The organism is Arthrobacter pityocampae (genome assembly GCF_002927275.1).
Taxonomy (GTDB): Bacteria; Actinomycetota; Actinomycetes; order Actinomycetales; family Micrococcaceae; genus Arthrobacter_D; species Arthrobacter_D pityocampae.
On record NZ_PRKW01000003.1, the window covers coordinates 111,410 to 225,252 of the forward strand.

105 protein-coding genes, 2 tRNA genes and 1 riboswitch (2 of these 108 running past the window's edge) are annotated in these 113,843 nt (G+C 70.0%); of the genes, 26 read left to right on the plus strand and 81 right to left on the minus strand.

All coding sequences use genetic code 11. The features are described 5' to 3' along the window. From ispG to dxr, 6 genes are all read right to left on the minus strand, one after another. Positions 1-381, minus strand: partial view of a flavodoxin-dependent (E)-4-hydroxy-3-methylbut-2-enyl-diphosphate synthase gene (gene ispG, locus C4K88_RS07000; protein ID WP_104120929.1) — the 5' portion only. It extends 786 nt beyond the left edge of the window; the window shows 381 of its 1,167 coding nt (coding positions 1-381); it begins with the start codon at positions 379-381; its stop codon lies beyond the left edge, outside the window. A 99-nt stretch (positions 382-480) separates the two neighbouring features. Then, positions 481-771, minus strand: coding sequence for a YciI family protein (locus tag C4K88_RS07005; RefSeq protein WP_104121278.1), 291 nt, complete (start codon positions 769-771; stop codon positions 481-483). Between the two features lie 10 nt (positions 772-781). Next, positions 782-1,228, minus strand: a complete 447-nt coding sequence (locus C4K88_RS07010; RefSeq protein WP_104120930.1) for a hypothetical protein — start codon at positions 1,226-1,228, stop codon at positions 782-784. 160 nt (positions 1,229-1,388) lie between these two features. Continuing rightward, positions 1,389-1,994, minus strand: coding sequence for a MarR family transcriptional regulator (locus C4K88_RS07015; protein ID WP_104120931.1), 606 nt, complete (start codon positions 1,992-1,994; stop codon positions 1,389-1,391). 39 nt (positions 1,995-2,033) lie between these two features. Further along, positions 2,034-3,377 carry a M50 family metallopeptidase gene (locus tag C4K88_RS07020; RefSeq protein ID WP_104120932.1) on the minus strand — a complete coding sequence of 448 codons (1,344 nt, stop codon included), beginning with the start codon at positions 3,375-3,377 and terminating at the stop codon, positions 2,034-2,036. Further along, positions 3,374-4,648, minus strand: a complete 1,275-nt coding sequence (gene dxr, locus C4K88_RS07025) for a 1-deoxy-D-xylulose-5-phosphate reductoisomerase (protein WP_104120933.1) — start codon at positions 4,646-4,648, stop codon at positions 3,374-3,376. The genes C4K88_RS07020 and dxr overlap by 4 nt, the downstream gene beginning before the upstream one ends. A gap of 103 nt (positions 4,649-4,751) precedes the next feature. On the opposite strand from dxr, the gene C4K88_RS07030 reads away from it, so the two are divergent. After that, a complete protein-coding gene (locus tag C4K88_RS07030) occupies positions 4,752-6,290 on the plus strand; it encodes an HNH endonuclease signature motif containing protein (protein WP_104120934.1) in 1,539 nt (512 codons plus the stop codon). Between the two features lie 204 nt (positions 6,291-6,494). On the opposite strand, the gene C4K88_RS07035 is transcribed toward C4K88_RS07030, so the two are convergent. Genes C4K88_RS07035 through C4K88_RS07065 form a run of 7 tightly spaced genes read right to left on the minus strand, consistent with a single transcriptional unit; the run spans position 6,495 to position 14,195 of the window. Beyond that, positions 6,495-7,319: an HpcH/HpaI aldolase/citrate lyase family protein gene (locus tag C4K88_RS07035; protein WP_104120935.1), complete on the minus strand. Its 825-nt coding sequence runs from the start codon at positions 7,317-7,319 to the stop codon at positions 6,495-6,497. After that, positions 7,316-7,795: a MaoC family dehydratase gene (locus C4K88_RS07040; protein ID WP_104120936.1), complete on the minus strand. Its 480-nt coding sequence runs from the start codon at positions 7,793-7,795 to the stop codon at positions 7,316-7,318. The genes C4K88_RS07035 and C4K88_RS07040 overlap by 4 nt, the downstream gene beginning before the upstream one ends. Further along, complete coding sequence (locus C4K88_RS07045) at positions 7,792-8,439, minus strand: CoA transferase subunit B (protein ID WP_104120937.1); 648 nt, start codon at positions 8,437-8,439, stop codon at positions 7,792-7,794. The genes C4K88_RS07040 and C4K88_RS07045 overlap by 4 nt, the downstream gene beginning before the upstream one ends. A 2-nt stretch (positions 8,440-8,441) precedes the next feature. Then, positions 8,442-9,233 (minus strand): CoA transferase subunit A, encoded by a 792-nt coding sequence (locus tag C4K88_RS07050; protein WP_104120938.1) that lies wholly within the window; start codon positions 9,231-9,233, stop codon positions 8,442-8,444. A gap of 54 nt (positions 9,234-9,287) precedes the next feature. After that, entirely contained in the window at positions 9,288-10,460 is a 1,173-nt protein-coding gene (locus C4K88_RS07055) for an acyl-CoA dehydrogenase family protein (protein WP_104120939.1), read from the minus strand. Further along, on the minus strand, positions 10,457-12,589 hold the full coding sequence (locus C4K88_RS07060; protein ID WP_104120940.1) for an acetyl/propionyl/methylcrotonyl-CoA carboxylase subunit alpha: 2,133 nt from the start codon (positions 12,587-12,589) through the stop codon (positions 10,457-10,459). The genes C4K88_RS07055 and C4K88_RS07060 overlap by 4 nt, the downstream gene beginning before the upstream one ends. A 4-nt stretch (positions 12,590-12,593) precedes the next feature. After that, complete coding sequence (locus tag C4K88_RS07065; protein WP_104120941.1) at positions 12,594-14,195, minus strand: carboxyl transferase domain-containing protein; 1,602 nt, start codon at positions 14,193-14,195, stop codon at positions 12,594-12,596. A gap of 134 nt (positions 14,196-14,329) precedes the next feature. Between C4K88_RS07065 and C4K88_RS07070 the strand changes: the two genes are divergently transcribed. The 3 genes from C4K88_RS07070 (at position 14,330) to C4K88_RS07080 (ending at position 16,163) form a co-directional block, all read left to right on the plus strand. Then, positions 14,330-14,941, plus strand: a complete 612-nt coding sequence (locus C4K88_RS07070) for a TetR/AcrR family transcriptional regulator (RefSeq protein ID WP_104120942.1) — start codon at positions 14,330-14,332, stop codon at positions 14,939-14,941. Between the two features lie 85 nt (positions 14,942-15,026). Continuing rightward, positions 15,027-15,494, plus strand: coding sequence for a GNAT family N-acetyltransferase (locus tag C4K88_RS07075; protein ID WP_104120943.1), 468 nt, complete (start codon positions 15,027-15,029; stop codon positions 15,492-15,494). 48 nt (positions 15,495-15,542) lie between these two features. Further along, a complete protein-coding gene (locus C4K88_RS07080) occupies positions 15,543-16,163 on the plus strand; it encodes an SRPBCC domain-containing protein (RefSeq protein ID WP_104120944.1) in 621 nt (206 codons plus the stop codon). Here the strand turns inward: C4K88_RS07080 and C4K88_RS07085 are convergent. Genes C4K88_RS07085 through pdhA form a run of 3 tightly spaced genes read right to left on the minus strand, consistent with a single transcriptional unit; the run spans position 16,098 to position 19,761 of the window. After that, positions 16,098-17,534: a dihydrolipoamide acetyltransferase family protein gene (locus C4K88_RS07085; protein ID WP_241521761.1), complete on the minus strand. Its 1,437-nt coding sequence runs from the start codon at positions 17,532-17,534 to the stop codon at positions 16,098-16,100. The genes C4K88_RS07080 and C4K88_RS07085 overlap by 66 nt on opposite strands. A gap of 2 nt (positions 17,535-17,536) precedes the next feature. Then, positions 17,537-18,571, minus strand: a complete 1,035-nt coding sequence (locus C4K88_RS07090) for an alpha-ketoacid dehydrogenase subunit beta (RefSeq protein ID WP_104120945.1) — start codon at positions 18,569-18,571, stop codon at positions 17,537-17,539. Beyond that, the gene (gene pdhA, locus C4K88_RS07095; RefSeq protein WP_241521762.1) at positions 18,571-19,761 is read right to left on the minus strand and encodes a pyruvate dehydrogenase (acetyl-transferring) E1 component subunit alpha; all 1,191 of its coding nucleotides are present in this window, start codon (positions 19,759-19,761) and stop codon (positions 18,571-18,573) included. Before pdhA ends, C4K88_RS07090 begins: the two co-directional genes overlap by 1 nt. A gap of 186 nt (positions 19,762-19,947) precedes the next feature. Between pdhA and C4K88_RS07100 the strand changes: the two genes are divergently transcribed. Next, positions 19,948-20,424 carry an Lrp/AsnC family transcriptional regulator gene (locus tag C4K88_RS07100; protein WP_104120946.1) on the plus strand — a complete coding sequence of 159 codons (477 nt, stop codon included), beginning with the start codon at positions 19,948-19,950 and terminating at the stop codon, positions 20,422-20,424. A gap of 101 nt (positions 20,425-20,525) precedes the next feature. On the opposite strand, the gene C4K88_RS07105 is transcribed toward C4K88_RS07100, so the two are convergent. Next, entirely contained in the window at positions 20,526-22,163 is a 1,638-nt protein-coding gene (locus C4K88_RS07105) for a monocarboxylic acid transporter (protein WP_104120947.1), read from the minus strand. Next, complete coding sequence (locus tag C4K88_RS07110) at positions 22,160-22,543, minus strand: DUF485 domain-containing protein (protein ID WP_104120948.1); 384 nt, start codon at positions 22,541-22,543, stop codon at positions 22,160-22,162. The genes C4K88_RS07105 and C4K88_RS07110 overlap by 4 nt, the downstream gene beginning before the upstream one ends. A 212-nt stretch (positions 22,544-22,755) precedes the next feature. On the opposite strand from C4K88_RS07110, the gene C4K88_RS07115 reads away from it, so the two are divergent. Genes C4K88_RS07115 through C4K88_RS07130 form a run of 4 tightly spaced genes read left to right on the plus strand, consistent with a single transcriptional unit; the run spans position 22,756 to position 26,571 of the window. After that, on the plus strand, positions 22,756-23,943 hold the full coding sequence (locus tag C4K88_RS07115) for a sensor histidine kinase (RefSeq protein ID WP_104120949.1): 1,188 nt from the start codon (positions 22,756-22,758) through the stop codon (positions 23,941-23,943). 19 nt (positions 23,944-23,962) lie between these two features. After that, positions 23,963-24,682 (plus strand): LytR/AlgR family response regulator transcription factor, encoded by a 720-nt coding sequence (locus C4K88_RS07120; protein WP_104120950.1) that lies wholly within the window; start codon positions 23,963-23,965, stop codon positions 24,680-24,682. A gap of 16 nt (positions 24,683-24,698) precedes the next feature. After that, positions 24,699-25,085, plus strand: a complete 387-nt coding sequence (locus tag C4K88_RS07125) for a DUF485 domain-containing protein (protein ID WP_104120951.1) — start codon at positions 24,699-24,701, stop codon at positions 25,083-25,085. Then, positions 25,078-26,571, plus strand: a complete 1,494-nt coding sequence (locus tag C4K88_RS07130) for a sodium/solute symporter (protein ID WP_104120952.1) — start codon at positions 25,078-25,080, stop codon at positions 26,569-26,571. The genes C4K88_RS07125 and C4K88_RS07130 overlap by 8 nt, the downstream gene beginning before the upstream one ends. Before the next feature lies 1 nt (position 26,572). On the opposite strand, the gene C4K88_RS07135 is transcribed toward C4K88_RS07130, so the two are convergent. The 6 genes from C4K88_RS07135 to rpsB form a co-directional block, all read right to left on the minus strand. Further along, on the minus strand, positions 26,573-27,151 hold the full coding sequence (locus C4K88_RS07135) for a DivIVA domain-containing protein (RefSeq protein WP_104120953.1): 579 nt from the start codon (positions 27,149-27,151) through the stop codon (positions 26,573-26,575). An 80-nt stretch (positions 27,152-27,231) separates the two neighbouring features. Further along, a complete protein-coding gene (locus C4K88_RS07140) occupies positions 27,232-28,209 on the minus strand; it encodes a phosphatidate cytidylyltransferase (RefSeq protein ID WP_104120954.1) in 978 nt (325 codons plus the stop codon). After that, positions 28,209-28,766 (minus strand): ribosome recycling factor, encoded by a 558-nt coding sequence (gene frr, locus C4K88_RS07145; protein WP_104120955.1) that lies wholly within the window; start codon positions 28,764-28,766, stop codon positions 28,209-28,211. The genes C4K88_RS07140 and frr overlap by 1 nt, the downstream gene beginning before the upstream one ends. A gap of 114 nt (positions 28,767-28,880) precedes the next feature. Further along, positions 28,881-29,621 (minus strand): UMP kinase, encoded by a 741-nt coding sequence (gene pyrH / locus C4K88_RS07150; protein ID WP_104120956.1) that lies wholly within the window; start codon positions 29,619-29,621, stop codon positions 28,881-28,883. 176 nt (positions 29,622-29,797) lie between these two features. Continuing rightward, positions 29,798-30,634, minus strand: a complete 837-nt coding sequence (gene tsf / locus C4K88_RS07155) for a translation elongation factor Ts (protein WP_104120957.1) — start codon at positions 30,632-30,634, stop codon at positions 29,798-29,800. A gap of 75 nt (positions 30,635-30,709) precedes the next feature. Beyond that, entirely contained in the window at positions 30,710-31,654 is a 945-nt protein-coding gene (gene rpsB / locus C4K88_RS07160) for a 30S ribosomal protein S2 (protein WP_104120958.1), read from the minus strand. A gap of 694 nt (positions 31,655-32,348) precedes the next feature. Between rpsB and C4K88_RS07165 the strand changes: the two genes are divergently transcribed. After that, a complete protein-coding gene (locus tag C4K88_RS07165) occupies positions 32,349-32,936 on the plus strand; it encodes a M23 family metallopeptidase (RefSeq protein WP_241521763.1) in 588 nt (195 codons plus the stop codon). A 175-nt stretch (positions 32,937-33,111) separates the two neighbouring features. Here the strand turns inward: C4K88_RS07165 and C4K88_RS07170 are convergent, their stop codons facing one another. From C4K88_RS07170 to C4K88_RS07200, 7 genes are all read right to left on the minus strand, one after another. Further along, positions 33,112-34,302 (minus strand): acyl-CoA dehydrogenase family protein, encoded by a 1,191-nt coding sequence (locus C4K88_RS07170; RefSeq protein WP_104121281.1) that lies wholly within the window; start codon positions 34,300-34,302, stop codon positions 33,112-33,114. Between the two features lie 194 nt (positions 34,303-34,496). Next, positions 34,497-34,570 (minus strand) — tRNA-Ile (locus C4K88_RS07175). A 64-nt stretch (positions 34,571-34,634) separates the two neighbouring features. Next, complete coding sequence (locus C4K88_RS07180; protein WP_104120960.1) at positions 34,635-35,864, minus strand: glycosyltransferase; 1,230 nt, start codon at positions 35,862-35,864, stop codon at positions 34,635-34,637. Between the two features lie 49 nt (positions 35,865-35,913). Next, positions 35,914-36,789: a DMT family transporter gene (locus C4K88_RS07185; RefSeq protein WP_104120961.1), complete on the minus strand. Its 876-nt coding sequence runs from the start codon at positions 36,787-36,789 to the stop codon at positions 35,914-35,916. Further along, positions 36,777-37,400 (minus strand): CDP-alcohol phosphatidyltransferase family protein, encoded by a 624-nt coding sequence (locus tag C4K88_RS07190; RefSeq protein WP_104120962.1) that lies wholly within the window; start codon positions 37,398-37,400, stop codon positions 36,777-36,779. The genes C4K88_RS07185 and C4K88_RS07190 overlap by 13 nt, the downstream gene beginning before the upstream one ends. A gap of 102 nt (positions 37,401-37,502) precedes the next feature. After that, a complete protein-coding gene (locus C4K88_RS07195) occupies positions 37,503-38,309 on the minus strand; it encodes a phage holin family protein (RefSeq protein ID WP_167398987.1) in 807 nt (268 codons plus the stop codon). A gap of 123 nt (positions 38,310-38,432) precedes the next feature. Then, the gene (locus C4K88_RS07200) at positions 38,433-39,869 is read right to left on the minus strand and encodes a sugar porter family MFS transporter (protein ID WP_104120964.1); all 1,437 of its coding nucleotides are present in this window, start codon (positions 39,867-39,869) and stop codon (positions 38,433-38,435) included. A gap of 286 nt (positions 39,870-40,155) precedes the next feature. Between C4K88_RS07200 and C4K88_RS07205 the strand changes: the two genes are divergently transcribed. Beyond that, the gene (locus tag C4K88_RS07205) at positions 40,156-41,400 is read left to right on the plus strand and encodes a multidrug effflux MFS transporter (RefSeq protein WP_438502338.1); all 1,245 of its coding nucleotides are present in this window, start codon (positions 40,156-40,158) and stop codon (positions 41,398-41,400) included. Between the two features lie 70 nt (positions 41,401-41,470). Here C4K88_RS07205 and C4K88_RS07210 read toward each other — a convergent pair whose 3' ends face one another. The 6 genes from C4K88_RS07210 to C4K88_RS07235 form a co-directional block, all read right to left on the minus strand. After that, positions 41,471-42,985, minus strand: coding sequence for an SDR family oxidoreductase (locus C4K88_RS07210; protein ID WP_104120966.1), 1,515 nt, complete (start codon positions 42,983-42,985; stop codon positions 41,471-41,473). 156 nt (positions 42,986-43,141) lie between these two features. Continuing rightward, positions 43,142-43,214, minus strand: a tRNA-Asn gene (locus C4K88_RS07215). Positions 43,215-43,268: 54 nt separating this feature from the next. Further along, a complete protein-coding gene (dnaG, locus tag C4K88_RS07220; protein WP_104120967.1) occupies positions 43,269-45,227 on the minus strand; it encodes a DNA primase in 1,959 nt (652 codons plus the stop codon). An 84-nt stretch (positions 45,228-45,311) separates the two neighbouring features. Next, the gene (locus tag C4K88_RS07225) at positions 45,312-46,595 is read right to left on the minus strand and encodes a deoxyguanosinetriphosphate triphosphohydrolase (RefSeq protein ID WP_104120968.1); all 1,284 of its coding nucleotides are present in this window, start codon (positions 46,593-46,595) and stop codon (positions 45,312-45,314) included. 70 nt (positions 46,596-46,665) lie between these two features. Then, complete coding sequence (gene dusB / locus C4K88_RS07230) at positions 46,666-47,991, minus strand: tRNA dihydrouridine synthase DusB (protein ID WP_104120969.1); 1,326 nt, start codon at positions 47,989-47,991, stop codon at positions 46,666-46,668. Beyond that, the gene (locus C4K88_RS07235; RefSeq protein WP_104120970.1) at positions 47,988-49,352 is read right to left on the minus strand and encodes a YibE/F family protein; all 1,365 of its coding nucleotides are present in this window, start codon (positions 49,350-49,352) and stop codon (positions 47,988-47,990) included. Before C4K88_RS07235 ends, dusB begins: the two co-directional genes overlap by 4 nt. A gap of 283 nt (positions 49,353-49,635) precedes the next feature. Here C4K88_RS07235 and C4K88_RS07240 point away from each other — a divergent pair, with 283 nt between their 5' ends. Then, positions 49,636-50,451, plus strand: coding sequence for a lysophospholipid acyltransferase family protein (locus C4K88_RS07240; protein WP_104120971.1), 816 nt, complete (start codon positions 49,636-49,638; stop codon positions 50,449-50,451). A 33-nt stretch (positions 50,452-50,484) separates the two neighbouring features. On the opposite strand, the gene C4K88_RS07245 is transcribed toward C4K88_RS07240, so the two are convergent. After that, entirely contained in the window at positions 50,485-51,396 is a 912-nt protein-coding gene (locus C4K88_RS07245; RefSeq protein ID WP_104120972.1) for a GNAT family N-acetyltransferase, read from the minus strand. Further along, positions 51,396-52,784: a glycine--tRNA ligase gene (locus tag C4K88_RS07250; protein ID WP_104120973.1), complete on the minus strand. Its 1,389-nt coding sequence runs from the start codon at positions 52,782-52,784 to the stop codon at positions 51,396-51,398. Before C4K88_RS07250 ends, C4K88_RS07245 begins: the two co-directional genes overlap by 1 nt. A 276-nt stretch (positions 52,785-53,060) precedes the next feature. Between C4K88_RS07250 and C4K88_RS07255 the strand changes: the two genes are divergently transcribed. Continuing rightward, a complete protein-coding gene (locus C4K88_RS07255; protein WP_104120974.1) occupies positions 53,061-54,683 on the plus strand; it encodes a M28 family metallopeptidase in 1,623 nt (540 codons plus the stop codon). A gap of 49 nt (positions 54,684-54,732) precedes the next feature. Here the strand turns inward: C4K88_RS07255 and C4K88_RS07260 are convergent, their stop codons facing one another. Continuing rightward, a complete protein-coding gene (locus C4K88_RS07260; RefSeq protein WP_438502333.1) occupies positions 54,733-55,734 on the minus strand; it encodes a DMT family transporter in 1,002 nt (333 codons plus the stop codon). A 40-nt stretch (positions 55,735-55,774) separates the two neighbouring features. Here C4K88_RS07260 and C4K88_RS07265 point away from each other — a divergent pair, with 40 nt between their 5' ends. Further along, complete coding sequence (locus C4K88_RS07265) at positions 55,775-56,011, plus strand: RNA-binding S4 domain-containing protein (RefSeq protein ID WP_104120975.1); 237 nt, start codon at positions 55,775-55,777, stop codon at positions 56,009-56,011. Positions 56,012-56,026: 15 nt separating this feature from the next. Here the strand turns inward: C4K88_RS07265 and C4K88_RS07270 are convergent, their stop codons facing one another. After that, positions 56,027-56,707 (minus strand): alpha/beta hydrolase, encoded by a 681-nt coding sequence (locus C4K88_RS07270; RefSeq protein WP_104120976.1) that lies wholly within the window; start codon positions 56,705-56,707, stop codon positions 56,027-56,029. 125 nt (positions 56,708-56,832) lie between these two features. On the opposite strand from C4K88_RS07270, the gene C4K88_RS07275 reads away from it, so the two are divergent. Continuing rightward, on the plus strand, positions 56,833-57,666 hold the full coding sequence (locus C4K88_RS07275) for an SGNH/GDSL hydrolase family protein (protein ID WP_104121283.1): 834 nt from the start codon (positions 56,833-56,835) through the stop codon (positions 57,664-57,666). Positions 57,667-57,756: 90 nt separating this feature from the next. Here the strand turns inward: C4K88_RS07275 and C4K88_RS07280 are convergent, their stop codons facing one another. From C4K88_RS07280 to C4K88_RS07290, 3 genes are all read right to left on the minus strand, one after another. Then, a complete protein-coding gene (locus C4K88_RS07280; RefSeq protein WP_104120977.1) occupies positions 57,757-57,999 on the minus strand; it encodes a hypothetical protein in 243 nt (80 codons plus the stop codon). Positions 58,000-58,109: 110 nt separating this feature from the next. Next, positions 58,110-59,249: a homoserine O-acetyltransferase MetX gene (gene metX, locus C4K88_RS07285; RefSeq protein WP_241521764.1), complete on the minus strand. Its 1,140-nt coding sequence runs from the start codon at positions 59,247-59,249 to the stop codon at positions 58,110-58,112. A 6-nt stretch (positions 59,250-59,255) separates the two neighbouring features. Beyond that, positions 59,256-60,572: a bifunctional o-acetylhomoserine/o-acetylserine sulfhydrylase gene (locus tag C4K88_RS07290; protein ID WP_104120978.1), complete on the minus strand. Its 1,317-nt coding sequence runs from the start codon at positions 60,570-60,572 to the stop codon at positions 59,256-59,258. Positions 60,573-60,650: 78 nt separating this feature from the next. Continuing rightward, positions 60,651-60,767: riboswitch (SAM riboswitch) on the minus strand. 155 nt (positions 60,768-60,922) lie between these two features. On the opposite strand from C4K88_RS07290, the gene C4K88_RS07295 reads away from it, so the two are divergent. Further along, positions 60,923-61,564 carry a VOC family protein gene (locus C4K88_RS07295; protein WP_104120979.1) on the plus strand — a complete coding sequence of 214 codons (642 nt, stop codon included), beginning with the start codon at positions 60,923-60,925 and terminating at the stop codon, positions 61,562-61,564. Here the strand turns inward: C4K88_RS07295 and C4K88_RS07300 are convergent. The 7 genes from C4K88_RS07300 to C4K88_RS07330 form a co-directional block, all read right to left on the minus strand. Next, positions 61,561-61,848, minus strand: a complete 288-nt coding sequence (locus C4K88_RS07300; RefSeq protein ID WP_104120980.1) for a DUF1540 domain-containing protein — start codon at positions 61,846-61,848, stop codon at positions 61,561-61,563. The genes C4K88_RS07295 and C4K88_RS07300 overlap by 4 nt on opposite strands. Positions 61,849-61,982: 134 nt before the next feature. Beyond that, positions 61,983-62,786, minus strand: a complete 804-nt coding sequence (locus C4K88_RS07305) for a CPBP family intramembrane glutamic endopeptidase (protein ID WP_104120981.1) — start codon at positions 62,784-62,786, stop codon at positions 61,983-61,985. Between the two features lie 42 nt (positions 62,787-62,828). Further along, positions 62,829-64,031, minus strand: coding sequence for an imidazolonepropionase (gene hutI / locus C4K88_RS07310; protein ID WP_104120982.1), 1,203 nt, complete (start codon positions 64,029-64,031; stop codon positions 62,829-62,831). Continuing rightward, positions 64,031-65,461: a formimidoylglutamate deiminase gene (locus C4K88_RS07315; RefSeq protein ID WP_104120983.1), complete on the minus strand. Its 1,431-nt coding sequence runs from the start codon at positions 65,459-65,461 to the stop codon at positions 64,031-64,033. Before C4K88_RS07315 ends, hutI begins: the two co-directional genes overlap by 1 nt. Before the next feature lie 13 nt (positions 65,462-65,474). After that, entirely contained in the window at positions 65,475-66,692 is a 1,218-nt protein-coding gene (locus C4K88_RS07320; protein ID WP_104120984.1) for an allantoate amidohydrolase, read from the minus strand. 26 nt (positions 66,693-66,718) lie between these two features. Beyond that, entirely contained in the window at positions 66,719-68,392 is a 1,674-nt protein-coding gene (gene hutU, locus C4K88_RS07325; protein WP_104120985.1) for a urocanate hydratase, read from the minus strand. Continuing rightward, positions 68,389-69,078, minus strand: coding sequence for an IclR family transcriptional regulator (locus C4K88_RS07330; protein WP_104120986.1), 690 nt, complete (start codon positions 69,076-69,078; stop codon positions 68,389-68,391). Before C4K88_RS07330 ends, hutU begins: the two co-directional genes overlap by 4 nt. Positions 69,079-69,179: 101 nt before the next feature. Here C4K88_RS07330 and hutH point away from each other — a divergent pair, with 101 nt between their 5' ends. Both hutH and C4K88_RS07340 read left to right on the plus strand, forming a co-directional pair. Further along, on the plus strand, positions 69,180-70,823 hold the full coding sequence (gene hutH / locus C4K88_RS07335; RefSeq protein ID WP_104120987.1) for a histidine ammonia-lyase: 1,644 nt from the start codon (positions 69,180-69,182) through the stop codon (positions 70,821-70,823). Positions 70,824-70,869: 46 nt separating this feature from the next. Next, positions 70,870-71,715 carry a siderophore-interacting protein gene (locus tag C4K88_RS07340; protein WP_104120988.1) on the plus strand — a complete coding sequence of 282 codons (846 nt, stop codon included), beginning with the start codon at positions 70,870-70,872 and terminating at the stop codon, positions 71,713-71,715. Positions 71,716-71,740: 25 nt separating this feature from the next. Here C4K88_RS07340 and C4K88_RS07345 read toward each other — a convergent pair whose 3' ends face one another. From C4K88_RS07345 to C4K88_RS07360, 4 genes are all read right to left on the minus strand, one after another. Beyond that, entirely contained in the window at positions 71,741-72,934 is a 1,194-nt protein-coding gene (locus tag C4K88_RS07345; protein ID WP_104120989.1) for a cation:proton antiporter, read from the minus strand. Between the two features lie 9 nt (positions 72,935-72,943). Then, positions 72,944-73,426, minus strand: a complete 483-nt coding sequence (locus C4K88_RS07350) for a cation:proton antiporter regulatory subunit (RefSeq protein WP_104120990.1) — start codon at positions 73,424-73,426, stop codon at positions 72,944-72,946. A 24-nt stretch (positions 73,427-73,450) separates the two neighbouring features. Further along, positions 73,451-74,425: a cation diffusion facilitator family transporter gene (locus C4K88_RS07355; protein WP_104120991.1), complete on the minus strand. Its 975-nt coding sequence runs from the start codon at positions 74,423-74,425 to the stop codon at positions 73,451-73,453. Positions 74,426-74,555: 130 nt separating this feature from the next. Beyond that, complete coding sequence (locus tag C4K88_RS07360; RefSeq protein WP_104120992.1) at positions 74,556-75,662, minus strand: NAD(P)/FAD-dependent oxidoreductase; 1,107 nt, start codon at positions 75,660-75,662, stop codon at positions 74,556-74,558. Positions 75,663-75,778: 116 nt separating this feature from the next. Here C4K88_RS07360 and C4K88_RS07365 point away from each other — a divergent pair, with 116 nt between their 5' ends. Further along, positions 75,779-76,810, plus strand: coding sequence for an NADPH:quinone reductase (locus tag C4K88_RS07365; protein WP_104120993.1), 1,032 nt, complete (start codon positions 75,779-75,781; stop codon positions 76,808-76,810). Positions 76,811-76,837: 27 nt separating this feature from the next. Continuing rightward, positions 76,838-77,221 carry a YchJ family protein gene (locus tag C4K88_RS07370; protein WP_104120994.1) on the plus strand — a complete coding sequence of 128 codons (384 nt, stop codon included), beginning with the start codon at positions 76,838-76,840 and terminating at the stop codon, positions 77,219-77,221. 31 nt (positions 77,222-77,252) lie between these two features. Here C4K88_RS07370 and C4K88_RS07375 read toward each other — a convergent pair whose 3' ends face one another. The 12 genes from C4K88_RS07375 to C4K88_RS07430 form a co-directional block, all read right to left on the minus strand. Next, positions 77,253-78,515, minus strand: coding sequence for a glycine C-acetyltransferase (locus C4K88_RS07375; protein ID WP_104120995.1), 1,263 nt, complete (start codon positions 78,513-78,515; stop codon positions 77,253-77,255). A 14-nt stretch (positions 78,516-78,529) separates the two neighbouring features. After that, on the minus strand, positions 78,530-79,573 hold the full coding sequence (gene tdh, locus C4K88_RS07380; RefSeq protein ID WP_104120996.1) for an L-threonine 3-dehydrogenase: 1,044 nt from the start codon (positions 79,571-79,573) through the stop codon (positions 78,530-78,532). Between the two features lie 200 nt (positions 79,574-79,773). Then, a complete protein-coding gene (locus C4K88_RS07385) occupies positions 79,774-80,685 on the minus strand; it encodes an aminoglycoside phosphotransferase family protein (protein WP_104120997.1) in 912 nt (303 codons plus the stop codon). A gap of 111 nt (positions 80,686-80,796) precedes the next feature. Further along, positions 80,797-82,311, minus strand: coding sequence for an Asp-tRNA(Asn)/Glu-tRNA(Gln) amidotransferase subunit GatB (gatB, locus tag C4K88_RS07390; RefSeq protein WP_104120998.1), 1,515 nt, complete (start codon positions 82,309-82,311; stop codon positions 80,797-80,799). Continuing rightward, a complete protein-coding gene (gatA, locus tag C4K88_RS07395; protein WP_104120999.1) occupies positions 82,311-83,816 on the minus strand; it encodes an Asp-tRNA(Asn)/Glu-tRNA(Gln) amidotransferase subunit GatA in 1,506 nt (501 codons plus the stop codon). The genes gatB and gatA overlap by 1 nt, the downstream gene beginning before the upstream one ends. Positions 83,817-83,819: 3 nt before the next feature. Next, positions 83,820-84,116: an Asp-tRNA(Asn)/Glu-tRNA(Gln) amidotransferase subunit GatC gene (gatC, locus tag C4K88_RS07400; protein WP_104121000.1), complete on the minus strand. Its 297-nt coding sequence runs from the start codon at positions 84,114-84,116 to the stop codon at positions 83,820-83,822. A 106-nt stretch (positions 84,117-84,222) separates the two neighbouring features. Beyond that, positions 84,223-84,741 carry a GNAT family N-acetyltransferase gene (locus C4K88_RS07405; protein ID WP_104121001.1) on the minus strand — a complete coding sequence of 173 codons (519 nt, stop codon included), beginning with the start codon at positions 84,739-84,741 and terminating at the stop codon, positions 84,223-84,225. A gap of 76 nt (positions 84,742-84,817) precedes the next feature. Further along, complete coding sequence (locus C4K88_RS07410) at positions 84,818-85,210, minus strand: Hsp20/alpha crystallin family protein (RefSeq protein ID WP_241521765.1); 393 nt, start codon at positions 85,208-85,210, stop codon at positions 84,818-84,820. 183 nt (positions 85,211-85,393) lie between these two features. Then, positions 85,394-86,539 carry a glycerol dehydrogenase gene (locus tag C4K88_RS07415; protein ID WP_104121003.1) on the minus strand — a complete coding sequence of 382 codons (1,146 nt, stop codon included), beginning with the start codon at positions 86,537-86,539 and terminating at the stop codon, positions 85,394-85,396. 57 nt (positions 86,540-86,596) lie between these two features. Further along, positions 86,597-87,631 (minus strand): NAD(P)-dependent alcohol dehydrogenase, encoded by a 1,035-nt coding sequence (locus C4K88_RS07420; RefSeq protein WP_206604356.1) that lies wholly within the window; start codon positions 87,629-87,631, stop codon positions 86,597-86,599. Next, entirely contained in the window at positions 87,628-88,440 is an 813-nt protein-coding gene (locus tag C4K88_RS07425; RefSeq protein WP_104121004.1) for an iron-sulfur cluster assembly protein, read from the minus strand. Before C4K88_RS07425 ends, C4K88_RS07420 begins: the two co-directional genes overlap by 4 nt. Then, entirely contained in the window at positions 88,437-89,483 is a 1,047-nt protein-coding gene (locus C4K88_RS07430) for an amidohydrolase family protein (RefSeq protein ID WP_104121005.1), read from the minus strand. Before C4K88_RS07430 ends, C4K88_RS07425 begins: the two co-directional genes overlap by 4 nt. Before the next feature lie 133 nt (positions 89,484-89,616). Between C4K88_RS07430 and C4K88_RS07435 the strand changes: the two genes are divergently transcribed. Both C4K88_RS07435 and C4K88_RS07440 read left to right on the plus strand, forming a co-directional pair. After that, positions 89,617-91,122, plus strand: coding sequence for an AAA-type ATPase lid domain-containing protein (locus C4K88_RS07435; RefSeq protein WP_104121006.1), 1,506 nt, complete (start codon positions 89,617-89,619; stop codon positions 91,120-91,122). Positions 91,123-91,494: 372 nt separating this feature from the next. After that, positions 91,495-93,192: an HNH endonuclease gene (locus tag C4K88_RS07440; RefSeq protein ID WP_104121286.1), complete on the plus strand. Its 1,698-nt coding sequence runs from the start codon at positions 91,495-91,497 to the stop codon at positions 93,190-93,192. A gap of 222 nt (positions 93,193-93,414) precedes the next feature. On the opposite strand, the gene C4K88_RS07445 is transcribed toward C4K88_RS07440, so the two are convergent. From C4K88_RS07445 to ligA, 3 genes are read right to left on the minus strand one after another with little or no spacing between them, the layout of a single operon-like run. Then, on the minus strand, positions 93,415-93,882 hold the full coding sequence (locus tag C4K88_RS07445) for a DUF2087 domain-containing protein (protein WP_104121007.1): 468 nt from the start codon (positions 93,880-93,882) through the stop codon (positions 93,415-93,417). Then, positions 93,879-94,748 carry an inositol monophosphatase family protein gene (locus tag C4K88_RS07450; protein WP_104121008.1) on the minus strand — a complete coding sequence of 290 codons (870 nt, stop codon included), beginning with the start codon at positions 94,746-94,748 and terminating at the stop codon, positions 93,879-93,881. Before C4K88_RS07450 ends, C4K88_RS07445 begins: the two co-directional genes overlap by 4 nt. Then, entirely contained in the window at positions 94,745-97,096 is a 2,352-nt protein-coding gene (gene ligA / locus C4K88_RS07455; RefSeq protein ID WP_241521766.1) for an NAD-dependent DNA ligase LigA, read from the minus strand. The genes C4K88_RS07450 and ligA overlap by 4 nt, the downstream gene beginning before the upstream one ends. A 461-nt stretch (positions 97,097-97,557) precedes the next feature. On the opposite strand from ligA, the gene C4K88_RS07460 reads away from it, so the two are divergent. Beyond that, the gene (locus tag C4K88_RS07460; RefSeq protein ID WP_241521767.1) at positions 97,558-99,780 is read left to right on the plus strand and encodes a bifunctional polysaccharide deacetylase/glycosyltransferase family 2 protein; all 2,223 of its coding nucleotides are present in this window, start codon (positions 97,558-97,560) and stop codon (positions 99,778-99,780) included. Between the two features lie 237 nt (positions 99,781-100,017). After that, a complete protein-coding gene (locus C4K88_RS07465) occupies positions 100,018-101,721 on the plus strand; it encodes a glycoside hydrolase family 5 protein (protein ID WP_167398988.1) in 1,704 nt (567 codons plus the stop codon). A 5-nt stretch (positions 101,722-101,726) separates the two neighbouring features. Here C4K88_RS07465 and C4K88_RS07470 read toward each other — a convergent pair whose 3' ends face one another. Then, positions 101,727-102,632: a chitinase gene (locus tag C4K88_RS07470; RefSeq protein WP_146065638.1), complete on the minus strand. Its 906-nt coding sequence runs from the start codon at positions 102,630-102,632 to the stop codon at positions 101,727-101,729. A 451-nt stretch (positions 102,633-103,083) separates the two neighbouring features. On the opposite strand from C4K88_RS07470, the gene C4K88_RS17095 reads away from it, so the two are divergent. Continuing rightward, the gene (locus tag C4K88_RS17095; protein WP_146065639.1) at positions 103,084-103,374 is read left to right on the plus strand and encodes a hypothetical protein; all 291 of its coding nucleotides are present in this window, start codon (positions 103,084-103,086) and stop codon (positions 103,372-103,374) included. A gap of 26 nt (positions 103,375-103,400) precedes the next feature. Beyond that, positions 103,401-104,807, plus strand: coding sequence for a hypothetical protein (locus tag C4K88_RS07475; protein WP_104121013.1), 1,407 nt, complete (start codon positions 103,401-103,403; stop codon positions 104,805-104,807). A 1,205-nt stretch (positions 104,808-106,012) separates the two neighbouring features. Here C4K88_RS07475 and C4K88_RS07485 read toward each other — a convergent pair. From C4K88_RS07485 to C4K88_RS17905, 10 genes are all read right to left on the minus strand, one after another. Further along, positions 106,013-106,555, minus strand: coding sequence for a hypothetical protein (locus C4K88_RS07485; RefSeq protein WP_146065640.1), 543 nt, complete (start codon positions 106,553-106,555; stop codon positions 106,013-106,015). Between the two features lie 17 nt (positions 106,556-106,572). Continuing rightward, positions 106,573-106,995, minus strand: coding sequence for an immunity protein YezG family protein (locus C4K88_RS07490; RefSeq protein WP_104121015.1), 423 nt, complete (start codon positions 106,993-106,995; stop codon positions 106,573-106,575). Between the two features lie 274 nt (positions 106,996-107,269). Next, positions 107,270-108,163 carry a hypothetical protein gene (locus C4K88_RS07495; RefSeq protein WP_104121016.1) on the minus strand — a complete coding sequence of 298 codons (894 nt, stop codon included), beginning with the start codon at positions 108,161-108,163 and terminating at the stop codon, positions 107,270-107,272. Positions 108,164-108,339: 176 nt separating this feature from the next. Further along, a complete protein-coding gene (locus C4K88_RS17100; RefSeq protein WP_146065641.1) occupies positions 108,340-108,768 on the minus strand; it encodes a hypothetical protein in 429 nt (142 codons plus the stop codon). A gap of 636 nt (positions 108,769-109,404) precedes the next feature. After that, the gene (locus C4K88_RS17105; protein WP_146065642.1) at positions 109,405-109,659 is read right to left on the minus strand and encodes a hypothetical protein; all 255 of its coding nucleotides are present in this window, start codon (positions 109,657-109,659) and stop codon (positions 109,405-109,407) included. Between the two features lie 409 nt (positions 109,660-110,068). Then, entirely contained in the window at positions 110,069-110,383 is a 315-nt protein-coding gene (locus C4K88_RS07505) for a hypothetical protein (RefSeq protein ID WP_146065643.1), read from the minus strand. Between the two features lie 405 nt (positions 110,384-110,788). Next, positions 110,789-112,504 carry an SseB family protein gene (locus C4K88_RS07510; RefSeq protein WP_146065644.1) on the minus strand — a complete coding sequence of 572 codons (1,716 nt, stop codon included), beginning with the start codon at positions 112,502-112,504 and terminating at the stop codon, positions 110,789-110,791. Positions 112,505-112,528: 24 nt separating this feature from the next. Then, the gene (locus C4K88_RS07515; RefSeq protein ID WP_104121020.1) at positions 112,529-113,089 is read right to left on the minus strand and encodes a hypothetical protein; all 561 of its coding nucleotides are present in this window, start codon (positions 113,087-113,089) and stop codon (positions 112,529-112,531) included. Next, positions 113,086-113,505, minus strand: a complete 420-nt coding sequence (locus C4K88_RS17110) for an antitoxin YezG family protein (RefSeq protein ID WP_146065645.1) — start codon at positions 113,503-113,505, stop codon at positions 113,086-113,088. The genes C4K88_RS07515 and C4K88_RS17110 overlap by 4 nt, the downstream gene beginning before the upstream one ends. 36 nt (positions 113,506-113,541) lie before the next feature. After that, a protein-coding gene (locus tag C4K88_RS17905) for a DNA/RNA non-specific endonuclease (RefSeq protein ID WP_104121021.1) crosses the window boundary here: on the minus strand, positions 113,542-113,843 show its 3' portion. 40 nt of this gene lie beyond the right edge of the window; 302 of the gene's 342 nt are visible here — the last part of the coding sequence; the start codon falls outside the window, past its right edge; the stop codon is at positions 113,542-113,544.

A 113,843-nucleotide genomic window follows, 5' to 3' on the forward strand; every position in this document is an offset into this window, starting at 1 on the left:
GTCGTCGAACTTGCGGATGTTGCCCGGATTCACGCGGACCGCCGCGCAGCCGGCGTCGATCGCGGCATACACGTACTTCGGCTGGAAGTGGATGTCCGCGATCACCGGGATCTGCGACTTCTTGGCGATGATCGGCAGTGCCGCGGCGTCGTCCGCCGAGGGGCAGGCGACGCGGACGATGTCACAGCCGGTGGCGGTGAGCTCCGCGATCTGTTGCAGGGTCGCGTTGATGTCCGTGGTCGGCGTCGTCGTCATCGACTGGATGCTGATCGGGGAATCGGATCCGACCCCCACCGAGCCGACCTTGATCTGGCGGGTCTTGCGCCGGGGAGCGAGGACGGGCGGCGGTGCTGCTGGCATTCCTAGGTTGACCGAGGTCAAAACTTCCTCCATGCTGGCGGCCCTGGCCGCGCTCGTGACGACATACGTACTCTCATTATCCACCCGGCGGGACGCTGCGGCGTCCTGGCGGGACGGAGCTCACACGAGGTCCCGGAAGGCCCCGATCACGGGATTCCATGCGGTGGTCTTGACGGCGGAGATCGCTCCCGCCTGCGCGAACGGGTCCTCGCTCACGAGCTGGTGGAGGTCGGCCTCGGTGGCGGAGGCGAAGAGCAGGAGCGCGCCCGTGCCGTCGGCGAAGGGGCCCGACGCGAGGACGCGGCCGTCGCCGACGAGTCCTTCGAGCCACTGGCGGTGCGCCGGGCGGTGCTCGGCACGGAGGTGGTCGTGGTCGGGGTTGTAGACGTACTCGACAGCGAAGATACTCATGGGTTTCACCCTACGTGACTCCCAGCAGGTAGACCTTGACGACGGTCGCGACGCTGGCCGCCCACAGCAGGGACGTCAGTGTGCCGATGATGAACCGCTCCGCCGCGGCGGGGGTCTCCTTCAGCTCGGCATAGCGTCCGAGGGCCTTGACCGCCACGACGTAGGCGATGGCGACGGGCTGGCCGCCGAGGATGGCGACGGTCACGGCGAGGCGCTCGAGCACGCCGATGACCAGCCCGCCGCGGAGCACCCCGGGAGGCAGGGCGTCGATCGGCGCCTGCGGTGGATGGGCAGGCGGCTCCGGCATCTCGAGCTGCGGCTGGTCCGCGGGCTCGAGGAGTTCCCGGCGCCGTTCCGCGGTGTCCACCGATCGCGCCAGGCGCAGCACGAGTCTGGTGACGGGCGAGCCCAGGCCGCCCGCGACGACGACGGCCACCGCGATCCACAGTGCCTCCACCGATACCTCCCCAGCCGTCCCCGACCGTGCCGCTCACCGTCGTCCGTCATGTCTACCGCACGCCACCCCCGTCGGAGCGCAGCGCGGCGGGGAGCCATGCGCGTCGGCGTCGAGAGGGCGTTCCGGCGGTCTTCTGTGGCCTCTCGTCGCGTGACGTGCCTCAGCCCTGCCGGTCGGTCCAGGCCAGGAGGCGTGCGGCTGCGTTCCGGACCGCGCGCTCCTCGTGCCAGGCCGCACGGGCGGCCGCCTTGCTCACGGCCTGCGGGCTGATGCCGAGGGTCCGTGCGACGGCGGTCTGCGTGCCGCGCTCGCCGGGCTGCAGGAGATCGAGGATGCGCCACTCCGCCTCGGAGCGGCCCAGGACGTGCCGGCCGAGCAGTGCGAGCACGCCTTCGGCTTCGGCAGCGACGTCGGCGCGGCCGTCCGGACCCTCGACGGCCAGCGGCGCACGGTCACCGGTCCTCTTGGCCCGGTCCACGGCCGTCCGGGCGGCGATGAAGGCGGATCCCCGGCCCTCCCGGGGAGAGGGCGGAAGGGGCTCCTCGACGCCGCCGATGCCGATCCCCACGTACCAGCCGCCTGCGCGGATGCAGAGCAGCGTGGCGTCGACGACGTCGGCCGGATCGGCCAGGACGCCCTGCGCCTCGTCCCCCACCGAGCGTTCCCACGGGAGGACGGTGCGGACCGGCCGCAGGAGCTCCAGGAGCTCGGGGATGCGGTCCGGGGAAGTCCGACTGGCGGCCTGGTCGATGGTGAGCACGAACATTCTTCAACCGTATGAGGTTGAAATTCGATTTACAACCGATCAGCCGAAGAGATCGACGGGCTTCACGATGTCGGCGTAGATCAGCAGGACGCCCATGCCCATCAGGAGGATCGCGACGGCGTACGTGAGGGGCAGCAGCTTCGCCATGTCGAACGGGCCCGGATCGGGTCGCTTGAACAGGCGCGCGATGCCGCGGCGGAGCCCCTCCCACAGCGCTCCGGCCACGTGCCCGCCGTCGAGCGGCAGGAGCGGGATCAGGTTGAACACGAACAGGGCGAGATTCACGCCGGCGACGAGCCCGATGAGGGTCGCCGCGCGGGAGGCGACGGGGATCTCCTCCATCGCGGAGACCTCCCCGGCGATCCGGCCGACGCCGACGACGCTGATGGGGCCCTCGGGATCGCGCGGTGCGTCGGAGAACGCCGCCTGGCCCACCTCAACCACGCGCTGCGGCAGATTCACCACCACGCCGGCCACGCTCGCGAGCGAGTCCCCGACGGCGGGCAGCACCTCGGTGGCCGGCTGGGGCACGAGCTCCTGCGTGGACCCGACGCCGATGAAGCCGACCTCCTGGGTGAGCGCGGTGCCGTCGTCGTCGACCGCTGCCGTGCCGTCCTCCGCCGGGACGGGCCGTTCCGTCAGCAGGGGCGTGATCGTGGAGTCGATTCTCTCGCCGTCGCGGACGTAGGAGATGGCGACCTCGCGTCCGGCGGCGTCGCGGATCCAGCCGGACAGCTCGTCCCAGTCGGTGACCTCCCGGCCGTCGAAGGCGACGACGCGGTCCCCCGGTTGCAGGCCTGCCTGGAAGGCGGGGGCGGCAGGGTCGTCGGGTCCGCAGTCGGTCTGGTTGGTGGCCACCTGCTGGCTGGCGGGGACCACGCAGCGGTACACCTCGGAGACCGTGGTGGTGGCCTGCGCGGTGCCGAAGCCCATGATGAGGACCGCGAAGAGGACGGTCCCGATGATCAGGTTCATCAGCGGCCCGCCGAGCATGATGATGATGCGCTTCCAGATGGGCAGCCGATAGAACACGCGGTCCTCGTCGCCGGGCTGCAGCTGTTCGGCGGCGGCCCGGCGCGCGTCGTTGGAGAGTTGCTGGAAGACGCCCGTGCTGGACTGGCGGACGGCGTCGGCCTCCGACGTCGGGGGCGGGAACATGCCCACCATGGCCACGTAGCCGCCGGCCGGGATGGCCTTGAGGCCGTACTCGGTCTCGCCGCGGCGCCTCGACCAGACGGTGGGCCCGAAGCCGACCATGTACTGGGTGACGCGGACCCGGAAGAGTTTCGCGGGTACCAGGTGGCCCACCTCGTGCAGCGCGATCGACGCCGCGATCCCGACGACGACGAACAGCACTCCGACGATGAACAGCAGAACGGTCACAGCGTTTCCTTCTGGTCTTGCATGTCCCCCGCACGCTCCGGCAGGGGCGACTCCTCGAGCGCACAACGGACACGGGCGCTCCGCCGTGCCCAGCGCTCCGCCGCGAGGACGGCGTCGAGGGTGAGTTCGCCGGGGGCGGCACCCGTGTCCTGGGCGCGCTGCTCCTCGACGACCGCGGCGACCGTGTCCACGATGTCAGTGAACCCTAGGACCCCGCTGTGGAACGCCTCCACGGCTTCCTCGTTCGCCGCGTTGTAGACGGCCATCCGGGTGCCGCCCTCGGCCGCGGCCCGCTTCGCGAGCGCGACGGCGGGGAAGGCGTCGTCGTCGAGCGGTTCGAAGGTCCACTCCTCGGGGCGGCTCCAGTCGCACGCCCGCGCCGAACCCGGCACGCGGAACGGCCAGCCCATGCCGAGGGCGATGGGGAGGCGCATGTCGGGCGGTGACGCCTGCGCCAGGGTGGACCCGTCCACGAACTGGACCATCGAGTGGATCATGGACTGCGGGTGCACCACGACGTCGATGCGATCCAGCGGGATGTCGAAGAGCAGGTGCGCCTCCACCAGCTCGAGGGCCTTGTTCACCATGGACGCCGAGTTGGTGCTGATCACGCGGCCCATGTCCCAGGTGGGGTGGGCGACAGCCTGGCTGGGCGTCACGTGCTGCAGCTGCGCGCGGGTCATGCCGCGGAACGGACCGCCGGAGGCCGTGAGGATGAGGCGGTCCACCTCGTCCGCCGTCCCGCCGCGGAGTGCCTGCGCGATGGCCGAGTGCTCGGAGTCGACCGGCACGAGCTGCCCAGGGGCGGCCGCCGCACGCACGAGGGCTCCCCCGGCGATCAGCGACTCCTTGTTGGCGAGCGCGAGCAGATGCCCGGCGCCGAGGGCGGCGAGGGTGGGCTCGAGACCGATCGACCCGGTGATCGCGTTGAGCACGACGTCGGCGTCCGGCCAGGCGGCGACGTCCGCTGCGGCGCGGTCGCCGGCGAACAGGTGCGGGGCGTAGCCGGTGACGCCGGCGTCGTCGGCGGCCCGGGAGATGGCGTGCTCGAGGTCGGCTTCCGTGCCGGATGCGACGCCGACGGCGGGGGCCCGGACGGCGACGGCCTGGCGGGCGAGGAGGTCGAGGTTCCGTCCGCCTGCGGTGAGTCCGGCGACGCTGAACCGGTCCGGCGCGGCCGCGATCACGTCGAGTGCCTGGGTGCCGACCGAACCGGTGGAGCCGAGAACGATGACGCGCCGATGTCCGCGGGTGGGGTTGCTGAAATCCATGGCCCCAGTATCCCGCAGACTGCCGGCGCTCGTGCTCCCTGCGGCGTTCTCGGTGGTCTTTCGGGCCTCTTGTTCTGTCAGTGCCGGGTGATGGAATGAGACCATGGAGGGACCGGCGATGCTGACCATCGAGGACGCCTATCGTGAGGCGACCGAGGGCTGGCCTGCGGATGCGTTCGAGGAGATCCTCGGGTCGGACGGGGAGTTCAACGACGACGGCGTCGACGAGTACGCCCGGGGGCGCATCGAGGACGCCTCGCCGTACGGCCTGGTCGGGTCCCTGCAGGCAGCGGCGTCCGGCGCCATCGAGCCTTCCGGCCTCGCGTCCACGCTCGACCTGCTGCGGGCCGCGGACCGGCTGGCGTCCTGGGCAGCTGCGCAGCGTGCCCGCCTGATCGCGCGGGTCCATAGTTTCAGCAATCCGGACCACCACTCCTGGTCGGGGCCGGCCTCCTCCCTGGCGTTCACCGAGACCGTCGCCGAGACCGCAGCGCTGCTCAAGCAGTCCGAAGGCTCCGCCGCACGGGTCGTCTCGGAGTCACTGGCGTTGACCGGTGCGCTCACGAACACGCTGGCGGCCCTCGAGAAGGGAGAGATCTGCCCGGGGCGGGCGTCGGTCATCGTGGAGCAGTCCCGCACCCTCCCCGATGAAGCCGTGTCCGGCTTCGAAGCCGAGATCCTCACGGTGGCAGGACAGCTGAACCGCCCGAGGCTCACGGCGCGGTGCCGACGGCTGCGGGAGAAGCTCCACCCGGAGACGGTGACTGCCCGCCGGGTCCGGGCGGCGGCCGACCGGTGCGTCGTCTTCGAGCCCGACCGCGACGGCATGGCGTGGCTGAGCGCCTACCTGCCGGCGGAGCAGGCACTCGCCGTCCATACGTCGGTGGACGCCCTGGCCCGTTCCCTGCAGAGTGGTGATGATCCGCGGACGCTCCCCCAACTGCGGGCCGACGTCCTGGCGGACATGCTGCTCGGCGGCGGTGGGCCCGGGTGTGCGGATCCTTCCGCCGGAGGGCCCTGCCGTTGCGGGAGCTCCGGGGGCGGCGGCGCGTGCCAGGGCGTGCGGTCTTCGGTGGCGAAGATCGTGGTGACCGTCCCGGTGTTCTCGCTGATGGGGCTCACCGACGAGCCGGCCGAGCTGGAGGGCTACGGCCCGATCCCGGCCGATGCGGCCCGTCGACTGGCAGCGGACGCCACCTCGTGGCTGCGCCTGCTCACGCATCCGTACACGGGGGCGGTGCTCGGCCTGGACCGGACCCGCTACCGCCCGAGCGAGGACCTGCGGACCTGGGTCCAGCTCCGGGAGAAGACGTGCAGCTTCTACGGCTGCTCCCGCGCAGCGAGCCGCTGCGACCTGGATCATCTGCTGGCCTGGGCCGACGACGGTTCCACGAGCGCGACCAACCTCTACCCGGTCTGCAGGCGCCACCACATGCTGAAGCATCAGACCGACTGGACACCGAGCCCCGATCCGGACGGCGGTCTGAGGTGGCTGTCGCCGGGTGGCCGGACGTATTCGACGCCTCCCGAACCACCGCCCGGCGACGCCGATTCGTCCGCGACCACACGCATCCTGCGAGAGCTCGAGACGGCGATGTGTTCTGAGCGAGGGCCCGATGCGGACGACCCGCCGCCCTTCTGAGACGCGGCAGGACATTCGACTCAGCTCCCCGGCGCCCGGGCCAGGGCACGGAAGGCATCGCTCGGCTCAGCGGCCGGGCTCAGCACCCCGACGCCCGAGCTCAGCTCCCCGGCGCCCGGGTCAAGGCGCAGAAGGCATCGCTCGGCTCAGCGGCCGGGCGAGCACCCCGACGCCCGGGCCAGGACCCTGAGCGCATGGTGGGTCTCAGCCGCCGGACACCCGTCTCAGGACGCTTCGCGCGTGCCGGAGGATCGGCTCGTCCACCATCCGCCCGTCATAGGTGAAGACCCCTCGCTCGTTCTCGGCCGCCGCGAGGAGTGCCCGCGCCCATTGGACGTCGGCTTCGACGGGGGCGAACGCTGCCCGCACCGTGGCGACCTGGCCGGGGTGGATGCAGGCCTTCGCCGCGAAGCCCGAAGCGACGGCGTCGTCGGCCTCCGCCGCGAGACCGTCGAGGTCACTGATGTCCACGTACACGGCGTCGATGGCGAGCCGATCCGCCGCGCCCGCCGCGAGGAGCACCTGCGAGCGCGCCTGGAGGGCCACCGCACGGTAGGCGCCGTCGGGCCGTCGGCTCGAGGTACCTCCGAGGGACGCCACGAGGTCTTCCGCGCCCCACATCAGCGCGCTGACGCCGTCGGCGCGGGCGATGTCCACGGCGTTCACGACACCGCGCGCGGTCTCGCACAGGGCAACGATGTCCACGTCGCCGAGGGCCGCCCGGACGGCGGCGACGTCGTCGGACGACTCCGTCTTGGCGAGCATGACCGTGCGGTAGGACGTGCCACGCACGGCGTCGCAGTCGAGCGCGAAGTCGGGTGTCCCCACGGGGTTCACGCGCACCACGGTGCGCTCCGGGTCGAGCGCGGACGCGGCGAGCGCCTCCCGCGCGGACGCCTTGGCCGCGGGCGCGACGGCGTCCTCCAGGTCGAGGATCACGGTGTCGGAGCGCTCCGCCGCCTTCCCGTAGCGTTCCGGACGGTCCGCCGGGCAGAACAGCAGTGCGGGACCCAGCACGATACCGCTCATGCCAGTCCGTCCCGGGGCGCCGTCGAGGACCACATGAGGACGCTGCGGGTCGCCGTCGCCACGACGTCACCGTGCTGGTTGCGCCCGGTGTGGGCCATCGAGACGACGCCCTGCCCGGGCCGGGACGAGGACGGCCGTACACCGGTGATCTCGGTCTCCGTGTAGAGGGTGTCGCCGTGGAAGAGCGGCTTCGGGAACGCGACGTCGGTGAGCCCGAGCTGCGCCACGATGGTGCCCTGCGTCAGCTGGGAGACGGACTGCCCCACGAGCGTCGCCAGGGTCAGCATCGAGTTCACGAGCCGCTGCCCGAACGGCTGGCCCGCGGACCACGCCGCGTCCAGGTGCAGCGCCTGCGTGTTCATGGTGAGCGTGGTGAACAGGACGTTGTCCGCCTCCGTGAGTGTGCGGCCTGGCCGGTGCGCGTACACGGCCCCGACCTCGAGCTCGTCGAAGTACAGGCCGCGCTGCTCGATCACGCCTCTCCCCCGCGCTCCACCCGCAGCGGTGCGCCGGTGGCCGCGACGACGTCGTCGATGGTCACGCCGGGTGCCGTCTCGCGGAGCACGAGTCCGTCGGGTTCGACGTCGATGACCGCGAGGTCCGTGATGATCCTGTCCACACAGCCCTTGCCGGTCAGCGGCAGGGAGCAGGATTCGACGATCTTCGGCCGCCCGGCGCGGTCCACGTGCTCCATCATGACGATCACCCGCTTGGCCCCGAAGACGAGGTCCATGGCGCCGCCCATGCCCTTGACCATCTTGCCGGGCACCATCCAGTTGGCGAGATCTCCGTTGCGCGCCACCTCCATGGCTCCGAGCACCGCGACGTCGACGTGCCCGCCGCGGATCATGCCGAACGAGGACGCCGAGTCGAAGAACGCCGCCCCGGCGTTGGCGGTCACGGTCTCCTTGCCGGCATTGATGAGGTCGGGATCGACGGCGTCCTCCGCCGGGTACGGCCCCACCCCGAGGATGCCGTTCTCCGAGTGCAGCACCACCTCGACGCCGTCGGGGATGTAGTTGGGGATCAGCGTCGGCATGCCGATGCCCAGGTTCACGTACTGGCCGTTCTCGAGCTCCTGGGCCACCCTCGCGGCGAGCTCGTTGCGTGTCAGTGCCATGGTCAGGCTCCTTCGGAGGCGGGCGCGGAGGACGAGGAGGGCGCAGCGAGCGAGACGGTCCGCTTCTCGACGCGCTTCTCGGGGTCGGGGGCGACGACGACGCGCTGGACGAAGATGCCGGGCGTGTGGACCTGCGCGGGGTCGAGTTCACCGGGCTCCACGAGTTCCTCCACCTCCGCGATGGTGATGCGGCCCGCCTGGGCGCACAGCGGGTTGAAGTTCATGGCGGTCGCGTGGAAGACGAGGTTGCCGTGGCGGTCGCCCTTCCACGCATGCACGAGCGCGTAGTCCGGCCGCACGGACTCCTCCAGGACGTAGTCGACGCCGTCGAAGGACCGCACCTCCTTGGGCTTGGAGGCTTGCGTGACGTTGCCTGACGCGTCGTAGCGCTGCGGCAGACCGCCCTCGCTGACCTGGGTGCCCACGCCCGCCGTCGTGTAGAACGCCGGGATGCCCGCACCCCCTGCGCGCAGCTTCTCGGCGAGTGTGCCCTGCGGCGTGAGCTCCACCTCGAGTTCGCCGGAGAGGTACTGGCGGGCGAACTCCTTGTTCTCGCCCACGTAGGAGCTGATGGTCCGGCGGATGCGGTGGTCGGACAGCAGGATGCCGAGGCCCCAGTCGTCCACCCCGCAGTTGTTGCTCACCGTCTCGAGCTCCGCCGTCCCCTGGGCGTGCAGGGCCTCGATGAGGGTCGCCGGGATGCCGCAGAGGCCGAACCCGCCGACCGCGAGCGACGCGCCGTCGCGAATGTCCGCCACGGCCTCCGCCGCGCTGCCAACCACCTTGTTGATCACTGCTTCTCCTTCGTGTCGCCGCTGCCTGCTGGATGGACCGACGGCTGGATGGTGCTAGAGGCCGAGCTCCCTCGCGATGAGCATGAGCTGGACCTCCGTGGTCCCCTCGCCGATCTCGAGGATCTTCGAATCACGGTAGTGCCTGGACACCACGAACTCGTTGATGAACCCGTAGCCGCCGAAGATCTGTGTCGCATCGCGGGCGTTGTCCATGGCGGCCTCGCCGGCCACGAGCTTCGCGATGGACGCCTGCGTCTTGAACGGCTTGCCGGCGAGCATGCGGGCGGCGGCGTCGTAGTAGGCGAGGCGCGCGGTGTGGGCGCGGACCTGCATGCGGGCGATCTTGAACTGGATGGACTGGTAGGCGCCGATGGTGTTGCCGAACGCCCTGCGCTCCCCGGCGTACCTGATGGACTGCTCCACGCAGCCCTGGGCCGCGCCGGTGGCGAGCGCTGCGATGGCGATGCGGCCCTCGTCGAGGATCTGCAGGAAGTTGGCGTAGCCGCGGCCGCGCGTACCGAGCAGGTTCGCCTCCGGGACGCGGACGTCCTTCAGGGTGAGCGGGTGCGTGTCGGAGGCGTTCCAGCCCACCTTGTTGTAGGCCTTTTCCGCGGTGAACCCTGGCGTGTCCGAGGGCACGAGGATGGTGGAGATCTCCTTCTTCACCGTGCCGTCGGGCCGCTCGGACGTGCCCGTGACGGCGGTGACGGTCACGAGGGAGGTGATGTCGGTGCCGGAGTTGGTGATGAACTCCTTGGTCCCGTTGATGACCCACTCGGATCCGCCCGCGCCGTCCTCGAGCTTCGCGGTGGTCTTGGTGCCGGAGGCGTCCGACCCTGCCTCCGACTCCGTGAGGCCGAAGCCGCCCAGCGCCGAACCCGAGGCGAGGGACGGCAGCCACTGCTGCTTCTGCTCCTCGGTGCCGAACCGGTAGACCGGCATGGCGCCGAGGGAGACACCGGCCTCGAGCGTGATGGCGACCGACTGGTCCACGCGGGCCAGCTGTTCGAGCGCCAGGCACAGCGCGAAGTAGTCGCCGCCCATGCCGCCGTACTCCTCGGGGAACGGGAGCCCGAACAGGCCCATGTCGCCCATCTGCTTGACGACCTCGTACGGGAAGCTGTGTTCGGCGTCGTGCTTGGCGGAGACCGGGGCCACCACCTCGTCGGCGAATTCGCGGACGGTGTCCACGAGGCTCTGGTATTCCTCGCTCAGTTCGAAGTTCATGCTGCGTTCCCTTCGGTGGTGCTGGAGGTGGTATCGGGATTGGATGTAGTGGCGGCCTCGATGGTCGCGACGATCTGCTGGGCCTTGACGAGGTCCCCGGGCTTGAGGGATAGGCGGACGACGCCGGACAGTCCGGCGGTGAGCTGGTGTTCCATCTTCATGGCCTCGACAGCGACGAGGACGTCGCCGGCCTCGACCGTGGCGCCGTCCACGACGGCGACGGACACGACCGTCCCCGGCATGGGGCTGCGGACCAGGGGGTCCGCGGCGCCCTCCTCCCGCAGGATGCGCGAGCGGGCGGCGTCGACGAGTTCACGGCGGCCGGGCCGGCGGATGCGCGTGGACCAGCCGGCGTCGCCGAGCCAGACGGTGTCCCCGTCGACCGCATACGGGGCCTGCGACCGGAGGCCGTCGAGGGTCGCGCCGGGCACGCCGGGCACGCCGGGCTCGACCGTGCCGGAGAGCGTGACGGCGATCGTGGTGTCGTCGACCGTCGCCGTCCATCCCGCGCCGTCGCGCAGCAGCGACACGGTCGCCGTGCCGCCGTCGTACTCGAGCGGGACGGTGCGCGGGCGCGCCGGGCCGAGGCGGAAACCGTCACCGCGGCTCCACGCGGACCCGCTCCGGGTCCCGGGACCGGCCGGTCCTGCCGTCGACGCCTCGACGAGGAGGACGGCGGCGAGCGCAAGATCCTGCGCCGTGACGTGCCGGAAGGCGAGCGCGGGGAGTTTCCGCTCGATCAGGGTGGTGTCGAGCCGCCCGGCCCGCACGTCGTCGTCGCCGATCAGGAGGCGCAGGTACTCGAGGTTGGTGTCCACGCCGAGCACCACGGTGCCGGCGAGCGCCGCATCGAGCCGGTCGAGCGCCTGGGCACGGTCCGTCCCCCAGGCGATCACCTTCGCGAGCATCGGATCGTACGACGACGAGACGGTCCCGCCGGGCAGCAGCGAGCTGTCCACGCGGATCCCGTCCCCCGCCGGTTCCGCGAGCGCGAGGATGGTACCGGTGGACGGCAGGAAGCCCGCCTCCGGATTCTCGGCGTACACGCGGGCCTCGACCGCATGACCGGTGAGGACGACGTCGTCCTGGGTGAGCGGCAGCCGCTCCCCCGCGGCGACGCGGATCTGCCATTGAACGAGATCCACCCCGGTGACGAGCTCCGTGACCGGGTGCTCCACCTGCAGGCGCGTATTCATCTCCATGAAGAAGAACTCGTCCGGGGCGGCATCGGAGACGAGGAACTCGACCGTCCCGGCGCCCGTGTAGTCGACACTGCGCGCCGCGTTGCAGGCGGCCTCACCGATCCGCCGGCGCGTGGCCGGATCGAGCAGGGGCGACGGCGCCTCCTCGATGACCTTCTGGTGGCGGCGCTGCAGCGAGCACTCGCGCTCGCCGAGGTGGATCACCGTGCCGTGGGCATCGGCGAGGACCTGCACCTCGATGTGCCGGGGCCGTGTAATGAGCCGTTCCAGGAACAGGGTGTCGTCACCGAAGGCGCGGGCGGCCACGCGGCGGGCCGTGGTGAGCACCCCGCGGAGGTCCTCGGCGCGGTCGACGACGTGCATGCCCTTGCCGCCACCGCCGGCCGAGGGCTTGATGAGCAGCGGGAAGCCGACGCCGGAGGCCGCGCGCACGAGGTCCTCGTCGGTCAGGCCCGGCTCGGCGATGCCCGGGACCACGGGCACGCCGGAGCGGGCCACGTGGTTCTTGGACCGGATCTTGTCGCCCATGACGTCGAGGGAGTGGACGCTCGGTCCGATGAAGACGATCCCGGCCTCCTGCAGTGCGTCGGCGAAGGCCGCGTTCTCGCTGAGGAACCCGTACCCGGGGTGCACGGCTCCGGCTCCGGTGCGGCGGCAGGCGTCCACGACGGCGGGGATGGAGAGGTAGCTCTCCGACGGCGCGGCGGCACCGATCCGGACGGCGACGTCCGCTTCGAGGACGTGCCGGGCGCCGGCGTCGGCGTCGCTGTACACGGCGACGGACCGCAGGCCCAGTGCACGGATGGACCGGATCACGCGGCAGGCGATCTCCCCGCGGTTGGCCACCAGGACGGTGTCGAAGGGCCAGTCGGCCGTGCCGGCCGGGTCGGGGCTGGAGGTGGGGCTCGGGATCGGGCTGGGAGTCATCTGGTCACATCCGGAAGAGGCCGAAGGAGGTCTCGGGCAGGGGCGCATTGGCGCAGACGTCGAGGGCGAGACCGAGGACGGTCCGGGTGTCGGCGGGGTCGATCACGCCGTCGTCCCAGAGCCGTGCCGTGGAGTAGTAGGGGTTGCCCTGCGCCTCGTACTGGTCGCGGATGGGCGCGCGGAACGCCTCCTCGTCCTCGAGCGGCCACTGCTCGCCGCGGGCCTCGAGCTGGTCGCGGCGTACCGTGGCGAGGACGGACGACGCCTGGTTGCCGCCCATGACGGAGATCCGGCTGGCAGGCCACATCCAGAGGAACCGTGGCGAGAACGCCCTGCCGCACATGGAGTAGTTCCCGGCGCCGAAGGAGCCGCCGACGACGACGGTCAGCTTCGGCACCCGAGCGGTGGCGACGGCGGTGACCATCTTGGCGCCGTTCTTCGCGATGCCGCCGGCCTCGTAGTCCTTGCCGACCATGAAGCCCGAGAGGTTCTGCAGGAAGACCAGGGGGACCCCGCGCTGGTCGCAGAGCTCGATGAAGTGGGCGCCCTTGAGCGCGGACTCGCTGAAGAGGACGCCGTTGTTGGCAACGATGCCCACCCGGTGGCCGTGGATCGTCGCGAAGCCCGTGACGAGCGTGGTCCCGTACTCACGCTTGAACTCGTGGAAGAGCGAGCCGTCGACGATGCGCGCGATGATCTCGCGGGCGTCGTACGAGGCGTTGACGTCCGTCGGCACCGCCCCGTAGAGCTCGTCCTCCGCGACGGCCGGCTCGAGGACCTGCGCGTCCGGTGCGGGCGTCGCGGGCGGCAGGGTGGCGATGATGTCGCGGACGATCTCGAGGGCGTGCTGGTCGTTGTCCGCCAGGTGGTCCGTGACGCCGGAGATCCGGGAGTGCACCTCGCCGCCGCCGAGCTCCTCCGCGGTCACCACCTCGCCGATCGCAGCCTTCACCAGGGGCGGGCCGCCCAGGAAGATGGTGCCCTGGTTGCGGACGATCACGGTCTCGTCGCTCATCGCGGGCACGTACGCACCGCCGGCGGTGCAGCTCCCCAGGACCGCGGCGATCTGCGGGATCTTGCGCGCCGACATGGTGGCCTGGTTGAAGAAGATGCGGCCGAAGTGGTTGCGGTCGGGGAAGACGTCGTCCTGACGGGGAAGGAACGCTCCGCCGGAGTCCACGAGGTAGACGCACGGCAGGTTGTTCTCGAGGGCGATCTCCTGCGCGCGGAGGTGCTTCTTCACCGTCAGCGGGTAGTAGGTGCCGCCCTTGACGGTCGCGTCGTTCGAGATCACGAGGACGTGGCGCCCGTGCACCATGCCGATGCCGGCGATCACGCCGGCGCCGGGGCACTCGTCGTCGTACATGCCGTTCGCCGCCAGCGGGGCGATCTCGAGGAAGGGGCTGCCGTCGTCGAGGAGCTGGTCGATGCGGTCCCGCGGCAGGAGCTTGCCGCGTGCCACGTGCCGTTCCCGGGAACGTTCGGGCCCGCCGAGGGCGGCGGTGGCCAGGCGTGCGCGGAGGTCCTCGACCAGCGTGGCCTGGGCGGCATGGTTCGCGGTGAACGCCGGTGAGAGCGGATCCACCTTCGACGTCAGAGTCTCCATCGACAACTTCCTCGAGCACGGCTCAGTTAGCACGCGCTAACTCGTTTCAGGTTAGTGGTCATTAACCCGGAAGTCCATCAGAATGAGGGAACCGTTCCCCCTGGACGGCCCGGACCCATCAGACGAGGACCCGCATGGAGGCATCGCCCATCGAAGAGCGTGTGACCGGCCGGAGCATCGCCAAGGCCACCCGGCGCGCCGCGCTGCTGACGGCCGCCGCCCGGCTTTTCGCGGAGCGGGGCTACAACGGGGTGTCCATCGAGGACCTCGGAGCGGCGGCCGGCGTGAGCGGACCCGCCGTCTACCGGCACTTCGCGGGCAAGCCCTCCGTGCTCTCCGCGCTGCTCACCGGGGTCAGCGAGGACCTGCTCGACGGCGGACGGGAGGTCGCCGCAGCGGCCGGGTCCCCGGAGGCGGCCCTGAAGGGCCTCATCGCGTTCCAGGTGGAGTTCGCCGTGAGCCACGCCGACGTCATCCGCGTCCAGGACCGCGACCTCGGCGCGCTGGCGGCCGACGATCAGCGCACCGTGCGGTCCCTGCAGCGCAACTACGTGCAGGTGTGGGTGGACGAGCTGGCCGCGTACCGGCCGGACACCGAGACCTCGCTGCTGCGGCGGAAGGTCCATGCGGTGTTCGGGCTGATCAACTCCACCCCGCACACCACGCACCGCCCCAGCTCCGCCCGGGAACTGGCCGTCTTCAGGGACCTCCTGGAGCAGATGGCGTGGGCGGCGCTGACAGTGTGAGCGGCCGCGCCCCCTAGTACGCTGAAGCACGAGAAGTCCCTGCCGCGCCGACCGCCCGGCCACTCCACCGACTGAAGGTACCGCCGTGATCACGCTACGTCCCGTTGAAGCCACCGACCTCGACGAGTTCTTCTCGCACCAGCTGGACCCGAGCGCCAACCACATGGCCGCCTTCGGGGCCAAGAACCCGTCCGACCGCGGGGTGTTCGACAACCACTGGCAGGACATCCTCAACGACCGCCGGATCACCGTACGGACCATCCTGTCCGACGGCGACGTCGTGGGCAGCATCCTCGCCTATCACGACGGCGAGACGCCGGAGATCAGCTACTGGATCGACCGGTCGCGCTGGGGGCAGGGCATCACCACCGCCGCCGTCGGCCAGTTCCTGGACGAGGTGACGCAGCGGCCCCTCCGCGCCCGCGCGGTCGCCGACAACGTGAGCTCCATCCGCATCCTCGAGCGCTGGGGCTTCCGGCAGGTCGGCGAGACGCAGGGCTTCGCCCCGGCCCGCGGCGCCGTGGTCCGGGAACTCATCCTCGAACTGCCCTAGTACTGCCCTAGTACTGCCCTAGTACTGCCGACCGCCAGGAGACACTGCATGGGTACCGCCCCGCTCGGCCGTCGCGAGACTCGCGATGACACGGAACAGCTCGTCTTCACCCGCTCGTTCGCCGCCACGATCGCCGACGTCTGGACCGCCTGCACCGACCCGGGGCGGATGCAGGGCTGGATCGGCACCTGGACCGGGGCCCCGGCCTCGGGCGAGATCGTCCTCCGGATGACCGCCGAGGGCGACGACGTCCCCGAGGAGGTCTACCTCGTGGAGGTGTGCGAGCCGCCGCGCCGCCTCCGCGTGCGCAGCCGCGACAGTGCCCCCTTCTCGGCCGACGGGTCCGGCCCGCGCGTCGCCTGGCAGCACACCCTGGAGCTCAGCGAGGCGGACGGAGCAACGCTCCTGCAGTTCACCCAGGCGGTGCCCGACGGACCGGTCGGTGCGGCCATGGCCGCGAGCGTCGGCCCGGGCTGGGACTACTACCTCGATCGCCTCGATGCGGTGATCGGCGGCACCGACACCGACCTGATCCTGTGGGAGCCCTACCTCGGGCGCTCCGAGGGCTACCGCGCCCTCTTCTCCAAGGATCCCGCCCCGACCTCAGACCATCGTCAGGACCATCGCCGGGTTCCGGAGGATGGTGCCGACGTCGGCCAGGAAGCGTGAGCCCTGCTCGCCGTCCACGAGCCGATGGTCGAAGGACAGGCTGAGGGTCATCACGGACCGCAGGGCGATCTCCCCCCGGTACTCCCACGGCATGCTGCGGACGGCGCCCATCGCGAGGATCGCCGCCTCCCCGGGATTCAGGATCGGCGTGCCGGCGTCGATGCCGAAGACCCCGATGTTCGTGATCGAGACCGTGCCGCCCGCGAGATCGGCCGGGGCCGTCCTGCCCGCCCGGGCGGTCTCGGTCAGCGACCCCAGCGCCTGCGCGAGGCCCTTGAGGGTCAGTGCCTGCGCGGCCTTGATGTTCGGCACGAGGAGCCCGCGCGGCGTGGCCGCGGCGATCCCGAGGTTCACGTCCGCGTACTGCACGATCTCCTGCGCCGGCTCGTCCCAGGACGAGTTGAGGCTCGGGTTGCGGGCGATCGCGATGCAGACGGCCTTCGCCACGACCGTCAGCGGCGTGATCCGGGTGCCCTCGAAGGCGCGGCTCGCCTTGAGTTCGGCGAGCAGCTCCATGGTCGGCGTGACGTCGATGGTCAGGAACTCGGTGGCATGCGGCGCGGTGAACGCACTGGCCACCATGGCGGCGGCCGTGTGCTTTCGCACGCCGCGGATCGGGGTGCGCGTCTCCCGGGCGCCTGGCTGGGTCGGCGGGGTCGGCGAGGGCAGGGCCTCCGGCCGGTCCTGCACGACGGTCGGCGCCACGGACGACGGCGCTCCCGCGAGCGCGGCCAGGACGTCGGCCCGCGTGATGAGGGCCCCCGGACCAGTGCCCGTCAGGGAATCGAGGGGAATTCCGAGGTCGCGTGCCAGCTTGCGGACCGGCGGCGTCGATCGGGGTCGCTCGCGGTGCTGCGCAGTCCCGGCAGCTACGGAAGGAGCAGCTGCGGCGGGAGACGCCGCGGGCAGCGCCGCCGCTGCGGGCTGCGGGGTGCCGGCTGCGGAGAGGCCGCGGCTGCGCCGCTGGGGGCGGCCTCCCTTCTCCACCGCGGCGCCGTACCCCACGAGGTTCGGCTCGCGCTTGGCGGGCGCCGGCTCGTCGCGCGCCGCCTCCTCCTCGGACACCGCCTGATCAGGAGCCGACGGCGCGGTGGGCAGGTCGGGCCCTGCCTCGACGTCGAACGAGACGATCGGCGCCCCGACGTCGACGACGGTCCCCGCGGCCTCGTGGAGGCGGACGACGACGCCCGCGTAGGGCGACGGCAGCTCCACGACGGCCTTCGCGGTCTCGACGTCGGCGATGATCTGGTTGAGCTCCACGGTGTCGCCCTCGGCGACGTGCCACTGGACGATCTCCGACTCCGTCAGCCCCTCCCCGAGGTCCGGCAGGCGGAATTCACGGATCCTGGTGTTGGTCCTGGACGTCGTCACGGTCACTGTCCTGCTCCCTGGCTGCTGTCCGGGCGGTCGAGCCCGCTGAGGGAGTTCGGCCGACGCAGGGCGCGGTCCACTCCGTCGAGGATCCTGTCGAGGTCCGGCAGGTGGTGGAATTCGAGCTTCGAGTACGGGTACGGGATGTCGAAGCCCGTGACGCGCACCGGCGCGTGCTCCAGGTAGTCGAAGCACCGCTCCGTGATGCTCGCGGCGATCTCCGCCCCGAGGCCGCCGGACTGCGCGGCCTCGTGCGTGACGACGAGGCGGCCCGTCTTCCGTACCGACGCTTCCACGGTTGCGAAGTCGATCGGCGCGAGGGAGCGCAGGTCTATCACCTCGATGGAGATGCCGTCGTCGGACGCCGCGACAGCAGCGTCGCGGGCGGTGGGGACCAGCGGGCCGTAGGTCACGAGGGTGACATCGGTGCCCTCGGCCACCACGCGGGCGGCCCCCATGTCCGACGCCGCCGGGTCCACGCCCTCGTCCACCTCGCCCTTGACGTGGTAGCGGCGCTTGGGCTCGAAGTAGAGGACGGGGTCGTCGCACGCGATGGCCTGCTGGATCATCGTGTAGGCGTCCTGCGGGTTGGAGACGCTGACCACGCGCAGGCCGGAGGTGTGCGTGAAGTAGGCCTCGGGCGACTCGGAGTGGTGCTCCGGGGACCCGATGCCGCCGCCGAAGGGCACGCGGACGGTGATCGGCATCTTCACGGCGCCCTGCGTGCGGTAGTGCAGCTTGGCCACCTGGCACACGATCTGGTCGAACGCCGGGTAGATGAAGCCGTCGAACTGGATCTCGACGACGGGCCGGTAGCCGCGGTACGCCATGCCGACGGCGGTGCCCATGATGCCGGCCTCGGCGAGCGGGCTGTCCATGACGCGGTGCGGTCCGAAGTCCTTCTGCAGGCCGTCGGTGATGCGGAAGACTCCCCCGAGCTTGCCGATGTCCTCACCCATGAGGATCACCTTGGGGTCCTCGTCCATGGCGCGGCGGAGACCGGCGGTGATCGCGCGGCCGAAGGTCATGGTGGACATCAGCGGGGTCCTTCCTGGGGTGCCTGCGCGAAGGAGGCGAGGTAGCGCTCGTAGTGGTCCTGCTGGCGGTCCAGCCAGGAGTTCGGCGTGCTGTACACGTGCTTGAACACGTCCGACGGCGCGGGTTCCGGCATCGACAGGCAGCCCTGCCGCAGTTCGGCGGCCACGGCGTCGGCCGTGGCCTTCACGGAATCCGTGTACTCGGCCTCGAGCAGGCCGAGGGAGTCGAGCAGGGCGGCGAGGCGGGCCAGCGGGTCACGCGCCGCCCAGTCCTCGAGCTCGTTGGCGTCCCGGTACCGGGTGGGGTCGTCCGCCGTCGTGTGCGGGCCCATCCGGTAGGTGACGGCCTCGATGAAGGTGGGGCCGCCGCCGGAGCGGGCCCGGGCGAGGGCCTCCCGGGTGACGGCGAGGCACGCGAGGACGTCGTTGCCGTCCACGCGCACCGACGGGATGCCGAAGCCGGGCGCCCGCCGGGCGATGGGAACGTGCGCCTGCAGTCCCACGGGCTCGGAGATGGCCCAGTGGTTGTTCTGGCAGAAGAAGATCACCGGCGCCTGGTAGCTGGCGGCGAAGACCATGGACTCGTTGACGTCGCCCTGGCTCGTGGCGCCGTCGCCGAAGTAGGCGACCGCCACGGCATCGTCGCCGTCGTTGATGATGCCCATCGCGTACCCGGTGGCGTGAAGGGTCTGCGCCCCGATGATCACCTGTGGGGTGGCCATGTTGATCGTGTAGGGGTCCCAGCCCGAGGACGCGTTGCCCCGCCAGACCCGCAGGATGTCCGAGAGGTCCACGCCGCGGCAGTAGGCGACGGCGTTCTCCCGGTAGCTGGAGAACACGAAGTCGTCGGAGCGCAGGGCACGGCCGGAACCGATCTGCGCCGCCTCCTGCCCCAGCAGCGGCGGCCAGAGGGCCAGCTCGCCCTGGCGCTGGAGCGCGGTGGCCTCGGCGTCGATGCGCCGCACCACCACCATGTCCTCGTAGAGCTTCTGCAGCGCGGGGCCGTCGATGTCGGCCACGAGAGCGTCGTAGTGCGCGTGGGGGTGGCGGACGCCGTGGGAGTCGATGAGCTGGACGAGGTCGTCCGCGCCGGGTCGGGCGGGGCCCGGGAGCACCGTCCCGGTCGCCGGTCCGGCGTCGTCGATCCCACCGGTGGATCCCGGTCCTGGCCGGGTGCCGTCCTGAGCCATTGCACGCAACCTTCGCAGTTCGCAGAGGCCCTCCGCCGGCGGTCCGCACGGCTGGAAGGGCTCCGGGCACCATTGCCCGGAGTGATTGTGACCCTACTCACACCGTACAGGCGGCACAACCATGGCGTCCCGAACTGAGCAGAGTGCCCTGTCCGGGCCTCGACGGCCGTGTTAGCGTTGCGCACTATGCATCCCCTCGACCTCACCGACATACGCCTGCTGCAGGCCCTGTCGAAGGACCCCCGGCGCACCGTCGTCGCCCTCGCCCAGAAGCTCGGCCTCTCCCGCAACACGGTCCAGGCGAGGATGGCGCAGCTGGAGAAGAAGGGGGTCTTCCTCTCCTTCGAACGGCGCATCAACACCGCGGCGCTGGGCTACCCCCTGACCGCGTTCATCCACGTCCATGTGCAGCAGCAGAAGCTCGCGGCCATCACCCGGAGCATCGCCGCGGTCCCCGAGGTCATCGAGGCGTTCGGCCTGACCGGGCAGGCCGACATCCTGGTGCGCGTGGTCGCCGTCGACGCCGAGGACCTCTTCCGGATCAACGGCAAGATCCTCGGCTGCGACGGCGTGGAGCGCTGCGACACCTCCCTGGCCATGGGCGAGCTCATCCCGTTCCGCGTCGAGCCGCTGCTGGCCCGCGCGTCGCTCCCGGCGCCCTGACCGTCGGGGACGCCGGTGGTCCCTGCCGTCGTCGGTCCCTGAACGGGCGAGGCCGCCCCACCGGACGGTGGGACGGCCTCGTTGCTCTACCGGTCAGCGGGTCAGTGGTCGGTGGCCTTCTCGGCTCCGACGCCGGTCAGCGAGCGCACCTCCATCTCGGCCTGCTTCATGGGGTCCTCCGCGGTCTTGGAGAGCGTGGTGCCCAGCCAGCCGAGGAAGAACGCGAGCGGGATCGAGACGATGCCCGGGTTGCTGAGCGGGAACACCGAGAAGTCGGCGCCCTGGATCATCGACTTCTCGCCGCCGGAGACCACGGGCGAGAGCGCGATCAGGAGGATCGCCGAACCGAGGCCGCCGTACATGCTCCACACCGCGCCCTGGGTGTTGAACTTCCGCCAGAACAGCGAGTAGAGGATGGTCGGCAGGTTGGCACTGGCGGCCACGGCGAAGGCGAGCGCCACGAGGAACGCCACGTTCTGCCCCTGCGCACCGATGCCGCCCAGGATGGACAGCAGGCCGATCACGACGACGGTGCGGCGGGCCACCTTGACCTCGCCGTCAGGGTTGACCTTGCCCTTGCGGATGACGCTCGCGTAGATGTCATGGGCGAAGGACGCCGCGGCCGTGATGGTGAGGCCCGCGACGACCGCGAGGATCGTGGCGAACGCGACGGCGGAGATCAGCCCGAGGAGGATGGACCCGCCGAGCTCGTAGGCGAGCAGCGGGGCCGCGGAGTTCACGCCGCCCGGGGCGGCCAGGATGCGGTCCGACCCGATCAGCGCGCTGGCGCCGTAGCCGAGCACGAGCGTGAACAGGTAGAAGGCGCCGATGAGCCAGATGGCCCAGACCACGGACCGTCGGGCCTCCTTGGCCGTCGGGACGGTGTAGAAGCGCATGAGCACGTGCGGCAGGGCCGCGGTGCCGAGCACCAGCGCGAGGGCCAGCGAGAGGAAGTCGAGCCGCGTGGTGGCGCTGATGCCGTACTGCAGGCCGGGGCTCGTGATCGCCGCGTTGCCGGAGGTCTCGATCGCGGCTCCCAGCAGCGTGGAGAGGTTGAAGTCGTGCAGGACCAGGACCCAGACGGTCATGATGAACGCGCCGGCGATCAGCAGGCACGCCTTGATGATCTGCACCCAGGTGGTGCCCTTCATGCCGCCGATCAGCACGTACATGATCATCAGCACACCGACGACGGTGATGACCAGGGACTGCCCGAGGCGGTCGTCGATGCCGAGGAGCAGCGAGACGAGCCCGCCGGCGCCGGCCATCTGCGCGAGGAGGTAGAAGAAGCAGACGGCCAGCGTGGTGATCGCCGCGGCGATGCGGACGGGTCGCTGCTTCAGGCGGAAGGACAGCACGTCCGCCATGGTGAACTTGCCGGTGTTGCGGAGGAGTTCGGCGACCAGGAGCAGTGCGACGAGCCACGCGACGAGGAACCCGATGGAGTACAGGAACCCGTCGTAGCCGTTGATGGCGATCGCGCCGACGATGCCGAGGAAGGAGGCCGCCGAGAGGTAGTCCCCCGCGATGGCGGTGCCGTTCTGCCCGCCGGTGAAGGAGCGGCCGGCGGCGTAGTAGTCGGCCGCGGTCTTGTTGTTGCGGCTCGCCCGGAGCACGATCACCAGGGTGATCGCGACGAAGAGCCCGAAGATGGTGATGTTGAGCAGCGGTGAGCCGACCGTCGTCGTCTCGGCCGTCTGCAGCGGGACGCGCACACCCGCACTCACGAGAGGGATCATTTCTTTCCGCCTGACGGGTCGATGAACGCTTCGGGGGCCGCTTCCTCGAGCTCGTGCCGAAGGTTCGCGGCGATCGGGTCGAGGCGCCGGTTGGCATAGCTGACGTACCACATGGTGATGGCGAAGGTGCTGACGAACTGCAGCAGCCCCAGGACGATGCCGATGTTGATGTTCCCGACCACCGGGGTGGCCATGAACTCGTGCGCGTAGTCGGCCAGCAGCACGTAGGCGAAGTACCAGAGCAGGAAGAACACTGCCATGGGGAAGACGAAACTGCGGTGGCGCTTGCGCAGTTCCCTGAACTGCTCGGTCTGCTGGACTTCGGTGAAGTCGACGGCAGGACCGGAGCCGGCGGCCGGCTCTCCTGGGTGCGAGCCCATGGTTCCTCCTTCATTCTCGGGAGTCACTCCAGCCGCGAGGGCGGCACCGTCGCAGCACAGGAAGGCACGTCGGTGTGACTCCCATCACTGTGCGGGACCGTCGCGGAGCACACCAGCCGGACACGGGCGTCCGTCGCCGAGCGCGCCGGTGGATGCGGTGAACGGTCACCGGACGCGCGGGACGGGTGTCCGGTGACGGCTACTGTGGAGCAATGTTCAGCGCCGCCGTCGACACCGCGCTGGTGTGCGCCGTCGTCGTCGTCACCCTCGCCGTCGTCGCCTCGCTCGGGTTCCGGCTGTCGCGTTCGTCCCGCGACCTCGGGTCCGACGCCGACCGCGCCACCTACGCCACGCTCCACACGGCAGCGCTCGCCTCCGAACACCTGCGCGAGGGCCTGACACCGGCCGGCGCCCCGAAGGCGAGCCGCCACCTGCACGGACTCCTACGGTGCGACGTCCTGATGATCAGCGACGACGCCGCGGTGCTGGCCTGGGACGGCGGGCGCGGGACGCCGGCGGAGGTGATGCCCCTGGTCCGGCAGGTGCTCGAGAGCGGCCGCACCCAGATCTTCCGCCGCCAGCGCCTGGAGGCGGCGGGACTCGCGGAGCCCGGCGATCTGGTGCTCTCCCCCGTCCGCGTGGACGGCCGCGTGGTCGGCACCGTCGGCGCCCTGGCCGAGGACGTCGGCGCCGGCCTCGTCCGGGCCACGAACGAGCTCGCCGGGTGGGTGTCCACCCAGGTGGAGCTCGCCGAGCTGGACTCGTCGCGCCGGCTCCTCGCGGAGGCCGAGGTGCGTGCCCTCCGTGCACAGATCAGCCCGCACTTCATCTACAACTCCCTCAACGCCATCGCGTCCTTCATCAACACCGACCCGCAGCGCGCCCGCGAGCTCGTGGTCGAGTTCGCGGACTTCACGCGCTACTCGTTCCGCCGCCACGGCGACTTCACGACGGTGGCGGAGGAACTGCGCAGCATCGACCGCTACCTCCTGCTGGAACGCGCCCGGTTCGGTGACCGGCTGAGGGTCAGCCTCGAGATCGGCCCCGAGGTCCTCAGCACCGTCATCCCGTTCCTCAGCCTCCAGCCGCTCGTCGAGAACGCGGTGCGCCACGGCCTCGATTCGAAGGACGGCATCGGGAACATCACCATCACCGCGCACGACGTCGGCTCCTTCGCGGAGGTGACCATCGAGGACGACGGCGTGGGGATCGAACCGGAGCACCTGCGCTCGGTCCTGGCCGGTCACACGGAGGGCGTGCACGTGGGTCTGCGCAACGTCGATTCCCGCCTCCGGCAGGTGTATGGCGACGACCACGGGCTGATCATCGACACCGCGCCCGGCGCCGGTACGCTCATCACGATGCGCGTGCCCAAGTCCCAGCCCGACCACCGGGCGTGAGGCGCGTACCCTAGGACGCATGCTCACTGTGGTCGTCGTCGACGATGAACTCCCCGCTGTCGAGGAACTGGCCTTCCTGCTCGGCAGGGACGCACGGGTGGGAACCATCCACCGCGCCTCGAGCGGCGCGGAGGCGCTCAGGGTCCTCGAGCAGCACAGCGTCGACGCCCTGTTCCTCGACATCCACATGCCGTCCCTCTCGGGGCTGGACATCGCCCGGGTCATCTCCCGCGTCGCCCGGCCGCCCGCCGTCGTGTTCGTCACCGCGGACGAGGACCGCGCCCTGGAAGCCTTCGACCTGCGCGCCGTCGACTACCTCCTGAAGCCCGTGCGCACCGAGCGCCTCGCGGAGTCCGTCCGCCGGGTGTGCGAACTGATGGAGGGCTCGACGCCGGCGCCGGAGGTCATCACCGTGGACCAGGGCGGCGTCAGCCGCATGATCCGCCGCGACGACGTGCGCTACGTCCAGGCGCAGGGCGACTATGCGCGCCTGCACACGTCCGAGGCCAGCTACCTCATCCGGATCCCCCTCAACGACCTCGAACGCCAGTGGGCCGAGGCGGGGTTCCTGCGCACGCACCGCTCCTACCTCGTGGCGATGGACCAGGTCCGGAAGGTCCGGATCGGTGCCGGCCGGGCGAGCCTGTTCGTCGGCGACGCCGAGCTGCCGGTCAGCCGGCGGCACCTGCCCGACGTCCGCGAGAAGCTCGAGGCCACCCGCCTCCGGCCGGGCCAGTGAGCCCCGACGATCCCCGATGACGCAGGAACAGCCCGGGCCGCCCCGCCGCGTCCGGGTGACCGCCCCGCGGACCGCCGCCCGCGCCACGGGGGCGTCCTTCCCGGTGGCCCGCGAGATGGCCGAACAGTCCGAGCTGGGCCAGCTGTTCGTCACCTCCCTGATCCGGTCGCAGCTGCGCCTCGCGCTCGTGGTGGCGGGCGGGTTCCTGGTCATCCTGATGGGCATCCCGGTGCTGCTCGCGGTGTTCCCGGACATCGAGGCGATGACCGTCCTGACGGTCCCCCTCCCCTGGCTGATCCTCGGCCTCGGGGTCTACCCGCTCGTCATCGGCTGCGCGATCCTCTACGTGCACAGCGCCTCCCGCAACGAGCGCCGCTTCCAGGACCTCGTCGACGATGACTGACGCCCTCGACGCCGGCGGCCTGCACCTCAGCCCCGCCGTCGGCTACACCGCGCTGCTCCTCGTGGCCCTCAGCACCGTGCTCATCGGCATCTACGGGCTGAGGATCTCCCGCACCACCGGGGACTTCTACGTCGCCTCCCGGACGGTGCGCCCGTGGTGGAACGCCTCGGCGATCGGCGGCGAGTACCTGTCCGCGGCGAGCTTCCTCGGCGTCGCCGGGCTCATCCTCATCTCCGGGGTGGACGCCCTCTGGTTCCCGATCGGGTACACCGCCGGCTACCTGATGCTCCTGCTGTTCGTCGCCGCTCCGCTGCGCCGCTCCGGCGCCTACACCATCCCCGACTTCGCGCAGGCCCGGCTGGACTCGCTGCTGGTGCGCCGCGTGACCAGCATGCTCGTCGTCGTCGTCGGCTGGCTGTACATCGTACCGCAGCTCCACGGCGCCGCCCTGACGGTGCAGATCACCACGGGCCTGCCGTCGTGGGTGGGGCCGCTCGCCGTCGTCGTCGTGGTGTGCCTGAGCGTGGTCACGGGCGGCATGCGCTCCATCACGTTCGTCCAGGCGTTCCAGTACTGGCTGAAGCTGACGGCCCTCGCCGTCCCGGCGGCGTTCATCCTGTTCCGTCTGGGCGCCGACGGTGCCTCGATCACGGCGGGCGGCAGCGCGTTCACCACCGACCTGAACACGACGGCGCACGCCTCCCTCTACGGGACGATCTCGCTGGTCATCGCGCTCCTGTTCGGCACGCTCGGGCTCCCCCACGTGCTGGTGCGCTTCTACACGAACCCGGACGGGGCATCGGCACGGCGGACCACGGTCCTCGTGCTCGGCCTGCTCTCGGTCTTCTACCTGTTCCCCACCGTGTACGGGATCCTCGGGCGCATCCATACACCGGAGCTCGCCGCGGGGGGCGCCGCGGACGCGACGGTCCTCCTGCTCCCCGGGCGCATCTTCGACGGCGCGACCGGGGACCTGCTCTCCGCCCTCGTGACTGCGGGCGCCTTCGCCGCGTTCCTGTCGACGACGAGCGGCCTCGTGGTCTCCCTCGCCGGCGTGATCAGCCAGGAGTTCTTCCAGGGAAGCGTGACGGGGTTCCGGCGGGCGGCGCTGCTGTCGACGATCGTCCCCCTGGTGATCGCCCTCCTCACCGACACGCTTGCGCTGGCCGGCAGCGTGGGGTCCGTCTTCGCGTTCACCGCGTCCACCATCTGCCCGCTGCTGCTGCTCGGGATCTGGTGGCGGGGCCTCACCGACGCCGGCGCGATCGCGGGCATGCTCGTCGGTGCGATCCTGTGCGGCGGGGCGATCGCGGTCACCGCCGCGCTCGGGCCGGACGGGGGCTGGGTGTGGCTCGGCCAGCCGGCCCTGTGGACGGTGCCGGCCGCGTTCCTCACCATGGTGCTCGTGTCACGCGCGACGGCGGGCCGGCGGCCGGCAACGGCGTCGCGCGTCCTCGCCCGCCTCCACACGCCCGAGCCGCGCTAGGTCAGTCGATCCCGGCCATCAGTTCGACGACGCGGTCCAGGAAGGAGTCCACCTGGTTCTCCTCGTAGCCCTCCGATCCCCGTGCCTCGCGGAACACGGCACGGCGGACGACGTCGACGCTCATGGGGACGTGGTTCTCGAGGTACTGCAGGAGCTCGTCGCACAGGCGGTCGACGTCCTCGAGGTTGTAGCTGGGCGTGCTGTGCCTCGAGGGCCGGCGGAAGCGCTCGCCGGCCGGGCGGTGCAGCCTGCTGCGCAGCACGGCGGCGGTCCGGCCGATCTGCCGCAGCCACGCGTCCTCGCCCTCGGTCCTGATCAGGTGATCGCGTTCCCGCTGCGCGAAGACGTCCTCGAGGCGGTCCAGTTCGGCGTCGACGGCCTGCGGCTCGTACCCCCCGCGGGCCGGGTCGAAGGCCGTGGACCGGACATCCCTGCTCGTGATGGCCTCCTTGGCCCGGTCCGCGGCCTCGTAGCAGCCGCGCGCCCGGGCGAGGAACCGGTCCACCTGGCGGGTGTTGTAGCCGAACTCCCGCCGTCCGACACGTGCGAACGGGGGGCTGTCAGGGCGAGCAAGGTCCATGAGCGCTGCTCCTTCCACCTGGAACCATCGAGGGACGGGTCCGGGGCCATCGGCTCCGGGGTTCCGCGGCCAGCCTAGGGTCAGATCATGCCCGGGATCAAGACGGCGGACAGGAGATAGGCCACCGGGCACGCCAGGACGATCGAGTCGAGGCGATCCATCACCCCACCGTGGCCGGGGAGGATGGTGCCCATGTCCTTGACACCCAGTTCACGCTTGATCATCGACTCGGCGAAGTCGCCGGCGGTGGCCGAGGCGACGACGACGACGGCCAGGACCAGGCCGATCCAGAGCGGCTGCCCGAGCAGGAACACCGCACAGGAGCCGCCCACGATCATCGCACCGCCGATCGAGCCGCCGAAGCCCTCCCACGATTTCTTGGGGCTGATCTTCGGGGCCATGGGGTGCTTGCCGAAGAACGCTCCGATCAGGTACCCGAAGGTGTCGTTCGCGACGACGAGCAGCAGGAGCGTGGCGATGATGAGGTAGCCACCCTCGGCGCGCATCAGGAGCATGGCGAAGCTCATCATGAACGGCACCCAGAGCAGGGTGAACGTCCCGGCCATGAGGCTCTTCGCGGCATCCGGTGCCGGGTCGAGCGAGCGCCACAGGAAGATGCCGACGACGGCGGCGACCGTCGCGGCGGTGAGCCCCTCGGGTCCGCCGAAGTAGGCGGAGAACGGGAGGACGAGCGTCCCCGCCAGGGTCGGCGCGAGGGGCACGCGGATGCGCCGCAGGCCCAGGGCCCGCGAGATCTCCCACACGCCCACGGCGGCGAACAGGGTGACGATGCCCCCGAAGACGACCGGGAAGAACAGCAGGCCCGCCAGGACCGGGATCAGGAGCCCGGCGCCGACGCCGATCGCGGCGGGGAGGTTGCGCCCTACCCGCGAGGGCGCTCCGGACTCCCGGGCGGGCCGTCGCCGCTTCTGCCGCCCCAGGACGGATCCCCCGGGACGGCGCGCCCCGCGGGCTCCGGATGTGGCGGCCGTGGCTGTCCCGGCGTCGGCCTTCGGGGCACGCCCGAGGCCCGCGCCGGGGGTCTGGTGATCCGCCATCAGACCTCGAGCAGCTCGGCTTCCTTGCGCTTGAGGAGCTCGTCGACGAGGTCCACGCGCGCCTTGGTCATCGCGTCGAGTTCCTTCTCCGCGCGCGAGCCCTCGTCCTCTCCGGCGTCGCCGTCCTTGACGGCCTTGTCGATGCCGTCCTTGGCCTTGCGGCGCACGTTGCGGAGGGAGATCTTGGCGTCCTCGGCTTTGGTCTTCACCAGCTTCACGTACTCCTTGCGGCGCTCCTGGGTGAGCTCGGGCAGGACCACCCGGATCACGTTGCCGTCGTTGGACGGGTTCGCACCGAGGTCGGAGTCCCGCAGGGCGCGCTCGATGTCGTTGAGGGAGGCGCGGTCGAACGGGGTGATGAGCAGGGTGCGTGCCTCGGGGTTCTGGAAGGACGCCAGCTGCTGCAGCGGGGTGGGGGCGCCGTAGTACATGACCACCACCTTGGAGAACAGGGAAGCGTTCGCCCGGCCGGTGCGGACCGTCGCGAAGTCCTCCTTTGCGACCTCCACGGCCTTGTCCATCTTGTCGGTGGCTTCCAGCAGGGTCTCTTCGATCACAATGTCTCCTTCGGTCCGCAGTCGGCTGCACGGCAACCGTTCCAGTGGTTCATCCTAGTTCAACGACGCGCCGCGCCACGGCGGCGCCGGCGGCGTGGCCGTCCGGCCCCGGGGTCAGGTGGTGACGAGGGTGCCGAGCTTCTCGCCCCGGATGGCGCGCGTGACGTTGCCCTCGCCCTGCATCCCGAAGACCACCATGGTGAGGTTGTTGTCCTTGCACATGGTCATGGCCGTCTGGTCCATCACGCGGATGTCCCGGCGCAGGGCCTCGTCGTAGGACAGCTCGAGGAGCTTCTCCGCCGTCGGGTCCTTGTGTGGGTCGGCGGTGTAGACGCCGTCGACACCGCTCTTGGCCATGAGGACCTCGTCCGCGTGCACCTCGAGCGCACGCTGGGCGGCGACCGTGTCGGTGGAGAAGTAGGGCAGTCCGGCGCCCGCACCGAAGATGACCACGCGCCCCTTCTCGAGGTGGCGGATCGCGCGCCGGGGGATGTACGCCTCGGCGACCTGACCCATGGTGATGGCGCTCTGCACACGCGTCTCGACGCCTGCCTGCTCGAGGAAGTCCTGCAGGGCGAGGCAGTTCATGACCGTGCCGAGCATGCCCATGTAGTCGGCGCGGGAGCGGTCCATGCCGCTCTGCGACAGTTCGGCGCCGCGGAAGAAGTTGCCGCCGCCGACGACGATCGCCACCTCGACCTCGCCGACGGTCGCGGCGATCTGCTGGGCGATCCCGCGGACGGTCTCGGGGTCTACGCCGAGCTTGCCGCCGCCGAAGACCTCACCGGAGAGCTTGAGCAGGACCCGGCGCCGCCCGGCGGGACCACCCGTCGGAGCAGTGGAAGTGGTGTCCATGAAGTGCCTCCCGGGCATAGTGCTGTGGGCCGGTCCTGGTCGGACGGCCGTGGTGCGAAGGGTGGGATGGTGCCGGATCCGTAACAGGATACGGCGCGCTTCCCGGGCGCAGGAAAGGGCGGCCACCTCGAGGGGTGGCCGCCCTTCACCGTTGTACTGGAGACCGGCCTGGGGTACTAGGCTCCGACGCGGAACCGCGCGAAGGCCGTGGCCTTGGCGTCGGCCTCGGTGAGGACCGCGGCGACGGACTTCTTGGCATCCTTGGCGAACGCCTGGTCGAGAAGGACGCTCTCCTTGAAGAAGCCGGTGAGGCGCCCTTCGACGATCTTCGTGAGGGCCTGCTCGGGCTTGCCCTCGGCGCGGGCCGTCTCGTCGGCGATGCGGCGCTCCGACTCGACGAGCTCGGCGGGGACGTCCTCGCGGGTCAGGTACGTGGGCGAGTACGCGGCGATGTGGACGGCCACATCGTGCGTCGCCGCGACGGCGGCGTCGCCCGAACCCTCGGCGGCGAAGAGCACGCCGACCTGGGCGGGGAGGTCCTTGGACGTCTTGTGCAGGTAGGCGTCGACGAGCTGGCCCTCGATGCGGGCGATGCGGCGGATGTCGACCTTCTCGCCGAGCAGCGCGCCGGCTTCGATGACGTGCTCGGAGACGGGCTTGCCGTCCAGCTCGAACGCCAGGAGGGACGCGACGTCGGCGGCGCCGGACTCGACGGCCGCACCGAGCACCTTGTTGGAGAACTCGATGAAGGGACCGGCCTTCGCGACGAAGTCGGTCTCGCAGTTGACCTCGATCATGACGCCGACATTGCCGTCGACGCGAGCGGCGACGAGGCCCTCGGCAGTCGACCGGCCTTCGCGCTTCGTCGCACCCTTGAGTCCCTTGATGCGGATCAGTTCCAGGGCCTTGTCGGCGTCGCCGTTGGCCTCGTCGAGGGCCTTCTTGACGTCCATCATGCCTGCGCCCGTGCGCTCGCGCAGGGCCTTGATGTCAGCGGCAGTGAAATTTGCCATATGAACTCCTAAGTTGGGTGGATCGGAACATGCGTAAGGGGCATGGTTCGACCCACACCCCTTACGCAGCGAGGACTACTTGGTGTCGCTGGCGGCTTCCGTGGCGGGAGCTACTGCTTCGGGGACTTCCTCGGCGATGGGGGCCTGCAGTCCTGCGGGCGCCTCCTCGACGGCGGGAGCCTCGGCGGGTGCTTCGGCGGCGGGGGCCTCGGCTGCAGCTTCGGTCGCCTCGGGCGCGGCAGCAGCGGCGTCGGAGTTGCCCTGGAGCAGTTCACGCTCCCACTCGGCCATGGGCTCGTCGGCTGCGGCTTCGTTGTTGCCCGAGCGGTTGTGGCGGGCCATGAGGCCCTCGGCCACGGCGTCGGCGACGACCCGCGTCAGCAGGTTGACGGCGCGGATGGCGTCGTCGTTGCCCGGGATCGGGAAGTCGACCTCGTCGGGGTCGCAGTTGGTGTCGAGGATCGCGACGACGGGGATGTTGAGCTTCTTCGCCTCGTCGATGGCGAGGTGCTCCTTCTTGGTGTCGACAACCCACACGACCGAGGGGGCCTTGGTCAGGTTGCGGATACCACCGAGGTTGCTCTGCAGCTTCGTCAGCTCACGCTTGAGGAGCAGGAGCTCCTTCTTGGTGTGGCCCGATCCGGCGACGTCGTCGAAGTCGATCTCTTCGAGTTCCTTCATGCGCTGGATGCGCTTGGAGACCGTCTGGAAGTTGGTGAGCATGCCACCGAGCCAGCGCTGGTTGACGTAGGGCTGGCCGACGCGCGTCGCCTGGTCGGCGATCGCTTCCTGGGCCTGCTTCTTGGTGCCGACGAAGAGCACGGTTCCGCCGTGGGCGACGGTGGCCTTGACGAACTCGTAGGCGCGGTCGATGTAGCCCAGCGACTGCTGGAGGTCGATGATGTAGATGCCGTTGCGCTCGGTGAAGATGAAGCGCTTCATCTTCGGGTTCCAACGGCGGGTCTGGTGACCGAAGTGGACGCCGCTGTCGAGCAGCTGGCGCATGGTTACGACTGGCATGTTCTGCCTTTCTTCAGCTCCGGCTCGGGCGCGATGCGCCGCCTGGAGCTTGTTGACGGTTGTCTCGGTACCGGCCGGGGTGGCCGGTACGTCCTGGTACCCGGTCGTCGGATGGACGTGCCCGCCCGTACCGGACTTCTCCGGACCGCAGGGTGGGCACTTCGGCGCCAGAGGCAGGCGCCGAATCACTGGTACGCGTAGTCAGGCCGCTGATTCCACGACCCATCGATGCCAGGGGCACGCGGAGGTGGGAGCAGCGGACTGCTGGATCCAGTGTACTACAGCGGCGGTACGGCGCCGGGCGGACGCCGGGCGGACTCCGGGCCGACGCCGGGCGGACTCCAGGCTGTTCCAAGAGCTGGCGAGGGGGCCCCTGCTGTCCTGCTGTCCTGCTGTCCTGCTGCAGGATGTCCACATACGGGCCTCCGTCCTCATCCCCCACGCCCGAGGGGGCCAGGCTGGAGCCATGGCCTGTCCTCCCGATCCTCCGGCACCCCGGTCCCAGCGTCGCCGTCGCCTCGGCCGCCACGGTGCTGTTCCTACCCGTACTGTTCCTGCTCGCGCTGTTCCTGCCGGTGCTGTTCCTACCCGTACTGTTCCTAGCCGTACTGTTCCTAGCCGTACTGCTCCTAGCCGTACTGTTCCTAGCCGTACTGCTCCTGCCCGCGCCGCTCTTGCCCGTGCCGTCCGCGCGGTGGGCGCAGCACTCCTCGCCGTGCTGCTCTGCTCCCCGTCCGGCACCCCACCCGCTGCGGCCGCTGTCATCGAGTTCACGTCAGCATCGGTGTGGTACGCGCCGGCACCGTACGTGCCGGAGTGGTCCTGGCCACTGGCTCCGGTGCCCGAGGTCCTGCGGCCGTTCGAGAAGCCGCCGCAGAAATGGAAACGGGGCCATCGGGGCGTGGATCTCGCCGGCGCTGGTGTCGGCGGTGCGGGAGTCGGCGGATCCGTCCGTGTGCTGAGTCCGGCGGACGGCATCGTGTCCTTCGCCGGGACCGTGGTGGACCGGGGCGTGCTGTCGATCGACCACGGCGACGGTCGGGTCAGCAGTTTCGAACCGGTCTCCACCGACCTGTCCCGCGGCGAGCACGTCGCCCGGGGCCAGGCGGTGGCCACGCTCGCTCCCCTCCCCGACGGGACCGGCCGGGGGCACTGCGCTCAGCCGTGCATCCATTGGGGGGTGCGGAGGGACGGGGAGTACGTGGACCCGCTGTCCTTCGTGACGGACCGGCGTCCGTCGGTGCTCCTGCCCCTCGATGACCGTCGGCGCGGTGGCACGTGAGGGGCGGCGCCGCTGATGCGCCCTGGAATCTGCGCCACTGTGGCGCGTGAGGGGCGGCGCCGGTGACGCGCAGTGGGACCTTCGCTGCGGCGGCACGTGAGGGGCGGCGCCGGTGATGCGCCGACTTGCGCCGCGGCGGCACGCGAGGCGTGCCGCCGCAGCCGCCTGGTCCTGCCTAGACGAACGCGGCGATGCCCGTGATGGACCGGCCGGCGACGAGCGTGTTGATCTCCTGCGTGCCCTCGTAGGAGTAGATCGCCTCGGCGTCGGAGAAGATCTTCGCCATCTCGTAGTCGACGACGATCCCGTTGCCGCCGAGGATGTTCCGTCCTGCTGCGACGCTCTCGCGCATGCGGGCGGTGGTGAATGCCTTGGCGAGGGCGGACTGCTCGTCCTTCGCCTTGCCGGCATCCTCGAGCTGGGACAGCCGCACCATCATGCCCATGGAGCTCATGGCGTTGCCCAGGATCTGCACGAGCTGCTGCTGCACCAGCTGGAAGCTCGCGATGGGCCGGCCGAACTGCTCGCGCTCCACGGCGTACCGGCGGGCGACGTCGAAGGCGGCGAGCTGCTGGCCGACGGCCTGCCAGCCGACGGCCAGACGGGTCACCTTGAGGACCTTGTTCGTGTCACGGAAGCTGTTGGCGCCCTTCAGGTGGAAGTCGTCCGAGACGACGACGTCGTCGAGGACGATGTCCGCGTTCTCGACGGTGCGGAGGGCGATCTTGTTCTCGATCTTGGACGAGGAGAAGCCCGGGAGCGTGGTGTCCACCAGGAAGCCCTTGACCTGGTTGTCCGCGACGTCCCGCGCGTAGATGACCACCCAGTCGGAGAACGTGGCATTGCCGATCCAGCGCTTGGCACCGTTGAGCACCCACGACCCGCCATCGCGACGCGCGGTCGTCCGGGTCCCGCCGGCGACGTCCGAGCCGCCGAGCGGCTCGGTGAGGCCGAAGGCACCGATCTTCTTCATCGCATAGATGTCCGGCAGCCACTCCTCCTGCTGCTCCCTGGAGGCGAGGGCCTCGATGGACCCGGTGAAGAGCCCATCATGAACGCCCATGAAGGTGGCGAACGAGGTATCGGCCCGGGTGAACTCGGCGTGCATGATGCCGGCGAAGAGATTGGAGTACCCCTGCCGGTAGACCGGGCTCATCGGGTCCAGTTCCGCGATCTTCGGGATGAGGTCCCGGGGGAAGACGCCCTTGTTCCACCAGTCGGCGGCGTTCGGGCGGACCTCGCGCGTCAGCCAGGTCCGGATCTCCTGCAGCCTCGCTCGTTCCTTGTCGGACAACAGCTCCTCGAAGGCGAGGAAGTCGCCGTCGGCGTACGGGAGGTTGTCGACGTCGATCGTCGTCTTGCTCATGGGATGCCCCTCACTCTGGTCGTCGGCGACCAGCACTCGACCACTGGATCCTGTGCGGGCAAGCGCCCACGCCCTCATGTTACCCGCCAGTAACTTAGGGCGCCAGCGGCCCGCCGGTGGTGGCCGACGGGCCGGGGAACGACGCATGCGCCACCCCGGAGGATGGCGCATGCCTGGGTCGTGGACCACGGATGTAGGGCTGCTGGGGCTTGAACCCAGGACAAACGGATTATGAGTCCGCTGCTCTAACCAGCTGAGCTACAGCCCCCAGGAAGCGCGGAGCCCCTGGTGCGTCACCGCCGGGACACCAGCCCCGGCACCGGACGCAGCCTTCATTGTATGCGGCCGGCGAGATCCTCTTCACGGTGGGCTGGTGCCTGCGAGGAGAGGGTCCCGTAGTAGAGGCCCTCGAAGGTCTCGAGTGTCGCTGTGATGTCGTGCTTGCCCACCATGGCCCGGCTCGCGGCGCCCATCTCCTCCTGGTCCTCGCGGGAGAGGCTGAGGATCTCCGTGATGCGCTTGCCCAGCTCCACGGCGTTCCCGGGCTCGAACAGGTAGCCGTTCTCGCCGTCCGACACCAGGTGGGGCAGCGCCATGGCATTGGCGAGCAGCACCGGCGTCGACGCGGACATCGCCTCGAGGGTGACGAGCGACTGCAGCTCGGCGGTGCCCGGCTGGCAGAACAGCGCGGCGCGGATGTAGCTCAGGCGCAGTTCGTCGTCGTCGATCAGGCCGCGGAAGCGGACGCGGTCGGCGATCCCGAGGCGGGCGGCCTGCGCCTGCAACGCCGGCTTGACCTCGCCTCCGCCCACGATCTCGAGGTGGACCTCCAGGTGCTCGGGCGTCGTCGCGACGGCGTCGATCAGCACGTCGATGTGCTTCTCCTCGGCGAGCCGGCCCACGAAGAGGACGGTCGGGTGGTCGTGGGGTTCGATCGCCTCGCCCGGCCGGACCTCGTAGGCGGCCGCATCGATGCCATTGGAGACCGGGAGCACCTCGCGCAGGAAGGCGTGGTCGTGCATGGCCTTCGCGGCCAGCGGCGTGGGGGTGGTGATGGCGGCGGCCCGGCCCATCACCTTGCCCATGTCCCTCCACGAGTTCTTGGCGACGATCTTCTTGAACCACTCGGGAAACGGCAGGAACGGGTTGAGGTTCTCCGGCATGAAGTGGTTGGTCGCCACCACACGGATCCCCCGCTTCACGGCCTCGTACAGCGCGTACTGCCCCACCATGTAGTGGCACTGGATGTGCACGACGTCGGGCTGCACCCGGTCGAAGAGCAGGCTGATGTCCCGCTTGATCTCCCAGGGCAGGCAGATGCGCCAGTAGTCGTGCGTGGGGACGCTGTGCGAGCGCAGGCGGTGGACGGACCAGTCGCCGTCGGGCTCGGTGACGCTCGGGCCGTTGGACGGGCGCGGCGCGAGGACGTGGACCGTGTGACCGCGTCCGGCCATCCCCTTCGCCAGCCGGTAGCCGAACTGAGCCGCACCGTTCACGTTGGGCGGGTACGTGTCCGCGGCGATCAGGATGGTCAGGGGCTTGAAATCAGCCGGGTAACTCACGGGGGATTCCCTACGTCGGTGTGCTGGACAGGTCTGTCGATGGCGTGGATCAGCGCTGCCGCTTCACGACGTCGGGGTGGTGTCGGGCCAGGGCAACGACCCCCACAATAGCAACGAGGGCCGCCGCGCCCATGCCCAGCGCGACCACCGTCCGGACTTCGGGCTGGAGCTCCTCGAGGATGACGATGCCCACGGCGATGCCGACGATCGGGTCGATCACGGTGAGGCCGGCGATGACGAGATCGGGCGGGCCCGTCGCGTAGGCGCTCTGGACGAACCAGACTCCCAGTGCCACGGCGGCGGCGAGGGCCAGGAGCGTCGGGATGGGGACGTTGAGCAGGAACCTGCCGTTCGCCTCGAGCAGGTGCCCGGCAACGATCTTCGTGAGGACGGCGACGAACCCGAACAGCACGCCGGCCCCGAGGATGTAGGCGACCGCGTTCAGGCGGTGCCGTCCCACCACGGCCAGGGAGCCGAACAGCAGGACCGCGGCCGCCAGCAGGAGCACCACCGACAGTTCCTGCGCCGGCTCGATCGAGTGGTTCTCACGCGTGACGTTCACGGCGAGGGTGACGAAGAGCGCGCTGCCCGCCACGCACGCAGTGATCGCCGCGACAGTGGGGCGGTTGAGACGAATGCCCTGATCGCGGGAGTTGACGATCGTGGTGATGACCAGCGCGATCGCTCCGATCGGTTGCACCACGGTCAGGCTGGCGAGCGACAGGGCGATCACGTTCAGCGCCGTCCCCACGACGAGCAGGAAGAGCCCGAAGAGCCATCGCGGGTTGGTCAGGAGCCGGGTGAAGCCGGACGAGCTGAGGGTGAGCCCTCCGGTGTTCGCGCGCACGGCACTGCCCTGGCGCTGCGCTCCGAACGCGAGGAAGACGGCACCGAGGAGCGCCAGCGCGATGGCTAGGACGGGCACGACTGCTGTTCGTCCCGCTCCAGCCGATACTTGCGGTGCGCTGCGACGAAATAGGCCCAGAAGGCGACGAGGTGCAGAACGCACGCTGCGACGAGCAGGACCCAGGCGAGGACGAGGATCCAGTCCTGCCCGAAGCCCTCGACCTGATGCAGCAGGAGCAGCGGCGCCCCGACCAGCATCAGCGCGGTCCGGATCTTCCCGACGGTGATGACCGGGAGGTGCAGCGGTCCGCGGAAGAGGACGAGTGCGTTGACGATGAGGATGAGGTCCGGGATGACGATGAGCCAGACGAGCCAGGCCGGTGCGATGCCGTCGACGACGAAGGTCACGGCGACCACGATCATGGCGGTGCGGTCGGCCACGGGATCGAGCCACTTCCCGACGATCGACACCTGGTTGAACCGCCGTGCGACATATCCGTCGACCCAGTCGGTGGACCCCATCACCACGAGCGTGATGACGGCGGCCCCGTAGCGCTGCTCCGCAATGAACCAGACGAACAGCGGGACGCCGAGGAACCGGATGATCGTGATGAGGTTGGGGAGGGTCCAGGCCGTCGTCAGCACCGGGCCGTCGTCGCCCGGCCGCCCTCCAGCCCCGATCAGTCTCATCACCCGTGCCTCCCCATCCCATTATGCAGGCCGACGGCCGGTCCCCCGTCCCCCGCTCGGGCGGGGATCGGGGAACCGGCCGTCGGTCGGTCGGACTGCCTGCTACTTGCTGAGGAGGCGGCGCAGCATGACGATCATCGCCGCGACGGATGCAGCGAGGACGCTCAGCGGCTTCCAGCGGTCGGCGAGGGTCGTGTTGAGGGGGACGTCGCGGCGCACGGCGACGGCCGCGGGCCTGCCGGTGCCGGTCGGGCTGCCGGTGGACTGTGCGCCCTGGGGCGAGCGGTGCCGGGCGCCCTCGATGCGGGACTTGACGTCCACGCGGGCTCCGAGCGAGTCGCGGGCATCGGCGATGTGCGTCCGGCGCTCCCCGGTGCGGCCGCGCAGCTCCTCGTAGGAGGGCGTCGGCTCCTTCGGCTGGGCATCCTTCCCGGTGTCCTTCGGCTTCTTCTCCTCCTTGGGCTTCTTGACGTCGAGCGTGGCCGGGTCGAAGCTGCGGCCCTCCTTGAGCACGCCGAGGTCGTACCGGATGCCGCGGATGGCGTCCTCGGGCACGAGCGGGAGCTGCTTCTTGAGGCGGGAGACCCCGATCAGGGCGAGGATGCCGCCGATGACGATGAAGACCAGGGCGACCAGCAGGGCGGCCAGCCATGCGGGCATGACCTCGGCGAGGCCCATGATGGCGGCGACGACGAGCGCGACGGCGAAGAAGAGGACGAACACCAGGGCGACGACGAGGAGGGCGACCGCGATGCCGGCCTTGGTGCCCTTCTTCTTCATCTGCTCGAGGGCGATCGAGAACTCGTCGCTGACCTGCCGCGGTGTCAGGCGCGCGAGCAGCCTGATCAGCCCGACGATCGAGAGTGAGCCTGTGGACCGCTTGCCGCGCGTACTAGCCGAGCTGTTCATAGGCCCTGCCTCCATTCGTGTGTGTCTTGCTGGACATTCGCTGAACCCAAATTACCATCGGGCCCGGGTTCGCCCGCCTCGGCGCCGTCGGGCGCACGGGGCGCCCCGATGCGGTACTGCCGCTCATCGTGCGGAGGCGAGCTCGGCGTTGTCCTCGAGGTCCTTGCCCGCGAACTCCGGGAGCCTCGTCCGGACGAAGACGAAGGACACGACGGCGAAAACCGTGAAGGCCGCGTACATGACCCACAGGCCGAGGTTCGCGCTGACCCACGGGAAGGTGAGGGTGACGATGAAGTTGAAGACCCAGTTGACCATCGTGGCGACGCCGAGGGCGATCGACCGGATGCGGTTGGGGAACATCTCGCCGAGCGTGACCCACATGACGGGGCCCCAGGTCGCGGCGAAGAAGATGACGAAGAGGTTCGCACCCACGAGGGCGACCGGTCCCCAGATCCCGGGCAGTGCGACATCCTCACCGGCGCCCTCCGCCTGGAGGAAGGCGAGGGTCGCGGCGAGCAGGCCGACCGTCATGCCGATCGAGCCGGCGAGGAGCAGCTTGCGGCGTCCGACGCGGTCGACGAAGAAGATGGCGACGAAGGTCATGCTCACGTTGATGATCGAGGTGATGACCGACGTCGTGAAGGAATCGCTCTCGCTGAAGCCGACGGACTTCCACAGCGTCGTGGAGTAGTAGAAGATCGCGTTGATGCCGACGAGCTGCTGCAGCGCCGCGATGGCCATGCCGACCCACAGGATGGGCTGCAGCCCCAGGGCGGGTCCGCGCAGGTCGCGGTAGCTCGCGCGGTCCTCGCGCTCGAAGCTCTCACGGATCTGCCGGATCTTGCCGTCGGTGTCACGGACGCCCGAGACCCGGGACAGGATGCGCGCGGCGTCCTTGTCGCGGTGGGCCCGGATCAGGAACTGCGGCGATTCGGGGATGATCAGGGCGAGGACGCCGTAGATGACGGCCGGGACCACGCCGACGAGGAGCATCCAGCGCCAGGCGGACAACCCCCACCAGAACTCGTTCGCTGCACCACCGGCGGCGCTCGCGAACGAGGCGTCGGAGAGCAGCGCGACGAAGATGCCGATCGTGATGGCGAGCTGCTGCACGGAGGCGAGGGCCCCGCGCCACTTGGAGGGCGCGATCTCGGCGATGTAGCCGGGGACGATGACGGACGCGATACCGATCGCCAGGCCTCCGACGAGACGCCACACCATGAGGTCCCACTCGGAGACGGCGAAGGCCGATCCGGCGGAGTTGATCGCGAACAGGAAGGCCGCCGCGACCATCACCTTCTTACGCCCCCAGCGGTCGGCGAGCCCGCCGGCGAACCAGGCGCCCACAGCGCAGCCGAGCAGCGTGATGGCGACGGTGAATCCCAGGACGCTCGCGCTCAGCTCGAAGTCGGCCTGGATCGAATCGACCGCACCGTTGATGACGGCCGTGTCGAAGCCGAAGAGGAGGCCTCCGACGGCGGCGGCCATCGTGATGCCGATGACCCGTGCGAGGTGCCGCGGCGGTTCGGCGGTCCCTGTGTCGACGTCGTGCTCGCTCATGTTCGGTTCTCCCTGCTCGTTCGGCCCTCCAACACCCTACGCCAGTCCGAAGCCTGCTTAGCAGCGCCTCGACCGGCCCCGCCGTGCTCCGAGCCCTGGCGGGCTTGACGCGGCATCGTAGGATGAGACAACCGTTGATTCGCCGCAGCAACCAAATCGTCCCGACCGGGACGGCCTGCCGCGCGTCGCGAGCCGCTCCGCCGTCGTCGCCGGGCCGCCGCCGCCATCGACGCATCCCCAGCCCCACCCGATCCGCATCCGGCCGCACCCCGTTCCGTTAGGCAGTATCTTGAGCACCAGCGTGAGCACCATCACCCATCTCGGCGATTCCCTCTCCCGCCGCGAGAAGATCATCTACGTCGTCATCCTCGGCACCCTGACCGCGCTCGGGCCGTTCACCATCGACCTGTACCTGCCCGCCTTCCCCGCCCTGCGGTCGGATTTCGGCGTCTCCGAGGCGGCCATCCAGCTGACGCTCACGGGCACGATCATCGGGTTCGCGTGCGGGCAGCTCCTCGTCGGACCGCTGAGCGACAAGATCGGCCGTCGCCTGCCGCTCATCTTCGCGACCGCGCTGCACGTGGGCGCCTCTATCGCCGCGGCGTCCTCCGAGGACATCGACGTGCTCATGCTGTTCCGCGTGCTCCAGGGCGTCGGCGCCGCGGGCGGCGGCGTGGTCGCCATGGCGATGGTGCGCGACCTCTTCGGCGGGTACACGCTCGTGCGCATGCTGTCCTACATGGCGCTCGTCAACGGGATGGCGCCCATCTTCGCCCCCGTGATCGGCTCCCAGCTGCTGCTGCTGTTCCCCTGGCCCGGCATCTTCTGGTTCCTCGCCGGCTACGGCGTGCTGGTGATCGCAGCGGTGTCGCTGTTCATCGTCGAAACCCTTCCCCGGGAGAACCGGCGCCGGTCCGGCCTCACCGTCCTGCAGCGCTACCGGACGGTCCTGAGCGACCGCATCTTCATCGGCATCCTGCTGGTCGGCGGCATGAACTTCTCCGGGCTCTTCTCCTACCTGTCGGCGTCGCCCTTCCTGTTCCAGGGACCCTACGGACTGAGCGAGCAGCAGTACGGCCTGCTGTTCGCCGTCAACTCGCTCGGCATCGTCGCCGGCGTGCAGATCAGTGCGCGGGTCCTCCGGCGCGTCGGCCCGCAGTGGGTCATCGCGACAGCGACAGTCGTCCAGCTCATCATGGCGATGCTCATCATCGCCTTCGACCAGCTGGGGCTCGGCTTCTGGGGGACGGCCGTGCCGCTGTGGTTCTACATCATGGCGACGGGATTCATCTTCCCGTGCGTGCAGGTCCTGGCCCTCATCAACAACGGCGCGCAGGCCGGCACCGCGGCGTCGCTCCTCGGAGCGGTGACCTTCGGGACGGCGGGCCTGATCTCGCCGCTCGTCGGCCTGCTGGGCGAGGGTATCGAATCGGCTACCCCCATGGCGCTCGTCATGGCGACGTGCATCGCCGTGGGCGTGCTGTTCCTCTGGACGGTCGTCCGCCCGAGGACCGTCCCCGCCCTGCAGTAGCTCACTGCAGAAGCGGACTGCGGGAGCGCTACGGCAGCACGCTTGTGCACCGCGCTGCCGCGGGCCGGCCTCAGGCGGCTTCGGCCTCCGACACCGCCCCGGAGTCCGGCAGGGCCTCCGCCGTGGTGGCGATGTTACGGGCCATGGACTTGAAGATGAAGCCGTGGAAGGGCAGCACCGCCAGCCAGTAGAGCCGCCCGGAGAGCCCCTGCGGGAAGAACACAGCCCGCTGGTAGAACGAGCTGCCTGAGCCGTCCGGCTCCACCCTGAACTCGAGCCACGCCCGGCCGGGCACCTTCATCTCCGCCCGGAGCCGCAGGCTCCTGCCGCGCACGATCTCCTCCACCCGCCAGAAGTCCAGGGCCTCGCCCGTGAGCAGTTCCTTGGCGTCCCGCCGGCCACGCCGGAGCCCCACGCCCCCGGCGAGCTTGTCCATCCAGCCGCGGGCCGCCCAGCCCACGGTCCAGGAGTACCATCCGTTCTCGCCGCCGATCCCCTCGACGACGCTCCAGAGCTTGTCCGGAGACGCACTCGAGCTGTAGGTCTGGACGTCGGTGAAGACCGTGTGCCCGGCCCACTGGGGGTCCGACGGGAGCGGGTCGGCTGCGGAGTCCACCTGCGTCGCGCCCGCCCAGCTGGTCTCCACCTCTCCGCCGCGCATCTTTCCGAGGGCCAGGTCCACTGCGCGGCGATACCCGGTGAGGCCGCCCTCGGGCACGCCGATGTACTGGTCGATGTCGTGTTCGCTGGTGACGGCGTCGTGCTGGAGCGATTCGATGAGGGGCATGGCCATCGCCCGCGGGATGGGCGTGACGAGGTTGACCCAGTGTCCGGCGAGGCGAGGCGTGAGGACCGGCAGCGCGAGGATCTTGCGGCGCGGCAGCCCGGCGGCCTCGGCGTACTGGTTCATCATCTCGGCGTAGGTCAGCACCTCGCGGGACCCGAGGTCGAACGTCCGGTTCAGCCCTGCGGGGAGCTCGAGCGCTCCGATGAGGTAATGGATGACGTCGCGGACCGCGATCGGCTCGATGTGGTTCAGCACCCACTTGGGCGCCGGCATGACAGGGAGGACGTCGGACAGGTGCCGGATCATCTCGAACGACGCCGACCCCGACCCGATCACCACACCGGCCTGGAAGGCGATGGTCGGCGTACCCGAGCCGAGGAGGATCGTGCCCACCTGCGTGCGGGAGCGCATGTGGGTGGACAGCTCCACACCCTCGGGGTGGAGACCGCCGAGATACACGATGCGGTGAACCCCCGCGGCGGTCGCGGCCTCGGAGACGATCGTCGCGATGTCCGCCTCACGCGTGTCGAAGTTCCGCCCCGACCCCATGGAGTGGACGAGGTAGTAGAGCGTGTCGACGCCCTCGGTCACCCTGCGCATGACCTCGCGGTCCTGAAGGTCACCCTCCACGATCTCCACGGATGCGGCCCAGGGGACGTCCTTGAGCTTCTGCGGGGACCGGACGATGACGCGGACCCGGCGTCCCTCGGCGACGAGCTTCGTCACCAGCCGACCGCCGATGTACCCGGTGGCGCCGGTGACCAGGATGAGCTTGCCGTCAGGACCATCAGTGTTCATGGGAGAAGCCTACGCCTGCCCTCTGACAGATTTCTGGGGACGGCTGGCGCGAGCGCTCGACCTCTGCCAGACGGCACTGCGGGCAAGGGAGAAGGGCGGGGCAAAGGAAAAGGGCCGGTGACTTGGGGTACGAACCCCGTCACCGGCCCTTCGTTGCTCCTCCGACTGGACTTGAACCAGTAACCCTTCGATTAACAGTCGAATGCTCTGCCAATTGAGCTACGGAGGAAAGCGCGGTCTCTACTTTACATACCGCAGGCAGTGAAGTGAAATCGGCCCGGGCTCACTCCTCGCGGAGCTGCCGCCGCCGCATCTCGAGCTCCATCAGGTCCCGCTGCAGCTGGTTGTAGAGCGCCGGGTCGGCGGCCGGATCCATCCGCTGGAGCTGCCCGAGCTTCTCCGCCTTCTGCTGCGTGATCCGCAGTTCGGTCAGTCGGTTCAGGATGTCCCGGCAGTAGCTCACCATGGCGTCGGCGTCCTTGGCCGGCAACGGACGGACGGCCAGTTCGCTCACGAGGGGACGCAGCACGTCCGGCACGCCGTCCCGCACCGACTCCACCCAGCGCGACAGCTCCGTGCCGGCGGCACCCGCCGCGAGGACGGCGTTGTGGAGTGCCTCGTAGACCGGGACGGTGAAGTGGATCGTCGAGAAACTCTCCCACTGGGGCGCCGTGAGGAGCGTGGGCTGCTGCAGGACCACCTCGAGCGCCTCCCGCTCCATGCGGGCGATCGGGTCCCGGGGGTCGGGCCGCTCGAAGAACGGCTCGGAGGAGGGTGCCGCCCCGGCTCCGTCGGAGGCAGCGCTCCCCTGCTGGCCCTGCTGGCCCGGACTCCCCTGGCCCTGCTGCGCGTGCGGTCCCTGCTGGCGACCGCCGCGTCCGGTCGAGGACGAGTTCTCCCGCCGCGCCGCCGCGGACACCGCCCGGGCCACCTGGTCCTCCCCGACGTACTGCATCCCGAGCCAGCGGGAGAGCTCCCTCGTGTAGGTGGACCGCAGCGACACGTCACGGATCTGCGCGACGATCGGCGCGGCATGGCGCAGCGCCTTGACCTGGCCCTCCCCGGAGGAGAGGTCGAAGTTGGCGAAGGACGCCTTGATCGCGAACTCGAACAGCGGCCGGCGGTCGGCGATGAGCTCCCGCACGGCGTCGTCGCCCCGCCGCTGGCGCAGCTCGCACGGGTCCGCGCCGGAGGCCTCGACGGCCACGTAGGTCTGGGAGTTGAACCGCTGGTCCTCCTCGAAGGCGCGCAGCGCGGCCTTCTGGCCCGCGGCGTCGCCGTCGAACGTGAAGATCACCTCGCCGCCGGTGCCGTCGTCGGACAGGAGCCGGCGGGCGATCTTGATGTGGTCCGTGCCGAACGCCGTGCCGCACGTGGCGACGGCGGTGCCGACGCCGGCGAGGTGGCAGGCCATGACGTCCGTGTAGCCCTCGACGACGACGAGCTGCCGGTTCTTCGCGATCTCCCGTTTGGCGAGGTCGATGCCGTAAAGCACCTGGGACTTCTTGTAGAGCGAGGTCTCCGGGGTGTTGAGGTACTTCGGCCCCTGATCGTCCTCGAACAGCTTGCGGGCGCCGAAGCCCACGGTGTCACCGGTGATGTCGCGGATGGGCCAGATCAGGCGCCCCCGGAAGCGGTCGTAGAAGCGCCCGGCGTTGCTCGAGGAGGCGCTGAACATGCCGGTCAGCTTCAGCTCGTCGAGCGTGAAGCCGCGCCCCGTGAGGTGGGTGAGCAGGCCGTCCCAGCCCTGGGGTGCATAGCCGACGCCGAAGTGCGCGGCCGCGTCGCGGTCGAAGCCGCGGTCCTGCAGGAACTGGCGGGCGGTGCCGGCGCCCGGCGTGAGGAGCTGGTCGCGGAAGAACTCCGCGGCGATCTTGTGGGCGTCCAGGAGCCGCCGGCGCCGGCCGACGTCCTCGCGGCGCGGCCCGGTCCCGCCGTCCTCGTAGTGCAGTTCGAAGCCGATCCGCGCGGCGAGCTTCTCGACCGTCTCGCTGAAGGTGGTGTGGTCCACCTTCTGCACGAAGCTGATGACATCCCCGCCCTCGCCGCAGCCGAAGCAGTGGTAGGAGCCCATCTGCGGCCGCACGTGGAAGGACGGCGACCGCTCGTCGTGGAAGGGGCAGAGGCCCTTCCACGAGCCGATCCCGGCGGACTTCAGGGTGACGTAGGCCTCGACCACCTCCTTGATGTCCGTGCGCTGGCGTACCTCATCGATGTCTTCGCGTTTGATGAGTCCGGCCATGACCCCAGTTTAGGCCCGCCCCACCGACACTCCGACCGGTCCCGCGACGTATCGGGACCGGCGCGGACAGGCACCGGACACGACCTACCAGAGGGCCGGGACCGGACCGACGATGCGCTCGTGGAGGCCGAGGGCGGACACGTCGGTGAGCGAGGCGACCTGGTCGACGACGACGCGCAGGCGGGCGTCGTCGTCGGCGGCCTCCCGCCAGTCCGCGGCGAACATCGGCTCGAGGTGCCGGTCCCCGTCGGCGTGGATCTGCGCCACGAGGGACGCCAGGATCTCCCGCTGGCGCTCGTAGAGGGGCTGGCGGTGGTCCGTGGTCATCACGTACGTGGTGGCCAGGCCCTTCATCACGGCGATCTCCATGACCGTCTCCTCCGGGACCACCATCTCCGCGTTGTAGCGGGTCAGCGGGTCGGGCCCGTAGATGGACCGGGTGGACTGCATGGCGCTGAGGCAGAACCGGCCGATCAGCTGGCTCGTCATGTTCTTCAGCGCCGCCATGGACCGCCGGGTGCCGTCCGCCTCGCGCACCCAGACCGGAGTCCGCTCGAGCCGGGCGAGGGCGGCGTCGACGGCGGCCGGGTCGCTGCCCGGGAGGTACCACTGCTGCGTGTAGCCCACCACGCGGGCGCGGGCGTCGGCGCTGTCCATCCACTTCAGCTGCAGGTGACCGGCGACGATGGCGTCCTCGACGTCGTGCACGGAGTACGAGATGTCGTCCGCGAGGTCCATCACCTGCGCCTCGAGGCAGGAGCGTCCCTCCGGGGCGCCGTCGCGCAGCCACGCGAAGACCGGGAGGTCGTCGTCGTACGCGCCGAACTTCGTGGTGCGCCGGCCGCTGATGACGGGCGCGGCGGCGGCGGTCCACGGGTACTTGCAGGCGGCGTCGAGGCTGGCCCGCGTGAGGTTCAGGCCCGCGGGACCACCGTCCGCGGTGAGGACCTTCGGCTCCAGCCGTGTGAGCAGGCGCAGGGTCTGGGCGTTGCCCTCGAAGCCGCCGATGCCGTGGGCGAGGTCGTTGAGCGCGGACTCGCCGTTGTGCCCGAAGGGCGGATGCCCGAGGTCGTGGGCCAGGCACGCGGTGTCCACGATGTCCGGGTCGCAGCCGAGGGTCCTGCCCAGTTCCCGGCCCACCTGCGCGACCTCCAGCGAGTGGGTGAGGCGCGTGCGCACGAAGTCGTCGGTGTCGGGCGCGACGACCTGCGTCTTCGCGCCGAGGCGGCGCAGCGCCGACGAGTGCAGCACCCGCGCCCTGTCCCGCTCGAAGTCGGTCCGGTGGGAGCTCTTCGGCGGCTCCTCGACCCACCGCTCGGTGTCCGCGGCGGTGTAGCCGGGCGGGAGGGACGGATCGGGGAAGCTCATGATGCCTTTCTAGCGCAACGGGGAGGGAAATGCGTGCCGGTCCGAGCCGATGTGGGGTACGGGACGGCGGTCAGCCACCGGAGACGTCCACCTCGGCCGCGGCGATGTCCGCCTGCTGCGCCGCGTTGAGGACGCGGCCGTCGAGCCAGTGCTCGGGCAGCGCGGTCCGCTTGGGTGAGCCGGCGCGGCCGCGGGGCCCCTCGGCGTCCTGCCCGGGGTACGGGGAGTCCTTGTCGAGTTCGTCCAGGAGCCCGCGCAGCACCTCGAGGGTGGGCACGGTGGCCAGCCTGGCCCGGAGGTCCCCGCCCACGACGTAGCCCTTGAAGTACCAGGCCATGTGCTTGCGGATGTCGCGCAGCCCCATCATCTCGCTGCCGAAGGTCTCCACGAGGAGTTCGGCGTGCCGGTACACGGTGTCGGCCACCTGCCCGAGACCGGGCCGGTGCCGGGAGGAGCTGCCCTCGAAGGCGTTGACCAGGTCCCCGAAGAGCCACGGCCTGCCCTGGCAGCCGCGTCCGATGACGACGCCGTCGACCCCGGTCTGGTGCACCATGCGGACGGCGTCCTCGGCGCTCCAGATGTCCCCGTTGCCCAGCACGGGGATGTCCGGCAGGGCCTCGCGCAGTTCCGCGATGGCGTTCCAGTCGGCCTTGCCGGAGTAGAACTGGGACGCCGTGCGTCCGTGGAGGGCGACGGCGGCGACCCCGCTGTCGCGCGCGATCCTGCCCGCCTCGCGGAAGGTGAGGTGGTCCTCGTCGATGCCCTTGCGCATCTTGATGGTCAGCGGGACGTTGCCCTTGGACGCCTCGCGCACGGCGGTCTGCACGATGCCGGTGAAGAGGTCGAGCTTCCAGGGCAGGGCCGCTCCCCCGCCCTTGCGGGTGACCTTCGGGACGGGGCAGCCGAAGTTCAGGTCGATGTGGTCCGCGCGGTCCTCCTCGACGAGCAGGCGGACGGCGGCGCCGACGGTCCTGGGATCGACGCCGTAGAGCTGGACGGAGCGTACGGCCTCGTCGTCGTCGTGCGAGATGATGCGCATCGACTCGGGGCTGCGTTCGACGAGCGCACGGGAGGTGACCATCTCGGAGACGTAGAGACCGCCGCCGTACTCGCGGCAGAGCCTGCGGAACGCCCTGTTGGTGATGCCGGCCATGGGGGCGAGGATCACCGGCGTGTCCACGGTGATGGGGCCGAGGGTGAGCGGCGGCAGATCGAGTCTCGGCGCGCCGACGGGTGCATCGGGGAGAGCATCCGCGGGGTCGCCGTGGCCGGGATCGCCGGAGGGGACGGGGAGGGTGGGAACTGCGGTCACCCCTCCATTGTCGCAAGCACCCGCAAATCCGTCGGTTCCCGCACGCCTGCGCTCCCGGGCCGCCCGGCGCCACGCGTTCGTCATTCGCCCGGCTCCGCGCCGCGGGCCCGACGTTCGCCGAGCGCCACGAGCCGCTCTCCCGGCGCGAGGGGTCCTGTGCCGCCGGCGATCGGAACCGTCGCCCCCTCGCCGGGGACGTCGTCGTGCCGGCCGCGTGCGGACCTCGGGCCCACCGCCTTGACCACCAGCACCGCGATCAGCGTGGTGAGCGGGATGGCCAGGACGAGGCCGATCGAGCCCACGAGGGTCCGCACCACCTCCTCGGCGAGTTCGCCGCTCGTGAGGGTGTCGATCAGGGCGCGGTCGTAGAGGGAGACGAGGATCAGCACGGGCAGCGCAGCCCCCGCGTAGGCGAAGGCGATGGTGTAGACGGTGGAGGCGATATGGTCGCGGCCGATCCGCATGGCGGAGCCGAAGAGCCGACGCCCGGAGGTGTCCGGGGCGAGCTCGTACAGCTCCCAGACGGCCGAGGACTGCGTGATCGTCACATCGTTGAGGACACCGAGGCCGGAGATGATGAGACCGCACAGGATGATCGAGGAGATGGACAGCTCGTCCGAGGCGTTCACGAGCGCGTACGCGCTGTCGTCGCCCACCCCGGTCAGGTGGGCGGCGTCGGTGGACCAGGCCGCGAGGCCCGCCGTGACGGCGAGGCCGAAGACCGTCCCGAGCAGGGCCGTCGAGGTGCGCGCGGAGAAGCCGTGCGCGAAGTAGAGGACGCCGTACATGATCGCGATCGACCCGACGAGGCCCAGCAGCAGGGGCGGCGCGCCCTCGACAAGCCCGGGCAGGATGAACTGCGCCAGGACCAGGAGGGCACCGACGAGTCCGATCATGGCCCGCAGGCCCCGCCAGCGGGCCACGGCGATGACGACGACGGCGTACAGGACGGCGAGGGCGACGATCGGGACCGAGCGGACGAAGTCGACGAACACGTAGGGCGCCGCCCCGCCCTCCACGACGGACGCCAGGTCGAGGTAGCGGATCTCGTCGCCCGGCTCGACGGCCCCGGTCATCGCGAGCTCGGGTGTCACCTCGACGGGGACCGGCGCACCGCCGCGGGCCGGCTGCGTGAAGGCGATGGTGCAGGTGAGCGCCGTGCCGCCGGCGTCGACGGTCGGCTGGGAGGACGGGCAGTCGGCCTCGGCGACCTCGCGGACGGTGCCGCGGTCGAAGCGGACGCCGTCCGCCGTCGCGTACGGATCGGCGACGCTCACCGAACTGCGGTCCCCGCTCGGCCACAGGAGCATCATGGCGACGAGGGTGACGAGGCCCAGCGGGACGAGGATGGCCGAGAGCAGGAGCGTGGCCCGGCGCCGCGCGGCGATCGCGGCGACGGACGGCTCCGCGCTGCTGACGTGCTGGTGGCTGAAGCCCACGGGCATCCTCGATGGTCGGGGTGGTTGGATGGTGCGGTGCGCCGGGCACCGCCTGCGATTCTACGCAGGGACCCCGCCGGCACGGAGGCCCCGCCCGGGGCGGAGAGGTGGTGCGCAGTGAGGGAGGCAGTACCCCCGGCTCAGGACAGGGACCCCGTGCTCTCGATCGACATCACCGCGTGATTGCCGCCCCTGCAGCGCGGGCCCGCCCGTCCGGGGTACAAAGAGTACACAGAGAACACCCGTGGGTCCTCCCGCGGCCGCCGAGGGCAGGAAGAAGGATCAGAGCATGGGATGGAAGCCGCGGCAGAACGACCGCATGTACCGGTTCGTCGTCTACGCGGGCAAGACCGCGTTCGCGGCCCTGAGGCTGCCGGTCACGGTCACCGGGACCGAGAACCTGCCGGCCTCGGACCCCCTGAACGGGCGCTCGCGCCGCGCCGTCCCCGGGCACGGCGCCGTCGTCGCCATCACCCACTTCGGCTACCTGGACTTCGCCCTCGCGGAACTCGTGCTGTGGAACCACGCCCGCATCCAGGCGCGCTACATGATCTCCAGGCGCGCGGCGGAGCACTGGTTCGTCAGCCCGTTCGTCTTCGGCCTCGGCCACGTCATCACGGACCGGAAGGCCGGCGCGGCAGCGTACGACGACGCCCTCGCGAAGCTGCGCGCCGGCGAATATGTGGCGATCCTCCCCGAGGCCGGCGTGTCCCGCAGCTACACCGTCCGCGCGCTCAAGACCGGCGCGGTGCGGCTCGCGGCCGAGGCCGGCGTGCCCGTGATCCCCGTCTCCGTGTGGGGCTCCCACCGGCTGCTGACCCGCGGCCACGGCTTCTCGGTCCGGCGCGCCTGGAAGTCCCCCGTCCGCGTCCACATCGGTCCCGCCATCCACCACGCACCGGGACTCGACGTCACCGAGGAGACGGAGGAGCTCCGGAGGGAACTCCAGGAGGGCATCGAGACGTGCATCGCCGACTTCCCGGTGACCCCGGAGCCGGGCGCCTGGTGGATGCCCGCGCACCACGGCGGCGGCGCCATGACCGTGGACGAGCGGGAGGCCGCGGACCTCGCGGACCTGGAGGCCGGCCGGCACGACCGCGGCTGACCGCGTGCACGAGCCCCCGGGCCGAGGAACAGGTCAGGCCGTCGCGACGACCAGCGTCTCCGGCCCGGCGAGCCGCGCCGCACCCGTGGCCAGCAGGGGGTCGACGACGGCGGCGAGGGCCTCCATCGCGTCGTCGACCTCCAGCTGGATGGGGTACTGGTGCACGAGCATCGCAATCAGGGTGGCGACGGCGGCCTGCTGCTCCTGCGGCGGCAGCGTCGTGTCGTAGCCGAGCAGCACGTCCGCGGGGTCGTCCGTCCGGGCCTGCGTGTAGCTGACCGCGAAGGCCGCGATGGTCCCGCCGTCGGCCTTCGGCCGGTCCCGTAGCACAATCGCTCCGCCTGCGCCGCTGGCGTCCCCGAGGAACAGCTGCTGGGCGCGGCCCAGGCTGATGTCCGCCCGGTCCCAGGCGTGGACGGACGCGTAGAAGGCCGCGAGGGCGCGCGTGAGTTCCACGGATCCGGTGGCCGCCTCCTCCAGCTGCGGCCCGGCGGCGTCGTCGAAGGCGGGCGCCGCGAGGGCACCCGGGGCGACGGTGACGAGCCGTGAGCGCTGCAGGGCGCCGAAGCCGGTGGCCGCGGCGAACGCCGCGCCGGTGGTGCCGGGCGACACCTTGGACCGCAGGGCCGTGACACCGGACGGTGACGCCGCGGCCTCGTGCTGCAGCATCGTCAGGAGCGTCGAGCCGACGCCGGTGCGCCGGTGGTCCTCGGCGACCTCGATGTAGCACCAGAGCCGGTCCGGGTGGAGGGCCGCCCCGTACGCGCAGCCGGCGGCCACGGGCACGCCCTGGTCGACCGCCGTGATGCAGCGGTTCCAGGGGCTGTCCGACGACGGGCGGAACGAGCCGCGGAACTGCTCGGCGGCCGTTGATTCCGGGCCTCCCCAGAGCTGGAGGAGCTCGAGGTCGTCCCCGTCCTGCCAGGCGCGGTACTCGAGGGCCATCAGGCGCCGATCAGGCGCTCGGCGAGGTAGCCCTGCACCCTGTCGAGGGACACGCGCTCCTGCGCCATGCTGTCGCGCTCGCGGATGGTCACGGCCTGGTCCTCCAGGGTCTCGAAGTCCACGGTGATGCAGAACGGTGTGCCGATCTCGTCCTGGCGGCGGTAGCGGCGGCCGATGGCGCCGGCGTCGTCGAACTCGATGTTCCAGGACTTCCGCAGCTGGGCGGCGAGGTCCTTGGCCTTCGGGGAGAGGTCCTCGTTGCGGCTGAGCGGCAGGACGGCGGCCTTGACGGGCGCGAGGCGCGGGTCGAGCTTCAGCACGGTGCGCTTGTCCACGCCGCCCTTGGCGTTGGGAGCCTCGTCCTCGGTGTACGAGTCCACGAGGAACGCCATGAAGGAGCGGGTCAGGCCCGCGGCGGGCTCGATCACGTACGGCGTGTAGCGCTCGTTGGTGGCCTGGTTGAAGTAGCCGAGGTCCGTGCCCGAGTGCTTCGAGTGCGTGGACAGGTCGAAGTCCGTGCGGTTCGCGATGCCCTCGAGCTCACCCCACTCGGAACCGGCGAAGCCGAAGCGGTACTCGATGTCCGTGGTGCCCTTGGAGTAGTGGCTGAGCTTCTCCAGCGGGTGCTCGAAGAGGCGGAGGTTGTCGGGGGCGATGCCGAGGTCGGTGTACCAGGAGAGCCGCTGCTCGATCCAGTACCGGTGCCATTCCTCGTCGGTGCCCGGCTCGACGAAGAACTCCATCTCCATCTGCTCGAACTCCCGCGTACGGAAGATGAAGTTGCCCGGGGTGATCTCGTTGCGGAAGCTCTTGCCGATCTGACCGATGCCGAACGGCGGCTTCTTCCGCGCCGTGGTGAGGACGTTGTTGAAGTTCACGAAGATGCCCTGCGCCGTCTCGGGGCGGAGGTAGTGCATGCCCTCCTCGGAGGCCACCGGCCCGAGGAAGGTCTTCAGGAGCCCGGAGAACTCCTGCGGCTCCGTCCACTGGCCGCGGGTGCCGCAGTTGGCGCAGGAAATGTCCTTCAGCCCGTTCTCCGGGGCGCGGCCCTTCTTCTCCTCGTACTCCTCCTCGAGGTGGTCGGCACGGTAGCGCTTGTGGCAGGAGAGGCACTCGACCAGAGGATCGCTGAAGACGTCGACGTGCCCGGAGGCCTCCCAGACCTGGCGGGGAAGGATGACGGCGGAATCGAGCCCGACGACGTCCTCGCGGCCGCGCACCATGGTCTGCCACCACTGCCGCTTGATGTTCTCCTTGAACTCGGCGCCGAGCGGCCCGTAGTCCCAGGCAGAGCGTGAACCGCCGTAGATCTCCCCCGACTGGAACACGAAGCCGCGCCGCTTGGCGAGCGAGATGATGGGGTCGAGTGCTGACTTGGCTGCTGCCATGGTGTGTCTCCAGTTCTGGGCAGGCCGCTGGGTGCGGTCCGCTGGTGGGGGTCGCGTGGATCGGGCGATCCGGCCCGGTGGACGGGCGCGGAGGCTCCCCGCCAGCCTACCGGGTCCGCCCTGCCCGCCCGGGTCCGCTGCCGCAGCAGCGGGCAGCACTCGGGCCCCCGGGCCTTGACGCGGCCCCGAACTGTTCCTAGGTTGGGTCCACTGTGGCGTGTGATCCATGTCACCCCAGTCCGGACCGACCGGGCGCTCGCATCCTGAGGACTCCCCATGACCCTATCCCTACCGCCGCGCGCCCGCCTGGGACGCTCGGCACTGGCCCTCGCCGGCAGCGTTGCCCTCGTGGCCAGTGGCAGCTTCGCGGCGAACGCCGCCCCGACCTACGACGCCAGCAACAACAACTCCTCGAAGAAGCTCCGTTCCGCCGTCACCGTGGAGAAGGTGGTGGGCCACCTCACGGCCCTGGATGCCATCGCCGAGGCCAACGGGAACACCCGGTCCTCCGGCACCGAGGGCTACTCCGCATCGGTGGACTACATCGTCGGGAAGCTGACCGCCGCGGGCTACAAGCCCACCGTCCAGCCCTTCCTGTTCCCGTTCTTCGCGGAACTGAGCCCCGCGGTGCTGGAGCAGTCCACACCCGACGGTGTCACCTACGGCCCCGACGACGTGGCCACCATGACCTACTCCGGCGCCGGCGAGGCGTCGGGGGCCATCGAGGCCATCGACACGACCGGCACGGCGAGCGCCACCGGCACCAGCGGCTGCGAGGCGGCCGACTTCGCCGGCTTCACGCCCGGCTCCATCGCCCTGATCCAGCGCGGCGGCTGCACCTTCGCGGTCAAGGCCGCCAACGCCGAGGAGGCGGGCGCCACCGCCGTCATCATCTTCAACACCGGGGTGGGGGCGAACACCGGCGCCGTCGCCGGCACGCTCGGAGCACCGGACCTCGTGGGCATCCCGGTGGTGGGGGCGAGCTTCGCCGCCGGCACCGACCTGATCGGTGACGACGTGACCGGCAGGGTCGTGGTGGACACCATCTCGGAGAACCGCGAGACGTACAACGTGATCGCCGAGACGTCCGGCGGCAACCCCGACAACGTCGTCATGATCGGCGCCCACCTGGACAGCGTCCTGGCGGGCCCGGGTATCAACGACAACGGGACGGGCAGCGCGGGCATCCTGGCCGTGGCCGAGGGCATGAGCAAGGTCAAGACCGCGAACAAGGTCCGCTTCGCCTGGTGGGGAGCGGAGGAGGAAGGCCTGCTCGGCTCCGAGCACTACGTCGCCGACCTCGTCGCGAAGGACCAGCTGGATTCCGTGGGCCTCTACCTCAACTTCGACATGATCGGCTCGCCGAACTTCGGCCGGTTCGTGTACGACGGCGACAACTCGGCCTTCCCTGTCGGCCCGGGCGCAGCAGAGGGACCCGCCGGTTCCGGGCAGATCGAGCAGGACTTCCACGACTACTTCGCCTCGGTGGGCCTCGCCTCCGGGGAGACCGCGTTCAGCGGCCGCAGCGACTACGGGCCCTTCATCGCCGAGGGCATCCCGGCGGGCGGCCTGTTCACGGGTGCCGAGGGGATCAAGACCGCCGAGCAGGCGGCGCTCTTCGGCGGCGTCGCGGGCGCCCCGTACGACGCCTGCTACCACGCGGCGTGCGACGACACCGACAACCTCAGCCTCACGGCCCTCGACCAGATGAGCGACGCCGTCGCCCACCTCACAGTGACCTACGCCATGAGCACGCTGGATGTGAACGGCGCCGGCGCCTCGGTGAAGGGCAAGGGACCGAAGGACCGCTTCGAGGGCAACCCCCTCGGCGGCGGCACCGAGAGTGGCGGCGGGCTCCACCCGGAGCACGATCACGACCACGACCTCGCGGACCGCTAGCCAGGACCGCTGAACAGGACCGTACGCGGCAGGGGCTGATCCTCAGGGGTCAGCCCCTGCCGTCCGTCTGCGGGGCCCGGGCGCGCCGCGGCCAGGGCAGCGTGGTGAGGATGATCGCCACGAGGGTCAGGAGCGTACCGGCGACCGTGGCGAACACCACGATGGTGCCCGGCGCGGGAACCACGAGGTCGAGGAGGAGCGAGCCGACGAGCTGGCCGCCGATCATGCACAGCCCCGTGAGCAGGACGCCGAGGCTCCGCACCAGGAGCGCACCGAGCGCGATGAAGATACAGCCCATGGGACCGCCGAGGTAGTACCACCACTCCGTGGGCAGCGGGTTGCCGAACCCGGCGACCGCGACCCTGATCAGCCACGCAGCCAGCAGGACCACGGTGCCGGCGATGAAGTTCATGAGCGTGGCCGCGAGCGGCGTCCCGTAGTGGAGCGCCGCCGTCCCGTTCATGGCCTGCTGGAAGCTCATCAGCACCCCGGCGAGGACGGGCAGGAGGACGGGGATCAGCCAGGCCGAGACGTCTCCGGCGGCCCCGAACCGCGGGGACACGGCCCAGATGACGGACAGCACGGTCAGTACGACGCCGATCATCCGCATGGGCGTCGCGGCGCGTCTGCCGCCGGGCCCGATCCCTGCCCTGTCGACGAGGAGGCCGCTGAGCGACTGGCCCATGACGGTCGCCACGGTGAAGAGGGCCACGCCGATGATGCCGATGGTCAGCGACTGGGAGAACACGAAGAACGCCCCGATGGCTCCGGCCGCGATGTAGAAGGGTGGGAAGCGCCGCTCCCGGACGGACGGGATGATCTGCAGGGCACCCGCCCGCGCACTCGGCAGTGCGAGTGTCAGGACGATCATGACGACGAGTCCCGTTCCGAAGCTGATCAGCGCCGCGGCGATGCCGTCGTCGAGCGCGGTGCCCAGGGCGCCGTTGATCCTGCCCTGGACGGGGATCGCGAGCCCGGCGACGAGGGCGAGCGGGAGACCGAGGGCGGCGGGCAGCACGGGGGCCGGGGACAGCACGGGGGTGGCAGACACCGGTCCAGCCTAGTGCGGCGCGTCCGGCATGATGGGATGCATGACCGAGAACCCAGCCACCGCCGACCTGCCCATCCGTGACGACATGATCCGGCTCGGGCAGGCACTGAAGCTCGCCTCCCTCGCGGAGGACGGCGTCGAGGCCAAGACACTGATCGACAACGGACTCGTACAGGTGAACGGTGAGATCGAGGAGCGCCGCGGCCGCCAGCTGCATGCCGGGGACACCGTCAGCGTCAACGGGCAGACGATCCGGATCAGCCGCGCGGAGGCGTGACGGCCGCTGCCCAGCTCAGCGGCGGCCGAGGACCGTCATGGTGAGGAACTCCCGGACGTGGGCCAGTTCCTGCTGGTTGATGCTGTGGAACATGTTCGGGTAGAGGATCTTCGTCAGCTTCGTGTGCTTCACCAGCCAGGCGTGGGTGGGCTCGATCATCTCGGGCGTGATCACCTGATCCTCCTGGTCGCGTCCCCAGAAGAACTGCACGGGTGCCGCCGCGGCCTCGTCGTCACGGAAGAACGCGTGGCCCTCCGACGGCACGGTGAACCCGGAGAGCCCGACGACGCACGCGAAGTCCGTGGGCCGGTGCCGCAGGAGCGACGTCGCGACCGCCATGCCCTGGGAGAAGCCGAGGAGGCTGACGCTGGAGTGGTCCCCGCGGACGTCGTCGAGCCAGCCGGCCACAGCGGTGACGCTCTCGACCACGCGCTCCACGGAATAGCCGCCCTCACGGGCGAGCGGGAACCAGGAGTAGCCGGGTCCCGCCGGCAGGGGTGCGCGGACGGAGGCGACGGTGAAATCGGCGGGCAGGTGGTCGGCGAGACCCATGAGGTCCTGCTCGTCGGCCATGTAGCCGTGGAACAGGACGAGCAGGGGCGTGCCCGAGCGCTCGGACTCCGGCTTCGACCACAGGACCGCGGGGGTGCGGTGGTCGGCGGAGGGCGCGGTGGTGCCGGTGGCAGGTTCGGTCATGGTTCCCATCCTTTCACCTCTCCCCCGCAGGGCCGTACGCTGGCCCCGTGAGTCCTTCAGCAGACGAGACCCCCGTACCCCACGACCCCGCACCCGAGGCGCACTCCCCGACGGCGGATACCGGCATCAACCCCGACCCCCATCCGTGGCACCGCTACGTGGCGCTGGGAGACTCCTTCACCGAGGGCATCGGCGACCCCAACCCGGAGAGCATCGGGGGCAACCGGGGCTGGGCCGACCGCACCGCGGAGGAGCTGGCGCGGGGCCAGGCGGACTTCGCCTACGCGAACCTCGCGGTGCGGGGGCGCCTGCTGCAGCAGATCATCGACCAGCAGGTGGACGCGGCCCTGGCCCTGCATCCGGACCTCGTCACCATCTCCGCCGGCGGCAACGACCTCCTGCGCCGTGGCGGGGACCCGGACCTGCTCGCCGAGAAGCTCGACCCCGTGGTGGGGACCCTTGCCGCATCGGGCGCGACCGTCGTCCTGCTCACCGGCCCCGACGTCCGCGAGACCGTCCTCGGGGGCGTCCGGGCGAAGACGGCCATCTACAACGAGAACCTCCGCACGATCGCCGCGCGGCACGAAGCGGTCATCGGCGACATGTGGGCCCTGCGCCAGCTCACGAACCCGCAGATGTGGGATGCGGACCGGCTGCACTTCTCCCCCCTCGGGCACCACACCATCGCGATGATGGTGCTCGACACCCTCGCCGTCCGGCACACCCTGCTGCCGCTGCAGCCCAAGGACCTGCCGGCACGGAAATGGCGGACGGCGCGGGCCGAGGACCTCGTGTGGGCACGCCAGCACCTCGTCCCCTGGGTTCTGCGGCGGCTCCGGCATCAGTCCTCGGGCGACGGCGTGACCGCGAAGCGCCTCGAGCCCGGGCCCATCTTCGGTCCGGGCATGCCGCCGGGCACCGCGGACCGGACCGAGGCGTCGGGCGCACACCTCGACTGAGACGCCCGCCGGGAGGACGGCAGGAACCGGTCGGAGGGACTCCGACCGGTTCCTGCTGCTCCTTCGGGCGCGGGCGTCGCCGCCCCCTGCTCAGCTCTCGAGCGAGACCTCGCCGTTGGCCACGGCGTCGGCGCAGGCGCTGAGGTCGGGCCCGGGCTTGAAGTCCACGAACTGCGGCTGCAGTTTCTGGAAGAGGAACTCGTAGACCTCGTCGCGGGACTTCCCGTCCATCGTCTCCGCAGCCTCCTTGACGGCGCCCTGCAGTGCGCGGTCCGCGTCCAGCAGGATCTTGTCGCGGGCTTCCTGGTTCCAGCCGATGGTGCTCAGTTCCATGAACAGCTCCTCTTTCTTGCCGATCGATCCGTCCGGAGCCTTCGCCCGGCCGTGCCCGCCACGTGCTAAGCAGGCTTACTGCCAGCGTAGGCGCTCGGCGGGGCACTCGGCTACCGCGAGTAGAAGGCCGCCCGCAGCTGGTCGTCGAGCTGGTGGATCTGGGTGAGGAAGGCGTCGTGGCCCACGGGCGAGGAGATCAGGTGGACGGGGACGTCGCCGGGCAGTGCCGCCGCGAGCCGCTGCGACTGCCACGGGAAGTAGAGCCGGTCGGTGTCCACCGCGGCGATGAAGAACTCCGATGCCGCCGCCCCCAGCGCGTCCTCCAGGCTTCCGCGCCCGCGCGCCGCGTCGTGGCTCATGAGCGCCTCCGTGAGGATCACGTAGCTGTTGGCGTCGAAGCGGTCCACGAGCTTGTCGGCCTGGTGGTCGAGATAGCTCTCCACCTGGTACCGGCCGCGGTCGGCGGGCAGGACGGACCCAAGGGGCCGCTCGGCGTCCTGCTCCGCGCGACCGAAGCGCGCCTCGAGTTCCTGCTCCGCGCGGTAGGTGATGTGCGCGATCCGCCGGGCGACCCCGAGGCCCGCCTCCGGATGCGGGCCGTCGTAGTAGTCGCCGCCGCGGTAGGCGGGGTCGAGCCGGATGGCCTGCAGCTGTGCCTGGGCGAACGCTATCTGTTCGGCCGAACTGGCGGCACTGCAGGCGATGACGGCGCACCGTTCCACGCGCTCCGGGAACATCAGGGCCCACTCGAGGGCGCGGGCCCCGCCCATCGACCCCCCGAGGACGGAGTGCCAGCGCCCGATGCCGAGCTGGTCGGCGAGCAGGCTCTCCGCGCGGACGGCGTCGCGGATGGTGACGAAGGGGAACCGTGCGCCCCATGGCGTGCCGTCGGGTGCGAGGCAGGCCGGCCCCGTCGAGCCGTAGCAGCCTCCCAGCATGTTGACGGAGACCACGAAGTAGCGGTCGGTGTCCACGGTGCGGCCGGGACCCACGAGGGAGTCCCACCAGCCCTCCTCCTCCGCGTCCCCCCTGGCCACGTGCGAGCTGCCGGTCAGGGCGTGCTGCACGAGGACGGCGTTGGAGCCGTCCTCGTTCAACCGCCCCCAGGTCTCGAACGCCAGCCGGACGTCGGGCAGCTCACCGCCGGTCTCGAGGACCAGCGGCCCGATCGACCCGACGCGGAGCAGGCCGTCCCCGTGCGGTGCGTCGGCGGTCCTGGCGGGCAACGGGGCAGGAGGGTACGTGGTCACGAACGGTCAGGCTCCCTTGGCGGCGCGGAAGCCCGCGTCCAGGTCGGCGAGGATGTCGGCGATGTTCTCGAGGCCGACGGACAGCCGCACCAGGCCGGGCCGTACGCCGGCGGTGAGCTGCGCCTCCGCGCCGAGCTGGCTGTGCGTGGTCGAGGCGGGGTGGATGACCAGTGACCGGACATCGCCCACGTTCGCGACGTGCGAGTGCAGCTCGAGGCCGTCGACGAACCGCTTCCCCGCCTCCAGCCCGCCGACGATGTCGAAGCTGACGATCGCCCCGGTGCCCTTCGGCCCGTATCTCCGACCGCGGTCGTACCAGGGACTCGCGGGGAGTCCGGCGTACGTGACGCGCTCGACGTCGTCGTGCCCCTCCAGCCACTCGGCGACCGCCTGCGCGTTCTCCACGTGGCGTTCCATGCGCAGGCTCAGGGTCTCGAGCCCCTGCGCGATGAGGAACGCGTTGAACGGGGAGACGGCCGAGCCGAGGTCGCGGAGCAGCTGCACGCGGGCCTTGAGGATGTATGCGAGGTTCGCGCCCAGGGCGCTGCCCACCCCGAGATCGCGGGCGTAGACGAGTCCCTGGTAGCTCTCGTCGGGCGTGTTGAAGCCCGGGAACCGCTCGGGGTACCGCGCGTAGTCGAAGGTGCCGGAGTCCACGATGACCCCGGCGATGGCGTTGCCGTGCCCGCCGAGGTACTTGGTGGCCGAGTGCACCACGACGTCCGCACCCCATTCGATGGGCCGGATCAGGTACGGGGTGGCCAGCGTGTTGTCGACGACGAGCGGGATGCCGTACTCGTGGGCGACGGCGCTGATGCCCTCGACGTCGAGGACGTCCTGCCGGGGGTTGGAGACCACCTCGCCGAAGAAGAGCTTGGTGTTCGGCCGGAGCGCGGCGCGCCACTGGTCGAGGTCGTCGGGGTCCTCGACGAACGTCGTCTCGATCCCGTACTTCTTCAGCGTGTGCCGGAAGAGGTTGTAGGTACCGCCGTAGAGGCTGGGGCTGGCCACGATGTGGTCCCCCGCCTCCGCGACGTTCAGCACCGCGAAGGTGCTGGCGGCCTGGCCGGACGCCAGCAGCAGGGCACCGACGCCACCCTCGAGGCTCGCGATGCGCGTTTCCACGACCTCCTGTGTCGGGTTCCCGATCCGCGTGTAGATGGGCGCCAGTTCCGTCAGGGAGAACCGGTTCGCGGCGCTCTCCGCGCTCGGGAAGACGAACGACGACGTCTGGTAGATGGGCAGCGCACGCGCCCCGGTGACGGCATCCGGCACCTGGCCGGCATGGATCTGGCGTGTTTCAAAGGACCAATCGTTGGACATGGTGCTCCCTCTGATCAGGGGCTCCGCCTGTCCGGCTCCCGCCGGCGGACGCCGCTCCAGGAGACCGGACCCCGCAGGAGCCCGCGCTTGAACGGCGCCGATGAGACGCCGGACCTGGTCTTCACCCGGGGCACCCCACCGCGGTTGGAGGGTTGCCGGCCAGCAAGCCGGGGCTGTGTGCTGGCACTCATGACCTGACTTCATGAAAGCCGATCAGGACGGATCCGGCAACCGTGTGACCCTCCGTGAAGCAGCCCGCGGACGCACCCGCGATGCGGCTCGCGAGCGGCCGTTCGGGAGTAAGGCAAGCCTTAGTCGAGACCCACATCACTTAGTGCCAAGATAGCCGCATGCGTCTGGACCATGTATCTTATGCCTGCGAACCCGATGGACTTGCCGCGACGGCCGAGCGGATCTCGGCCAAGCTCGGTGTGGAGCCGGTGAAGGGTGGTGTGCACCCCCGCTTCGGCACCCGCAACATGATCTTCCCCCTGGTCAACGGCCAGTACCTGGAGGTCGTCGAGGTGCTCAACCACCCGGCGTCGGACAAGGCCCCGTTCGGCCAGGCCGTGCGCGCCCGCTCAGAAGCCGGCGGCGGCTGGATGGGCTGGTGCGTCGCCGTCGACGATCTCGCGCCGTTCGAGGAGCGCCTCGGGCGCAGCGCCGTCCCCGGCAACCGGAAGTTCCCGGACGGCCAGGAGCTCACCTGGCAGCAGATCGGCATCAAGGGGCTCATCGCGGACCCTCAGGTCCCCTACCTGCTGCGCTGGGACGACGGCACGGAGGAGCTCCACCCCTCGAAGGCGCGCCCCGCCTCGGTGAAGCTGGACTGCCTGACCATCGCCGGCTCGTCCGAGCGGGTGACCGACTGGCTCGGGACGGACGTCGAGAAGACCCTCGACGACGTGCAGGTCCAGTGGATCGCCCCCAACGGGACGCCCGGCGTCATGTCGGTGACGTTCGAGACCGACAACGGGCGCGTCGAGATCTAGCTGTGCGTGTAGGTGAGGCAGTCGGCGGCGTCCGCGCCGGGCCCCACCTTCACCGCCGGCGCACTGCACAGCAGGTCATGGTTGAAGGTGCACTCAAAGCGCTGGCACGCGCCTACATGCGCGATCACCTTCGGCAGACCGCCGGTGGCGGACGTGTCGATGAACGTGGCGCAGGTGGCGTGCTCCTCGGTGCCGGACACCGTGATGGCGACGGCCGTACAGCCGTCGTGGTTGAACGAGCAGTTGTGGACAGTGCACTCAGAGACGTTGGTGACGACGGTCATGGTTCCTCCTGGCGGGTCCGACGGGGCCCCGGTGCCGGTGCCCCGGTGGTGCATACCGTAGCACCGGGGCCTCCGATCATTTGAGTCATGATTCCGGTGCGTAAAGGAGGCGACGAGCGTCCCGTTCCCGCTCGTCACGTGCCGAGGTCGAGGACCGGACCGAGCAGCGCATAGCCGACGAAGCCGGTGATGTCGATCAGGGCGTGCGCGATCACCAGCGGCATCACCCGGCGTGTGCGGGCGTAGAACCAGGCGAAGAGCAGGCCCATCAGGACGTTCCCGATGAACGGCCCGAACCCCTGGTAGAGGTGGTAGCTGCCCCGGAGGAGGGCACTGGTGATGATGATCGCCGGCGTGGACCACCCGAGGTGGCGTAGCCGGATGAACAGGTAACCCACCACGATGACCTCCTCGAGCACCGCATGCCGGAGGGCGGAGAGGACGAGCACGGGGACGGTCCACCAGTAGTCGTCGAGCGCGGCCGGCACGAGCGCCGTCGTGATCCCGAGCGCGCGGCCCCCCGTGTACACGCCGATCGTGCCGACGGCGATGATCGCCGCGAGGCCCACCCCGGCACCGATGGTGCGCAGCGGCTGGTCGAAGGTCAGGCCGAGTTGCCGGACGGCCGAGACGCCGGTCCCGCTGAGCAGGAACAGGACGAGGGCCACGGGCATCAGCGCGAAGCCGATGTCCAGGAGCTGGTAGGCGAGGTCGAAGTACTCGCGCTCGTTGAGCACAGGGTTCAGGGTGGTGGTCTGCCCGGCGAGGGGCCCGCGCGTCAGTTTGTCCGCCAGGCTCATCGCGGCGTACACGCCGGACTGCCCGAGGGAGAGCCCGAGGACGATCAGCACTTCGGCGGTGATCCGCCGCGGCGACGGCGGGGCCGCGGGGGCATCGCCTGCGGGCGGGGCGGCGGAGGACGAGGATCCGGCAGTCATGCCGCTATCCTGCCAGCGGATCCCGTGGAGCTCCCAGCCCGGCTACCGGACGCGCGTGCCCGCCCGCCAGACGGCGTGCACGAGCGGCATGCCCGGCCGGTATGCCAGGTGCGCGGCCGACGGCGCGTCCAGCAGCTGCAGGTCCGCGCGGTGCCCGACGGCGAGGGACCCCACGGCGCGGAGGCCGTCGGCGTCGTCGCCCGTGTGGCGGCGCAGGGCGAGGGCTCCGCCGTGGGTGGCGGCGCGGACCGCCTCGTGGACCGTCAGCCCCATCTGCAGGACGGCGGTGGCGACGCAGAAGGCCATGGAGCTCGTGTAGGAGGTGCCGGGATTGCAGTTGCTCGCCAGGGCGATCCGCGCGCCGGCGTCGAGCAGCCGCCGCGCGGGCGGGAACGGCTGCCGGGTGGAGAGGTCGCAGGCGGGCAGGCACGTGGCGACCGTCCCCGGCACGCCGTCGTCGTCGGGTCCCGCCCAGGTGGCGGTAAGGGCGTCGACGTCGGCGTCGGAGAGGTGGTTCACGTGGTCGACGCTCGCGGCGCCGACCTCGACGGCGAGCGCGACGCCGGCGCCCGGCCCGAGCTGGTTACCGTGCACGCGCAGGCCGAGGCCGGCGGCGGCGCAGGCCGTGAGGACGCGGCGGGACTGCTCCGCCGTGAAGGCGCCGGTCTCGCAGAAGACGTCGGCCCAGCGGACGTACGGGCGGACGGCGTCGAGCATCGGCCCGCACACGAGGTCGGTATAGGCCTCGGCGTCCTCCCCCGCCGGGACGAGGTGCGCGCCGAGGAACGTGACCTCGTCCACCACGCCCGCCGCGATCCGCGCGCTGCGGGCCTCCTGCGCGACGTCGAGGCCGTACCCGGTCTTCGTCTCGAGGTAGGTGGTCCCGCCGGCGGCGGCCTCGGCGACGCGGGCGAGCAGGAGCCGTGTGAGGTCGTAGTCCCCGGCGGCGCGCGTCGCCGCCACCGTGGTCGCGATGCCGCCGGCGGCGTACGTCTCCCCCGCCATCCGGGCCTCGAACTCGGCCGTCCGGTCCCCGGCGAACACGAGGTGCGTGTGGCTGTCCACCCAGCCGGGCAGCCCCGCACGGCCGCCGGCGTCGTACCGATCGTCCGCCGCCGGGGCCCGGGCGGCCGGTCCGATCCAGCTGATCCGCTCCCCCTCGAGGACCAGGGCGGCGTCCCGCAGCACGGCGGCGTCGGCGTCCTGCGTCATCAGTTCGCCGATGTTCGTGACGAGCAGGGACATCAGTGCTGCTCCCAGGGCTGGGTGTACCAGGTCGCCGTGCTCGCGGGATCGTTGCGGGCGTTCGCTGCGTCGTCGAGGCGTGCGATGGCCGCGGCCAGCAGGGGGCCGGGGGCACCGAGGGTCGCGTGGACGCCGTCGCGCGCCGTCAGCACTCCCCCGACGACGACGCCGGTGACGTCCTGCGCCGTCGCCGTGTACGCGAGCTGCTCCCAGGAGGAGCCGGCCGTCCGGGCCGTGTGCGGGTCGACGGCCATGACGTCGGCGGCCAGGCCCGGACTGAACCCGGCACCGCGCCGTCCCTGCGCGGCGGCCCCGCCGAGGGACGCGATGCCGTGCAGCCGCTCCGGATCGACCTGGCCCCGCCGTCCGGTGCGCAGGCGCTCCCCGTGTTCGAGCGCCCGCATCTCCAGCCACGGATCGACGACGGCGTGCTGGTCCGAACCGAGCGCCAGCGACACCCCGGCGTCGAGGAGGTCCCCGGCCGGCCCGAGCCCGTCCGCGAGGTCCGCCTCCGTGGTGGGGCAGAGGACGGCGCTCGCCCCGGCGTCGCCGAGGAGCCCGAGGTCGCGCTCCGTGACGTGGGTGGCGTGCACGGCGGACAGGCGTCCGGTGACGAGCCCGTGCCGGGAGAGCAGCTCCGTGGGGGTGCAGCCGGTGGCGGCGAGGCAGTCCTCGTTCTCGGCCGGCTGCTCGGAGAGGTGGACGTGCAGGGGCACCTCCGGTGGCAGGTGCTGTGCGATCACGGCGAGGTCCCGCTCCGGCACCGCGCGGACGGAGTGGAGGGCCGCGCCGACCGTCACCTGGTGCGCGGGGTACCGCGAGGAGACCGCGGTGCGCAGCGCTGCGAGCCGGGCGAGCCACCGCTCCGCGGTCCCGTCGGAGAAGCGGCTCCGGTCCGCCCCGAGCGGCGTCCCGAACCCGCCCGCGAGATAGCAGGTGTCGAGCAGCGTCAGCCGGATGCCCGCCTGGACGGCCGCCCGGGCGAGGGCCAGCTCCATGGCGTGCGGCCCGTCGGCGTCGCTGTCCTCGGACCCCTGCCCGTACGGGGTGCCGTCGGGGCGGTGGTGCACGTAGTGGAACTCGGCGACGCTCGTCCACCCCGCCACCACCATCTCGGCGTACACCGCGGTGGCGAGCTCCTCGTACAGGGCCGGGGTCAGGGCGGCCGCCGCGCGGTACATCGTCTCCCGCCACGTCCAGAACGTCCCGCCACGATCATGGGTGCGCCCGCGCAGGGCACGGTGGAACGCGTGCGAGTGCGCATTGGCGGCGGCGGGGAACACGACGCCGCGCAGGACGACGTCGCCCACCCGCGCCGGGACGCCCGGCAGCACGGAGGCGGCCAGCCCGGCGTCGGTAACCTCGATGCGGACCGCGTCCGCGATGCCCTCGGCTCCCAGCCACGCGTGCTCGCACCAGACGCCCTTCATGGGAAGGGGCCGATCACAGGAGGTCGTCGAGGACGTCCGCGAGCGCGGTGGCCCCGGCGTCGGCGTCGTCGCGTTCCACGAACTCCTCGGGCGAGTGGCTGACGCCGGTGGGGTTGCGGACGAACAGCATGGCCGTCGGCGCGACGGCGCCGAGGATGCCGGCGTCGTGCCCGGCGCCGGTGGGCAGGGTCGGGGCGCCGGGGAAGGAGCGGCCGAGCGCGTTGCCCAGGGTGCGCTGGAGGGCGCCGTCGAAGTGGACGGTCCCGCTGCGCGACTCCTCGGTCAGGGTGGCGCGGCAGCCCTCGAACGCGCAGATCTTCTGGGCCTGGCCGTGGATCCGCTCGAGCAGGGCGGCCGTCACGGCGTCGTCCTCGTGGCGGACATCGAGCCAGAGCTCCACGCGGGAGGCGATGACGTTCGTCCCGCCCGGCACGGGCTGCAGCCGGCCGACGGTCGCGCGGGCGCCGTCCTGCTCCGCGGCGGCCTTCCGGACGGCGAGGACCACCTGCGCGGCGGCGACCAGGGGGTCGGCGCGGTCCGCCATGAGCGTGGTGCCGGCGTGATTGCCCTGCCCGGTGATGGAGAGGCGCCAGCGTCCGTGGCCGAGCATGGTGGAGCCGATGGCCACGGCGGAGTCGAGGTCGATCAGCCCCCGCCCCTGCTCCACGTGGAGTTCCACGAAGTCCCCGATCCGCGCGATGGCCTCCTCGTCGCGGCCGAGGTGCGCCGGGTCGAGGCCGGCGGCGCGGGAGGCGTCGGCGAACGTGATGCCGTCGGGGTCCGTCAGGGAACGCACATGATCCGGGTCGAGCGTGCCCGTGAGCAGGCGGGACCCCAGGCAGGACACCCCGAACCGGGAGCCCTCCTCCTCGGGGAACACGGCCACCGCGAGCGAGCGCTGCGGCCGGACCCCGCGCTCGCGCAGCAGGTCGACGGCCACCAGGGCGGACGCGACGCCGAGCGGGCCGTCGAACGCGCCGCCGCCAGGCACGGAGTCGAGGTGGCTGCCGGTCACGAGGGCGCCGTCCCGGCCGGCCGTGACGTCCCACCACGCCCAGAGGATGCCGTTGCGGTCCGTCTCCACGGCGAGACCGCGGGTCTCCGCCTCGGCCGTGAACCATTCGCGGAGCGAGGACTCGGCGGGCGTGAAGACGCCGCGCGAGTAGCCCCCGCGCGTGGCATCGCGGCCGACGTCGCTGATGGCGTCGAGGACTGAGGAGACGGTCTGCACGGGGGTACCTTCCGGTCGGTGGGTCTTCAGGATTGCATGGGGATGCGCACCCCGCGCTCCGTCGCCACCTCGCGGGCGCGCTCGTACCCGGCGTCGACGTGGCGGATCACGCCCGTCCCGGGGTCGTTGGTGAGGAGCCGTTCCAGTTTCTGCGCCGCGAGGTCCGTTCCGTCCGCGACGGAGACCTGCCCGGCGTGGATGGACCGGCCGATCCCCACGCCGCCGCCGTGATGGATGGACACCCAGGTGGCCCCGGACGCTGTGTTCAGCAGGGCGTTCAGCAGCGGCCAGTCGGCGACGGCGTCCGAGCCGTCCGCCATGGCCTCGGTCTCCCGGTAGGGGGACGCGACGGACCCGGAGTCGAGGTGGTCGCGGCCGATGACGATCGGGGCGGACACCCTCCCCTCGGCGACGAGCCGGTTGAGGAGCAGGCCGGCCTTCGCGCGGTCCCCGTAGCCGAGCCAGCAGATCCTTGCCGGGAGGCCCTCGAACTCCACGTGCTCTGCGGCGGCGTCGAGCCAGCGGTGCAGGTGCCCGTTGTCCGGGAACAGTTCCTTGAGGGCGGCGTCGGTGACGGCGATGTCCGCCGGGTCCCCGGAGAGGGCCACCCAGCGGAACGGGCCGAGCCCCTCGCAGAACAGGGGCCGGATGTAGGCGGGGACGAACCCGGGGATGTCGAACGCCCTGCCGAAGCCGCCGGTCCGGGCCTCGTCGCGGATGGAGTTGCCGTAGTCGAAGACCTCCGCGCCGGCGTCGAGGAAGCCGACCATCGCCTCGACGTGCAGGGCCATCGAGGCCTGGGCCTTCTTCGTGAAGCCGTCAGGGTCCGCCGCGGCCTCACGCTCCCACTCGTCGACGGCGATCCCCTCGGGCAGGTAGCTCAGCGGGTCGTGGGCCGAGGTCTGGTCGGTGACGATGTCGACGGCGAGTCCGCGCCGGAGCAGTTCCGGGAAGACGGTGGCCGCGTTGCCGACGACGCCGACGGACAGGGCCCGCCGCTCGCGCCGGGCGGCGAGCACCTGCGCGACGGCGTCGTCGAGCGTGTCCGCGACGGTGTCCAGGTACCGTTTCGCGACGCGCCGGCGCAGGCGCGCCTCGCTGACGTCCACGATGAGGACCGCCCCGCCGTTGAGGGTGACGGCGAGGGGCTGGGCGCCGCCCATCCCGCCGCAGCCGCCGGTCAGGGTGAGGGTGCCGGCGAGACTGCCGCCGAAGCGCTTCCGCGCGATGGCGGCGAACGTCTCGAAGGTGCCCTGGAGGATGCCCTGCGTGCCGATGTAGATCCAGGATCCCGCGGTCATCTGCCCGTACATCATCAGGCCCTCCGCTTCGAGGCGCCGGAACTCCGGCCAGGTGGCCCAGTCCCCCACGAGGTTCGAGTTGGCGAGCAGCACGCGCGGCGCCCACGGGTGCGTGCGGAAGACACCGACGGGCTTGCCGGACTGCACGAGCAGGGTCTCGTCGTCCTCGAGCGTGGCGAGGGTGCGGACGATGGCGTCGTAGGCGTCCCAGCTGCGGGCCGCCCGGCCCGTCCCGCCGTACACCACGAGGTCCTCGGGCCGCTCGGCGACCTCGGGGTCGAGGTTGTTCATGAGCATCCGCAGCGGCGCCTCGGTCTGCCAGCTCTTCGCGGTCAGGTGCGTGCCGCGCGGAGCCCGGATGGACCGGGACGGATCGTGGGTCGCGGAGGTGGGGGTCATGCCGGTTCTCCTGTCAGGTCCTCGGGCACCGGGACGGCGCCCGTGGCGGGCCCCGCCAGGAGGGCCGCGGCCTCCCGTGCCACGAGCGAGCCGATGCGGTGGGCTCCCGCCTCGGTGATGCGGTAGCTGGGGACGACGACGCTGAGTGCCGCGACCGTCCGGCCACCCGGCGAGACGGGGGCGGCGACGGCCGTGACGTCCGCCTCGACGCCGTCGCGCACGACGACGAACCCGCCGTCCGGGGGACCGCCCGTGAGCACCGCGCCGACGGCGGTGTGCGCGAGCGGGATGCTGCGACCCACCCAGCTGGCGTGGCGCACCGGGTGGGTGCCCTCGCGCATCGCGAGATAGACGCCCTCGCCGTCGTGCGAGGGGACGCTGAGGTAGGCGGACTCACCGGTGAGCTCCACGAGGCGCTCGAGCGCGGGCTCCGCGAGGGAGACCAGGGATTCGTGGCCGAGTGCCTGCGCGCCGAGCTGCACCACGCGCAGGCCCGGCCGGTAGACGCCGGCGGTGTCCCGGCGGACGAATCCCGTGCCCTCGAGGGTCCGCAGGAGCCGCAGCGCCGTCGACGCCGACAGGTCGGCCTCCCGGGCGGCGTCCGCGAGGGTCAGAGATCCGGCCCCGCAGACCGCCCCGAGCAGCACGAGGGCCCGCTCGACGGTGCGGGTCGACGACTCGGCCATGGTCCCTCCTTGCTTTCGTGGTCGCAGTGGATTTCACTTATTGAAACTCTCTTTTCACTCAATGGCAAGAGCGGCGGCGGCCGCGGGAACCGAGGCGCAGCGTGGACCAGCAGACCGTGATCGTGGGCCCGGGCCCGCTCTCCCCCACCGACGTCGTGGCCGTGGCGCGGCACGGCGTCCACGTCGATCTGGCCCCTGAGGCCCTCACCGCCATGGTGCGGTCCCGGGCCGTGGTCGACGCGCTCGTCGATGACGGCACACCGCACTACGGCGTCTCCACCGGCTTCGGCGCCCTGGCCACGCGGCACATCCCGCTGGACCAGCGCACCCAGTTGCAGCGCAGCCTCATCCGCAGCCACGCCGCGTCCTCCGGCGCCGAGGTGGACCGCGAGGTGGTGCGCGGCCTGATGCTCGGGCGGCTCTCCACCCTCGCGACCGGCCGGACCGGGGCACGCCCGCTCGTGGCCTCCAGCTACGCCGCCCTGCTGAACGCCGGCATCACGCCGGTCATCGGCGAGTACGGCTCATTGGGCTGCTCGGGTGATCTCGCCCCGCTCTCCCATATCGCCCTGGCGCTGATGGGCGAGGGCCAGGTGCGGGACGGCGCCGGGCGTCTGGTGCCGGCGTCGGCGGCACTCGCGGCGGAGGGCATCGCCCCGGTCGAACTGCGCGAGAAGGAGGGCCTGGCCCTGATCAACGGGACGGACGGGATGCTCGGGATGCTCGTCCTCGCCGCGGCGGACCTGCATCGGCTGCTCACGACGGCGGACCTCGCCGCGGCCATGAGTGTCGAGGGTCTGCTGGGCACGGACGCCGTGTTCGCCGAGGACCTCCACGCCCTGCGCCCGCACCCGGGCCAGCTGGCGTCGGCCGCGAACATCCGGGCCCTGCTGGCGGGGTCCCCGCTGCTCGCCGAACAGCACACGTCCGCGACCGGCCGGCACCGCTTCACGCGGGTACAGGACGCCTATTCCCTGCGCTGCGCGCCCCAGGTCCACGGCGCCGCACGCGCCACGCTCGCGCACGCCGATGCCGTCGCGGCGATCGAGCTGGGATCCGCGATCGACAATCCGGTGATCACCCCGGACGGCCGGATCGAGTCCAACGGCAACTTCCACGGGGCACCCGTGGGCTACGTGCTGGATTTCCTCGCGATCGCCGTCGCTGACGTCGCCTCGATGAGCGAACGCCGCACGGACCGCTTCCTCGACACGTCCCGCAACCACGGGCTCAACGCCTTCCTCGCCGATGACCCCGGCGTGGACTCGGGCCACATGATCGCCCAGTACACGCAGGCCGGCATCGTGTCCGAGCTCAAGCGGCTGGCGGCTCCGGCGTCCGTGGACTCCATCCCCTCCTCGGCCATGCAGGAGGACCACGTCTCGATGGGCTGGGCCGCGGGCCTGAAGCTGCGCCGGGCGGTCGACGGCCTCACGCGCGTCCTCGCGATCGAGATCCTCACGGCTGCGCGCGCCCTGGACCTGCGCGACGGCGGCGCCGGGGCCACTGCCGGGACCGACGTCGGGCCCTCGGGGGCCGCAGTGTCCGCAGTGTCCGCGGAGGCCGCCGTCGGGCCGCGCAGTTCCGCGCCGATCACCGCCGTCCGGGCCCGGCTCCGGCGGGAGGTCGACGGGCCCGGGACCGACCGCTACCTGGCCCCCGAGATCGAGGCGGCCCGGCTGCTGGTGGACGACGGCTCCCTGCTCGCTGCGGCCGGGCAGGCCCTCCCGGCGTCCCTGCAGTAAGGCTTGTTAGGGTGGACTAACCACCCCGAGAAAGAAGCACCCCTCCATGTCCTCCCCCGTTGCTGCGCCGTCCGTCAAGCCCCCGCGGCCCCAGGCGGTCCTCACCGTGCTCGAGACGCAGTGGCTGAGCCCGCACCTGGTGCGGGTCGTGGCGGGCGGACCGGGCTTCCGGGACCTGCAGGACTGCGACGCGACGGACAAGTACGCCAAGCTGCTGTTCGCCAAACCGTCCCTCGGGCTGACGCCGCCGTACGACCTCGCAGCGCTCAAGCACGTGCTGCCGGCGGAGGACCGCCCCGTGAAGCGGACCTACACCGTCCGGTGGCTCGACGCCGCGGCCGAGCGCCTGGCCATCGACTTCGTGGTGCACGGCGAGGCCGGCATCGCCGGCCCGTGGGCGGCGCAGGCCTCCCCGGGCGACCCGCTGGTGCTCATGGGGCCCTCCGGCAAGTGGTCGCCGGACCCGGACGCCGACTGGCACCTCTTCGCCGGGGACGACTCCGCGCTCCCCGCGATCGCCGCCGGCCTGGAGGCCCTTCCCCCGGCCGCCGTCGGGCACGCCTACCTCGAGGTGGACACCGCCGCGGACGTGCTCCCGCTCACCGCCCCCGAGGGTGTCGCACTGCACTGGCTGATGCGGGACGGCCGGGACCCGGGCACCACGACGCTGCTCGCGGACGCCGTCGCCGCCGGCCCGTGGCCGGAGGGTCGCGTCGACGCCTTCGTCCACGGGGAGCGCGGCGCCATGAAGTCCCTCCGGGACATCCTCTTCCGGGACCGGGGGCTCGCCCGCTCCCAGGTCTCGCTCTCGGGCTACTGGGCGTACGGCCGCGAGGAGGACACCTTCCAGGCGGAGAAGCGCGAACCGATCGGCAAGATCCTGGACGACTGACCCCGGGGTCCTCCGGATCCACCGTTCAGGCGGCGGGCACGGCGCGGGGATGCCGCTTCGGGAGCCGCTCCACGAGTCCCATGGCCGGTTCGGCGAGGCGCGCCAGCACCGGTCCCGCCACGGCCATGATCAGCACGTACGTCGTCGCGAGCGCGGCGAGGTCCGCGAGCACGGCCCCGGAGGCCACCGCGAGCCCGGCGATGACGATCGAGAACTCCCCGCGCGCCACGAGCGCGGTGCCGGCCCGGGCGCGGCCCAGGCGCCCGATGCCCTGGCGGCGGGCCGCCCACCAGCCGGTCGCGATCTTCGTCGCGGTCGTGACGAGCGCAAGGAGCAGCGCGACGCCGAGCACCGGCGGGATCGATGCCGGGTCGGTGTTGAGTCCGAAGACCACGAAGAAGATGGCCGCGAAGAGGTCCCGCAGTGGTTCGAGGAGGCGGGCGGCGTTCTCCGCCGTCGCCCCGGAGATCGCGATGCCCAGGAGGAACGCCCCGACGGCGGCGGAGACCTGCAGGGCCGAGGCCAGCCCGGCGACCAGCAGGGCGGCGCCGATGAGGGTCAGGAGGAAGACCTCGGGGTCCTTGCTGTCGACGACGGCCGAGACCGCGTTGCCCCAGCGCAGCGCGACGACGAGCACGAGGGTGACCACGAGGAGGGAGATGCCGACCGTGCCGAGTCCGCCCGCGAAGCTGAGCCCCGCCAGCACCGCGGTGAGGACCGGGAGGTAGATGGCCATGGCGAGGTCTTCGAAGACGAGGATCGCCAGCACGGTGGGGGTCTCCCGGTTGCCGAGCCTCCCGAGGTCGCTCATGACCTTCGCGGCGATCCCCGAGGACGAGATGTACGTGACGCCGCCCATCACGAGCGCGGCCACCGGACCCCAGCCGAGGATGACGGCGACGAGCGCGCCGGGCGTGAAGTTCAGGACGAGGTCCACGACGCCCGCGAGCCACGACTGGCGGAGTCCGGTGACGAGCTCCTTGGCCGTGTACTCCAGGCCGAGGAGCAGCAGGAGCAGGACGACGCCGATCTCGCTGGCCACCTCACTGAAGTCGACGACCCCTTCGAGTTCGACGAAGCCGCCCTGCCCGAAGGCCAGGCCGCCGAGGAGGTACAGGGGAATGGGCGAGAGCCCGATCCGGCCCGCGAGCCGCCCCAGGACCCCGAGGAACAGGAGAACGGCGCCGAGTTCGATCAGGGTGAGGGCGGTGGTGTGCATACGCCGCGATCAGCCGTTGCGCAGGATGTCCGCCGCGGCGTCCAGGCCCTCCGCGGTACCCACCACCACCAGCAGGTCACCGGCGGCGAGCGTGAAGTCGGGGGTGGGCGACGCCTGGACCTGGCCGGACCGCAGCACGGCGACGAGGGAGGCCCCGGAGCGCGACCGCATGCGGGTGTCGCCGAGGGACCGGCCGTCGAACGGCGATCCGCGCTCGATGAGGAACTGGCGGGTGGAGACGCCGGGGAGGTCCCGGTGCTCCTCCGTCAGCTGCGCGATGAGCTGCCGCGACCCGAGGAGGTTGCCGATCGTCGCCGCCTCGTCAGGGGTCAGCGGGATGGACGCGACGCACGCGTCCGGATCGTTGGCCTTGGAGATGATGAGGTCGAGCTCGCCGTCGCGCTGCGCGACGATGCCCACCCTCCGGCCGGACCCGGTGACGATCTCGCGCCGTACCCCGATGCCGGGCAGGCGCGTTTCGATGACGTTCATGCGATCATCCTAGACCCGCGCGGACTACTCGGCCGCGGGCATCGCGTGTGGCGTGCTGCCGTTCGCTGAGGGCGTCCCCGTGTCCTTCGGCACGTACAGATCGGGCTCCAGGTAGATGAGCCCGGCGATGGGGACGGCGGCGCGGATGCGCTGCTCGGCGCCGTCGATCTGGGCCGCGATCTGCGCGCCGGTCTCCTGGCTCCCCACCGAGATCTTCGCGGCCACGAGCAGCTCCTCCGGGCCGAGGTGCAGGGTCTTCAGGTGGATGATCCGGGTGGTGCCGTCGCCTCCGATGGCCTCCTCGATCTTCGCGATGTCGGCGGCGGAGGCGCTCTCCCCGAGGAGCAGGCTCTTGGTCTCCACGGCGAGGACCGCGGCGATCGCCACGAGGAGCAGGCCGATCATCGCCGTCCCGGCCGCGTCCCACAGGCCGTTGTCGGTGAGCAGCGTCAGGGAGACACCGAACAGGGCGAAGAGGAGCCCCAGGAGCGCGCCGGTGTCCTCGAGGAGGATGACGGGCAGTTCGGGCGACTTCGCGGTGCGGACGAAGCGGACCCAGCCCATGCCGCCGCGCGTCCGGTTGGACTCCCTGATGGCCGTGCGGAGGGAGAAGGACTCGGCGACGATCGCCCCGATGAGGACCGCCAGCGGGACCCACCAGAACGAACCCTCGATGGGGTGCGGGTCGAGCGCCTTGTGGTACGCCTCGTACAGGGCGAAGAGGCCGCCGACGCTGAAGAGCACGATCGAGACGATGAAGGCGTAGATGTAACGCTCGCGGCCGTAGCCGAAGGGGTGTTCCGCGCTGGCCCCGCGCCTCGACCGCTTGCCACCCACGAGCAGCAGGACCTGGTTGCCGGAGTCCGCCACGGAGTGGATCCCCTCCGCGAGCATGGACGAGGACCTCGTGAGCGCGAAGGCCACGAACTTGAGCGCGGCGATCGTGAGGTTCGCGCCGAGGGCCGCGATGATCGCCTTCTTGCCACCACTTGCCGACATGATCCGTCCCGTTCCGTCTGTCCCGCGTCCGCCGGGTGTTCCCGGCGATGACCGGGTGCCCCCGACATCGCCCCGGGACCACCCGGCTCCACTGTACGGACCTGTCGACTGTCCGGGGGCCGTGCGGGGCTCAGGACACCGGGACTGGACGGAGGGCCGCCGCGGCTGCTCCCACGCGGTCCGGATCGGCGCCGAGATCGGCGGGATCGGCGCCGGTGAGGAGCACGGTGGCCAGTTCCGCGATGCCCGACGACGTCTGGAACCCGTATCCGCCCTGCCCGGCGAGCCAGAAGAAGCCCGGGTGGCCGGGGTCGAACCCGACCACGGGCACACCGGACTCCCGCTGGGTCCGCAGGCCCGTCCAGGATCGGCGGACGGTCGTGATCCCGAGGGTCGTCACCGCCCCGAGCCGTTCGATGAGGCGTTCGACGTCGCCCGGGTGGGGTTGTGCGTCCCCGGGCTCCGCGGGCTCGGACTCGCTGGGCGAGATGAGGACGCCGTCGGCATCCGGCCGGTAGTAGAAGGAATCGTCGGCGGCCGCGACCATCGGCGACCCCACCGGTGGCGCATCGTCCGCGGCGACGATCGCCGCGGTCCGCCGGAGCGGCACGAGGCCCTGGGGTGCGACCCCGCAGAGCCCGGCGACGCCGTCGGCCCAGGCTCCCGCGGCGTCGACCACGACCTCCGCGGTGATCGCGCGGTAGCCGGCCCGGATGCTCCAGGTAGCGCCGTCGTAGCGGGCCGCCGTGACGGGCGCCCCGGTGAGGATGATGACGCCGTCGTCGCTCGCGCTCCGCCGGTGGTACTCGAGCAGCAGGTCCGTGTCCGTCCCCACGCAGTCCGTGTCGATGGCGGCGGCCGCGAAGGCCCCGGGGCGCAGCTGCGGGCAGAGATCGAGGGCCTCGGCGTGTGTGAGGCGGCGCATCGTCGCGCCGGCCTGCGCGTCGACGCCGGTCTCCGTCCCGACGAGGACGAAGGAGCGCGGCACGGTCAGGGGCAGCCCGGTGGAGGACTGCACGCCGTCCAGCAGGTCGAGCGTCCGGCGGGTCAGGTCCAGGACGGGGACGGGACCGTAGCTCGGGATGAGCTGCCGCGCGGACCGCGAGGAGGTGTGGTAGCCGAGGGTCGGCTCGGACTCCACGAGGACCACGCTGGAGAACGGGGCCAGCGCGGAGGCCAGGGAGAGACCGGCGATCCCGCCGCCGATGATCAGGACGTCGCACTCGAGGGGGCTCATCCCGTCATCCTAGGTGCGCGCCCTCCCCCAACAGGCGTCCGGTGTGCTCTCCCTGTCGATCGGGCGGATCCCGAGCCGGGGGAATACCGTCCGGGCATCGACGGTTCCGGCTAGTCGTGAAAGCAATCGTCTACTCCTCCACCGGTCCCTCATCTGTCCTCTCCCTCGTCGACCGCGACGTCGCGACGCCCGGTCCGGGTGAGGTGCGCGTGCGCATCGTCATTTCCGGCGTGAATCCCACGGATTGGAAGGCCCGGGCTGACGGCGACATCCCGTTCCCCGAGGTGGTCCCCAACCAGGACGGTGCCGGGGTCGTCGACGCGGTCGGCGACGGCGTCACCGAGCCGCAGGTGGGCGACCGGGTGTGGATCTACCTGGCTGCTCACGGCCGCCCGGCGGGGACCGCCCAGGAGTTCACCGTGATTCCCGCAGAACGGGCTGTCCGGCTGCCGGACGGCGTCGGTCTCGATGTGGCAGCCAGCCTGGGTGTACCGGCGATGACGGCGCACCGTGCCCTGACCGTCCACGAGAACGGGCCGTCGCGACTCGCCCCCGGAGCCCTCGAGGGACGCACTGTTCTCGTCCAAGGCGGCGCGGGAGCCGTCGGCCATGCGGCGATCCAGCTCGCCGTCTGGGCAGGCGCAACCGTCATCGCGACGGTCAGCAGCGATGCGAAGGCCGAGCTGGCTCTCGCCGCGGGCGCCCACCACGTTCTCCGCTACCCCGACGACTCCCTCGCCCGGCGCATCCGCGAGGCTGCTCCCGGCGGCGTCGACCATGTGGTGGAGGTGTCCCCCGGGCAGAACGCGGCGCTCGACGTCGAGGTGATCGCAAACCATGGCTCCATCGCGTACTACGCGAACAACAACGGTGACGACTTCACCGCCCCCGTCGTCGAGAGCTTCGCGAAGAACGTCCGCTGGCAGGGCCTGCTGCTCTACACGGTGGGCAAGGAGGCGCTCGTCGCCGCGGCGGAGGACATCACTGCGGCGCTGCGCAGCGGGGCATTACCCGTCGGGGAGTCCGCCGGGCTCCCCCTCTCCTGGTTCCCGCTCGAGGAGACCGCCGCCGCCCACGACGCCGTCGAGAACGGTGTCACCGGCAAGGTCGTCGTCCGCGTCTCCGACGGGAACCCCTCCGGTGACTGACCGGTCCCGCTCAGGAGAGGGCGCCGCATGACCCGTGAGGACTGCCCCTGCGGAACCGGCCTGCCGTATGGGGAATGCTGCGGGCCGCTCCACCTGGGAGACGCGCCTACGACGGCGCTCGCACTGATGCGCTCACGCTTCTCGGCCTTCGCTCTCGGGCTCGAGCGGTACCTGCTCGACTCGTGGGACCCGTCGACCCGTCCGGAGACCGTCGATCTCGACGGGGACGTGGAATGGCGGCGCCTGCAGATCGTCGACACGGCTCTCGGCGGCGACTCCGACGACGCCGGCGTAGTGGAGTACCGGGCGTCGTTCCGGCACGACGGGCGGTCAGGGCTGCTGCAGGAGCGCAGCCGGTTCGTCCGGGTGGAGGGGCGCTGGAAGTATGTCGACGGGGACGTGCGCCCCTAGGAGCTGCAGCGATCTGCCAGGTGGTCCCGGATCACGCGCCGCCCACGTGGGCACCGGGAGCATCGCCGTCGGAAGCACTCCCGCCGCCGTCGGCCGGGTCTGCCGCTACCGCGGCGCGGGCGGCGACGAAGGCCCGGACGCAGGCCTCGACGTCCGCCGGCGTGTGCGCCGCGGAGAGCTGTACGCGGATGCGTGCGGCGCCCTTCGGCACCACGGGGTAGCTGAAGGCCGTCACGAAGACGCCCTGCGCGAGCATGGCGTCGGCTGTCCGGGCGGCGAGGACGGCGTCGCCGAACATGACCGGGACGATGGCGTGCTCGCCGTCGAGCAGGTCGAAGCCCTTCTCCGTCATGCGGCGGCGGAACAGCGCCGCGTTGGCGGTCAGCGCCTCGCGGAGCTCCCCGCTGGTCTCGACGAGGTCCAGCGCGGTCAGGGTCGCGGCGACGATCGAGGGGGCGAGCGAGTTGGAGAACAGGTAGGGGCGGGCACGCTGCCGCAGGAGGGCGACGATCTCCGCGCGGGCGGCCACGTAACCGCCCGACGCCCCGCCGAGTGCCTTGCCGAAGGTACCCGTGAAGATGTCGACGCGGTCGGCGACCCCGGCGTGCTCGGGCGTGCCGGCCCCGGTGGCGCCCATGAACCCGACGGCGTGCGAGTCGTCGACCATGACCATCGCGTCGTAGCGCTCGGCGAGATCGCAGATGGCCTCGAGGGGTGCCAGGTAACCGTCCATGGAGAAGACGCCGTCGGTGACCACCAGCCGGCGTCGTGCCCCCGATGCTTCCTGCAGCTTCGCCTCGAGGTCCGCCAGGTCCCTGTTGGCGTAGCGGAAGCGCTGCGCCTTGCACAGGCGGATGCCGTCGATGATGGACGCGTGGTTCAGGGCGTCGGAGATGACGGCGTCCTCGGGACCGAGGAGGGATTCGAACACGCCACCGTTGGCGTCGAAGCAGGAGGAGAACAGGATGGTGTCCTCGGTGCCGAGGAACCGCGAGACGCGGCGTTCGAGTTCGAGGTGCAGGTCCTGGGTGCCGCAGATGAAGCGGACGGACGCCATCCCGAAGCCGCGCTCGTCCAGCGCTGCCTTCGCGGCGGCGATGATGTCCGGGTGGTCGGCGAGGCCGAGGTAGTTGTTGGCGCAGAAGTTCAGCACCCGGGCGTCGTCGGCCCCCAGCGCGCCGGCCGTGATGTGGCTGGACTGCGGTGAGGTGATGCGGCGCTCGTGCTTGAACAGGCCGGCACGGCGGATCTCGTCGAGTTCCCCGGCGAGCTGGTCACGGACTGCTGAATACATGGTGTTCCTGTCTCCTAGAAGGTGGTCCAGTCGAGGACCACTTTGCCGCTCGCTCCGCTGCGGGCCGTCGCGAATCCCTGCTGCCACTGCTGGGCGGGCAGGCAGTCGGTGACCACGGACGCTACCGCCTCGCGCAGGGTCCCATTGGACTGCAGCATGGCGCTCATCGCGTACCACGTCTCGAACATCTCCCGGCCGTAGATGCCCTTGAGGGTCAGCATGTGGGTGACCACCTTGCCCCAGTCGATGGAGATCGGACCTGCCGGCAGGCCGAGCATGGCGATGCGCCCGCCATGGTTCATATTGTCGATCATCTCGGGCAGCGCCGTCGCATGACCGGACATCTCCATCCCGACGTCGAAGCCCTCCTTCATGCCCAGCTCGCGCTGCGCGTCGGCGATGCGCCTCCGGCTGACGTCGACGGCGAGGTCCGCTCCGACGCCGCACGCGAGGGCGAGCCGGGATGGCGAGACGTCGGTGATGGCGATCTTGCGGGCCCCGGCATGGCGGGCGACGGCGACGGCCATGAGACCGATGGGACCGGCGCCGGTGATCAGCACGTCCTCGCCGACGAGCGGGAAGCTCAGGGCGGTGTGGACGGCGTTGCCGAAGGGGTCGAAGACGGCGCCGAGCTCGGGGGTGATGGTCGCGTCGTGCACCCAGACGTTGGTCTCGGGGACGACGACGTACTCGGCGAAGGCGCCGTCGCGCTGGACGCCGACGCTGGAGGTGCGGATGCACATCTGGCGGCGGCCGGCACGGCAGTTCCGGCAGATCCCGCAGACGATGTGGCCCTCGCCGGAGACGCGGTCGCCGATGCGGACGTCCCGGATACCCTCGCCGAGGGCGACGACCTCGCCGTAGAACTCGTGCCCGGGGATCAGGGGTGCGGTGATCATGCCCTGCGCCCAGGGGTCCCAGCTCTCGATGTGGAGGTCAGTGCCGCAGATGCCGGTGGTGATGACCCGGATCTTGACCTCGCCCCACCCGGCCTCGGGTTCGGGCCGGTCCACGAGCTCGAAGCCGGGGTGCGCCCCGGATTTGTACAGCGCCTTCACTGAACGGTTCCTTCCATGCCGCGCCTGTCCCTGACGGGTCGCGTCGGGATCGTGCGGGACGAGTGCCAGGGCGGAATGTGCCCGGAGCAACAGTAACAGCGGGATCGGTCCGCGGGCCGCCGCGGCGGGTGGGCAGACCCGGGGGAACGCCGCACCGGGTCTGGGCCGCCGCGCCGGGTGTGTGCCCGGGTTCCGCGCGATCAGAGCCAGGGGGCGTCGTCGAGGACGGCGGTCAGGGTCTCCGCACCGAGGTCGAACAGGGCCGGGGAGTCGTCGGACGATGCCGCCAGGGCGCTCCCCATGCTCAGAGCCCAGCCCCGGGCCCGTTCCCAGGTCGCGGCGTCGACCGCACGCAGGCGTTCGAGCTCGGCGCGGAAGGCGGCCCGGCCGGCGCCGTCGAAGTGCAGCCACGCGGCAGCGAGGTCCGTCGCCGGGTCACCGGAGCAGAGGTCGCCGAAGTCGACGACGCCGGCGAGCCTGCCGTCGGGTGCGAGGACGACGTTGGCCGGGTGCAGGTCGCCGTGCAGCCAGAGCGGCTCCCCCGACCACGCCGGCGCCGCGAGGGCTGCGTCCCACCCGCGCAGCAGGGCACCCTCGGGTACCCCCGGAATCTGCGGGAGGGACGCCAGCCGCGCCCGGACGACGTCGTCGCGCGCCGCCAGCGGGCCACCGCGGCCCACGGGACTGACGGGGGCGTCGTCGGGCGCGGGCTGGTGGAACTCGGCGAGGAAACGGGCGAGCGGGCGGGCCGCGGGTGAGCGATCGCGGCGTGGAACGGTGCTGCCGCTGACGCCGTCGATCCATCGGCAGACGGACCAGTGCCAGGGGTAGCCGGCGCCGGGCCGGCCGCTCCGCAGGGGTGCCGACGTCGGGACGGACACGCGGGCAGCACGCTCCGGCAGCCACTGCTGCTCGGCGATCATCAGGGCATCGGCGACCGCCCGCCGGGGCAGGCGGACCACGAGGTCCTCCCCCAGCCGGAACAGCGTGTTGTCCCAACCGCCGCCCGCGAACTGCACCGGCAGCTGCGCGAGGTCCGGCAGCTGCTCACGGAGCAGGGCGGCGACGAGGGACGGCGTGACGTCGATCTCCGCCCGGGGCATGGCGGCCATGGGGACCTCCTCGGATCGCAGAGCCGGGGCAACGGTGGAGACCCGTGGGGAGGTTGCCCCGGGTCTGCACCGCCGCCGCGGCGGCCCCGCCCGAAGCAGGACGCGGGCGGACTACCCCTCGACGCCGAGGCGCTGCAGGATGAGCTCGCGCACGCGACCGGCGTCGGCCTGCCCACGGGTGGCCTTCATGACGCCGCCCACGATCGCGCCGACGGCCTGGACCTTGCCGCCCCGGATCTTGTCCGCGACGTCGGGCTGGGCGGCGAGGGCGCCGTCGATCGCCTCGAGCAGCGGGCCGTCGTCGGACACGACCGCGAGGCCGCGCTTCTCGACGACCTCCGCGGGCGTGCCCTCACCGGCGAGGACGCCGTCGAGCACGTCGCGGGAGAGCTTGTCGTTGATCTTGCCGGACTCGATGAGCGCGTTGAGCTCGACGATCAGCTCGGGCGTGACGCCGAGCTCGGCGGGCTCGACGTCGGCCAGCTTGGCGCGGCGGGAGATCTCGCCCATCCACCACTTGCGGGCGACGGCGGCGCTGACACCGGCGGCGACCGTGTCCTCGATCGAGGACATGACCCCGGCGTTGACGACGTCGCGGAACTCGGCGTCCGAGTAGCCCCAGTCGGCCTGCAGGCGCTTGCGGCGTTCGGCGGGAGGCTCGGGCAGTTCGGCGCGGAGCTTCTCGATCCAGGCGTCGTTCGTCACGACGGGCACGAGGTCCGGCTCCGGGAAGTAGCGGTAGTCGTCGGCGTCGGACTTGGGCCGGCCGGACGTCGTCGAGCGCGTGTCCTCGTGCCAGTGCCGCGTCTCCTGCTGGATCGGCGTGCCGGAGTCCAGGACGGCGGCGTGCCGCTGGATCTCGTAGCGGACGGCGTGCTCGACGGCGCGCAGCGAGTTCACGTTCTTCGTCTCGGTGCGGGTGCCGAACTTCTCCTGGCCCTTCGGCTTCAGCGAGACGTTCGCATCGCAGCGCACGTTGCCGCGCTCCATGCGGGCGTCCGAGACACCGAGGTTCTTGACGATCTCGCGGATCGCGGCCACGTAGGCCTTCGCGAGCTCGGGGGCCCGCGAGCCGGCACCGACGATCGGTTTCGTCACGATCTCGATCAGGGGTACGCCCGCACGGTTGTAGTCCACGAGGGAGAACTCGGCGCCCTGGATGCGGCCCGTCGCCCCGCCCATGTGGGTGAGCTTCCCGGCGTCCTCCTCCATGTGGGCGCGCTCGATCTCCACGGTGAACACGGTGCCGTCGGCGAGCTCGATGTCGATGCTGCCGTCGTAGGCGATCGGGTCCTCGAACTGGGAGGTCTGGAAGTTCTTCGGGGTGTCCGGGTAGAAGTAGTTCTTCCGCGCGAAGTAGCACTTCTCGGCGATCCTGCAGTTCAGCGCGAGGCCGATCTTGATCGCGGATTCGACGGCGACGCCGTTGACGACGGGCAGGACGCCGGGCAGCCCGAGGTCCACCGGCGTCACATTCGTGTTGGGCACGTCCCCGAATGCGTTGGGTGCGGAGGAGAACATCTTGGTCCGCGTGTTGAGCTCCACGTGGACCTCGAACCCGAGCACGGGATCGTACTTCTCCATGGCCTCGTCGAAGGACAGGACCTCATCGGTTACAGCAGTCATTACTTACCACCTGTGATCTCGGGGGCCTGGGCCAGCAGCGGCCCGCCCCACGTGGCTTCGAGCAGCGATTCGAGGACAGCGCCCACACGGTAGAGGCGCGCGTCCTTGCGGGCGGGGGCGAGGAGCTGGATGCCGACGGGCAATCCGTCCTCGTCCGCGAGGCCACCGGGCAGGGACAGGCCGGGGACGCCGGCCATGTTCGCCGGGATGGTGGCGACGTCGTTCAGGTACATCGCCAGCGGGTCGTCGAGCTTCTCGCCGAGCTTGAACGCGGTGGTCGGGGCGGTCGGGGAGATCAGGACGTCGGCCTGCTCGAACGCGGCCGCGAAGTCGCGCTGGATGAGCGTACGCACCTTCTGCGCGGATCCGTAGTAGGCGTCGTAGTAGCCGGCGCTCAGCGCGTAGGTGCCGAGGATGATGCGGCGCTTGACCTCGTCGCCGAAGCCGGCCGCGCGGGTGGCCCCCATGACGCGCTCGATCGTGGGCGTTCCCTCGGGCACGACGCGCAGGCCGAAGCGCACGCCGTCGTACTTGGCCAGGTTGCTGGAGGCCTCCGACGGCATGATCAGGTAGTAGGCGCTGAGCGCGTACCGGAAGTTGGGGCAGGAGACCTCGACAATCTCGGCGCCCGCCGAGCGCAGCAGGTCGAGCGACTCGTGGAAGCGCGTGAGGACGCCGGCCTGGTAGCCCTCGCCCTGGAGCTCCTTGATGACGCCGATGCGCATCCCCTCGACCTGGCCGAGGCGGGCGGCCTCGACGAGGGCACCGACCGGGTCGGTCAGCGACGTCGAGTCGTGGGGGTCGTGGCCGCCGATGACCTCGTGCAGCAGGGCGCTGTCGAGGACGGTGCGCGAGACGGGGCCGATCTGGTCGAGCGAGGAGGCCATGGCGATCGCGCCGTAGCGGGAGACGCCGCCGTAGGTGGGCTTCACACCGACAGTGCCGGTAACGGCGCCGGGCTGGCGGATCGAGCCGCCGGTGTCGGTGCCGAGCGCCAGGGGCGCCTCGAACGCGGCGACGGCGGCCGCGGACCCGCCGCCGGACCCGCCGGGGATGCGGTCAAGGTCCCACGGGTTGCGGGTGGGCCCGTACGCGGAGTGCTCGGTGGAGGAGCCCATGGCGAACTCGTCGAGGTTCGTCTTGCCGAGAATCGGCATCCGCGCGGCGCGGAGCTTGCGGACCACGGTGGCATCGTACGGGCTCTGCCAGCCCTCGAGGATCCTCGACCCGGCCGTGGTGGGCTGGCCCTTGGTCACGATCAGGTCCTTGACGGCGATCGGGACGCCGGCGAGCGGGTGCAGGGTGTCGCCGTCCGTGCGGGCCTTGTCGACCCCGGCGGCGACCAGCAGCGCCTCGTCGGTGTTGACGTGCAGGAACGCGTTGATCGCGCCGTCGACGGCGTCGATGCGGTCGAGGTAGGCCTGCGTCGCCTCGACGGCGGAGACCTCCTTCGCGGCGAGTTTCTGCGAGAGGGCGTCGGCGGAGAGGTGGATCAGCTCTGTCATGGGTTACTCCCCGTCCAGGATTGCAGGGACCTTGAAGCGGCCGTCGGCGTTGTCGGGGGCGCCGAGAAGGGCCTCCTCGTTGCTGAGGGTCTCCCCCACCACGTCGTCGCGGAACACGTTGCTCAGCGGGATCGGGTGGCTCGTCGCGGGGACGTCGTCGCCGGCGACCTCGCTCACGCTCTTGATGGCATCGACGATTCCCCCGAGTTCCCCGGCCATGCGGTCGAGCTCGTCGTCGGTCATGTCGATGTGGGCGAGCCGCGCAAGATGCGCGACGTCGTCCCGGTTGATCTCAGCCATGGATCTCCCCTGGAAGTCGGAGGTGGGTATCTGCCTCCAGTCTAGTGCTGGCGCGTCCTGCCCCCGGCATCGGCGGGGGCAGCGGCCGACGACGGCGGGAGCGCGCCTACAGGGGCAGGCGGAAGACCCAGAGCAGGATGTCCTCGTTCGGGACCTCCCAGTCGCGGCCGGGCACGCGGACGAAGCCCATCGACTCGTAGAGGCGGTGTGCCCGCACCATGTCGGAGCCGCTCGTCAGGCTCACGGCCTCGATGCCGGGAAGGGTGCGGGCGTGCTCGATGATGCGCTCCACCATGGCGCGGCCCACGCCGCCGCGCTGCACGGCCGGGTCCACGGCGAGCATGCGGAATTCCAGCTCGCCCTCGACGGCGATGTCGGTGTACCGCTGACCCGCGAAGGTGAGGGCGACCGACCCGACGACGACGCCGTCGCGCTCCGCCACCCAGACCTCGGCGTGCTCCGCGCGGTGCTCGATGTCGGCCAGCACCGCCATGTAGGGGTGGGCCTCGTCGGTGAAGTAGCCGGCCTCGAGGTAGGCACCGCGGGTGATCCGGCGGACGTCGTCGTAGTCCTCGGGACGGACGGGACGGACGGTGATGCGGGCGTCGGTGGGTGCAGTGGTCACGGCCTCATTTTGCCACGCGAAGATACCGCCGGGACGCCGTCGTCCCGGCGGGCGCCGGTCCTGCTCCTGTCGCCGATCAGCCCCGTGTGACGGGGAGCTTCCGGGGTCCCTCGTGCTTCGCGTCGTCCGGGAGCGGCGCCCTGACGTTCAGCACGCCGTCGGCGTAGCTCGCCTGGATGTCCTCGTCCTTCACGCCGTCGGGGAGCGCGATGTCGCGTCGGAAGGACCCGTAGCGGAATTCGCTCCGGTAGCGGTCCTTCTCCTTGTGCTCCTCCTTCTCCTCCCGGTGCGCGCTGATCCGCAGGACGCCGTTCTCGATGCTGACCTCGATGTCCTTCTCGGGATCGAGCCCCGGCATCTCCGCGCGGACCACCAGGTCCTTGCCGTCGACGAACTCCTCGACCCGGATGGAGGCCGGCCCGGACGACGACGACTCGAAGAGCCGTTCCATCGAATCGAGCAGGTCCATAGGAGACCTGGGGCCGGCATTGAACGGGGAGTTCCGCCGGCCGGGTCCGAACGGCGGCCATCGCCGTGCATCAGTCATGACAAACTCCAGACTCTCGGTGGGATCGGCCCGCTCAGGGCCGGATTCCTCGAGTAGACACCGGAGGCTCCCGCACCGACAGGGACGAAAGACCCTTCAGGCGCCTCAGTGCGGGGCTTTGTACGGCGTCGGGGCGGGGAGGCCTGCTTCCTCCCGGACCCGCCGCGCGAAGCGCTCGATAGAGGTGAGAGCGGAGACGACGTCGGCGGGCCTGACCTCGAACGGCATGGCGTGGATGGTCTCACCGGCCACGGTCGCCGTGGCGGCAATCAGTTCGAGCTCCCTAGTGTCCTCGGGCGTCAGCCCGATCTCCGTGAGGGTGGTAGGAAGCCCCACCCTCGTGGTGAATTCGATGAAGTCCCGGATGTCCTGCGTGGGAGCGCCCTCGAGGACGAGCTGGGTCAGGGAGCCGATGTTCACTTTCTGGCCATGGGCGAGGCCGTGGGTCTGCGGCGCCGCGGTCAGGCCGTTATGGATGGCGTGGGCTGCCGCCAGGCCTCCTGACTCGAAGCCGAGGCCGGACAACAGCGTGTTGGCCTCGATGACCTTCTCCACGGCCGGGGTCACGAGGTGGTCGCGGACCGCGTCGAGGGCCGGCAGCGCGTTGTCCCACAGGACGTCCCAGCTCAGCCGCGCGAGGGCCGTCCCGGTGAGTGTGGGGAGCCCACCCGCCATCGTCAGCGAGCTCGACGTCGCCGTCGCCCGCGCTTCGAGCCAGGTCGCCAAGGCATCGCCCACCCCTGCGGCGAGGAACGCCGCCGGGGCGTTGGCGACGATCTGGGAGTCGACGAGCACGAGGTCCGGGTTGCGCGGGAAGAAACGGTACTCCTCGAAGGTGCCGTCCTCGGTGTAGACCACAGCGAGGGCCGACGTCGGCGCGTCGGTCGAGGCGACCGTGGGGACGGTCACCCACCGGATGCCTGACAGGAACCCGGAAGCCTTGACGGCGTCGATGGTGCTTCCACCGCCCACTGCGACGGCGACGTCGGCGTTCGTCCGTTTGATCACCTCGACGAGGCGGTCGATCTCCTTGGCCGAGGGCACGCCCCCGAAGGCCTCCCGCGTGACGGGGAGCCCTGCCGCCTCGAGGGAGGTGGTGACGTCGTGTCCCACGAACCCCCAGACGACGTCGTCGGCGACGACGAGCGGCGTGCTCCCTATCGGTGCGAGGTACTCGCCGAGCCGGGAGATGGCCCCCGGACCCTGGGCGTACCGGCCGGGACTGATGACGGAGCGGATGGGGCTGGGCATGGGGACCTCCTGGGTCTCGTGGGCGGGCGGACTGGTTCGGATGATGCGGTACTTGTGTCAGGGAACGAGGACGGCCCGGCCCCTCACTCGGCCCCCCTCGAGGTCGTCAATGGCCTGCTGGAAGTCGTTCAGCGCGTACTTCTGGGTGTGCAGGGTGACGGCACCGCGGGCGGCGAGCGCCATGAGGTCCTGGAGGTCGTTGTAGGAGCCGACGAGGTTCCCGATGATGTTGATCTCGGTGGAGATGACGTCGATGGTGGGGACGTCGATGTTCTCCCCGTAGCCCACGACGTAGTAGTCCCCGGCCCGCCGCAGCATGGCGAGGCCCTGGGTGGTCGCCCCACCCTCGCCGACGAAGTCGACGACGGCCTCGGCGCCGTTCCCTCCGGTGAGGGCCAGCACCTTCTCGACCTGGCTGCCGTCGGCCAGCACACCCTCGTGCGCCCCGATGCCCCGAGCGAGGTCCAGGGCGTCCGCATTACGGTCCACGACCACGATGCGTGCCGGGGTGAGCGCCCTCAGGACCTGAATGCCGATGTGGCCGAGTCCGCCGGCCCCGATGACGACGCACGTGTCCCGGGGGGTGAGCCGCCGCGCGGCCTTCGCAGCTGCGTGGTAGGCGGTGAGGCCTGCATCCGCGAGCGCGGCGACATCCGACGGCTCCAGGGAGTCGTCGATCCTCACCACCGAGCGGGCGGACGTGAGGATGTACTCGGCGTACCCTCCATTGGTGTCGAGGCCGGGGAACTGGCTGGTCTCGCAGTGCACGTCGTCCCCGGACCGGCAGGCGCGGCACAGCCCGCAGGTGATGAGGGGGTGCAGGATGACCTTGTCGCCCACGCCGACGTTCGTCACGGCGCTCCCCACGGCGTGCACCCAGCCGGCGTTCTCGTGCCCGATGGTGTAGGGCAGCTGGACCTGGGATTTCTCCGCCCACTGGGCCTCGAGGATGTGCAGGTCGGTACGGCAGACCCCCGCGCCGCCGACCCTGACCACGACGTCGAACGGTCCGGTGATGCCCGGCATCGGCACCTCGGCCATCTTGAGGGCTTCGTGGTAGCCGACGACCTGCACTGCTCGCATGCTGCTCATGTGGAGGACTCCTTCGTGGTCAGGGGAAGTAGCGGGAAGAGATCGGAGGGCTCGGCGCCTTCCGGACGGAACGCCTGATCCGCGCCGGAGCCCTCGTAGCGGGTGCGCAGGAGCCCCCGGCAGAAGTGTGCGTTCCCGTCGATCGAGATGCGGGTGGACCGGGCACGGCGCAGGGCGAGCGGGACGGCGTCGGCGGGATACGGGCGGCCGTCGTCGTCGACCAGCACCGACGCGTCGGCGTCCCCGGGCAGGCCGAGCGCCGCGCGTCGGCGCATCAGCGCGTCCGTCTCCCGGCCCGCGGGGAGGTCTCCCAAGTGCATCCCGCCGACGTCCTCCACCCGGAGGGTGGGATCGGCGCGCAGCAGTCCGGTGAGGCAGCGCTCCATCGCGGCCGTGTGTGCCTTCCGCCGGAACGTCCACCGCAGTTCCTCCAGGCTGTCCTCGGCCTCGTGCAGGAACGTGCCACGGTATCCGGCGTCGGCCGCGAGGCCCGCGTTGATCAGGTCCGAGTCGTGGTGGTCGTCCAGTTCCACGACGACGGCGGCCACCCCGGGAAGCGCCGCGATGACATCCTTGCTGTCGGAGGCCATGAGGTAGGCGAAGTTCGGGGAGCAGAAGGACGTGGGAAGGCGCAGGTGCACCCGGACCAGCGCACCCGTACCCCCGTCCACGTCGTCCACACGGACGGAACGAACGAACCCGAGCTCGGTGATGGGCTCGTCGAGCTCGGGGTCGAACACCTTCCCCAGCCCCATTCGGACGTCGTCTTCGGTGACTGCATGCATGATCCCGGCGGGCGCAGCAGTCATTGTGCGCTCGCCAGATCGGCCCGTTCCGGCTGCCGGGGACCCGTCGCCGTCTCCTCGGCGTCGGGAAGCCGGAGGTCCGCCGGCACCGGGATGTCGTACATCTTCGCGGCGTTGAGGCCGAGGATCTTCTTCTTCTGCTCGATGGTGAGCGGCGCGTACTCGGTCATGTCCTCCGGGATCTGGAAGTCCACGAACTGCTCCACGAGCCACCGCGGGGTCCACAGCGCGTAGTCGCTGGAGAACTGGATGCGGTCCTCCCCGATCCAGTAGATGAGTTCGCCGATGATCTGCGCGAAGTACCGCGGGCGGGTGTGCATGAACGGCATGGCCACGGCCAGACCGCCATGCACGTTCGGCTCCTGTGTCGCGATCCAGCAGAAGTCCTCGAGACGGGGCAGGCCCACGTGTTCCACGATGAAGTTGAGGTCGGTGAAGTCGGTGGCGGCGTGATCGACGTCGGACACGTCGAAGGCATCCCGGTCCAGGGGCCGGATGGTCGGACCCTTGTGAACGTGGATGTTCTTGATGCCCAGAGCACGGCACTCCTCGAAGTACCGGGAGGCCCACGGGTCGGACAGCTTGTACCCGCGCGATTCACCGTGCCACTCCGCGGTATACAGCTTCACGCCCGTGAAGCCCATCCTCTCGTGGTCGGCGCGCAACTGGTCCAGTCCCGCCTCGCCGTTCCGGGGGTCGAAGCAGTGGTTGTAGGTCAGCTTGTCGGGGTGCGCCGCTGCAAGGCCGTAGGCCTCCTCGGTCTGCCCGAACCCCCGATGGTAGAACTCGCCGAGGTACGCCGGCTGGAAAATCGCGTGATCCACGTACCCGTCGGTGAAGAGGTCCTTCATGAGGCGCTCACCGCCCTGGTACAGATAGTCCTCGTAGCTCCACACCTCCGATTCCGGGGAGAGATTGCGGTGGTAGTCGTAGAAGCAGTCGATGAACTGCTTGCCGTGGATATTGCGCTGGTTCTCGGGACGGGCGTCCCAGAGCGCTATGTGCGCATCCACGATGAAATAGTTCTCGCCGTCTTTGCTGTACATCGTCGATCTCCTCCTGGCGACTGGGCAGCCGCGACAGGACCGACGTTAGGTGCGAAAATGGCTTTCATCGCGCGGGGTATGTCTCATTCTGAGACGATCCCGGCAGCCTCGATACACGACGAGGAGGACGGCAATGGCGCCGAACCAGAAGGGCGTTCACTTTCCGCCGGGGACGGACCCGGATACCGGGCCCTTGCTCGTCGCCGCCAAACGGCTGTCCGCATCATGGCGGCGCAGCGAGGAGTACGGGGTGTCCGCCGAGGAGGTGGACCCCAGCTGGTCCGGTGCGGCACCGACGGACTCCCTGTTCTTCGAGTGCGGACACGAGGTGCTCACGGCCCTGCGCAGCACGCTGGCCGACGAGCCCGTGAGCCTCATGCTCAGCGACGCCGACGGCCTGCTGCTCCTGCGGCTGAGCGGAGATCCGAGCCTCCTCCGTGCCCTCGATCGGGTGCATCTGGCCCCCGGGTTCACCTATTCGGAGCGCGATGCCGGCACCAACGGCATGGGGCTGGCGCTGGCGGACCGCTCACCGGCCCTGGTCCGCGCCGAGGAGCACTACAGTGCCAGCCTGCGCACCTATACGTGCGCCGCCGCGCCCGTCTTCGATCCAGTCAGCGGGACGCTCGAGGGCTGCGTCAACATCACCACATGGTCCGAGGCCTCCCCCGACCTCCTGCTGGCCCTGGCGCAGTCGGCGGCCGGCAACGCCACGGCACTGATGCTCGGCCGGGCCCATGGCCGCCGGCAGAGGCAGGGGCCCAGGGGCGGTGTGTTCAGGCTACGGCGCGAGCGCCTCGAACCTGCCGTCGGGACCCTCCGCGCCCTGTCCTCACCCTGGACGGATGCATTGGACCAGACGACACACGCGCTGGCCGCCGGGCGCCTCGTCGCCGCGGTCGGGGAACATGGTGCGGGGCGGGCGACGCTCCTCGCGCAGGCGTTCCGTACCTACCGCCCGGGGGTTCGCATCCTGTCGGCCGCCGCCCCGGCGCCGGACGACGTCGACGCCTGGCTGTCCCTGTGGACCCCGGAACTGGCCAAGGCGGACACCGCGGTGATCGTCGAGAACATCGACCGCCTGCCCGCCTGGGCCGCCCAGGAGCTGAAAGGGCATGCCGTCCGTGCGCTGCGAGCCCTCCCAGCGTCCGGGTCCGGAACAGCGCCGGCCCTCGCATGGGCCGTGACGGCTGCCGATCTGGACGCCGTTCCGCGTCCTCTGGCCGCCGCCATCGACACCGTGATCACCGTGCCACCGCTCCGGGACCGGGGCGACGACGTCCTCCACCTGGCTCGGTTGGCAGCCTTCCAGACCCGGCTTCGCGAGATCGACTTCACTCCCGCCGCCGACCGGGCGCTCCTGGCGCACGACTGGCCCGGCAACGTCGACGAACTCTTCACCGTGGTCCACGACGCGGCGGTCCGAGCGGAACGGATCGACATCAGGCATTTGCCCGCCTACGTCCTGGGCCGGCACAGCCTGCACCTCAGCCGGATCGAGGCGATCGAACGCGACGAGATCGTCCGGAGCCTCGCCCAGCCGGGAACGACGGTCACCGCGGCGGCGGCAGAGCTCGGCATCAGCCGCGCGACCATCTACCGCCGGATCGCCCACCTTGGGATCACGCGGCCGAGGTGACCCGGTTCGTCCCTCGGGACGCCTGCGTCGGCCCTGTCCAAGGGCGAGAATTGCCAATCGCCCTCCTCCCGTTCTCGACGAGTTGAGACCCAGCATCAGGCGATACTTACGGGACGTATGGGGGACGTGGGCCCTGACCGGAAGTTGCCGCGAAACCAGTCCCAACGGGAGTCTGACCGGCCCCAGTAGTGTCGGTGGTGGCTGCGAGAATTCGGTATGGGCAGCAGCCGGAACGCCCCGTTCGGGACCACCGATATCGGTGGCGCTCTGCCGCAGGTGGGAGTTCCCTTGGGTTCGATCCGGTCGGTGGTAGTCCCGTCCGGCGCTGTCCCGGCGGATACCTCCGCGGGGCCCTCCACCCCATCCGACCGGATGCCTGATCCCGCCGGCGCATCGTCCGTTGGTCCAATCGCTACGTCCTCGGCAGCTCGCCTCCGGGACCTGATCGACACGGTGGGCTCCCTTCCCCTGGGTGCGGGCGGTGCGGAGTTGATCGATGAGGTGCGGGCCCTGGAGGAGTTGAAGTCGGCGATCGCCGGTCGGCAGGCTCGGGCTGCTGTGGCCTTCGATCTGGTCCAGCGTCAGTCGCAGGCGGCCGCTGGTGTCCCGGTCGCGGAGCAGGGTCGTGGGGTGGGCGCGCAGCTCGCCCTGGCCCGCAGGGAGTCCCCGGCCCGCGGCGGCCGGCTGCTGGGGTTGGCCAGGGCGTTGGTGACGGAGATGCCCCACACCCTCACCGCCCTGGAGACGGGCAAGCTAAATGAGTGGCGGGCGACCCTGCTGGTCCGGGAGACCGCCTGCCTGTCCGCTGCGGATCGGTGCGCGGTCGACGAGGAACTCAGCCCCGACACGGGCACCTTCGACGGCGCCGGCGACAGGGCCCTCATCGCGGCGGCTAGGGCGGCGGCGTATCGGCGGGATCCGCGCAGCGTCGCGCAGCGGGCCAGCCACGCCGCCTCGGAGCGGCATGTGAGTCTGCGTCCGGCCCCGGACACCATGACCTACCTGACCGCCCTGCTCCCGGTCGCCCAAGGGGTGGCGGTGCATGCGGAACTGACCCGGCACGCCGACACCCAACGCGCCGCAGGCGACACCCGCAGCCGGGGCCAGCTGATGGCGGATGCCCTGGTGGAGCGGACCACCGGAACCCCGGGCGGGTTCTCCCGCGTCGAGGTGCAGCTGATCATGACGGATAGGACCCTGCTGCAGGGCGACAGCGAACCGGCCCGGCTGCCCGGGTACGGGATCGTCCCCGCCGGCTGGGCCCGGGACCTCCTCACGACCACGGACCCGGGGCGGACCGGGGAATGCGGAGCCGGTCGGCCCGCCGGGTGGTCGACCGAACGGCCAGCCGGACTTGCAAGCGGGGATGCAGTCGGGTGGCGCGACAAGCGATCAGCCGACAAGTCAGCCGGACGTGAATCAGGGAGCGCGGGGCAGCCCGCGGATCAAGCAACCGGACTCGGGGGGAACGTAGCGGATCAGTCTGCGGATCAAGCAGCCGGACTCGCAGAGGCCTCAGCCGATCCGGCGGCCGCACCTGGGTTCCAGGTGTGGCTCCGGCGGCTCTACACCGCCCCGGGCACCGGGGAACTGATCGGCGTCGAGTCCAAAGCCCGGCTGTTCACCCCGGGGCAGCGTCGGTTTGTCCAGGCCCGCGACGATCTCTGCCGCACCCCGTACTGCGATGCGCCGATCCGCCACTTCGACCACATCATCCCCTGGCACACCAACGGACCCACCACACTGGCCAACGGGGCCGGGCTCTGCGAGGCGTGCAACCACACCAAGGAACTCGACGGCTGGAGAGCACGAACCGTCTCCGCGCCCGGGGAACGGCACGCCCTCAAAGTCACCACACCCACCGGGCACACCTACCACTCCACCGCACCACCCCTCCCCGGCAGCAGGCCCAGTGGGAGGCCTAGCAGGAGGGAACGTGAGCAGGAGGCCGGGACGCAGCACCGTTTCTCGGCGCCGCCCCCATCGCCGGGCCATGCACCGGACGATTCCAGCGCTCAGGGATATCCATACGTGCAACGGAGCCTGCGGGTCGACTTCGTCTACGCGTGATCTGCGGGTAGCGGTCGACAGGCCGGTCGATGCCATGTTCGGGTATACCTGCCCGGGGCCTGAATCCCGTAGCTTGCGCAGGTGGGAATGGCGCCGCTGGGGCAAAGGACGGTCGCGGCCGCTCGCGCACTCGCAGTCCGGGTCCGGCGCTGCGAGCGTCCCCGCTGAACGCCGACCTGCGAGCATCGGAAAACTGGGCCTGGGAGGGTTGCCCGGGTTCCCTCAGAGCTCCCCGGCCACCCGTCGGTATCCGGTCCCGTCGTCACGGCGCTCCAGGAAGCCGTGATCGACGAGCGCGCGCCGCAGGGTCGGCACATCGTGCGTGACGGTCGAGAGCAGCCGATTGACCTCGCGTTCGCCGAGTTCCTCGTCGGCCGGGAAGAGCCGTCCGGCGAGGTGCGCGAGCAGATCGGTGCGGTCCTGCCCGGCGCGCGGCAGACCGTCGATCCGCCCGTCCCGGAAGAAGCGGTCCACCCCTCGCGGGGTGGGAGCCGCCGCAGTGGCGAGGACCTGCCGGAACAGTCCGTCCGCAACGGCGTGTTCCGGTGTCAGCAAACCGGCGTCGACGAGCCGCTGCAGTTCCTTCGGCGCGGCGTCGAGCGACTGCCCGAGCACGGCCTGCGCGTAGAGCACCCGGGATCGTCCGCCGGAGAGCGTGGACAAAACCTTCTGCCACGACGGCGCGCTCATGCCGGATCCCCGACGGGCGCGGCACCGATGAGGGAGCCGATGAGGGCGGCGGGCCCGGCCGCGGTGACACCCGCCAGCCGCTCGGCCTCGGTGGGCCCGCCGTCGAGCATGGACCGGAGCGTCGGCCGGTGGACGGCCAGGCCGGCCTCCTCGGCGATCAGGGCGCCGGCCGCGTAGTCGTGCTCGTGCAGGCCGCGCTCCACGAAGGCGTCGAGTGTGCGGTCGGCGACGAGGCACAGGTCCAGGGCGGCCGAACCGAGCCGTCGGATGTCGCCGTAGCCCTCGATGAGTGCCGCGAGGGCTCCGATCTGCTCCGTCCGGGTGTCCGCGTCGTAGGAGAGTCCGGTACCGAGCAGCCGCCCCATCCCGGTGCGCGCGCCGACGAGACGCCGCACGGACCCGTGATCGCTCACCCAGGCTCCCCCGCCGCGCGATGCCCAGTAGATGCGGTCCAGTGCGGGCGCATGCACGACGCCGGCGAGCCAGGTGCCGTCGGGGCCGGCTGCGGCCACGGACGTGCCGTAGTAGACGATGTCGCGGATGAAGTTGGTGGTGCCGTCCAAGGGATCGATCGACCAGCGGACTCGGCCGCCGTCGGGGGTGAACCCGGCGGGCACCGTGGTGCCGAGCTCCTCGCCCGTGATCGCGTCGTGCGGTCGGGCACCCAGGATCACGGTCCGGACCGCGCGTTCGGCAGCCACGTCGAACGCGGTCACCCAGTCACTGTCCGAGCTCTTGCTCGTCGCCTCCAGCGCCCCGGGATCCCGCCGGGCCAACACCGCCGCGCCCGCCGCAGCGGCCTGTCGGGCGAGATGGAGGAGCTCCGCCGGGGACGATGCCCCGGCAGCACCGGGCGCGGCGGTCATCGGGCCGCCCGCGCGTCGGGATCCGTGCCGGCCCCGGCCTCGAGCTCCTCGGCCACCTCGGCGTCCTCGCTCTCATCCCCGTCGGGCGCGGCGAGGCCATCGGCGGGGCCGTCCTGATCCCCTTCGGACCCGGCCGGTCCGTCGTCGGCCCTCTTGTCCGCCGGACCGTTCTCGAGGAGGGCGATGAAGCCCTCCTCGTCGAGGACCGGGATGCCGAGCGTCTCGGCCTTCTCCAGCTTGGTGCCCGCGTTCTCGCCGGCCACCACGTAACTCGTGTTCTTCGACACCGATCCCGCGGCCTTACCACCACGCGTGATGATCGCCTCCTTCGCCTCGTCGCGGTTGTACCGCTCGAGGGAGCCGGTCACGACGACGGTCAAGCCCTCGAGCGTGCGCGGCGTGCTCTCGTCGACCTCGTCCTCCATACGCACCCCTGCGGCCGCCCACCGATCGACGATCTCGCGGTGCCAATCCTCCGCGAACCACTCGGTGAGCGCGACAGCGATCGTGGGGCCCACGCCGTCGACGCCCGCGAGCTCCTCCTCGCTCGCCGCACGAATCCGGTCCATGGACCCGAAGGCGGTGGCGAGGGCACGCGATGCCGTCGGACCGACGTGCCGGATGGACAGCGCGACGAGCACGCGCCAGAGTGGCTGCGTCTTTGCCTTCTCCAGTTCGGTGAGGAGTTTCCGGGTGGTCGCGCTCGGCTCGGAGGGCTTCTTCGCGGTGCCCTTGGAGTAGAAATAGGGCACGAGTTCGCGGCCCGTGACCACGCCCTTGACCTTCTTGTCCCGCTCGATCCTCACGTCCGCCAGCTTCTCCGGGGTGAGATCGAAGATGTCGGCCTCGGTGGTGATGGGCGGCACCGCGGGCTCGGCGGGCTGGGTGAGGGCGATGGCCGCCTCCCAGCCGAGGGCCTCGATGTCGAAGGCACCGCGGCCTGCGAGGTGGAAGACCCGCTCGCGCAGCTGCGAGGGGCAGGAACGGGCGTTGGGGCAGCGGATGTCGACGTCGCCCTCCTTCGCCGGCTGCAGCGGAGTTCCGCAGGACGGGCACTCGGTGGGCATGACGAACGGCCGCACCTTCTCCGGGTCGCGCAGGGCCATGACGGGGCCCACGATCTCCGGGATGACGTCGCCCGCCTTGCGCAGCACCACGACGTCGCCGATCATGACGCCCTTGGCCTTGACCACCTCCTGGTTGTGGAGCGTGGCCATGCTGACCGTGGACCCGGCGACCTTGACCGGCTCCATGAGCCCGAACGGAGTGACGCGGCCGGTCCGGCCCACGTTCACGAGGATGTCCAGGAGTCTGGTGTTCACTTCCTCGGGCGGGTACTTGTAGGCCACGGACCACCGGGGCACACGGGAGGTGTGGCCGAGCGCGCGCTGCAGAGCGAAGCTGTCCACCTTGACCACGATGCCGTCGATCTCGTGCAGCAGGTCGTGGCGGTGGTCCCCATGGTGGGCGATGAAGTCGACGACCTCGTCCTGACTGTGCAGCACCCGGTAGTAGGGCGACGTCGGCAGGCCCCAGCCCTTCAGCAGCTCGTAGGTCTCCGACTGCGTCCGTGCCGACAGCCCCGTCCGCGCACCGATGCCGTGGACGTACATGTCCAGCGGACGCTCCGCCGTCATGGCCGGGTCCTTCTGGCGCAGCGAACCGGCGGCGGCGTTCCGCGGATTGGCGAAGGGTGCCTTGCCCGCGGCCACCATGCGCTCGTTGAGCTGGCCGAACTCCTTCGTGGGGAAGAACACCTCGCCGCGGATCTCCACCTCCTCCGGATGGTCCGCGCCCTCGAGGTGCCGCGGGATCGAGGCGATGGTGAGGACGTTGTGGGTGATGTCCTCCCCCGTCACCCCGTCGCCGCGCGTGGCCGCCCGCACCAGCTCCCCGTTGCGGTAGAGCAGGTTGACGGCCAGGCCGTCGATCTTGAGTTCCGTGAGCCATGCGATCGTGGCGCCGGGGCTGCGCTGCTCGACGCCGGCCGTCGCGCGGTCCAGCCAGGCCGTCAGCTCGTCGAGGGAGAAGACGTCCTCGAGGCTGTACATCCGGGCGAGATGCTCCACGGGGGCAAACGCAGCGGACACCTCACCGCCCACCTCCTGCGTCGGGGAGTCATTCGCGACGAGCTCCGGATGGAGCGCCTCGAGCTCCTCGAGGCGCCGGAACAGGGCGTCGAACTCGGCGTCCGAGATCGTGGGCGCAGCGTCTTGGTAGTACGCGATGCGGTGCGCCCGGATGCTGTCGGCGAGCTGCGCGTACTCCTCGCGCAGGGCCGCGCCGGGAGGCCCGCCCTGCTCGGCCGGGCCTGCGTCTACCGATGCGCTCTCAGGTTCTGGGGTCACTTTCCTTATCTTGCCCTACGGCCCTGACACCGGGCGTCCCCACGCGCTCGACGACCGCCACAGATGGCCGATCCACCCCAGACCCACCGGGGCAGGACCAGCCGCGGAACGAGTAGCACTCCTCGATAAGCAAGTAATGCCACTGCGAAAGAAATGCGAATTACCTATTCGCCGGCGCGATTTCGAGTGCCGCCTACTCGGGCTCCGAACGAACACGGTTCCTAGCCTTTAGGGGGCGAATGCAGCCCGATCCCCGGTCACGACAAGCACTTACCGGAGGGCAATGAATTCTACCGAAATCACTCAATGTACGGGGTCTCATGTATAGATTACGGCGCAAAGGCTCGACACTCTGGGGGGAAACCCCGTCCGTCGTCCCGGCGGGGGCAACCTCTGTTCCCGTATTCTTCGATCCCACCGGCAGGCGCTGGGCGAAACTGGTTGCCGGCTTCCTGCTGATCATGGTCGCGATCGCCGGCGTGCTGGCCTGGTTGACACCGCATGCCATGTCACCGACATGGCATGCCTCGACGAATCAGGAGCCGGACTACCCCGAAAGACTCCTGGCCACGGGCGATCCGGAGAGTATCCCCCTCCTCGGGACGGACGAGGGCTTCGCCCTGGTGCGGATCGCACTCGTGGAACGCGAGAACGGCAAGGTCTATCTCGCCGATCCCTTCAGTGATGCGCGCTTCCGAGACGCCACTCCCGAGGAGGTCGAACTGATCGGGGACCACCCCTATGTGATGGAACGGTTCGGCACGCCCGGGGAGAAGCAATTGATGCTCACCTTCGATGACGGACCGACAGCTGAATACACCACGGAGATCCTCGACGTCCTTTCCCGGGAGAAAGTCCCGGCAACATTCTTCAGCGTCGGCGAGAATGTGGTGCGTAATCCTGAGCTCTTTCGAAGAATCATCCGGGAGGGTCATGTCGCCGCCAACCATACAATGACGCACGCGGACTTCTACCAGCACGATGAACTGCGGAATCGCGAGGAACTGATTGCGACCGACCGCATCATGCGCTCGACCGCCGGCTATGCGACGCGCCTGTTCCGCATCCCGGAGGGCGACCCGGACAACAAGCCCCTCACCCTGCTCCAGGCGCAGCAGCTGGGTTATCTCCAGGTCGACATGAACGTCGACACCCTCGACTGGAGCTACGAGCCCGGCGAGGAGATACCGACGCCGCAACTCGACGGCAGCGGGGCGATCGTCCTGATGCACGACGGCGGCGGCGACCGCACGGCGACCGTCGACATGCTGGAGGATCTCATCGCGCAGGCCAAGGACAAGGGCTACACCTTCTCCACCGTCGCGCCGTTGATCCCGGCGGACATGCAGGAGATGCTGCCCCTTAAGACCGTCCAGGCGGGTCTCGCCGACCACGCGACGCTGACGGCGTCGACCATGTTCATCGTGACACCTGTCACGCTCATGACGTGGTTGTTCTGGTTCGGTATCGCTGCCCTGACCATCATGTCGGTCCTGTACGTGCTTCTGGCCATCATCGGCCACCGCCGCCAGCAGAAGACACAGTGGGCCCCCCTGGACGCCGACACCTGCCCCCTGGTCAGCATCGTCCTGCCCGTGTTCAACGAACAGCCCGTCATCCTGAGGACACTCGAAGCCCTGAAGGCCAGTGACTATCCTTCCCTCGAGGTCATCGCGGTCGACGACGGGTCCACGGACGACACCCTGGCGATCATGAGGGGGTTCGCCCGGGACTGGCCGCAGCTGCGCGTGCTGACCCAGCCCAATGGAGGAAAATCAGCGGCGAGCAACCTCGGTATCCTGTCCGCCCGCGGGGAGATCATCGTGACGCTCGACGGCGACACCCTCCTCGAGCCGCAGACCGTCCGGATGCTGGCGCGGCACTTCACGGATACCCCCGAGGGGCGCAAGGTCGGTGCAGTGGCAGGGCACGTGAAGGTCGGCAACCGGAAGAACCTCCTGACGGCCTGGCAGAGCCTGGAATACATCTCCGGCATCTGCGTCACACGCATGGCGGAAGGACTCGTCGGCGCCATCTCGATCGTGCCCGGGGCGTGCGCGGCCTGGCGGGCCGAAGCGATCCGCGAGGCGGGGGGTTACTCGCACGACACCCTGGCGGAGGACGCGGACCTGACCCTCACGATCCAGCGCCTGGGGTACAGGCTCGTGCAGGAGAACCGGGCCGTTGCCTGGACGGAAGCACCGATGACCGTGAAGGGCCTGGCGAAGCAGCGTCTTCGCTGGACCTACGGCAACATCCAGGCCCTGTACAAGCATCGGTCCATGATTCTCCGACCGAAGTTCGGGGTGCTGGGAATGGTCGCCCTCCCCTACTCCCTGCTCGCGACCGTCATCCCGCTGCTGTTCCTGCCGATGACCGTCGTCGCGGCCGGCCTGAGCATCTCGGCCGGCAACTGGGAGAGCATCGCCGCCTTCGCCGCCTTCGTCGCGGGCACCCACTTCGTCATCTCGTTCGTGGCCCTCGTGATGGTGAAGGAAAGCTTCTGGCACCTCGCCATCGTGCCGATCTACCGGGTCATCTACGAACCGCTCCGGGCGTACCTGCTCTATGCGTCGCTGCTGCAGGCGCTCCGGGGTCGCGCGGTCGGCTGGTACAAGCCGGAGAGGACCAACAGTGTGGCACCCCAGCCACGCGAGGTCGATCAACTGCTCACGCCGAAGTGATCGAACGTTTCGCGGTACGCCACGAGTGGAGAGGATTCCTCGCCGGGTCCACTCCGCCTCTGGCAACGCAGCGCGGGTGCCGAGCCGCAGTACCGGCGGACGGAAGTTCGATTGTTCGGGTCCCGGTGAGGCTGATGATAGGAGTGACCGATGCAGGGGTGTAACCGGCCAGAGCAGGACAATCCGCCTCCGGGCAGAGCTCGACACCGAGGTGTCGGCCGCCTTCGGGTCAGGGCGTTGGCGGTAGTCCTGCTGGTGGTCCTGTCGCTCACCGCCGCCGGGTGCACGCCGTCCCGGGACAGCGAGGTCGAGCCGACAGCCGCACCGCCGTCGACGACGGGTTTCGTGGCGGCCGAAGGACGCGGCCTCGTCGTCGACGGGGAGCCCACCCGACTGAAAGCGGTGAATTTCTCGAACCTGTATCACCGGAACCTCGACGGGAACGATCTCCTCGAGTCCCAGCACCACTCCGAGGTCGATTTCGAGCGCGCGAAGGAGCTGGGGTTCAACAGCGTCCGCTTCGCCTTCGACGGTGAGTGGTTCGTCGATTCACCGGAGACTTTCATGGCGTGGCTGGACCAGAACGTGGCATGGGCACGGGACCACGACATACGACTGATCCTCGACCTGCACACCCCCATCGGTGGTTTCTGGCTGGATCCCACCAGCGACGCCGTGAGCTTCGACGTCTGGTCCGATCCGGCGCTGCAGCAGAAGAACGCCGACCTGTGGCGCGCGATTGCAGCCCGCTACAAGGACGAGCCCGCCATTGCCGCCTACGACCTCCTCAACGAACCGGTGACCACCGACGCCACCGGCGAGCAGTGGAAGGAACTCGCGCAGGAGCTCGTGGACGCCGTGCGATCGGAGGACCCGAACCATCTGCTGGTCATCGGAGGGATCTATGGCGTCGACGGCAAGTACGGCGCCGCCGGGATCGATCAGCACTTCCTGGTCGACGACGAGAATGCGATGTACGACTTCCATTTCTACGAGCCCATCAAGTACACCCATCAATACGCTTCCTGGGTCGAGGGACCCATCCAGGACGGCGGCGGCTACCCTGATCCGGACATCGTCCTCCCGACGGGCGAGAAGGTCATGCTGCCGGAGAGCCGCATCAGCACGCCGTCGCTGCCGACCGGGACCACGGACTGGGCAGCTTATGACAGCGGGATCGTTCCGCTGACCGATGCGAGCGCCATCGCTGCCACACCGCTGGTCACCGTGCAGGGAGGCATGCAGGGAACAGCCACCTTCGATGCGATCACAGTGACCGAATACGGCCCTGACGGTACTGAGTTGCGCACGATCATCGATGAGCCCATGGACAAGAACGGCACACTCGACTGGTACCAGTGGACTTTCGGCGGCGACCCCGCGGCGCCGCCGGGATTCGCACGGGAAGCCACCGGCCATGAGGACGACGGCAGCCTGTCGATCAGTGATGCCGAGGACGCCTCAGCCGTGAGCGGCTGGAGCAATGACGGCCGGCTCTTCAAGGTGACCTCCGGCAACCAGTACCGTATCCAGGGGTACATGCGCGGACAGAACATCTCGTCGACGACGGAGACCGACCCCCGCATCACCCTTCACCTGGACGTGTATACCCGCTCGCCCGGAGCAGCAGAAGGCGGCTTCATCGAACGGGACAAGGACTATCTCGCGTACGAGATGGCGAAGCACCTCGAGTTCGGGGCGGACAACGACGTCCCCATGTCCGTCATGGAATTCGGGACCGTCCGTCAGGCCTTCGAGATGGAGGACAAGGGCGGCGACCAGTGGGTGACCGACATGCTCGCACTCCTCGAGGAGAACGACCTCAGCTTCGCCTACTGGGAGTACCACGGCACGCAGATGGGCCTGTACCTGAGCGGCAGCGGTCAGCCGGGCGAACCCAACACGGCGCTGCAGGACGTCCTCCGGCGCGAACTGCCCTGACCGGTCTAGTTCGAAGTGCCCGAGAAGCCGTTGCCCAGCACGTCGGCGAAGGCACCCGGCTCCTGGTCCAGACCGCTGCAGGTGTTCGACGCCTGGGCGGTCCCGGGATCGTCCGGGCCGCAGGGACGGTCCCGGTTGAGTGACCAGAGGGACATCCTTCCGACGCCCCTGTCCAGGGCGAACTCGTTGAGCTCACGGGCGGCATCGAGGTCGATGACCTCAGCTGGAACGTCGTTCAAGCCGATCATCGGCGTGAGACCGATGCGGTTCCACACCTCGTCCGCGCCGAGATCCTCACCCCGTTCCCGGTAGAGGGCCGAAAGCTGTGAGTGAGCACTGTCGGCTGCCTGGCGGGACGCCTCGACCATCGTCTGGTCGGCCATCCGACTCATGCTGTAGTTCATCGTCATGATGTTGACTCCGGCGAGCTGCACGTCCGCGTCGAGCAGCTGCGCGACGGCCTCCTGGCCCCGTCCGGTCAGCCCGTCGGGCGTCACGGGCAGCGTCACCCACACGCGCAACTCCTCACCATCAGCACGGTCGCTCTGAAGCCCGGCGATGGCCTCGGCCCGCCGGATCCCCGCGGAGGAGTCGTCCAGGTCGTCACCCTCGATGTCCAGGTCGATGGTGGTGATCCCATAGCGGTCGATGACCTCGGCGTAGGCGGACGCTAATTGCTCGGGATCGGCACAGGTGGCGGCGAGCTCGCTGCCGAGTTGACCGCCGAAGGACACCACCGCCTCGCCCCCGTCCTCCCTGAGGCGGGACAGGCGGTCGTCCAGCCCGAGTGCATCCCCGGCCTGGTCGAGACTGTAGACACCACCCCAGGACGGCTCGCAGGGGTCCTCCTCACCGGCGACGATGAAGGAGAGGACTGCCTTCGCCGCCGCGGGCGTGGGTGGTTCATCCACCTCGTACGTGGACGGAACCGTGATATCGACGTACCCGGCGAACCACGGGGCACTCTCGATCGTCGGCCGGGGATCGGGCTCATTTCCGCCACACCCCGTCAGCAGGAGGAATCCCAGAAACACTCCGGTGCCGAGTCCACGGTGTGTGATGCTTCCGAGTTCCCTCATCCGGACATCGTCCACGAGTACGGCGTTCCAGGACGGTGGCCCCCGTCGACGATCAGGGGGCGCTGCGCCGGGACGCGGGTGGACTGGCCAGTCATGACCCCATTCTGCCCTGCGCGTGCAACAGCCCCGGGCCCGCTGCTGACCCCGCCCCTACGCGGAGTATTGCCGCCACCTTTTTGGGCAGTAGGGGCTTCCCCGAACCGCGACCGGCCAGTAGGTGATCCCGCTGGACGAACGGATGTGCCTGATGGGCCGGGAGTGAAACGTATACTGCCGAAGGCTGATGATCGATATGCAGGCGGTCCAGTCCGGGCGCGTGGATCGACCGCGCCTGCGTCGATACCTGTCGGAAGGCCACAGCATGAGAAGGACCGCGACCCCCGCGTTCACGGCGTCGGCGCCGAGTGCTGATCGATCGTCGTCCGTCGCCATGACCGGGCCGGCGCCCAGTCACGTCGCGGGCGGTATTCGTCCGGAAGCGGTGGCGATTCCCTGTGGGGTACATCCGCTGCGTTTTACCGGCCGTCCGACGATCGACGCCCACGACATCCGACAGGGGCTTTCCGTCCGATGAGCACGCGCACGCTCAGAATTGTGCATGTGTCCGACGACGAATGGACCGTCGAAGGGCAACCGGTCACCGTTCCGCAGGGCCACGAAGCCCAGGAGTTCATCCTCGCCTACGCGAGTACGCGCTACCCGCCCGGGACGCTTGCCACCGTGTCCACCGCGGAGGGTGGCGCACGCAGGATCGCCTCGGTCGTCCTGCCGTCCCACCAGGGAGCACCGACGCCCGGAACACCGGAGCAGCCGGCCGCCGTCATCGCCCCGGCTCCGCCGTCGGCCACCGCCCTCCCGGCCCAGGCACCGCCGTCGGCCACCGCCGTCTCTGCCCAGGCACCGCCGTCGCCCACCGCCGTCTCTGCCCAGGCACCGCCGGCGGCGGGCCGCTCAGCCCGTCGCGCAATCATCGCCGCGCTTCTGGCGGCCGTGGTGCTGCTGGCCGTACTCGCCGCGATCATCGTGCCGCGCCTATCAGAACCGCCGACCGAGCAAGCGCCGATGGTCTGGCAGCAGACGTGGGCGGCGTCCCCGGAGAGCGGGCCGATCACGGCGGATGCGATGCAGCTGGCCGGGGCCGGAGTGATCCTGAATGTTGACGGCGGTACGGCCGAGGCGTTCCGGCAGGACGACGGCGAAGCCATCGGCTCTACCCCGGCCCCGGAAGGCTCACGTGTCGGAGTAGGACCGGACTTCATGGTGGTGGCGACCTCGACGGACGGCACCAGCTCAGGGGCAGTCATCACCTCCACCGGCATCGTGCCCTTCACTGACGAACCGGGGGCCCTCATCCGGCGTGGAACCGTGCCGTTCCTGGCCGGCGGGACCGGTGCGGAGCAGTTCGCCCTCATCTACCGGAACGATCAGTGGGAGGAAGTGGAGACGCCCACGCCCGGCCTGGCGCCGCTGGCCGCCACCGAGAGCAGCGTGGTCTGGCTGGGAACAGGGCGCAGTCTGACGCTCACCGACTACAGCGGCGACATCACCCGCGAGAGCACGCTGACGACGCCGGAGAACGCCGTCGAGGCCACGCAGCGAGCGTTCATCACAGACACCCTCATCGGTGTCGTCTGGACCAGCGCGGACGGGACGAAGGATCTGGTGACGCATGCGCTGACCACCGGGGAGATACTCGAGCAGACCCCGGTCGACGCGCAGATCTTCGACAAGACCGGGGCGTGGATCACATCATCCACGAGTCCGCCCGAGGTCGATTCTGCGGCAGTGCCACGGAGCTACTGGACACTCGATGGCGACACGCCCGAGAAGCTGAGCGCACCCTGCTCCGATCCGATTCCGTCCGGCCGCACCCTATGGTGTTCCGAAGGCAACATCTTCGCTGACAGCAGTGGAGCATCGCTGCCTGCAGGAACGCGCCCGATCCCATCACCCACCGACACCGTTCCCGCGATCAGCGGGGATCAACTGGCCCTTTACAGCCCCTGAACCGAGGAGCCCTCATGTCCGCCCACCGTAAACCGACGATCCACCGCCGCTCGACGCTGGCGCTGGCAGTCCTCATCGGCCTACCCGCGCTGGCCCTGTCGCAGGCGCCCGTGGCTCATGCGGCTGAGATCGGCCGGCTTTCCGAGGGACAAGACACGTCCGTCGCTGCCGCCGTCGAAACGGACGCTCCCGCATTTCCGCTGGCACTGGCCGACATCGATCGGGTAATCCCCGAGGTTCCTGGTCCCGCGGACCCCGACCCTGAAGGCCCCGGTCCCGGCCGTCCCGGCGGCCCCGGCGGCCCCGCTGACCCCACCGTTCCTGGCCCCGGAGGTCCCGGAGGCCCCGGTCCCGCAGACCCCGACCCGGTCGACCCCGTCGACCCCGTGGTTCCCGGTCCCGCAGACCCCGATCCCGAAGGCCCCGGTCCCGCAGACCCCGATCCGGTCGACCCCGTCGACCCCGTGGTTCCCGGTCCCGCGGACCCTGATCCCGAAGGCCCCGGTCCCGCAGACCCCGATCCGGTTGACCCCGTCGACCCCGTGGTTCCCGGTCCCGCAGACCCCGACCCGGTGGATCCTTCTCCCGTCGTCCCGGAGGAACCCGCTCCGGGTGACACTGATTCCGTAGACCCTGGTCCCGCCGTCCCTGGTCCCGTCGCCCCCTCGCCTGGTGGCTCCGCTCCGATCGTGCCGACAACACCCGCGGCGCCGACGAACCCCGTCGTCGCCTCTCCCGGGGTTACATCTCCCCTGGCCGTCTTGCCCGTCGCGGTCTCGCCTGCACCTGCGGCCCTCGCGCCGTCGCAGCTTCCCGAGGTGAGCGGTGCGGCGCCCACCAGTCCCACCGCCTCCTCGACTTCTGTCGTACGCCCGGCCACATCAACACCCGCGGTGTTGGCCCGGACAGGAGCCGATGGAACGGTGACTCTGATGATCAGCGCCCTGGGGCTCATCGGTGCGGGTGCAGTTGCTTTCGTCGCCAGCCGTTCCGGACGGAAGAGAACCGCGTAGGGATCACCCTGGCTTCCGGGGTTGCTCATGCAGTCCCTCGATGATGTTCACGTTGAGGGGCCGACGCCCTCGGTCAGTTTCGACCACCTCGGTGACCTCGCTGGTTGGCGGCTCCCCGGGACACCACTCCGCTCCATGGTGTTCCGGGGTCATCACTGCGACCCATCGAGTAGACGAAGGACTTGAGTCGGATCAGGGTCTGGCGTGCTCGACGCCGGTCGGCTGCACCTGGCGGACGTCCCCGAACAACGGCTCACCGCTCAACGTGTGGATCGAATCCACGATGTCCTGGAAACCCGCATTGAGATAGAACGTCGCCTCCGTCGCCCGCCCGGCCAGCTTGAACTCCAGCCGCCGGCCCGATCCTCGGCCTTCCGCGTCCTCCATCGTCAGCGTCGCCCCAACCCCTTCATTCGGAGTGATCACGAACCCCGGTCGCGCGAGCGACGGCGAAAACGGAACCAGCAGACGCCCGTACAAGTACCGCTGACGCTGCTTCACACCCGATCGGAACAGCACGTACCGCAAAGCATCTTCCGGCTCCGTACAGATCACATCGGGACCGCCGTCACGGTCACCCTGATGAATAGTGAAGAACACCCTCACCGCACCCGGCGCACCACTGATCACGATCCCGTCCGTCTTCGCGTCGTAGCAGAGCCACTCACCGTCCCGCCACACCGGATGGATGCCCCCGAACCACCGGGCTGCGACCGCCAACAACTCAGGATCCAACGACGCCTCAAGAGACCTCACGCATCACCCCGCGCAATACGCTCCCGCCACCATACCGGCACCGCCTCCTCAGCCCGCGGAAACAGTTCGAGTTCCAGAGCATAATCATGCGCACTGACTTCGAAGCCAAAATCTGGCTTCTCATCGTAGTTGTACTCGACCGATAGGCCGCCCGAGGAGGACATCGTCATCGTGAATCCAATCCATGTGCCTGCATCGGGCACGTATAACGCCCTTTTCAACTCGTCAATCTTGTCGAGCAACCTTGTCAACGGCGCATGCGCCCTCTCTTCGCCGGTAGCGCGTTGAACGAAAATCAGATCGGACATGAAGTTGCCTACGCCCGCGTTCACATAGCGAAATGATTCCCACCCGGGTGCAACCGCTCCGTCGATCTCACGAGCTATATCCTTCTCCAACTCGGACTGTTTGGTCATCATGTTCGCAGCCTTCCATCGGTTCCTTTAATGCCTCCCACCGCTGTGCCGTGCAGGTGACCACCGTCATAACGCAGGGGCCCCTCGACGTCGGTGCGATTGACTCCCGGGTACATCTCCTCCATACCCGAGCGACCCGCAGAGCGCTGGACGCTCTCCGACCGGAAGCTATCGCCCGGTCGGTAGTCCTCGATGTGGGTGTGGACCGTCCGGCCGGGCTGTCAGTCCTGCATGGGGCCCATTGCCCGGTAGGTCGCTCCCTAAGCCGAGACTGGGATCAGCTGGTCGTCCGTGTCGGAAGGTTCTGCGGGATGTTCTGCACGAACTCGACGTCGGTCACCGCAGTCTCCGGGACCACCGTCCAATACACGCCCGCGTCAGCCTTGTTCAGCCCCAGACCCTCGGCGACCCCGGAATCATGTCCGGTATAGGACAGGCGGAACACGCGCTGCCCGTCCTGCTCCGCCACCGCCGTGATCCGGAACGGCTGACCCTCGAACCGGCACCGCGCAAGCAACTCGAACACCTCGTCCACCTCGCCGATCGGGACGATCCGCCCCCAACACCCCCGACCGGTCTGCCGGAACCCGGTCACCCCGGCCGGCGGGGCCGTCGACGCCGCCAGCATCACCTCAGCCCCGCCAACCAGCACATCCGCGCTGAACCGGACGCCGTTCCAAACCGCGACCCACCCCATCACCACCTCGGGCACCCGGGCCGCGGGCTGGGCGAACCCGCTGGTCGGCAGGACCGTCCACCCCCGCGCCACATCCCGGTACACCGCTACCAGTTCCTCCCGGGCATCCGCATGCACCCGCCACAGCTCAGACTCCACCGGGATACGGCACTCATCGAGGAAGTACAGGGGCGCGAACCCGCCCTCCCACGCCGTGAACCCATGACCCTTGAACGGCGGATGATCCACGAACTCGGGAGCGACCGGCGTCGTCACATACACCGGCAAAGGATCCGCGAACCGCAGGACATCCACGAACTCCGCCGCAGGATCGAACGGCGACCCCGGGAACCCCAGCCCGTGCGCCTCGAACAACTGGGCCGCGGACAGCTTCGCCACCTCCCCGGCGCCCACCACATAGCCCGCGACCGTGTCCTGATTGCCCTCCACCAGGAACCGCGTATGCGCCGGACTCAAAGCCTTCTGAAAAATCACGGGAACCCTCTCAACACGACACGAACCAGCACCCGAAAACCTCTACCCCGCTACGCTGAACCCTACGTCCCGGCCTCACCGACCCGACACCCGCAACACCGAGCCTACGTCAGGCTCGTAACGATCACACTCCTGAAAGGGGGTAGTCCCTCATCGTCTCGCTGACGTCAGTGAGATCACTGGCTGACGTCAGTGAGATCACTGACCGGCACTCTGCCCGACACACTGCTCCGATCGAACATCTCCCAGGAGTGCTTCCCGGCGACCAACGCCAGGGCAATTTCTCGAGGAACATCGGCCGCGAGGAAAACATATCCTTGGGCGTCGAAGCCCATGACGTCAAATCTCCGACCCTCCCAGGTGGCCTCGGTGTCCAGACGGACGAATCGTGTCACGTCCTTTGCGGAGACAACTTTTGCGTATCCAGGTGGCCTCTCCGCCAACTCGGAGTCATGATGCTGAAGCCTCCATCCTCCGCCCGGCGGGTGGTCCCCGAACCATCTGACGTAGAACTCTGAATCGAGTTCTACCGCTGGGTACAAGCGCCCCTCGAACTCTACCCAGTGGCCGGTTGCCCGAATTTCGCTGCTGTCGACCGGAATCATATGTCTAGGTCCTCTCGATTGCTCTCTGATCCCGACTCCGGCCCCGCCTCCCACGCAGCGATCACGCCCGCGGAAGAGGAAGCTCCCTCACAGTCTCGACGACGTCAGTCAATTCGCTGACCGGGACCCTGCCCCATACGCAGTCCTGATCGAACCTCTCCCAGGAGTATTGGTCCGCTACCAAGGCCAGACCAACCTCGCGAGGGACACTTGCTTCGAGGAAGACATATCCGTGGGCGTCGAAACCCATCACACCGAATCTCGGATCTCCCCAAGTGGCACGGACATCTAGACGGACATAACGGTCGACGTCCGTTGCAGAGACATCTCTTACGAATTCATGCAACCTCCCTGCCGGCCCCGAGGAACGCTGTCGACGCCGCCACTGCTCGCTTGGCGGGTCGGCCCCGAACCACCTCATCTCGAACGTCGGATCAGACCGTACCGTCGGATACAAGCGACCCTCGAGCTCCACCCAATGACCCGCTGCCCGCATTCCGCTGTCGTCGACTGGGATTACATACTCGGAGCCCCTCGACTGTTCACCCTTCAGTCCGTCCTCCTGAACCTCCAGGCATCTTCAGGCTGTAGATACCTCACGATTGATCGCTCACAATCGAGCCCTGTCCCCCAGGTCTAGCTGCCTATCGCAGTGATTTCTTCGTTGACATCTGACAGTTCAGCCCAACCGACGATACCGCTGACCTGCCATCGTCCAATGATGTCGAGTCTGTCGTTCTCCCGCCCGATTTCCTGAGCAAGCTCACGGGACACTTTGCCCCAGATGAACACATCACCTGCATGATCGAATCCCATAACGCTGATTACGTTTCCACGCCACGTCGCAGTAGTAGAGATCCTGACGTAGAGGTCGACCTCCGAGGCTGCCACGGAGCGATGAAAGGCCATAGCTTTAAAACTCCCTACCTCCTGGGAACGAACCGGTTCCCACCCGGTCGACGGCGGATGCTGGTCGGCTGACCATATCGTGAACCCGGGGACTGACCTCGTTGCCGGATAAAGAGTGCCGTTCCATTCCGCCCAGTGATCAGTGGCGTGAAGGCCGGTAGGATGCTCGAAGAACCGGGGGTGGAAACTGCACACGATTCTCCGTCCGATATTTCTGACGTTCTGCACGTATTCATCCCGTGGACCTCAGAAGAACAGCGGCGTGACCTGTGGACAAATCCCACACCTCAGCGCATTTTGTCATTGTCATCGCTTCAGTAGCCTCGTATCCGGGGACGATCAGCCGCAACCTCATTCTGTCCCATTACTGTGATTTCCAACGCCGCCTACTCTAGCCGCGCTCCACGCTCTCCTCCGCGTGCGGATACCGCGCCCGACCCGCCGGGTGAGATGAGAACCTGACAACCGGGATGCACACCGCTACCCCTCGTGAGAGCGCGATGCAATCATGTTTGATTTTCTCAACGGCGGGATCGTCGAGCAGGTGCCAGATCTGGAGGGACCCGTTCGTCTCCGGCGTGCCCGCAGGGTCGATCAGGACGCCCGCGAGTCGCTGCCTGGACACGAGCTGCATCACCCACTCGGGGGTGAAGGCCCGAACCGCCGCGGCAGGGTCGAACGCCGCGACCTCGGCAGCCGAGGTCAACACAACATCATCGAAAGTGGAAGCTTCCTCACCGTCTCGACGACGTCAGTGAGTTCGCTGACAGGGACCCTGCCCGGCACACTGCTCCGACCGAACATCTCCCAGGAGTTCTCGCCAGTGACCAACTCCAGAGCAGTTTCTCGAGGAACATCGGCTGCGAGGGAAACATATCTTTGTGCGGCGAAGCCCATGACGCTGGATCTCCGACCTTTCTCGTTTGTTCGCTCATCACAAACTCGTTACCGCATCGATACGACGCCACTGATTCCCGGCCAGGACAGGTCGATGATCGCCCGACAATTCCCACATCTCAACGGGAGGGGCAACATGGGCCGACGGCGACAAGAGAGCACCAGGATCGACGCGCGTACGGGACCGTGACATCCGACGACTTCGCGCCCGAAATCAGTCGTCGCTCCGCACAATCCGCTGACGCCACCACTCCGGAATCGAAGCCGCAGCGCGCGGGAACAGCTCCAACTCGAGCTCATAGTCGCGAGGGCTCGGGTCGCTGTCGAAATCCGGTTCGTCGTCGAAGGTGTAGTCGACGGTCAATGCCCCGGAGGTGGTCAAGGTCATGGTGAAGCCGAGCCAAGTTCCGACCTCAGGACGATAGGCGACCTTTTTCAGAGCTACCAAACTATCCGGAAGGTCCGTGGGCGGAAACTGGGACTCTTCGACACCGTTCCTCACGACGTAGAGCATGTCGGAGTACACGTTTCCCACTCCGATCACCTCGAACCGAATCGAGTCCCATCCCGGCGCCACAGCAGCATCGATCTGCCGCGCGAGGGACACCTCGAGCTGGCGTTGATCGACCATCGGCTCTGACTGGTTGCCCTGAGCGCCGGACGCTGGGCCTCGGGGGTCATCAGCAGCCCGGAGCCCCCCAGGCTCCGTGGACCCATCACGGGAAGATGCCTCACCCGCTGACGTTCGTGGCGGGCCGTCAAGCGAAGGGTTGTCGAGCAGGTGCCAGATCTGGAAGGACCCGATCGTCGCCGACGGGCCCGCCGGGTTGATCAGCATGCCGGCGAGTCGCTGCCCGAACACGAGCTGCACCACCCACTCGGGTGTGAAGGCCCGCACCGCCGCGGCAGGGTCGAACGCCGCGACCTCGGCAGCCGAGGTGAACACGGCGAGGTGGACTTCCGTGGACCCGTCCTTCTCGACCGGCACGGTCAGAGGCTGCTTCCTGCCGTTCCGCTCGATCTCCCCGAGGAACACCCTCGTATCACCCAGCATCGCCGTGAACAATTCCTGCTGCGATCCCTGACGCAGCACCACCTCGCGCAGCGCCGCATTCGGCGGGCCCTGCAGAGCGAACTCGAGGTCCGGACGGGCCAGAGCACACGTAGGACCTGCCGGGTTCACATACACCCAGCCCACAGCCGCGTCCCGCAGCACCGTCTGGAGGGCTAGGACACCCGGCAGCGCGAGTGACTGCGGCGCACCTGATCCGGCCGCCTGGCCCCCGAGGAACCGCGCGAGTTCGCCCTGGTCCGTGAAGACACCGATCGCCGGAACATCATTCGCCCCCACGAAACCACGCAGGACAGGCGAGGCGGGATCGGAGCCGGTCACATCCACCAGCAACTCCCCGGCCAGGCAGGCGCGCAGCACATCGATCATCGACCGCTGACCTGGATCCTGCGCGAACCGTACGACGGCGTCGGCCACCCGATCGTTGCGCACCTCGCCCTTCGGCGTCGATGGCCTCCAGACCAATCCGTCCCTCGCCTGCTCCACGACATCGACCACGGGCCCCGGCGTGGACGTGAACACCACGTACGCCACACCGTCACCGGAAACGAGTTCGCCCAATGCGCGATCGGCGGCGTACACCACCTCCGCAACGGAACCCCGCCCGTCCGGGGCCGCAGCCTGACGCACCACCGCCTCCACTCGGCCCGCACCACCGATGGTGACGGCCCACAGGCCCTCACCATCCACGAACTGCAGCGGCAACCCGCACTGCTTCAGGAAGGCAGCCACGGGCGTGTTCTCGTCGGTATCGAACCATCGACGCACTACCCCGGAACCAGCAGGCCGGACGAACCTCGACCTTCCAACACTCACCCGCACAACAACACCACTTTCATAAAAAGCGAAGACCCGCACCTCGGGCTGGGAACCACAAGCAGGTCAGGGCCTGGCATTCTCGACGCCGGTCGGCTGCACCTGCCGGACGTCCCCGAACAAAGGCTCACCGCTCAACGTGTGGATCGAATCCAGGATGTCCTGGAAGCCCGCATTCAGATAGAACGTCGCTTCCGTCGCCCGCCCGGCCAGCTTGAACCCCACCCTCCGGCCCGACGGTCGGCCTTCCGCGTCCTCCATCGTCAGCGTCGCCCCGACTCCTTCATTCGGTGTGATGACGAACCCCGGTCGCGCGAGCGAGGGCGAAAACGAAACCAGCAGACGCCCGTACAAGTACCGCTGACGCTGTTTCAGACCCGATCGGAACAGCACGTACCTCAAAGCATCGAGCGGATCCGTGCACACCACGTCGGGCCTGCGACGGTCACCCTGATGAATATTGAAGAACACGGACACCGCGCCTGGCGCACCACTGATCACGATCCCGTCCGTTTTGGCGTCGTAGCAGAGCCATTCGCCGTTCCGCCACGCCGGATTGACGCCCCCGAACCACCGGGCCGCGACCGCCAACAACTCGGGATCGAACGACGCCTCGAGGGACGTCACGCGTCACCCCGCGCAATTCGCTCCCGCCACCACGCCGGCACCAACTCCTTGTCCCGAGGATATGATGCGAGCTCGAGAGAGAAGTCATTGGCCGTTACGCTCAGACCGAAACCAGTTTCCCGGTCGTAATTGTAGTCGAGCGTAAGGCCCCCGTCAGGAGTCAAGACCATTGTCAGCGAGATCCATGTGCCCTTGCCGAACTGGGCCACAGCGTCTTTCAGGTCGGCGAGTAGATTTTCTACCGAAGAAGGAGGATCCAGTCGCTCTTCCTCCCCTGACCGAACGGCGTAGCTGAGGCAGGTGGTGACATTACCCATCAGCGTCGCCTCGAAGCGCAATTTATCCCAGCCACCGGGAACTGCACCATCAACCTCTCGTGCTAAAGCTACTTCGAGTTCACGCTGTTCTATTTGCATAAAGTGCACCTAATCCTCAAGACGACATGGCGTGGATCATCCGACCACTTTGTTCGGGAAGTACTCCCGCGGCTGCCTCAGGCCATCAACAAAGTACGTGACCTTGAAACCTTCTGGCGTCGACCCAGTACCGAATATACTCTCGATGTCGAGTGTCACCCTTCGAGCCGGGGGTCCCTCCGCCAACCGTATAAGATTGCGCTCCAATTGGTGGAAGCTGGGCACGGACGTGGATCCTTGATTGAGTGAGCTGAGCATGGGCTGAAGATTGATTCGCTCGGGAACGCCACCGGCTGCCAGCCCGTGAAGATGTCCGCCGTCGTAGTGGTACAAACGGT

Excerpts from the sequence above, each read along its gene's own strand:
- C4K88_RS07005 (WP_104121278.1), bottom strand. The coding sequence starts at position 771 with ATGAGTATCTTCGCTGTCGAGTACGTCTACAACCCCGACCACGACCAC.
- C4K88_RS07015 (WP_104120931.1), bottom strand. The coding sequence starts at position 1,994 with ATGTTCGTGCTCACCATCGACCAGGCCGCCAGTCGGACTTCCCCGGAC.
- dxr (WP_104120933.1), bottom strand. The coding sequence starts at position 4,648 with ATGGATTTCAGCAACCCCACCCGCGGACATCGGCGCGTCATCGTTCTC.
- C4K88_RS07030 (WP_104120934.1), top strand. The coding sequence starts at position 4,752 with ATGGAGGGACCGGCGATGCTGACCATCGAGGACGCCTATCGTGAGGCG.
- C4K88_RS07035 (WP_104120935.1), bottom strand. The coding sequence starts at position 7,319 with ATGAGCGGTATCGTGCTGGGTCCCGCACTGCTGTTCTGCCCGGCGGAC.
- C4K88_RS07045 (WP_104120937.1), bottom strand. The coding sequence starts at position 8,439 with ATGGCACTGACACGCAACGAGCTCGCCGCGAGGGTGGCCCAGGAGCTC.
- C4K88_RS07055 (WP_104120939.1), bottom strand. The coding sequence starts at position 10,460 with ATGAACTTCGAACTGAGCGAGGAATACCAGAGCCTCGTGGACACCGTC.
- C4K88_RS07060 (WP_104120940.1), bottom strand. The coding sequence starts at position 12,589 with ATGACTCCCAGCCCGATCCCGAGCCCCACCTCCAGCCCCGACCCGGCC.
- C4K88_RS07065 (WP_104120941.1), bottom strand. The coding sequence starts at position 14,195 with ATGGAGACTCTGACGTCGAAGGTGGATCCGCTCTCACCGGCGTTCACC.
- C4K88_RS07070 (WP_104120942.1), top strand. The coding sequence starts at position 14,330 with ATGGAGGCATCGCCCATCGAAGAGCGTGTGACCGGCCGGAGCATCGCC.
- C4K88_RS07080 (WP_104120944.1), top strand. The coding sequence starts at position 15,543 with ATGGGTACCGCCCCGCTCGGCCGTCGCGAGACTCGCGATGACACGGAA.
- C4K88_RS07090 (WP_104120945.1), bottom strand. The coding sequence starts at position 18,571 with ATGTCCACCATGACCTTCGGCCGCGCGATCACCGCCGGTCTCCGCCGC.
- pdhA (WP_241521762.1), bottom strand. The coding sequence starts at position 19,761 with ATGGCTCAGGACGGCACCCGGCCAGGACCGGGATCCACCGGTGGGATC.
- C4K88_RS07100 (WP_104120946.1), top strand. The coding sequence starts at position 19,948 with ATGCATCCCCTCGACCTCACCGACATACGCCTGCTGCAGGCCCTGTCG.
- C4K88_RS07105 (WP_104120947.1), bottom strand. The coding sequence starts at position 22,163 with ATGATCCCTCTCGTGAGTGCGGGTGTGCGCGTCCCGCTGCAGACGGCC.
- C4K88_RS07110 (WP_104120948.1), bottom strand. The coding sequence starts at position 22,543 with ATGGGCTCGCACCCAGGAGAGCCGGCCGCCGGCTCCGGTCCTGCCGTC.
- C4K88_RS07115 (WP_104120949.1), top strand. The coding sequence starts at position 22,756 with ATGTTCAGCGCCGCCGTCGACACCGCGCTGGTGTGCGCCGTCGTCGTC.
- C4K88_RS07120 (WP_104120950.1), top strand. The coding sequence starts at position 23,963 with ATGCTCACTGTGGTCGTCGTCGACGATGAACTCCCCGCTGTCGAGGAA.
- C4K88_RS07125 (WP_104120951.1), top strand. The coding sequence starts at position 24,699 with ATGACGCAGGAACAGCCCGGGCCGCCCCGCCGCGTCCGGGTGACCGCC.
- C4K88_RS07130 (WP_104120952.1), top strand. The coding sequence starts at position 25,078 with ATGACTGACGCCCTCGACGCCGGCGGCCTGCACCTCAGCCCCGCCGTC.
- C4K88_RS07135 (WP_104120953.1), bottom strand. The coding sequence starts at position 27,151 with ATGGACCTTGCTCGCCCTGACAGCCCCCCGTTCGCACGTGTCGGACGG.
- C4K88_RS07140 (WP_104120954.1), bottom strand. The coding sequence starts at position 28,209 with ATGGCGGATCACCAGACCCCCGGCGCGGGCCTCGGGCGTGCCCCGAAG.
- pyrH (WP_104120956.1), bottom strand. The coding sequence starts at position 29,621 with ATGGACACCACTTCCACTGCTCCGACGGGTGGTCCCGCCGGGCGGCGC.
- tsf (WP_104120957.1), bottom strand. The coding sequence starts at position 30,634 with ATGGCAAATTTCACTGCCGCTGACATCAAGGCCCTGCGCGAGCGCACG.
- rpsB (WP_104120958.1), bottom strand. The coding sequence starts at position 31,654 with ATGCCAGTCGTAACCATGCGCCAGCTGCTCGACAGCGGCGTCCACTTC.
- C4K88_RS07170 (WP_104121281.1), bottom strand. The coding sequence starts at position 34,302 with ATGAGCAAGACGACGATCGACGTCGACAACCTCCCGTACGCCGACGGC.
- C4K88_RS07190 (WP_104120962.1), bottom strand. The coding sequence starts at position 37,400 with ATGAGACTGATCGGGGCTGGAGGGCGGCCGGGCGACGACGGCCCGGTG.
- C4K88_RS07195 (WP_167398987.1), bottom strand. The coding sequence starts at position 38,309 with ATGAACAGCTCGGCTAGTACGCGCGGCAAGCGGTCCACAGGCTCACTC.
- C4K88_RS07200 (WP_104120964.1), bottom strand. The coding sequence starts at position 39,869 with ATGAGCGAGCACGACGTCGACACAGGGACCGCCGAACCGCCGCGGCAC.
- C4K88_RS07210 (WP_104120966.1), bottom strand. The coding sequence starts at position 42,985 with ATGAACACTGATGGTCCTGACGGCAAGCTCATCCTGGTCACCGGCGCC.
- dnaG (WP_104120967.1), bottom strand. The coding sequence starts at position 45,227 with ATGGCCGGACTCATCAAACGCGAAGACATCGATGAGGTACGCCAGCGC.
- C4K88_RS07225 (WP_104120968.1), bottom strand. The coding sequence starts at position 46,595 with ATGAGCTTCCCCGATCCGTCCCTCCCGCCCGGCTACACCGCCGCGGAC.
- dusB (WP_104120969.1), bottom strand. The coding sequence starts at position 47,991 with ATGACGAACGCGTGGCGCCGGGCGGCCCGGGAGCGCAGGCGTGCGGGA.
- C4K88_RS07235 (WP_104120970.1), bottom strand. The coding sequence starts at position 49,352 with ATGCCCGTGGGCTTCAGCCACCAGCACGTCAGCAGCGCGGAGCCGTCC.
- C4K88_RS07240 (WP_104120971.1), top strand. The coding sequence starts at position 49,636 with ATGGGATGGAAGCCGCGGCAGAACGACCGCATGTACCGGTTCGTCGTC.
- C4K88_RS07245 (WP_104120972.1), bottom strand. The coding sequence starts at position 51,396 with ATGGCCCTCGAGTACCGCGCCTGGCAGGACGGGGACGACCTCGAGCTC.
- C4K88_RS07250 (WP_104120973.1), bottom strand. The coding sequence starts at position 52,784 with ATGGCAGCAGCCAAGTCAGCACTCGACCCCATCATCTCGCTCGCCAAG.
- C4K88_RS07255 (WP_104120974.1), top strand. The coding sequence starts at position 53,061 with ATGACCCTATCCCTACCGCCGCGCGCCCGCCTGGGACGCTCGGCACTG.
- C4K88_RS07265 (WP_104120975.1), top strand. The coding sequence starts at position 55,775 with ATGACCGAGAACCCAGCCACCGCCGACCTGCCCATCCGTGACGACATG.
- C4K88_RS07270 (WP_104120976.1), bottom strand. The coding sequence starts at position 56,707 with ATGACCGAACCTGCCACCGGCACCACCGCGCCCTCCGCCGACCACCGC.
- C4K88_RS07280 (WP_104120977.1), bottom strand. The coding sequence starts at position 57,999 with ATGGAACTGAGCACCATCGGCTGGAACCAGGAAGCCCGCGACAAGATC.
- C4K88_RS07290 (WP_104120978.1), bottom strand. The coding sequence starts at position 60,572 with ATGTCCAACGATTGGTCCTTTGAAACACGCCAGATCCATGCCGGCCAG.
- C4K88_RS07295 (WP_104120979.1), top strand. The coding sequence starts at position 60,923 with ATGCGTCTGGACCATGTATCTTATGCCTGCGAACCCGATGGACTTGCC.
- C4K88_RS07300 (WP_104120980.1), bottom strand. The coding sequence starts at position 61,848 with ATGACCGTCGTCACCAACGTCTCTGAGTGCACTGTCCACAACTGCTCG.
- C4K88_RS07305 (WP_104120981.1), bottom strand. The coding sequence starts at position 62,786 with ATGACTGCCGGATCCTCGTCCTCCGCCGCCCCGCCCGCAGGCGATGCC.
- hutI (WP_104120982.1), bottom strand. The coding sequence starts at position 64,031 with ATGTCCCTGCTCGTCACGAACATCGGCGAACTGATGACGCAGGACGCC.
- C4K88_RS07315 (WP_104120983.1), bottom strand. The coding sequence starts at position 65,461 with ATGAAGGGCGTCTGGTGCGAGCACGCGTGGCTGGGAGCCGAGGGCATC.
- hutU (WP_104120985.1), bottom strand. The coding sequence starts at position 68,392 with ATGACCCCCACCTCCGCGACCCACGATCCGTCCCGGTCCATCCGGGCT.
- C4K88_RS07330 (WP_104120986.1), bottom strand. The coding sequence starts at position 69,078 with ATGGCCGAGTCGTCGACCCGCACCGTCGAGCGGGCCCTCGTGCTGCTC.
- C4K88_RS07340 (WP_104120988.1), top strand. The coding sequence starts at position 70,870 with ATGTCCTCCCCCGTTGCTGCGCCGTCCGTCAAGCCCCCGCGGCCCCAG.
- C4K88_RS07345 (WP_104120989.1), bottom strand. The coding sequence starts at position 72,934 with ATGCACACCACCGCCCTCACCCTGATCGAACTCGGCGCCGTTCTCCTG.
- C4K88_RS07350 (WP_104120990.1), bottom strand. The coding sequence starts at position 73,426 with ATGAACGTCATCGAAACGCGCCTGCCCGGCATCGGGGTACGGCGCGAG.
- C4K88_RS07355 (WP_104120991.1), bottom strand. The coding sequence starts at position 74,425 with ATGTCGGCAAGTGGTGGCAAGAAGGCGATCATCGCGGCCCTCGGCGCG.
- C4K88_RS07360 (WP_104120992.1), bottom strand. The coding sequence starts at position 75,662 with ATGAGCCCCCTCGAGTGCGACGTCCTGATCATCGGCGGCGGGATCGCC.
- C4K88_RS07370 (WP_104120994.1), top strand. The coding sequence starts at position 76,838 with ATGACCCGTGAGGACTGCCCCTGCGGAACCGGCCTGCCGTATGGGGAA.
- C4K88_RS07375 (WP_104120995.1), bottom strand. The coding sequence starts at position 78,515 with ATGTATTCAGCAGTCCGTGACCAGCTCGCCGGGGAACTCGACGAGATC.
- C4K88_RS07385 (WP_104120997.1), bottom strand. The coding sequence starts at position 80,685 with ATGGCCGCCATGCCCCGGGCGGAGATCGACGTCACGCCGTCCCTCGTC.
- gatB (WP_104120998.1), bottom strand. The coding sequence starts at position 82,311 with ATGACTGCTGTAACCGATGAGGTCCTGTCCTTCGACGAGGCCATGGAG.
- gatA (WP_104120999.1), bottom strand. The coding sequence starts at position 83,816 with ATGACAGAGCTGATCCACCTCTCCGCCGACGCCCTCTCGCAGAAACTC.
- gatC (WP_104121000.1), bottom strand. The coding sequence starts at position 84,116 with ATGGCTGAGATCAACCGGGACGACGTCGCGCATCTTGCGCGGCTCGCC.
- C4K88_RS07410 (WP_241521765.1), bottom strand. The coding sequence starts at position 85,210 with ATGGACCTGCTCGATTCGATGGAACGGCTCTTCGAGTCGTCGTCGTCC.
- C4K88_RS07415 (WP_104121003.1), bottom strand. The coding sequence starts at position 86,539 with ATGCCCAGCCCCATCCGCTCCGTCATCAGTCCCGGCCGGTACGCCCAG.
- C4K88_RS07420 (WP_206604356.1), bottom strand. The coding sequence starts at position 87,631 with ATGAGCAGCATGCGAGCAGTGCAGGTCGTCGGCTACCACGAAGCCCTC.
- C4K88_RS07425 (WP_104121004.1), bottom strand. The coding sequence starts at position 88,440 with ATGACTGCTGCGCCCGCCGGGATCATGCATGCAGTCACCGAAGACGAC.
- C4K88_RS07430 (WP_104121005.1), bottom strand. The coding sequence starts at position 89,483 with ATGTACAGCAAAGACGGCGAGAACTATTTCATCGTGGATGCGCACATA.
- C4K88_RS07435 (WP_104121006.1), top strand. The coding sequence starts at position 89,617 with ATGGCGCCGAACCAGAAGGGCGTTCACTTTCCGCCGGGGACGGACCCG.
- C4K88_RS07440 (WP_104121286.1), top strand. The coding sequence starts at position 91,495 with ATGCCTGATCCCGCCGGCGCATCGTCCGTTGGTCCAATCGCTACGTCC.
- C4K88_RS07445 (WP_104121007.1), bottom strand. The coding sequence starts at position 93,882 with ATGAGCGCGCCGTCGTGGCAGAAGGTTTTGTCCACGCTCTCCGGCGGA.
- C4K88_RS07450 (WP_104121008.1), bottom strand. The coding sequence starts at position 94,748 with ATGACCGCCGCGCCCGGTGCTGCCGGGGCATCGTCCCCGGCGGAGCTC.
- C4K88_RS07460 (WP_241521767.1), top strand. The coding sequence starts at position 97,558 with ATGGTCGCGATCGCCGGCGTGCTGGCCTGGTTGACACCGCATGCCATG.
- C4K88_RS17095 (WP_146065639.1), top strand. The coding sequence starts at position 103,084 with ATGATCGATATGCAGGCGGTCCAGTCCGGGCGCGTGGATCGACCGCGC.
- C4K88_RS07490 (WP_104121015.1), bottom strand. The coding sequence starts at position 106,995 with ATGATGACCAAACAGTCCGAGTTGGAGAAGGATATAGCTCGTGAGATC.
- C4K88_RS17100 (WP_146065641.1), bottom strand. The coding sequence starts at position 108,768 with ATGATTCCGGTCGACAGCAGCGAAATTCGGGCAACCGGCCACTGGGTA.
- C4K88_RS17110 (WP_146065645.1), bottom strand. The coding sequence starts at position 113,505 with ATGCAAATAGAACAGCGTGAACTCGAAGTAGCTTTAGCACGAGAGGTT.